Source organism: Leifsonia sp. 563 (assembly GCF_040545055.1).
GTDB lineage: Bacteria > Actinomycetota > Actinomycetes > Actinomycetales > Microbacteriaceae > Leifsonia.
Map to the genome: position 1 here is coordinate 113,495 of NZ_JBEPLE010000004.1, position 113,012 is coordinate 226,506.

A 113,012-nucleotide genomic window follows, 5' to 3' on the forward strand; every position below is an offset into this window, starting at 1 on the left:
CGGTGTTGTAGAGATAGGTGCTGATGCGCGTACTGGCGGTCGCGCCGAAACGGCGGTGCACGGGCTGCGCGCAGTGGTGGCCGACCCGCACCGCGATACCGCGGTCGTCGAGGAACTGGCCGACGTCGTGCGCGTGGATGCCGTCCACCACGACGCTCGCGAGGCCGACCCGCGGCACACCGGCACCCGGGCCGAGCACGCGCACGCCCTCGACCTCGTCGAGGCGCGCGAGCAGCCGCTCCCCCAGCGCCTCCTCGTGCGCTTCGATCGCGGGCATTCCGACCGCATCGAGGTAGTCGACGGCGGCGGCGAGGGCGACGGCCTGCGACACGCGCTGGGTCCCGGCCTCGAACCGCTGCGGCGCCGGGAGGTACTCGGCGCCCTCCAGCGTCACCTGCGTGATCATGGAGCCGCCGGTGAGGAAGGGCGGGAGGGCGTTCAGCAGCTCGCTGCGGCCGTAGAGGGCGCCGACGCCGGTCGGGCCAAGCATCTTGTGGCCCGAGAACACGGCGAAGTCGACGTCCAGAGCGGGCAGGTCGACGGCCAGATGCGGGACGGACTGGCAGGCGTCCAGCACGACGAGCGCGCCGTGTTCGTGGGCCAGCGCGACGAGCTCGGCGACGGGGGCGATGCCGCCGAGCACGTTGGAGACGTGCGCGAACGCGACGACCCGCGTGCGCGGGCCGATGATCTCGGCGGCCTGATCGAGCCGCAGCATCCCGTCGTCGGTCAGGCCGATCACGCGCAGGGTCGCGCCGGTGCGCGCGGCGAGCTCCTGCCAGGGGATGAGGTTGGCGTGGTGCTCCGCCTCCGTCACGACGAGCTCGTCGCCCGGGCCGAGACGGAAGCGCTCGGCCGCCGCGCCACCGCGTCCGAGCGAGGCGTTTGACATCCCGTACGCCAGCAGGTTGATGCCCTCGGTCGCGTTGGAGGTCCAGACCAGTTCCTCCGGCTGTGCGCCGACGAAGCCGGCGACGCGCGCCCTGGCGTCTTCGAACAGCTCGGTCGCCTCGCCCGCCACCGTGTGCGCCCCGCGGTGCACGGCAGAGGTGAAGCGCTCGGCGAACTCGCGTTCGGCGTCGAGCACCTGACGCGGCTTCTGCGACGTGGCGCCGGAGTCGAGGTAGACGAAGGGGTGCCCGTTCACCTCTCGCGAGAGGATCGGGAAGTCCGCACGGAGGGCGGCCGTGTCGAGAGTGTCGGTGCTCATACGGGCGTCAACGTTACCGGCGCCGACTTCAATCCCGCTGAGTGTGTCATTCGGTTCGCGACCGCCGGCGACGTCCCTTCGCTTCCGCTCGCGTCGACCCTTCGCTAGGCTGCTCCCGGCCCCCGAACGGGGGCAGACATCCAGGCCACACGACGGCCGCCCGATGGCGAAGGTGCGATCATGTCCGACTCCCTCCACTCCCCCTCCCGGTTCCGCCGCGTGTTCGTCGGCGCCGCGAGCGCTCTCGTGCTCGCGCTCGGCGTCGGCCTGGCGGACGCCCCCGCAGCGCTCGCCTGGGATCCGGGACCCGGAAATGGGCACGGCCACGGCGACACGGCTCTCACGCCGCGCACCTCGTTCACCATGGCGCCCGACGGCTCGAGCGGAGCGACCCAGGGCGGTGAAGGCATCCCGAACATCGACTCCGACAAGAAGACGATCGCCACCTACTACGGCGACCCCGGCACCGGCATCGCGAACAAGACCGACTCGCCGTACATCCGCGAGCTCGGCGGCATCCTCGGCCGCGAGAAGACGGAGCTCAAGGCCGAGTACGACCGCGCCGTGCAGCAGGGCCAGAAGCCCGCGATCGTCTTCGACGCGGACGACACGACGCTCTGGACGTACGACATGGAGGTCGCGGACATGCACTTCCAGTTCAACCCGGCCGAGCAGGATGTGTGGGTCCAGGGCCAGCGCTTCCCCGCCACTCCCGGAATGGTCGACTTCGTGAACCAGGCCGCCGCGCTCGGGTACACGGTGTTCGGGCTGACCGGGCGCAACGACAACCAGAAGGCCGCCACCCTCGGCAACCTCGACAAAGTCGGCTACACCGCATTCACCCCCGACCGCTTCTACACGAAGTGGACCGGCACCGGCGCCTCCCAGCAGCCCTCGTACATCACGTGCGCGGCGGCCAGCTGCACGACCGTCGAGTACAAGGCGCTGACGCGGAAGCACATCCAGGACCTCGGCTACACGATCACACTCAACGTCGGCGACCAGTGGTCGGACCTCCAGGGCGGCTACGCGGAGGAGGCGCTCAAACTCCCGAACCCGACCTACTACCTGCCGTCGCCGGACCTGCCCGGCGTCTCCGAGCCGCAGCTCGCCCCGCGCACCCACTTCACCATGGCACCTGACGGCTCGAGCGGAGCCACCGAGGGCGGCGAGGGCATCCCGAACATCGACTCCGTCAAGAAGACCATCGCCACTTACTACGGCGACCCGGGCACGGGCATCGCGAACAAGACCGACTCGCCCTACATCCGTGAGCTCCGCTCCATCGCGCTCCGCCAGGCGCCGGTGCTGGCCGCGACCTGTTTCGTCGAGAAGAAGCTCCACAAGAACCCGGCGATCGTGCTCGACACGGACGACACCACGCTCTGGACGTATGACATGGAGGTCGCGGACATGCACTTCCAGTTCAACCCGGCCGAGCAGGATGTGTGGGTGCAGCAGCAGCGCTTCCCGGCCACGCCGCACATGACGACCCTGGCGGCCGTTGCCCAGAAGGCCGGCTGCACCCTGATCGGCCTCACCGGGCGCAACGACGACCAGAAGGCCGCGACGCTCGGCAACCTCGCGAAGGTCGGCTACACCGGCTTCACCGCGCAGAACTTCTACACGAAGTGGACGGGCGTCGGCGCCTCGCAGCAGCCGTCGTACATCACCTGCGCGACCGCCAAGTGCACGACCATCGAGTACAAGTCGCAGACACGCGCGCACATCGAGTCGCCCTCCGGCGGCCGCTATGACATCGTCGCCAACTTCGGCGACCAGTTCAGCGACCTGATCGGCGGCTACGCCGACCGGACCGTGAAGCTGCCGAACCCGACGTACTACCTGCCGTAACGCGCCGTCCGCTCGGCCGTGACCGAACCATCCCCGCCCGGATAGGCTCGGAGCATGGTCGAGCGGACGAACGGTTCCCCCTGGTTCTTCATCCTGGGAGTCGCACTCGTCGTCATCGGGCTCGCGGGTCCGCTGCTGGTGGATGCGCTGGCCGGAGAGACGCAGTGGCTCGTGCGCGGCGCGGGGGTGCTCGTGGCGATCGGCGGCGCGGTGCTGATCGGATTCGGCGTGCGGCGGCGGCAGGGGCGCTGAGGTCCCCGTCGGCGCCTGCTCCGCTGGTGCTAGACGCAGCCTGAGGCCAACGGCTAGCCTCGCCGGGTGAGCCGTCCGACGCGCACCACCGCCCGATCCGCCCTCGCCGGCGCCGTGGCCGTTGGCCTCGTCGCCGCGTCGGTCCTCCTGACCTCCCCCGCCTCCGCGGCCACCGTCGCCCAGTGGGCGTCCTGGTCCACCACCGGACCAGGGTCGTACACGATGCAGGTCGCGAACACCCCGCGCCTCAGCGCGACCGTCAGCACCGACTCCCGGAGCGGGCAGATCGGCGTGATCTCCGGAACCAGCACCTGGCTCGCCGCCGGCACCCCGGTCGGCCAGAAGTACGGCTCCAGCCAGAACCAGCCGTACCTGAACCTGCGGCCGAAGGCGGACACCCCGACCGCGCCATCCACGACGACCTACGCGTTCGCGGCAGCGACGCCGACCAGCGGTTGGGCCTTCGTGCTGGGCGACATCGACGCCGACGCCGTCCAGGTACGCGCGATCGGGCCGGACGGGATCGCGTTGACGGCCGCGCAGCTGGGCTACCGCGGCGGCTTCAACTACTGCGCTCCCGGACTCGCCGGCAAGCCGTCCTGCACCGGGTCGGCCACCGACGTGCCCGTCTGGGACGCTGCGACGACGACTCTGACGGGCAACGCAGCCGCGATCGACACCAGCGGTGCCGCCGCGTGGTTCGAGCCGAGCGCGCCGATCAGCGCTCTCACCTTCGTGTACCGGCAGCGCTCCGGATTCCCGGTGTTCCAGACCTGGTTCACAGCACTGACGCGCGACATCACCGGAACCGTCACCGCCTCCACGGGGTCGATCACCGGCACCGTGCTCACCCTCCGCGACGCGGACGGCGAGGTCGTCGCCACCACGACGCCGCTCGCCGATGGCACGTATGCCTTCACGGGCGTGCAGGCGAGTGCGGGCTACACGGTCTCGGTCACCCCGCCCGCCGGGTCGATCGCCGACGGCGCGGTCACCCTGCCCGCCGACCTGTCGACACAGGATGCGGTGGCCGACTTCGGCATCCACGTGATCATCCCGGTCGGCGTCAGCGGCACCGTGCGCGACACGGCCGGAGATCCGATCGCCGGAGTCACCGTGCAGCTCGACACCGGCGAGACGACCACCACCGGCCCCGACGGCGTGTACCGGTTCGAGGAGGTGCCGACCGGTCCGCACACGGCGACCGTGACGGCCCCGGCCGGGTACACGCTGGCCGTACCGCCTCCGCCGTTCGCCGTGCCCATCGGCAGTGAGGACCCGATCGACGGCGTGGATGCGGTGCTCCAGGAGAACCCGGACGTCACCGGTCGCGTCACCGACGCGGGAGGCGGGGTGGCCGGTGCGGTGATCACCGCAGTGCTCGCCGGCGGCGGCACCGTGAGCGTCGTGACGGGCGCCGACGGCAGCTACACGCTCCCGCGCGTGACGCCGGGCTCGTACACGATCAGCGTCACGCCCCCGCCCGGGACGACGGTGGTCGGCCCTGGGTCGCAGAGCGTGACGGTCGCCTCCACCGACATCGGCGGCGTGGACTTCGCCCTCGCTCGCGCGGGTGCGGTCGAGGGTGTGGTGAGCGCCGGCGGCACTCCCGTGGCCGGCGCCGCGGTGCAACTGACCGGCCCGGTCAGCGCTGCGTTCACCACGGGCGCCGACGGAGCCTTCGCGCTCGGCGGTCTGCCGGCGGGGACCTACACCCTCACGGTGACGCCTCCCGCGGGCTACACCGTCACGGGTGCGGCGACGCGCACGTTCACGATCACCGCGGCGGGCGAGGCGGTCGACGACCAGGACTTCGCGCTCGTTGCGCCGGTCACCCCGCCGCCGACGGGCGTCGGCCCCGCGGGTCCCGGGGCGGGGACGAGCTCGTCGGAGACGGTCGAGCTCGCCGAGAGCGGTTCGGATGCAGCGACGGGCGTTCCGGCCGGGCTGCTTGCGGTCGTGGCGCTGACGCTCGGGCTCGTCTCGCTCGTCGGCTCGCGCCGGCGTCGGCACTCCTGAGGACAGGGCTACGCTGCACACCATGAGCACCCTCGCCTCCGCCGACGGCAGCACGATCGCGTACGAGATCGACGGGACAGGTCCAGCCGTGATCCTCGTCGACGGCGCGATGTGCTTCCGGGACGCCGGGCCGATGCGCCCGATCGCCGCCGCCCTCCGCGACCGGCTCACGGTCGTCCTCTACGACCGCCGCGGTCGCGGCGAGAGCGAGGATCGGCTCGCGGATCCGACCGCACGCGCGGATGCGGTCGCGCGCGAGATCGAGGACATCGCCGCGCTCGTGGATGCTGCGGGCGGCTCGGCGACGCTGTTCGGCATGTCGTCGGGTGGCGCCCTCGCCCTGGCCGCCACCGCAGCCCTCGGCCCGGACCGCATCCCGCGCGCCGCCGTCTACGAGCCGCCGTACCTGCCCGACCCGATGCTCTCCTCGGCGACTGCCTACACGAGCGAACTTGCGGCGGCGCTCGCGGAGGACGACCGCGCCGGCGCCGTCGAACTGTTTCTCCGCCGCGTCGGTGTGCCCGACGCCGGGATCGAGGGGATGCGGAGCTCGCCCGGGTGGGACAGCACGCTCGCCCTCGCGCCGACCCTCGCCTACGACGACGCCGCGATGGGCGACAGCCGCATCCCTGACGACCTGCTGCAGGCGATCAGCGTGCCGGTGCTCGGCCTCGCGGGCGAGCAGAGCCCCGGCTTCCTGCGCTTCGGCGCGGAGGGCGTGGCCGCTGCGGCCCAGGACGGCGAGTTCGCGATCGTGGCGGGCCAGACGCACGACGTGTGGGGCGAGGCCGTGGCGCCCCACCTCGTCCACTTCGTCGCGGGCTGACCCCTCGACATTCGTGCCGAATGTGCGCTTTCAGCGCGCCATTCCGCACATTCGGCACGAATGTCCGCACCCCGAGGCGCGAGATTTGGCGCAAATCTCGGTTTTGGGACGCACATAACCGAGATTTGGCGCAAATCTCAGGCCCGATGGGCGAGACGAGGTGGCGCGTCAGTTGCGCACGGGCTCCGGCGCCTCGGCGCCTCGGCCGACGCCGCGGATCGGGCTGGCCGCCTGCTCCGCCTCGTGGTCGGGGCCGAGCGGGATGCCGGTGCGGTCGCGCAGCAGCAGGGTCGCGATGAGACCGAGGAGCGTCATCCCGGCGAGGTACCAGGTGACGGAGAGCGTGCTCCCGGTGGCCTGCACTAGCGCCGTCGCGATGGTCGGGGCGAACGCACCGCCGAGGATGGCGCCGATCGCATACGAGATCGAGACGCCCGAGAAGCGGATGGATGCCGGGAACAGCTCCGAGTACAGCGCCGCCTGCGGTCCGTACGTGAAGCCGAGTCCGATGGTGAGGATGGCGAGGCCGAGGAACAGCAGGCCGATGTTCCCGGTGTTCACCAGCGGGAATAGGGCGAACACGCCGACCAGCTGCAGGATCCACCCGATGATGTAGGTGGTGCGGCGGCCGATGCGGTCGCTCAGCCAGCCTGCGAACCAGGTGGCGGCCAGCCAGGTCACGGCGGAGGCCGCGACCGCCCAGAGGACCGGTCCGCGGTCGAGCTTCAGCGGCCCCTCCGGGTTGGTCGCGTAGTTCTGGATGTATCCCCCGGTCGTCATGTAGCCCACCGCATTGTTGCCGGCGAAGACCAGGGCGGCGACGACCACGAGCAGCGCGTGCTTGCGGAACACCTGCACGATCGGCATGCGGGTGCGCTGGCGCCGCTCCGCGATCTCGGTGAAGACCGGGCTCTCCTCGACGCGACGTCGCACCCAGTATCCGATCGCGATGAGCACCACGGAGAACAGGAACGGCACCCGCCAGCCCCAGGCGAGGAAGGCGTCGCCGGGGGCGATGACCGTCATCAGGGCCATCGCGCCGGAGGCGAGCAGCAGGCCGAGGGGCACGCCGATCTGGGGCGAGGCCCCGAACAGCCCGCGCCGCGCGGTCGGCGCGTGCTCGACCGCCATGAGCACGGCACCGCCCCACTCCCCGCCTGCGGAGATGCCCTGGAGCACACGCAGCAGCACCAGGAGGATGGGAGCCGCGATGCCGATCGCCTCGTACGTCGGCAGCAGGCCGACGAGGGCGGTGGCGAGTCCCATCAGGATCAGCGTGACGACGAGCACCTGGCGCCGCCCGTAGCGATCGCCGAAGTGTCCGGCGAGGAATGCCCCCAGCGGACGGAACAGGAAGCTCACGCCGACCGTCAGGAACGACAGGACCGTGGCGAACTGCGGCCCGGCGGGCGCGAAGAACAGCTGGCCGAAGACGAGGCCGGCCGCGGAGGCGTAGATGAAGAAGTCGTACCATTCGACCGTCGTTCCGATGACGGTGGCGAAGACGACCCGGCGGCGATCCGTCTGCGAGCGGATGCTGCCCGTTGGCGTGAAGGGGGATGTGCTCATCGTTGTGTACTCCCAGTGCTGCGACATCGTTGTCCCGGAGCGGCGCTCCGATCCGCCAATGATATACGATTTCGCATTCGAAGCAATGGGGTCCGTGAGATCGAGCGAGCACATCCCCCCAGGGGTCAGCCGACCGCGTCCAATTCGGCGATCGCGTCATCCGGCAGTTGCAGCCCGGCGCCCGCGATGTTGTCGCGCAAGTGCGCCACCGACGAGGTGCCTGGGATCAGCAGGATGTTCGGCGAGCGGTGGAGCAGCCACGCCAGGGCCACGGCGAGCGGCGTCGCACCGAGCCGCTCGGCGACCGACGCGAGCGTGCCCGACTGCAGCGGCGTGAAGCCGCCGAGCGGGAAGTACGGCACGTACGCGATCCCCTCGCGGGCGGTCCGGTCGACCAGCGCGTCATCCTCCCGGTTGGCGATGTTGTAGAAGTTCTGCACGGTGACGACCGGGGCGATGGCCTGTGCCTCGGCCAGTTGCTCCGCACTGACGGTGCTCAGCCCCAGGTGCCGGATGAGCCCCTCCCGCTGCAGGTCGGCGAGGGTGCCGAACTGCTCGGCGATCGAGCCGGGCTCCGGGCGGTCGAAGCCGCCGACGCGCAGGTTGACCACATCCAGCGCGTCGACCCCGAGCGAGCGCAGGTTCTGGTGCACCTGGTCGCGCAGCTGCTGCGGCGAGCGCGCGTGCGGCCAGTTGCCCTCCGCGTCCCTCTCCGCCCCGACCTTCGTGACGATGTGGAGCGTGTCGGGATACGGCGCGAGCGCCTCGCGGATGAGCTCGTTGGTCACGTGCGGGCCGTAGAACTCGGCCGTGTCGATGTGGGTGACTCCCGCCTCCACTGCGGCTCGGAGCACCGCGATGGCCCCGTCGCGGTCGGCCGGCGGGCCGAAGACACCCGGACCGGCGAGCTGCATGGCGCCGTATCCGAAGCGGGTGAGGTCGAGGTCGCCGGTGCGATAGCTGCCACCGGGGAGGGAGGCGCGAGTGGTGTCGATGTCTGTCATGGCATCCACTCTCCGGCCTCGCCCGCGCGCCAGGCAGTACCGCGACGATCCTGGGGATGGGAGGACCTGGATGCGCTCACCGCGCGCTCCTAGACTCGCGCTGTGGCCACCTCCCGCTCCGAACCGAACTCCCTCGGCGAGTACCTCCGCGCCCGGCGCGAGCTCGTCGATCCGGCGTCCGTCGGCCTCCGGGTCACGGGTGTCCGACGCACACCCGGGCTCCGCCGCGAGGAGGTCGCGACGCTCGCCGGGATCAGCGCCGACTACTACCTGCGGCTCGAGCAGGGCCGTGACCGCCACCCGTCCGCGCAGGTGCTGACCGCGCTCGCGCGCGTCTTCGCGCTCGACGCGGCGGCCACCGAGTACCTCCTGAGTCTCGGCGAGCCGCAGCCCGCGCGCGTCCGCCGCCCTGCCCGTCGGACGGTGCCGAAGGGCATCCTCCAGCTGCTGGAGGTGATCGAGCTTCCCGCATTCGTGGAGGATCGGATGTTCGACGTGCTGGCCGCGAACCCGCTCGCGACCGCGCTCTCCCCCAGCATCCGCCCGGGCGAGAACCGCCTGCGCTCCCTCTTCCTCGACGAGGACGAGCGGGCGCTGTATCCGGACTGGGAGCAGGCGACCGCCGGGCTGATCGCGTCCTTCCGCGCCTCGATCGGCAGCGACGTCGACGACCCGCGCATCGCCCAGCTCGTCGGCGAGCTCTCGCTGGGCAGCGAGCACTTCCGCAAGCTCTGGGCGCGGCACGATGTGCGGGGGCTCGGCGGTGGCGCCGCCCGGCTCGACCATCCCCGGGTCGGGATGCTGGAGCTCACCCGGCAGAAGCTGCCCATCGGCGACTCGGGCGGGCAGCTGCTGGTGATCTATCACGCCGAGGCGGGCTCGGCGTCCGCCGCAGCGCTGCGCGAGCTGGGTGCGTCGGCGTCCGCCTTCGAAGCGACCACGCAGTCGGAGGCCGCGCCCGTCCGCTCGTCCCACCGCTCGCGCTGAGTCCGACCTGTCGGGGCCGTCCGCACAGACCTCTGGTGCACCCCGGGGTGCGTGCAACAGAATGCGTGCATGAACGGCGTCCCGCGGGTGATCCGCACGCCGGACCAGCGGCTGCGCGTCTTCGTCAGTTCGACCCTCAAAGAGCTCGCCCCGGAACGCCGGGCCGCGCGAGCCGCCATCGAGCGCCTGCATCTCGCTCCGGTCATGTTCGAGCTCGGCGCCCGGCCGCATCCCCCGCGGGAGCTGTACCGCGCCTACCTCGACCAGAGCGACGTGTTCGTCGGGCTCTACTGGGAGCGGTACGGATGGGTCGCACCGGACGAACAGGTCTCGGGGCTGGAGGACGAGTACAACCTGTGCCCGCCGCAGCTGCCGCGCCTGATCTACATCAAGGATCCGGCGCCCTCCCGCGAGCCGCGGCTGACCGAGCTGCTCGACCGCATCCGTGCCGACGACCGCGCCTCCTTCAAGTACGTCGAGTCGGCGCAGGAGCTGCAGGTGCTGCTGGAGGCGGACCTCGCCACCCTCCTCGCCGAACGTTTCGAGCTGAGCAGGCTCGCGACCTCGCCGCCGCATCCCGTCGCCTCGACCGCGCCCGTCACGACGCCGGCCCTTCCGTCGCCGCTGACCCGCCTGATCGGGCGCGAGGCCGACGTCGAGGCGGTCCGCGCGATGCTCGGCGGCGGCGCCCGGCTGGTCACGATCACGGGTCCCGGCGGGATGGGCAAGAGCCGGCTGGCCATAGCGACCGCCTCCGACCCGGGCGACCGCTTCCCGGACGGCGCGGTGTTCGTCGACATCTCCCCCGCGCACGATGCCGCCGGTGTGGTCGGCGCGCTCGCGCAAGCTCTCGGGGTCCGCGACACCGGCGACGCACCGCTCGCGGACAAGGTCACCACCGCGCTGCGCGATCGCCGCGTGCTGCTGGTGCTCGACAACTTCGAGCAGGCGCTCCCCGCGGCACCGGTCATCACCTCGCTGCTGGCTGCCGCGCCCGGCGTCTCGGCGATCGTGACCAGCCGGTCGCTGCTCCGCGTCGGCGGCGAGCGGCGGTACGAGCTCGAGCCCCTCCCGCCCGACGAGGCGATGACGCTGTTCGTGGAACGCGCCCACGCCGTCCGGCCGGATTTCGAGGTCACGTCGTCGAACCGTGGCGACGTCGGCCGCGTCTGCACGGCGCTGGACGGCGTCCCTCTGGCGCTCGAACTCGCCGCGGCGCGCGTGCGGGTGCTGCCGCCGTCCGAACTCGCGCGACGGCTCGACCACCGCCTCCCATTGCTCGTCGGAGGCGCCCGCGACCTCCCTGAGCGCCAGCGGACCCTCCGCGCCACGATCGACTGGAGCGCCCAGCTCCTCGACCCGCCCGAGCGCACCCTCCTCGCCCAGCTCGGCGTCTTCGCGGGCAGCTTCTCGTTGGAGGCGGCGGAGTCCGTCGCCGGGGCTGTGGCCGCAGACGGCGAGGCACCTGACGTGCTCTCCGCTCTGGCCGTCCTCGTCGACAACAGCCTGGTGCGCCAGCACGAGGACACCGCCGCCGCGCGCTTCTCGCTGCTCGCGGTCGTGCGCGAGTACGGGATCGAGCAGCTGGAGCAGGAAGGCACGCTTGCCGCCGTCCGCGACGCGCACGCCGCCTTCTTCCTCGCGCTCGCCGACCGGGCCGACGCGGGTCTCGAAGGCGCCGCGCAGCACGACTGGGTGGTGCGACTGGGCGCCGACACGGGCAACCTCCGCGCCGCCGTCCGGCACCTCCTCGACCGCAGGGACTGGTCACGGGCCGCACATCTGGCCTGGGCGCTCTACGTGTACTGGTGGGTCGCGGGCCTGCTCGGCGAGGTGCGCGGATGGATGGACGAGGTCCTCGCCGCCGACGAACCGCTGGACGACCGCACGCGCGCCATCGCCCTCTACTTCACTCAGGCGATCACGTTCTGGCAGGATCCGGGCGGCACCGTCGCCGCGGGCCTCACCGAGAGCGCCGAGCTCTTCGGGCGTTCCGACGACGCCGACGGCGAAGCCCTCGCCCTCATCTCGTTCGCGCTGGCCGTGCTCGCCTCGCCGCAACCGGATCCGTCCGCCGCGGACGACGCGATGGACACCAGCCTGCGGCTCTTCCGCGTCCGCGGCGACCGCTGGGGCCAGGCCATGGCGCTTGTCATGCTCGGGAGGGTCGCCCTGCTGCGCGAACGGGTGGATGCGGCACTCGGGCATTTCGAGGAGAGCCTGGCCCTCGCCCACGACAACGGCGACGAGTTGGGCGTGACGATCGCCCAGCACCACCGCGGCTGGGCTCGGCTGCTCCTCGGCGATGCGGCCGGGGCGACATCCGACTTCTCTGCCTGCCTGGCGCTCTCCACCAGGCTGGGCCACGTCGAGGGCATCGCCTACGGTCTGGAGGGAATGGTCGCGGTCGCCGCGCTCTCCGGTGACGTCCGCCGGGCAGGCCGCCTGCTCGGGGCGTCGCGTTCGCTGCGGGAGCGCACCGGGCTGTACAACGTGCCCGTGTTCTCCTTCCATCAGCTGTTCGTCGACCGGATGCTGGCTGCCGCGTCCCCCGCGGATGCCGTCGCCTTCGAGTCCGCCATCGGGGAGGGCCGGTCCCTGCCCGCCGATCGCGCCGTCGCCGAGGCGGAGGGACACGACGCATGAGCGACCGCGTGCACCCGTACACGCGCGTCGTCGGCGCGATCATCATCCCGTTCCTGGTCGCCGCCTTCGTGCTGCTCTATCCGCTGGCCGACACCACCGACCGGCTGTTCGCCTGGACCATCCGCCCGCCGATCACCGCGATGCTGCTGGGCAGCGCCTATGCGGGCGGCATCGTGTTCTTCGTCCACGTGGTTCGGCCGAACCGCTGGCACGCCGTCCGGCACGGCTTCCCCGCCGTCCTGCTGTTCGCCACCCTGCTGGCGGTCGCGACGTTCCTGCACTGGGACCGCTTCCATTTCGGGCACCTGTCGTTCATCGTCTGGGTGACGCTGTACGTGACCACGCCGTTCCTGGTGCTGGCCGCCATGATCGTGAACCGCGGGGAGGACTCCGGAGCGGTCGACCAGCGGGATGCCGTGCTGCCCGGCTGGGTGCGCATCCTGCTCGCCCTCATCGGGCTCTGCTCGCTGGTCGTCGGCCTGGCGCTGTTCGTGACTCCGCAACTGGCCGTCTCGATCTGGGCCTGGCCGCTGACGCCGCTCACCGCGCGGGTGTGCGGTGCCATCCTGACCCTGCCCGGCATGGTCAATCTGTGGATGCTGGGCGACGCTCGATGGAGCGCGTTCCGGCAGATCTTCCAGGCGCAGCTGGTGGCGCTCGCGCTGATGCTGCTCGCCCTCCTGCTCCGCGGCGGCGAGCTGCTGTGGTCTCGGCCGTCCGCCGCTCTGCTCGTCTGGGGACTCGTCGGCTCGTTCGTCGTCTACGCTGCGCTCTACGTGTGGGCGGAGCGCAGGCGACTGCGCACCTGACGCCCGCACGACGAAGCGCGGCGCGGACCGCCCGAGGTCCGCGCCGCGCCACTCCTGGCCCGTGGGGGCGGGTTACTTCCGGAGGAAGGTCAGGAGCGCCTCGGTGACCTCGGCCGCGTGGGTCCACAGCAGGCCGTGCGGCGCACCCTCGACCTCCACGTAGTCCGCCTGCGGCAGGAGCTTGTGGAAGGGACGGGCGGTCGCGTCGATCGGGAGGATGTTGTCGGCGGTGCCGTGGAGGATGAGCGCAGGGACGTCGATCTTCGCGATGTCGGCGCGGAAGTCGGTGAACCAGGTGAGCGGAGCCGCGGCCGAAGCCACCGCCCCGCTGCCGGCGGCGACGTTCCAGCTGTTGCGCACGGCCTCCTCGCTGATGCGGGTGCCGAGGTTCTCGTCGAGGTTGTAGAAGTCCTTGTAGAACTGCGTGAAGTACGCGTAGCGGTCGGCCTTCACCGCATCCACGATGCCCTCGAAGAACTCGCGCGGCGCGGCGCCGTCGGGGTTGTCGTCGGTCTTGAGCAGGTACGGCTCGAGAGAGGCGAGGAAGGCGACCTTGGCGACGCGCTCGGAGCCGTAGAGCCCGAGGTAGCGGCCGACCTCGCCGGTGCCCATCGAGAAGCCGACGAGCACGGCGTCCCGCAGGTCGAGGGTGTCGAGGACGACCTTGAGGTCGGCGGCGAACGTGTCGTAGTCGTAGCCGGTGGTGGCCTGGCTGGAGCGGCCGAATCCGCGGCGGTCGTACGTGATCACGCGGTAGCCGGCGTCGAGCAGTGCGGCGGTCTGCTTCTCCCACGAGTGGCCGTCGAGCGGGAATCCGTGGATCAGCACGACCGGCTGGCCGGAGCCGTGGTCTTCGTAGAAGAGCTCGATGGGGGTGCTGTTCTCGGTCCCGACGGTGATGTACGACATCGTGTCGCATCCTTTCTTCGACTGGGCGAGAACGATCGTTCTCGCCGGTGATCCGACTCTAGCGAGAACTATCGTTCTCAGTCAAGCTACAATCGGAGAATGGCGGATGAAGAGATGCGGACCCGGATCGTGGACGCTGCCGACGCGCTCTACTACGCGCGCGGTTTCCACGCCGTCGGCATGGATCAGATACGGGATGCGGCGGGCGTGTCGCTGCGACGGCTGTACCAGCTGTTCCCCTCGAAGGACGACCTCGTGCTGGCGGTGCTCGCGAAGCGTCACGATCTCTGGACCGACGGCGTCGCCGCGAGGGTCGCGACCGTCGACGGCGCCGAGGCGCGCCTGCTCGCGATCTATGACTACCTGGCGGACTGGTTCATCGAGGACACCTTCCGCGGGTGCGGCTTCATCAACGCGTTCGGCGAGCTCGGCGCGGCCGACCCGCGCGTGGCGGAGGCCGCCCGGCGGCACAAGGAGTCGTTCCAGACGTTCGTCGCCGAGCTCGCCGCCGAGGCGGGGGCGTCGCCCTCGCTCGCGCCGCAGCTGGCGATTCTCGCCGAGGGCGCGCAGACCACGGCCGCGATCGCCCGGACACCCGACGCCGCGGCCGACGCGCGCGCGGCCGCCCAGGTCCTCATCCGCGCGGCGCTCCCCGCTCCCACGGCCTGACCGCCTCCCCTGCCTCCCCGGCCGGAGCGCATTCACAGGCACACCGCCTGGCCGCGGTGTACAGGAAGATATACGATCCACTCGGGGCATCGCGCCCCTCCTCCGACGCCGAAGGGACTCCGAGTGCTCGATCGCCCGACCATCCAGGCCATCGCCGACCAACTCGCGACCGCCGAACGCGACCGCACGACGGTCCCGCTGCTCACCGCCCGCCATCCGGACATGACGGTCGAGGATTCGTATGCGGTCCAGCGCCTGTGGGTCGAGCGCGGACTCGCCGAGGGACGCAGGCTCGTCGGCCGCAAGATCGGCCTCACCTCCAAGGTCATGCAGCAGGCGACCGGCATCACCGAGCCCGACTACGGCGCGATCTTCGCCGACATGGTCTACGAGACGGGCTCCGTCATCCCGTTCGACCAGTTCTCGAACGTGCGCATCGAGGTCGAGCTCGCGTTCGTCCTCGCCGAGCCGCTCGAAGGCCCCGACGTCACCCTGTTCGACGTGCTCAGCGCCACCCGCTACGTCGTGCCCGCCCTCGAGATCCTGTCGTCGCGCATCGAGATGCAGGGCCGCACGATCGTCGACACCATCTCCGACAACGCGGCGATGGGCGGCATGGTCGTCGGCGGCCGGCCGGTGGCGGTGGATGCGGTGGACCTGCGCTGGGTCTCCGCCCTGCTGTACCGCAACGAGACCATCGAGGAGTCCGGCGTCGCCGCGGCCGTGCTCGACCATCCCGCCACCGGCGTCGCCTGGCTCGCGAACAAGCTCGCCCAGCACGGCGGCCGCCTCGAGGCCGGCGACATCGTGCTCGCCGGTTCGTTCACCCGCCCGATGTGGGTCGAGCGCGGCGACACCGTCCACGCCGACTACGGAACCCTGGGAGCCGTCACATGCCGATTCGTCTAGATGCCGCGCCGACGTTCGCCGACCGTCTGCGCGACGCCGACCGCACGCTGTTCGGGATGTGGTCCTGCGCGGGCAGCCCGCTGGTCGCCGAGATCTGCGCGGGCAGCGGGCTCGACATCGTGCTGATCGACGGGGAGCACTCCCCCGTGAACCTCGAGTCGATCCTCGCCCAGCTGCAGGCGGTGGCGCCGTACCCGGCGATTCCGGTGGTGCGCGCCCCGATCGGCGACCCGGTCGTGATCAAGCAGCTGCTCGACCTGGGCGCCCAGAACATCCTCGTCCCGATGGTCGACAGCGTCGCCCACGCCGAGGCCATGGTGCGCGCGGTGCGCTACCCGCCGCACGGCGTGCGCGGCGTCGGCAGCGCACTCGCACGATCGTCGCGCTGGAGCCGCATCCCGGACTACCTCGCCCGCGCGAGCGACCTCGTCTCGCTGACCGTGCAGATCGAGACGACAGAGGGGCTCGAGCAGGCGGCGGCGATCGCGGCGATCGACGGTGTGGATGCGCTGCTCGTCGGCCCCGCCGACCTCGCGGCCTCGATGGGCCTGCTCGGGCAGCAGAACCATCCGGACGTCGTCGCGGCCGTCGAGTCCGTGATCGCCGCCGGCCGCGCGGCGGGCACTCCCGTGGGCGTGAACGCCTTCGACCCGGCGACGGCCGACCGCTATGCGGCCGCCGGTGCCGCGTATGTGCTCGTCGGCGCCGACGTCACCTTGCTCGCGCGGGCGTCGGAGGCACTTGCGGACCGTTTCATCGGCGCGACGCCCGACTCTCCCGCTCCGGCCGCGTACTAGCTTGAACCGGCTCACTGCATTGTATATGATCTCGAATACGGTCCCAGACCGTCCCCGACGATGAGGAGGCACCACCCGTGACGGACATCCCCCGCCCCGGCAAGATCATCGCGGTGCACCTGAACTACCGCTCGCGCGCCGCACAGCGCGGACGCACCCCCGCGCAGCCCTCCTACTTCTTCAAGCCCTCCTCCTCCATCGCCGAATCGGGCGGCGAGCTGGAGCGCCCCGCCGGCACCGAACTCCTCGCCTTCGAGGGCGAGATCGCGCTGATCATCGGCCGCCCGACCCGCCGGGTCTCCCCCGAGGACGGCTGGGCGGCCGTCTCCGGCGTCACCGCCGCGAACGACTTCGGCCTCTACGACCTCCGCGCCGCTGACAAGGGCTCCAACGTCCGCTCGAAGGGCGGCGACGGCTTCACGCCCCTGGGCCCCGCGGTCCTCCCGGCCGCCGACCTCAACGCTGACGCCCTCCGCGTCCGCACCTGGCTCAACGGCGACCTGGTGCAGGAGGGCACGACCGACGACCTGCTCTTCCCGTTCGGCCGCCTCGTCGCCGACCTCTCCCAGCTGATGACCCTGGAGCCCGGCGACGTCATCCTGACCGGAACCCCGGCGGGCTCGTCGGTGACCGTTCCCGGCGACACGGTCGAGGTCGAAGTGGATGCGCCCAGAGCGCCGGGCGCGCCGACCACCGGCCGTCTGGTCACCCGCATCACCGAGGGCAGCATCCCGTTCGGCGACTTCGGAACCAAACCCAGCGTCGACGACCATCAGCGCTCCGAGGCGTACGGCACACCCCCGGAGCCGTCGTTCACCCTGACGGACGAGCTGCGAGCGAAGCTCGCGAGCGTCGCCACCGCCACCCTCAGCTCGCAGCTCCGCAAGCGCGGTCTCGACAACGTCTCCATCGACGGCCTGACCCCCACCCGGCCCGGCGCGCGGGTCGTCGGCACGGCGCGGACGCTCCGCTACATCCCGAACAGGGAGGACCTCTTCGCCTCGCACGGCGGCGGATACAACGCGCAGAAGCGCGCGTTCGACTCGGTCGCGCCGGGTGAGGTGCTGGTGATCGAGGCCCGCGGCGAGCGCGGCAGCGGAACCGTCGGCGACGTCCTCGCGCTGCGGGCGCAGGTCAACGGCGCGGCCGGGATCGTCACCGACGGCGGCGTGCGCGACCTCGCGGTGGTCGCCTCCCTCGGCATCCCGACCTACCACAACGGCCCGCATCCGGCCGTGCTCGGCCACAAGCACGTGCCGTGGGACACCGACGTGACCATCGCCTGCGGCGGCGCGGCCGTGCAGCCGGGCGACGTGATCGTGGGCGACGCGGACGGCCTGCTGGTCATCCCGCCCGCCCTGGTCGAGGAGGTCGTCACTGACGCGATCGAGCAGGAGCGTGAAGAGGAGTTCATCGCCGAGCAGGTGGCGGCCGGCCACCCCGTCGACGGGCTGTTCCCGATGAACGCCGAGTGGAGAGAGAGGTACCGCGCATGGCAGACGCAGCGCTGAAGGCCGCGGCCCCGAGCAAGTCGCAGCTCGCATACGAGTTCATCCGGGCCCGCATCGACGACGGCCGGTACGTCTCCGGCTTCCGGCTCGTGCTCGGGCAGATCGCTGGCGAGCTGGACATCAGCGTCGTCCCCGTGCGGGAGGCCATCCGCCGGCTGGAGGCGGAGGGGCTGGTGACGTTCGAGAAGAACGTCGGCGCCCAGGTCGCCCTGCTGCACGAGGCCGAGTACACGTACACGATGGAGACGCTCGCCCTCGTCGAGGGCGCCGCGACCCAGATGTCCGCTCCCCTGCTGACCGCCGACCACCTGGAGCGGGCCAGGGCGATCAACCGCGAGATGATCGCGTGCCTCGACGACTTCATCCCGCACCGGTTCACCGAGCTCAACCAGCAGTTCCACGCGGTGCTCTTCGAGGAGTGCCCGAACCCGCACATCCTCGACCTGGTGCACCGCGGCTGGAACCGCCTGACCGTGCTGCGCGACTCGACGTTCAGCTTCGTTCCCGGCCGTGCCCGCGAGTCCGTCGACGAGCACGAGCACATCGTCGAGCTGATCGAATCCGGCGCCGAGCCGCTCGAGATCGAACTCGCCGCCCGGCGCCACCGGCTCGCCACCCTGGACGCCCTCCACCGCCGCCAGGAGCAGGCGGCCGCGAGCGAACAGCAGCAGCCGTGACCATTACGACCGACAGGAGGCCGCGCATGGCGCAGCACCACATCCCCGAGAACCTCCCGGACACCATCCGGCACTTCATCGACGGCCGCTTCGTCGACAGCGTCTCGGGCGCGACGTTCGACGTGCTCGACCCGGTGTCGAACGAGACGTACGCGCAGGCTGCAGCGGGTCAGAAGGAGGACATCGACCTGGCCGTGGCCGCTGCCCGCCGCGCCTTCCGCGAGGGTCCGTGGCCGCGGATGAAGCCGCGCGAGCGGGCGCGGGTGCTGAACCGCATCGCCGACGCGGTCGAAGAGCAGGACGCGCGCCTCGCCGAGCTCGAGACCTTCGACACCGGCCTCCCGATCACCCAGGCGCTCGGTCAGGCGCAGCGTGCCGCGGAGAACTTCCGCTTCTTCGCCGACCTGATCGTGGCGCAGGCCGACGACGCCTACAAGGTCCCAGGCAGCCAGCTGAACTACGTCAACCGCAAGCCGATCGGCGTCGCCGGACTCATCACCCCCTGGAACACACCGTTCATGCTGGAGAGCTGGAAGCTCGCACCGGCGCTCGCCACCGGAAACACGGTCGTGCTGAAGCCGGCCGAGTTCACGCCGTTGTCGGCGAGCCTGTGGGCGGAGATCTTCCGTGAGGCCGGCGTGCCGGACGGGGTGTTCAACCTGGTCAACGGGCTGGGCGAGGAGGCGGGTGACGCGCTGGTGAAGCATCCCGATGTCCCGCTCATCTCATTCACCGGCGAGAGCCGCACCGGGCAGATCATCTTCGCGAACGCGGCGCCGTACCTGAAGGGCCTGTCGATGGAGCTGGGCGGCAAGTCGCCCGCCGTCGTGTTCGCCGACGCGGACCTGGATGCGGCGATCGACTCGACGCTGTTCGGTGTGTTCTCGCTCAATGGCGAGCGCTGCACGGCCGGCTCCCGCATCCTGGTCGAGCGGCCGATCTACGACGAGTTCCTGGAGCGCTACGCCGAGCGGGCGAAGAACATCGTCGTCGGCGACCCGCACGACCCGAAGACCGAGGTCGGCGCGCTCGTGCACCCGGAGCACTTCGAGAAGGTCATGTCGTACGTCGAGCTCGGCAAGCAGGAGGGACGTCTGCTCGCGGGCGGCGGACGCCCGGAGGGTCTCGAGCACGGCAACTACGTCGCGCCGACCGTCTTCGCCGACGTCGCGCCCGACGCGCGGATCTTCCAGGAGGAGATCTTCGGTCCGGTCGTCGCGATCACCCCGTTCGACTCGGACGAGGAGGCGCTGGACCTCGCCAACGGCGTGAAGTACGGCCTCGCCGCCTACATCTGGACCAGCGACCTGGAGCGCGCGCACACCTTCGCCCAGAACGTCGAGGCTGGGATGGTGTGGCTCAACTCGCACAACGTCCGCGACCTGCGCACGCCGTTCGGCGGCGTGAAGGCCTCCGGGCTGGGGCACGAGGGCGGATACCGCTCGATCGACTTCTATACGGATCAGCAGGCCGTGCACATCACGCTGGGCCCCGTCCACACCGCCCGCTTCGGTGCGAGTGCGCACCAGCCGGAGGAAGCGGCGGAAGCGGCCGAAGACGCCGGCGACGCCTGACCCCGCATCCATCACAAACCCCGCACAGACTCAACGCAGAGGACGCACCACCATGACCATCACCCCCGACTCGCCGGAGCCCACTGTGACCGGCAGCGACCCCATCCCGGCGCCGACCGACCGCATCCCGACGCCGAAGGCCACCCCGCCGGATGTCGTGCGGTGCGCCTACATGGAGCTCGTCGTCACCGACCTCGCCGCCAGCCGCGAGTTCTACGTCGACGTGCTCGACCTCGTCGTCACCGAGGAGGACGAGAACGCCGTGTACCTGCGGTCGTTCGAGGAGTTCATCCACCACAATCTCGTGCTGCGGAAGGGCCCGGTGGCGGCCGTCGCCGCGTTCGCCTACCGCGTGCGCACCCCGGAAGATCTGGACCGGGCTGTCGAGTTCTACACCGAGCTCGGCTGCCGCGTCGAGCGTCGCGCCGAGGGCTTCACCAAGGGCGTCGGCGACTCGGTGCGCGTCGAAGACCCGCTCGGTTTCCCGTACGAGTTCTTCTACGAGGTGGAGCACGTGGAGCGCCTCGCCTGGCGCTACGACCTGTACGCGCCCGGCGCGCTCGTCCGGATCGACCACTTCAACCAGGTCACCCCCGACGTGCCGCGTGCCGTGAAGTACATGGAGGACCTCGGCTTCCGCGTCACCGAGGACATCCAGGACGAGCACGGCACCACCTACGCCGCGTGGATGCGCCGGAAGCCGACCGTGCACGACACCGCGATGACCGGCGGCGACGGCCCGCGCATGCACCACGTCGCATTCGCCACCCACGAGAAGCACAACATCATCGCGATCTGCGACAAGCTGGGCGCCCTCCGCCGCAGCGACTGCATCGAGCGCGGACCGGGCCGTCACGGGGTCTCCAACGCGTTCTACCTGTACCTGCGCGACCCCGACGGCCACCGCGTCGAGATCTACACGCAGGACTACTACACCGGCGACCCCGACAACCCGGTCGTGACGTGGGATGTGCACGACAACCAGCGCCGCGACTGGTGGGGCAACCCCGTCGTGCCGTCCTGGTACACGGAGGCGTCCACCGTGCTCGACCTCGACGGCAACCCGCAGCCGCTGACGAGCCGCACCGACGACTCCGAGATGGAGGTCACCATCGGCGCGGACGGCTTCTCGTACACCCGCAAGGGCGAGGAGGCGCAGGGCTTCAAGCTGGGCGCGCAGGTGTAGTCGGCGCGAGAGCGGGCTGCTTCTGCGTGGGCCGGCGGGGTGCGCTAGGGTCGAGCCATGATTCATCGGGGGGTGAGTCGCGGCGCCGCGGCTCTGTTCATCGTGGCGGTCACCGCGGTCGTCTCGGGATGCTCGTCGCTCGCGCCGGCCGCATCCCGCCCGACGTCGACGCCGACCGAGACACCGGATCCCGTTCCCATCGCACAGCAACTCCCGGACCTCCGCGTGCCCGGGCAGACCATCGCGACGGGTCAGCTGCAGGCCGTCGAGCACGACCCCGGCGACGGGATGCCTGCAGAGCCACCGCTGACCGGCGCGGTGCGAGTGGTCGTCAACTCGTGGCTCCGGGTCGAGGTGCACGTGCGGCCCGACGCCCCGCTGCCGGCGGGGAGCGCCGACGCATCCCGCCTGCACGGCTACTCCCTCCTCGTGACGAACGCCCGCCACGATGGCAAGCCGGATCCGGTGCAGCCCATGGTGTTCGGCCTGGACTCGGACCTCGTCAGCGTCACGCCCGACGGCGAACTCGTGCTGCCCATCCCGCCGGGCTTCACGTCCGAAGGCGATCCGTCGTACCTGCACTCCATCGAGGAGACGGTCGGCGGCTCCGGCGTCGTCGCGGCCGCGCCGTTGACGTGGACCCTGCCCTCCCCCTTTCCGAAGCTCCAGGCCGTCGACCACGGCCCCGTGTCCTTCGCCCGGGGCAAGGCGATGGTGGAGGACGGCGTACTGACCGGCTACGTCCCCAACCCGTACGACACTCTCTTCGCCGTCTCGCGCCGCTTCGGTCTCACCGAGGTCGAGCTCGTCTGGCTGAACCCCGCCCTCCTGTTCGGTTCCCCGGAGCCGCAGCTGAAGTACGACGTCGAGATCACCCTCGACCCGGCGCACCGCTGACGCGCGACGCTCCCCCGGCCGGGCGGATCATCCGCAGCTCCCGCACGCCGTCCTCGACCTTCTCTTCACCGTCGGCGGTGAAGCCGGCCTTGCGGTAGAACGCCTGGGCGCGCGGATTGGGATCGGCCACCCACAGCGTCGCGGGACGCTCGTCGTCCAGCACCGCGTCGAGCAGCCCGCGGCCCAGACCGCTGCCGTGATGCCCGTGAAGCAGGTACAGCACATACAGCTGGGCCGCGCCGTCCTCCTCCGCGTTCGGCGACGGTCCGGCCAGGGCGATCCCGACGATCCGGCCGTTCTCTTCCGCGACGGCTGTCGTGCCCTCGAAGCGCGGGTCGGCGAGCACGGTGGCCCAGAACCGACGACGCATCTCCAGCATCCCCGGGTCATCGAGCACCCGATCGGGCATCACGCCGCGATAGGTCTCGCGCCACGAGTCCACGTGCACGTGGGCCATCGCCTCGGCGTCCTCGCTACGAGCTGCTCGCACCTGTGCGCCGGTCACTTCAACACTCCCGCCGGAGCCCCGGCGCATCCCGGTGCACGACGTAGACGTGGAGCAGTCGCCCCTCCGAGCTGAAACCGTGCCGCTCGTACACGGGCACCGCCCGCGGGCTGGAGTGCACCGTCACGCGCTCGAGCCCCCGCTCGCGAGCGCTGTCCACGACGGCGTCGATCAGCCGGCCGCCGATCCCACGGTTGCGATGTCCGGGGGCGACGTACGCGCACTGCAGGTCGCCGGATGCGCGGTCGAACGCGCGTGCGCTCGGGACCCGCGGGATGACGGCCAGCCACGTCATCCCGATCACCGCGCCGTCCGCGACGGCGACGAAGCACTCGTGCGTGTCCTGATGTTCGCTCGCCCACTCGGCGAACTGCTCCGCGAACACCTCGCGCGGATCGAGGGCCTCACCCCCGAACTCGAACACCGAGTCCCAGCGCAGCCCGCCGACCGCCGCCCACTCCGTCGGCCGCGCCGGCCGCACGTCGATATCGCCCATCCCGCCAGCCTATGACGGGCCCGTGCCGTAGCGTTCTCGGTATGCCGATCAGCCTCCACACCCTGCCCGAGCTCTCCTGGACCCACACTCCCGGCGACGCCGACTTCGACCCCTCGACCGAGGTGCTCACTCTGACGGCCGCCGCCGGGGTCGACTGGTCGAACGACGCGCTCGGCACGCACTCACAGCACGCCGCGACCGCGCTCACGCTCGAGGCGCCCGCGGGCGACTTCACCCTGTCCGCCCGGGTTCGCGTCTCGGAGCCCCGCACGACGTTCGATGCCGGCGCGCTCGTGCTGTGGAGCGACGACGACCACTGGGCGAAATTGTGCTTCGAGTTCTCGCCGCAGGGTCAGCCGATGGTGGTGAGCGTCGTCACCGACCGGTACTCGGACGACTGCAACAGCACCCACGTCACCAGCGGCGAGATCTTCCTGCGCGTCGCGCGCGTCGGGGAGGCGTGGGCGTTCCACTCGTCGACGGACGGCGTCCAGTGGGACTTCGTCCGCCTGTTCCGGCTGGATGCCGGCGCGGACGGCTGGAGAGTCGGCTTCCTGTCGCAGGCACCGATGGGCGACACCTGCACCGCGACCTTCGACCGGATGGCGCTCCGCCACGACGGGCTCGCTGACCTCCGCAACGGGGAGTGAGCGGGGCTCAGACGCGCTCGACCACCTCGAACCGGTTGCCGTCGGGGTCGTGTGCCGCGAACATCGCCGGGACGTCCGGCCAACGGAGCATCTCTCCCACGTCGGCACCGGCGCGAGACAGCGTCTCGTGGGTGCGCTCCGCGTCGAGCGTCTCGAAGCGGATGCCCGTCTCGACGCCCGCGGGCGCATCCGGCTGGGCCGGCACCAAGGACACCGACACCGCGGAGCCGGGTGGCGCGAGCATGATCCAGCGGCTCCCGAGCTGCGGGAGTGGCGCGTCGACCCGCACCTCGAACCCGAGGACATCGCGGTAGAACGCGAGCGCGCGATCCTGGTCGGAGACCGGGATGCCGATGGTGCTGACGCCGACGATGCCGGCGCCTTCCGTGTCCGTCATGCGCGACATCCTCCACCATCGAGCGCCCGGCGGGGAGGGCCGCCACCGCGACGAGCGGACGATGCGGCTATGCGTCGGGCGGCGCGACCGCCACGCGGAAGCGCGGTGCGGCGGGCTCGCCGTGCAGCGCCAGACGGGCGAGCACATCGCCGAGCGCAGGACCGAACTTGAATCCGTGACCCGAGAACCCGGTTGCGATGACAACCTTCCCGACGCGGTCGAGCACGAAGTCCTCCTGCTCGGTGCTGTCGTAGAGGCAGCTGATGCCCTCGGGATGCGTCGCATCGACACCCGGCACCCACTCGGCCACGTACTGCTTCAACTGTTCCAGTCTGTCGGGATCGATGCGCCGATCGCGACCGTCCGGGTCCACCTCCGGGCCGACGCCATGGAAACCGACCTTGACGCCCTCCCCCGGTGTCAGCAGTCCGTAGGCGCTGGCCACGGCGTTGCGGGTGGGGTGGTGCACGAAGCTCGGCCAGGCCGTCTCCGCGTCCGCCAGGCCAGGCAATACAGGGAAGTGCGCCGGTTGTTCCTCCGTCACGCGGACTTCGGGAAGCTCAACATTGTGGGCCGAGAGCCAGGGACGCAGGAGTGACGGCGTCCACGAGCCTGCCGCGACGACCACCAGGTCGGCTGTATGGGTGCCACCGTCGGTCCCCACCGTCACACTGTCGCCGGAGTCCTCCACTCCCGTCGCGCGGACGCCGAAGCGCAGCTCCGCTCCCGCGCCTTCGGCTGCGTCGAGCAGGGCATCCAGAGCGTCGGCTGCCCGCAACCGGCCGCCGCCCGGGCTGAACAGCACGTGGCCCTCGAACCGGAGGCCCGGCCAGCGCGTCTCGGCCTCGGCACCTGTCAGCCACTCGTAGGGCAGCCCCGCCGCATCCTGCGCCTCGGCGATCGCCTTCAGCACCACCGGATCGCCGTGGTCGACCGCTCCCGTCGCGTCGAGCAGCGTGCGGCCGCTGATCCGCTCCAGCTGCTTCCATTCGGTGAGCGCGCGGACGGACAGCTCCACATAGTCCTGCTCCGCGTAGCCGTGACGGAAGATCCTGGTCGCACCGTGCGACGACCCGCGATCGTGGCCGCGTTCGAACGCCTCCAGCAGCAGAACGGACGCTCCTTTGCGCGCCAGCGACCAGGCCGTCGCCGCGCCGACGACACCCGCGCCGATGACGATCACGCTCGTTGCCATGCCGCAACCCTATCGAGCGGCGGACGACGATCCCGCCGTGCCTCTGCGCATTCGCAGCGGGTGGCCCTTGAGGGATCCGGCATCCGGACATTGGATGGAGTCCCCACGACGAAAGGACGACAGGCGATGTCGACTGATCAGTACCACGAGCCGCCAAGCGAGCTCAGCGAGGAGACGCGGACCTTCGCGCGGATGTGCGCGAGCCTGTCCGAGGAGGCGGAGGCGATCGGCTGGTACGAGCAGCGCATCGCCGTCGAGAAGGACGAGGTCGCGAAGGCGATCATGCTCGACTCGCTCGCAGAGGAGTACAAGCACTTCAGCATGGAGCTCGAGTTCCTGCTGCGGGCGAAGCTGCAGTGGCGGGAGACGGCGAAGGGCATCCTGTTCCAGCACGGCGACATCGTCCAACACGGCGAGGAGGCCGAAGAGGCCGCCGAGGACGTCGCCCCCTAAGCCGCCCCCCTAAGCCGCCGAGGTGCACGTTGTTGCGGTCGACACGCCGTGCGAGACCGCAACTACGTGCACCTCGGCTGAGCGGACTACTTCGTGATGCCTGCGAAGAACGCGGCGCCGTTGGGCGTCCCGACTCCGGTGGCCGTGTCGTAGCCCTTGGTGCTGTGGAGGGTCTGGTTCGGCTCCTCCTGCGTGCGCAGGCTGTAGCTCAGACCTCCCGCAGCGCTCTCGCTGTCGACGTAGTTCACGCGAAGCACCGACGGCAGCGGGGACTGCACGGTGGTGCCGAACATGTCCGCCTGGTCGACGTCGTAGAACGCCGAGCCGCCCGCCGCGTACGCTGCGTAGATCCGCGGGTTCAGGAACCCGAGCGGCGCACCGGCCACCTGGTTCGCGACCGCCGCGATGCCCGCGGTCAGCGGGGCGGCGACCGACGTGCCGCCGATCCGGTACTCGTCGTAGTAGGTGCCGTTGCTGAACGTCTGCGTCTGACCGACGAGCAGCCCGGTGTTGGGGTCGGCGAGGGCGCTGATGTCCGGCACCAGGCGTCCCGCCGCCGCTCCGACGGCCGCCGCCTGATAGGCCGGTTGCGCGAACAGACGGCTCACGCCTCCGCCTCCGCCGCCGTTGAACGTGCCGGGCAGCGGTGACGCGAGGGTACCGTCCAACTCGTACGGGGCACCGGACATGTGGTCGGTCGCCGTCGGGTTCACGGCATCGAGCCCGGTCTCCCAACCGACCTCGAACGACCGCTTCCAGCCGGTGTTGTTCAGCGGGGACGCCGGGTCGTCGATGGCCGAGTAGCTCAGCCCCGACGGAGCGGCCGTCGGCACCACGGAGGCGGAGCTGCCGCCGACCGCGGTCACCCACGGGCTGTCGGCGTAGAAGTCCACCGTCGGCGTACCGAACGAGCCGACCTCGTCACCGCTGTCGCCACTGGAGACGAACACGCCAACCCCGGTCGCCGCAGCCTCGATGAAGGTGTTGTTGAGGCTGTTGACGAAGCCCTGCGGCACCGCCTCACCGGCGAACCCGTAGCTGATCGAGAGGATGCTCGCCAGGTGCTTGTCGACGATGTGGTTCACCGACGCGTCGAAGTCCTGCCGCGCGTTCGCGGAGGCGACGTACAGCAGGTCGGCGCCCGGGGCCGTCGTGTGGATGGCCTCCGCGTCGAGCGTCTCCTCGCCGTAGTAGTCCCCCGGCACCTGCTGCGGGGTGTCCGGGTGCTTGTACACACCGGGCGCGACCAGCTGGGTGATCTTCGGAGCGGGAAGGTTGTGGAGGCTGCTGTACTTCGTCACATCCTGCACGAGCGTGGGGCTGGCGTTGGCGCCGACGAAGGCGACCGTCTGCCCGGAGCCGTTCGCGGCGACCTGGTCGAGGCCGTAGAGCCCGCGCACCTGGGCCGGGGTGTAGCCGCACGGAGCGATGGGCTTCGTGCTGGTCCCGTACGCCGGGGCGTTCGGCATGGCCACCGTCTTCTCGCCGTACCAGAGCGAGCAGGGCTGGCCGGCGCGGAAGCCGACCGAGGGAGCGCCGTGGTTCTGCTTCGGGCTGTTGCCGTTCCCATTGCCGTCGGTGCTCGTCGGTTGGATGAGCGACGCGCCCTGGTCGAGTCCGGCGACGCTCTCCACGATGCCGGCGAGCGACGCGGGGACGGTGACGGCCGACTCGGGAGCCCGCAGGGTCGTCCCGTACGCGCTGTACTCGCCGAGGGTGACGCCGAACGCGTTCTGCGCCTGGGCGACGGTGCCCTCGGCCGATACGTAGCGGTTGTTGCTGGGCGTGTCCACGATGGTGAAGCCCGCGCCGCGCAGGAACTGCTGCACCGCCACCACGCTCGACTGGCTCGGAGCGAACTGCTGCCGGAACGCCTGCGGCGTCAGGAACTTGCGGTAGCTGGATGAGCCGGGGGTCGATACGGCAAGCGCGGTCTGCGCTGCGGCAGAGGCGTTCTGCCACGGGAGGTACACCCGGAGGTCGACGGTGTCGGTCGCTGGAGCGGCGGAGCGGAGCGCCTTCGCATTGGCCCAGGCCGGCTGACTGCCCGGCAGGGCACTGCGACCGGATGCCGCAGCAGCCGGTGTCGCGGCTGCCGCGACGAACAGAAGGGCCGCGCCGGCGGTGACGGCTGCGGCCCGGAGGGTTCTCGTTGACGTGCGCACGGATGTCCTTTCATCGATGCGAAATCGCGCTGATCGGCGCGGGTCAATCCAACTCCTGCCCGGCAGGCGGAACAACGATACGGCTCCTGAGAGTCCGTACAGGTTGCGCGCGGAACCGGCCCGACCGACTCACGCGTCGACGTGGATGAGGAACACCCAGGCGCTGAGCACCCCACCGACGAAGGCCACGAACACCGCCGGGACGAGCACATAGATGCCAGCCTCCCCGACGACGACCATGAGGATGCCCGCCGCGAGCAGAGTCACGGAGGTCACCACGTTCGGGTTGATCCGCTGGATCGCGCGCCCGAGCGGGGTCGGCGACGGCGCAGTCGCCCGCCGGTCCAGCACGAGCAGCGTGACAGCCGTCAGCACCGCGAGGACGATCACCTCGATGCCGAGAACCCTCGCAGGCTGACCGGGCACGGCGAGGAGCACCGCCACCAGCAGCATCGCGGTGAAGAGGCTCAGCGTCTGAGCCGCCCGGAGACGCAGTTCCGTGGACCCGGCGATGACCTGGATCCGGATGGACACGGCCACGAAGAGCAGGCCGAGGAGCGCCGCCGCCGCGCCGCCGACGATGGTGGCGAACACACCCCAGTCAGCCATCGTCACTCGCCGAAGTCCGAACCGGGGCCGGGGATGAGCAGGCCCGTCGCGAGGAGCGCCGCCACCCACGCGACGACCGGGCCGAGGACCGGCGCGAGTGCCAGCGCGGCGGTCGCGCACACCGCGCCGACCGGCAGAGCGAGCACCGAGAGCACCCGGACGCCCTGGCCGTGGGCGGCGCGCAGCGCAAGGTCCTGCATCGTGGTGGTCAGCGTTCCCGTGACGTAGGTGGTGGTCACGCCATCCACATCGGAGAGCTTCTTCGCCGCCACGGTCTGCAGTGCCAGCGCAGCCGCGGAGAGAGCGATCACCACGCAACGCTCCACCGTGCTGTCGGCGCCGGGCAGCACCATCCAGATCACGACGACGACGGCCTGCACGGCCACAGACGGCAGCACCAGGCGACGGAACGCCCGTCGTGCGGTCGCCGAGACGGTCGTCGGGGCGCGCGTGAGCCGGAAGGCGGTGTAGAGCACGCCGACGAACGAGACGATGGCCACCCCGGCCGTCAGAAGGGTCAGCGCGAACTGGGGCCGGGTGAACATGCCGCTCAGGATCAGGTTGCCGGTCATGTTCGCCGTGAAGATCCCGCCGAGGGCGAGGAAGGCGAAGGCGTCGGCCGCTCCCGCCGAGAAGGACAGCAGGACCAGGGCCAGATGGATGCGGCGCACCCGTCCGGGATGCGTCGACTGGACGAGTTCCGGCGTACCGGTCACATCGGGCCGATCGGAGACGGTTCGTCGGTCATGGGTTGCTCTCCCCTGGGCGATGGTGCCGGAGCGGTGCTCGTTCGGGTGGCCGTCAAAGTAGCAGGTTCCGCCAGCGTCCCGCCAGATCCGTCACGATCTGCTTCTGTTGTCGCAGCGATCCTCCCTGCTACCGTGCTGCCACGCTCCACCCGCTCGGCTGAAAGAGGTCGGAATGCCTGAAGCTGCCACCAACGTCGTCCTCGTCCACGGCGCCTATGCCGACGGATCGTCCTGGTCGAAGGTGATCCCCCGCCTGCAGGCCGCCGGTCTCGGGGTGACGGCGGTGCAACATCCCCTCACCACACTCCAGGACGGCGTCGAGATCACCCGGCGCGCCATCGCCCTGAACCCCGGTCCGACCGTGCTCGTCGGGCACTCGTTCGCCGGGATGATCGTCACAGAGGCCGGGGTCGACCCGGCCGTCTCAGCGCTCGTCTACGTGGCGGCTCGCGCCCCCGACGCCGGCGAAGACTACGGCGCGCTCGCCAAGACCTACCCTCTGCCGCCCGCGTCCGCCGGGGTGGTGTGGTCCGAGGGGTGGGGCCGCCTCAGCGAGGAGGCGTTCCTGCGCGACTTCGCCGGCGACCTCCCGCCGGAGGAGGCGCGGGTGCTGTGCGCGGTGCAGGGACCGATCTCCGACACCCTCTTCTCCGGCAGGACCACGCACGCCGCCTGGCGCGACAAGCCCAGCTGGTACGCGGTCTCGACGGAGGACCGGACGATCAACCCCGACCTCGAGCGCTTCATGGCGAAACGGATGGGCGCCACCACCATCGAGCTCGCCGCCAGCCACGTCTCGCTCGTCTCGCACCCGGCGGAGGTCTCCGACCTCATCCTCGCTGCGGCTGGACGCGCCGCCTGACCCCTCACGAGGGCAACAAAAAAGCCCCGGAGAACCGGGGCGCTTCTTGCTGGGGTACCTGGACTCGAACCAAGAACAACTGAACCAGAATCAGCCGTGTTGCCAATTACACCATACCCCACCGGCCTGAACCGTAGTCCGGGCACGAGAAACAACTCTAGCCTACCGGCAGGCCGGACTACAAAACGGCGGCGTCCTCCAGGGAGAGCCCGATGAGGTCGCGGTTGACGGCCGCGGCGACCACTGCGCCGGAGCCCGCGGCGACGATCAGCTGCTGCGGTCCGGGTGCCGACGTCTCCCCCGCCGCGTACACGCCGGGCAGCGACGTGCGGCCGTCCGCGTCGGTCAGCAGGTAGCCGTCGGCGTCGCGATCGAGGTCGAGCGCATCCACGAATGACAGGGAGGGCGACCATACCGGGCGCAGGAACCCGCCGGCCCGCTCGACGAGGGTGCCGTCCGCGAGACGGACGCCGGTCATGACGCCCTTCTCGCCGACCACGTCGTCGATCGGGCGGCGTTCGACCCGCACACCGAGGCGGGCGAGCGTGCGCTCCTCGTCCTCGCCGATCGGCGCGACGCCGTTGGTGAAGACGATCAGGTCGTCCGTCCACTGCGTGAGCAGCAGAGCCCGCTCGGCCAGGTCGTCGGTCTCGCCGATCAGGGCGAGCGGCTGACCGGCCGACTCGAAACCGTCGCATTCGATGCAGCTGTGCAGCTGGGTGCCGTAGAACGCGCGGATGCTCGGGATGGCCGGCATCGTCTCCGTCACACCGGTCGCGATGAGCACCGTGTCGGCGCGTACGTCGACGTCAGAGCCTCCGCGCACCCCGCGGGCCGTGACCCGGAAGCCGCCGCCCTCCACCGAGACCGCGCCGACCTGGGCGAAGACGACGGTCGCGTTGTCGTACGCGTCCACTTCCTCCCGGCCCATCCGGCGCAGCTCCAGCGGGCTGACCCCGTCGCGGGTGAGGAACCCGTGGGCGAGCAGTGTCGCAGCGTGGCGCGGGCGGTTGCCGTCCACCACGAGCACACGGCGCCGGGCGCGGGCCAGGTTGAGTGCCGCGGACAGGCCCGCGGGGCCCCCGCCGATGACGACGACCTCGTAGGACGGCTCGAGAGCCGGCGGCGCGGTCACACCGGTCATCGCGCTAGCCCAGGTCCGCCGACAGCCGGTCGAGCCGGGCGATGGTCTCCGCCTTGCCCAGGATCTCCATCGACTCGAACAGCGGGGGCGACACGCGGCGGCCCGAGAGCGCGACCCGCAGCGGGCCGAACGCGACGCGCGGCTTCAGCGCCATCCCCTCGACCAGGGCGTCGCGCAGTGCGGACTCGATGGCCTCGTGGTTCCACTCCGCCTCGGGCACCAGCTCCAGCGCACCGAGGGACGCGGCCAGCACCTCGCCCGCGTTGTCCGGCAGCGAAGCGCGGGCGTCGGGCTCGACCACGAGCGAGGCGGCGTCGGTGAAGAGGAAGCCGAGCATCCCGGGCGCCTCGCCCAGCAGCTGCACGCGCTCCTGAACCAGCGGCGCCGCCTTCGCGAGCACCTCGTGCTGCGCGGGCGTCAGCGGCTCCTCCACCACACCGGCCGCGGCCAGGTACGGGACGGTGCGCTCGGCGAAGTCGGCCACATCCAAGAGCCGGATGTGGTCGCCGTTGATCGACTCCGCCTTCTTCAGGTCGAAGCGGGCCGGGTTCGGGTTGACGTCCTCCACATCGAACGCCGCCACCATCTCCTCCAGCGAGAAGACGTCGCGGTCGTGCGTCAGCGACCAGCCGAGCAGGGCCAGGTAGTTGACCAGGCCCTCGTGGATGAAGCCACGGTCGCGGTGGTGGAACAGGTTCGACTCGGGGTCGCGCTTGGAGAGCTTCTTGTTGCCCTCCCCCATCACGTACGGGAGGTGGCCGAAGCGCGGGACGAACGTGGTCACTCCCGCGTCGATCAGCGCGTGGTACAGCGCGATCTGGCGCGGGGTCGACGACAGCAGGTCCTCGCCGCGGAGCACGTGCGTGATGCCCATGAGCGCGTCGTCGACCGGGTTCACGAACGTGTACAGCGGGTGGCCGTTGGGGCGCACCACGACGAAGTCGCTGAACGAGCCGGCCTTGAAGGTGATCTCGCCGCGCACCAGGTCGTCGAAGCTGAGGTCGTCGTCCGGCACGCGCAGCCGCAGGGCGGGCTCCCGGCCCTCGGCGCGGTAGGCGGCCTTCTGCTCGTCGGTGAGATCGCGCTCGAAGTTGTCGTAGCCGAGCTTCGGGTCACGGCCGAGCGACACGTTGCGCGCCTCGATCTCCTCCGCCGTCGCGAAGCTCTCGTAGATGTGACCGGAATCGCGCAGCTTCTGGATGAGGTCGCGGTAGATGCCGTACCGCTGCGACTGACGGTAGGGGCCGTCCGGGCCTCCGACGTCGATGCCCTCGTCCCAGTCGAGGCGCAGCCAGCGCAGCGCATCCAGGATCTGCTGGTAGCTCTCCTCGCTGTCGCGGGCGGCGTCGGTGTCCTCGATGCGGAACACCATCTTCCCGCCCGTGTGGCGCGCGTACGCCCAGTTGAACAGGGCGGTGCGGATCAGGCCGACGTGCGGAGTACCGGTCGGCGACGGGCAGAAGCGCACGCGCACATCGGCGCCGGTGGCCTCGGAGAACGGGTGAGCGATCGAGTCAGACATACGTCTTCGATCCTACCGGGGAGGCTACTTCGGGGCGCGCACCGGATTCACCAGCGACCCGACGCCCTCGACCTCCACCTCGACGGTGTCGCCGGGCTTCATCGGACCGATCCCGGACGGCGTCCCGGTGAGGATGACGTCGCCCGGCAGCAGCGTGAACACGCTCGACGCGTACGCGACGATCGACGGGATGTCGTGGACCATGTCCGAGATCGGCGCCTCCTGCTTGAGCTCGCCGTTGAGGCGGGTCCGCAGCACGGCGTCGGGCGCGAGCTCGGTCTCGATCACCGGGCCGAGCGGGCAGAAGGTGTCGAAGCCCTTCGCGCGCGTCCACTGGCCGTCCTTCTCCTGCAAGTCGCGGGCGGTGACGTCGTTCGCGACGGTGTAGCCGAAGATGTGGCCGGCGGCGTCCTCCGCCCGGACGTTGCGGGCGATCTTGCCGATCACCACGGCCAGCTCGCCCTCATAGTCGACGCGCTCGGACTGCGGCGGCACCACGATCGCGTCGCCCAGGCCGATCACGGCCGTGTTCGGCTTCAGGAACAGCAGCGGCTCTCCCGGCGCCTCCCCGCCCATCTCGGCGGCGTGGTCGCGGTAGTTCTTGCCGACCGCGACGACCTTCGACCGCGGGATGACCGGGGCGAGCAGCGAGCCGACCTTGCCCAGCGGGACGCGCTCCCCGGTGGTCTCGAATCCCACGAACATCGGGTCGCCGGCGAGCACGACCAGGGCGTCCTCGTCGACGATGCCGTAGTCGATGGCGGGCGTCGACGAGCCTTCGCGGGTGTGGCTGAAACGTGCGATCTTCACGCGTTCGAGCCTAGCGCCGACAGGATGCGCGCAAGGGAGGGAGTCGCGATGCCGTGCCGCTCGCCGATGCGCAGGAGCGCTCCGCCGATGGCGTCGAGCTCGCTCGGGGCGTCGGCGGCGAGGTCCTCCTGGAGGGAGGTGCGCATCCCGCCGGGCACGCCGCGGAGGGCTCGGACCAGGTCGAGCTCGGACGCGGGGACCCCCTCGGCGGCCGAGCAGGCGACCACCTCACGGACGACCCCTTCGGTCAGCTCGGGGTCCTCGCTGAGGGCCGGCCCGGCCGGCTGCCGCCAATACGAGGTGAGAAGGGCAAGCGAGGCCAGCAGGCGGAACTTCGCCCAGAGCACCTCCGCCTCGCTCCCGCCGACGCGGACGCTCGGGCCGGCGTCGGTGAGCGCGAGAACCGAGGCGAAGCCGGCCGCTGCATGCGGCGCCTCGATACGGACGAACGGGCTCCGGTGGTCGATGACGGTGGTGGATGCGCGCAGCGCCGACACCGCGATGGATGCGCCCGCGACCGGCACACCCGGAAGCGCAGAACGCAGCGGCTCCATGTGCTCGACGCCGTTGAGGAAGGAGATCACCTCGGCGGGCCGGGCCGCCACGACGCCGGGGAGCACGTCATCCAGCCCGTAGGCCTTCGTCGCCAGCAGGACGCTCGCACCGTCGGGCACCTCCGTCGCGGCCGGGACGCGCTCGACCCCGTCGCCGAACAGCTCGCTCCGCACGTCGATGCCGTCGTGCCGGATCGCCTCGACCGTGGCCGGGCGGCCCACCGCGACCACGTCGTGTCCGGCCCGGTGCAACAACCACGCGAGGAGGCCGCCGACCGCACCCGGTCCGACAACGGCGAACACGGTCCCGTTACCCATGCCTCGATGCTAGCCAGGGTTCGGCCCGAGGGCATCGCGTTCCGGCGGTATGCGAAAGGGAGGAGTCTGCGGGCGAACCGGCCGCAGACTCCTCCCTTTCACGCGAAACACCGACGGACGGACCGCGAACTCCTCCGTCCGCACAACTGCGAACTACGCGTCGAGGCGGTACATCCAGTTGTGGCGGTCGCGCTCGCGGCCGTACTGGATGTCCGTCAGCTCCTGGCGCAGCGACATGGTCAGCTCTCCGGGAGGCGCGGTGATGTCGCCGACGGTGAACGTGTCCGACTTGAGCTCGCCGATCGGGGTGATCACCGCGGCCGTGCCGCACGCGAACACCTCGACGATCTCGCCCGACTCCACGCCGTCGCGCCACTCGTCGAGCGTCACCTTGCGGCGCTCGACCGTGTGGCCGCGGTCGCGGGCGAGCTGCAGCACCGAGTCGAGGGTGATGCCCTCGAGGATGCTGTCGGACTCGGGCGTGACCAGCGTGCCGTCCTTGCGCACGAGCACCACATTCATCCCGCCGAGCTCTTCGAGGTACTTGCCCTCGACCGAGTCGAGGAAGAGCACCTGGGCGCAACCGTGCTCGTACGCCTCCGACTGCGGGAGCAGGCTCGAGGCGTAGTTGCCGCCGGTCTTCGCCGCACCCGTTCCGCCCTTGCCGGCGCGCGACCAGCGGTCGGACAGCCAGATGGACACCGGGGCGACGCCGCTCGGGAAGTACGCGCCCGCCGGGCTCGCGATCAGGTAGTACGCGACCTTGTTGGCCGGGCGCACACCGAGGAACGCCTCCTTGGCGAACATGAACGGCCGGAGGTACAGGCTCGTCTCCGGCGCGTCCGGCACCCAGTCACCGTCGACGGCGATCAGCTGCTTGATCGAGTCGAGGAAGTGCTCCACCGGCAGCTCGGGGAGCGCGAGGCGGTAGGCCGAGCGCTGCATGCGGGCGGCGTTCGCCTCCGGGCGGAAGCCCCAGATCGAGCCGTCCTCGTGGCGGTACGCCTTCAGGCCCTCGAAGATCTCCTGAGCGTAGTGGAACACCGCGGCCGACGGCTCCAGCTGGATGGGGCCGTAGGGCGAGACACGCGGACGGTGCCAGCCGCCCTTGGCCGACCAGCAGATGTCGACCATGTGGTCGGTGAAGTGGTTGCCGAAGCCGGGGTCCGCGAGGATCTCGGCCCGGGTCGCCGCGTCTCGGGCGGCCTCGTTGCGGGTGACGTTCCAGAGCAGGCCCGAGGTCTCGGTGGGTCCGCTGGTGAGGGAGATGCTGGTCGAAGTCATGACAGGTCCTTTATGCGACGGTGAATCAATTCTGCGCCACTCGCGCGGCGATCGCTGCGCCGATCTCGGAGGTCGTTCGCGCAGCGCCCGTGCGGGCGGCGAGGTCGGCGGTCACCGCCTGCTCCACGCGTTCGGCCAGCTCCTTCTCGCCGAGGTGGCGGAGCAGGAGCGCCGTGGAGAGGATGGCGGCGGTGGGGTCGGCCTTCTGCTGGCCGGCGATGTCGGGGGCCGATCCGTGAACCGGCTCGAACATGCTCGGAAAGGCCCCGGCCGGGTTGATGTTGCCCGAGGCCGCCAGCCCGATGCCGCCGCTGATCGCGGCCGCGAGGTCGGTGAGGATGTCGCCGAAGAGGTTGTCCGTGACGATCACATCGAATCTAGCAGGATCCGTGACGAGGAAGATCGTCGCGGCGTCGACGTGGAGGTAGTCGACCGTGACGTCCGGATGCTCGGCGGCCACCGCATCCACGATCCGCTTCCACAGCGAGCCCGCGAAGGTGAGCACGTTGGTCTTGTGCACGAGCGTCAGCTTCCGCCTCCGCTGCGCGGCCTGCTCGAACGCGTAGCGCACGACGCGCTCGACGCCGTAGGCGGTGTTCACCGAGACCTCGTTGGCGATCTCGTGGGGCGTGCCCTGCCGGATCGCGCCTCCGTTGCCGACGTACGGACCCTCCGTGCCCTCGCGCACGACGACGAAGTCGACATCGCCGGGGTTCGCGAGCGGGCTGGCGATGCCCGGGAAGAGCGTCGTCGGGCGGAGGTTCACGTAGTGGTCGAGCGAGAACCGCAGCTTCAGCAGGAGCCCCCGCTCGATGTTCGCGCCCGCCAGGCGGGGGTCGCCCGGCACGCCGCCGACCGCTCCGAGCAGGATGGCGTCGTGGGCCTTGATGGACTCCAGGTCGGCATCCGTCAGGACGTCGCCCGTCTCCAGGTAGCGGTCCGCCCCGAGCGAGAAGTGCGTCTTCTCGAACGAGAGCCCGCTCCCCTCCGTCACCGCGTCGAGCACCGTGACGGCCTCGGCGATGACCTCCGGACCGATTCCGTCCCCGGGGATGACGGCGAGCTTGACGGTACGGGACATGGCACTCCTGCGCTGGTCGATGGGCGGAACCGGTAGTGCCACCCTATCGCCGCGCCACGACATCCACCCGCGCTCAGGAGCGCACGTGACGCAGGGTGATGAGGGCGACGAGTGCGGCGCTCGCCACCAGGACGATGCCGATCACCGCGGTGACCCCGACGCCGCTGTCGAACGCGGCGCGCGCCGAGGCCAGCAGCTGCTCGCCGAGCGGACCCGGCAGACCGGCCGCGACAGTGACCGCCCCGCCCAGGGTCTCCCCCGCGGCGTCGGCCTGCGCGGCGCTCAGCCCCTCCGGGACGACCAGCGTCGCCCGGTACGAGGCCGTGATCAGGGTGCCGAGCGTCGCCGTGCCGAGCACGGCTCCCAGCTCGTATGCCGTCTCCGACACCGCCGACGCGGCGCCGGCCTTGGCTGCGGGAGCGGTCGAGATGACGAGCTCGTTCGAGACGGTCTCGGCCCCGCCGATCCCCGCGCCCAGGAGGACGAAGGCGGCCAGCAGGATGCTCCACGGCGCTCCCCCGCCGGTCAGCGCGACCAGCAGGTAGCCCGCGGCGGAGAGCGTCAGCCCGCCCGCGATCACGACACCCGGCCGGATGCGGCGCGCGATCGGGACGACGACGAGGCCGGCGACGATCATCGTGAGGAGGCCCGGCACCAGCACGAGCCCCGACTGCAGCGGCGTCAGCCCGATCACGAGCTGCAGGTGCTGCGAGACGAAGAACAGGAAGCCGACGAGCGACACCACGCTCAGCAGGTTGACCACGACGGCTCCGCTGAAGGCGGGTCGCGTGAACAGCCGCATGTCGAGCATCGGAACAGGGCGCCGCAATTGCCGCCGCACGAACAGGAAGCCGCAGCCGGCGCCGAGCGCGATCGCCATCACCGCGACCGGCGAGAAGCCGTCGACCGCCAGCGCCTTGATGCCATAGACGATGGGCGCCATGGTCAGGAGCGAGAGGACGATGCCGGGCACATCCACCGGACCGGGCGCCGGGTCGCGCGACTCGCGCACCAGCAGGGGTGCGAGCACGAGCAGCGGGATGAGGACGGGCACCGCCAGCAGGAAGACCGAGCCCCACCAGAAGTGCTCGAGGAGCACCCCTCCGACGATCGGGCCGAGCGCGGAGCCGGCCGCGAAGCCGGAGGCCCAGATCGCGATCGCGAGGCGGCGCTGCTCGCGGTCGAGGAAGACACTCCGCAGCAGCGACAGCGTGGACGGCATCAGCATGGCGCCGAAGACACCGAGCGCGGCGCGGGCGGCGATGAGCAGCTCGGCGGTCGGAGCGAAGGCGGCGACGGCCGACACGGCGGCGAAGCCGGTGGCGCCGATGAGCAGCAGACGGCGGCGGCCGATGCGGTCGCCGAGGCTGCCCATCGCCACGAGCAGGCCGGCGAGGACCAGCGGGTAGATGTCGACGATCCACAGCATCCCGGTCGCCGACGGGCGCAGCGCCTCGGAGATCGCGGGCAGGGCGAAGCTGAGCACGGTGTTGTCGACGGAGACGAGCAGCGTCGGCAGCATGAGGACGCCGAGCGCCGCCCAGCCGCGCACGCCCGCACGCGTGATCGCCGGGGCCGGGAGGGTCGGTGTCGTGGTCATGCGGATTACTGTACCGTCTGGACGGTACAGTGGCAAGGTGATGCGGCTACCATGGGGTCATGCCGCCTGCCGCAGCGCCCTCCTCCCCCGCTCCGCGCGAGTCCGCCGCACCCGCTGCGGCCACGGCCGCCGCAGCTGCTGCGATCACGCCGTCAGGCTCTCCGGTCTCCGCCCGCGACCGCGTGCTCGACGCCTTCGAGGAGTTGCTCGCCGAACAGAGCGAGCGCGCCGCAACCCTCGACGCCGTGGCCGCCCGCGCCGGGGTCTCCAAGGGCGGGCTGCTCTACCACTTCGCCTCCAAAGAGGCTCTGGCGGCGGGTGTGCTCGACCGCTTCGCCGCGCTCATCGATGAGGACGTCGCCGCGATGCGCGCGGCGCCGGACGGCCCGGTGGACTACTTCCTCCGGACGTCGATCCCCACCGATTCGCGATTCGAGCGCGCGATCGTGGCGATCGCCCGGCTCGCGCAGGCAGCCGACCCTCAGGCCCGGGATGCGCTCGCCCGCGCACAGCGCCGCTGGCTGGAGGTGCTGCAGGAGGCGGTGGGCGATCCGCTGGTCGCACGCACCATCATGCTGATCGGCGACGGGATGTACTACAACACGGCGCTGCTCCCCGCAGCGAACAACGTGCTGCGCGACGAGACGGACATCGACGACCTCGTCGCCCTGATCCGCCGGTTCGCCGGCGACGTCTAAGCGCACGCGGCGCTCAGCCCGGCTGATGCGTGGCGGGCCTCCGACCGTAGTGGCCGGAGACCCGCGACACCGGTCAGGACTCGGTGATGTCGATCTCCTGCATCAGGTCGGCGTCGATCGCGAGGCGCACCTTCTCGAGCAGGCCGTCCGGCACGCGTGAGTCGACGGTGAGGACGCTGAGCGCCTTGCCGCCGGCCGACGTCCGCGCGACCTGCATGCCCGCGATGTTGATCGCGGCCTCGCCGAACTCGCGGCCGTAGACCGCGACGATGCCCGGGCGGTCGTCGTAGACCATGACCACGAGGTGCTCGGCGACCGGAACCTCGACGTCGTAGCCGTTGATGCCGACGATCTTCTCGATCTGCTTCGGCCCGGTCAGGGTGCCCGACACGGAGATCTGCGAGCCGTCGCTGAGCGCGCCGCGCAGGGTGATCAGGTTGCGGTACTCCTCGCTCACCGAGTCGGTGATGAGGCGCACCTCGATGCCGCGCTGGTCGGCGAGCAACGGTGCGTTCACGTACGACACCGTCTCGCTGACGATGTTGGTGAAGATGCCCTTGAGCGCAGCGAGCTTCAGCACGCTGACGTCGTAGTCGGCGAGCTCGCCGCGCACCTCGACGTCGACGCTCGTCACCGGGCTGCTGGCGAGCCCGGAGAACACCTGGCCGAGCTTCTCGACCAGCGGGATGCCGGGACGCACGTACGGGTCGATGACGCCTCCCGCGACGTTCACGGCGTCGGGCACGAGCTCGCCCGAGAGCGCCAGCCGCACGGAGCGCGCCACCGAGACGCCCGCCTTCTCCTGTGCCTCGTCGGTGGAGGCGCCCAGGTGCGGTGTCACGACGACGTTCTCGAGCGCGAGCAGCGGCGAGTCCTGCGGCGGCTCCGAGACGAACACGTCGAGGCCGGCGCCGGCGATCGTGCCGGTGGTCAGGGCGCGGTAGAGCGCATCCTCGTCGATCAGGCCGCCGCGGGCGACGTTGACGATGAACGCCGTCTTTTTCATCAGCGCCAGCTGGTCGTCGGAGATCATGCCGGTCGTCTCGGGCGTCTTCGGCATGTGGATCGTGATGAAGTCGGACTGCGCGAGCAGCTCGTCGAGGGTGACCAGCTGGACGCCGAGCTGCTGCGCCCGCGCGCTCGTGACATAGGGGTCGTACGCGATGACGTTGGTGCCGAACGACTGCAGGCGTGCGGTGATGAGCGCGCCGATCCGGCCGAGGCCGATGATGCCGATCGTCTTCTCGTACAGCTCGACGCCGGTGTACTTCGAGCGCTTCCACTGCCCCTGAGCGAGCGCGTTGTGCGCGGCCGGGATGTGGCGCGCGAGGCTCAGGATGTGGCCGACCGTCAATTCCGCGGCCGAGATGATGTTCGAGGTGGGCGCGTTGACGACCATCACGCCGGCATTGGTCGCCGTCTTGATGTCGACGTTGTCGAGCCCGACGCCCGCGCGGGCGATGACCTTCAGCACCGGTGCGGCCGCGATGACCTCGGCATCCACCTTGGTCGCGGAGCGCACCAGGATGGCGTCGGCGTCGGCGACCGCCGAGAGGAGCGCCGGCCGGTCGGTCCCGTCCACCGAGCGGATCTCGAAGTCGGGCCCGAGGGCGTCGACGGTGGCGGGCGAGAGTTCTTCGGCGATCAGGACGACCGGCTTTGTCACGTGGCAGTTCCTTACAGAGTGCGAGGGCTGGCTTGGGAGGACTGCGCCACGGTCGGTGGGGCGCGGAACGGCTTAACTCTAGCGGGACGCCACTCCCGCCTTTCGCCGCGTTACGCCCGCCTGTGGACAACCGCAGGGGAGGATGGCATGGTGACACTTCTGGAAATCGCACAGCTCATCGTCCGCATCCTGCTCGCGGCGGTGTTCGTCGCGATGGGGACGCTGCACTTCGTCCCGGGGCCGGCTCGCGGCATGGCGGCGATGGTCCCGCCGGCCCTGCGGGTGGTGCGTCCGAGCGTCCTGGTGGCGTTCACCGGCGTCTGCGAGATCCTCGGCGGCATCGGGCTCCTGATCCCGGCCACGCGCGTCCCCGCCGCCCTCTGCCTGGCGGTCTTCCTGGTGGCGGTCTTCCCGGCGAACGCCTACGCCGCAGGCAAGACCGAGCGGTTCGGCGTCTTCGCGACGCCCCTCGTCCCGCGCCTCATCCTGCAGATCGTGCTGATCGCGCTCTGCGTGTTCTGCGCGCTGTAGCCGCATGTTCAGCGGAGCGCCTCAGCGCCGACGCTTCGCCGTCTCCACCGCCGCACGGACGATCCGGGCATCCGTGATGTCGTAGGTCGCCGCGCCTCCGCCCGGGCCGCTGGGCGACCCGTGCACCGCGTCGCGCGCAGACAGGTGCACCGCATCCACCCCGGTCGCCACGATCTCGGGGATGTCGTCGACGCGCACTCCCCCGCCCGCCATCACCTGCAGCCGGCCGCCCACGCGGTCCGTCAGCTGCCGCAGCATCCCGACGCCGTCGATGCTGCGCTCCGCGCCGCCGGAGGTGAGGATGCGCGCGACGCCGAGCTCCGCCAGCCGCTCCGCCGCACGCACCGGGTCCGGCGCGACGTCGATCGCGCGATGGAACGTCACGCTGAGCGGACCAGCCGCGTCGACGATGGCCGCGACGGCCTCCGCATCGACGGCCCCGCTGTCGTTCAACGCGCCGACGACCACGCCCGCAGCACCGGCCTCGCGGGCGAACCGCACATCGGCGACGGTCAGCGCCACCTCGTCGGCGTCGTAGACGAACCCGCCGCCGCGCGGGCGGACCAGCACGTGGACGAATCCGTCACGACCCGTGTCGCGCGACTCGGCGACCGCGCCGGCGATCAGGGCCGCGGAGGGCGTGAGCCCGCCCATCCCGAGCGCGCTGCACAGCTCGACCCGGTCGGCTCCCCCCGCCAGCGCGACGCGGACGCCGACGACGTCCTGCACGGCGATCTCGACGGCGATGCCCATGTGGCTCCTGACGCAGAAGGGTGCCGCACGCGTCGCGTGCGGCCCCCTGAGACTACTGCGTCGTGCGTGCTGCGATCAGCGCGCGACCTCGCCGTCGACGTAGTCGTCGTCGTTCGACGCGTTCCACGCGAAGAGCTTGCGCAGCTCGCGGCCGGTGGCCTCGATGGGGTGCTGCTCACCCTTCTTGCGGAGGGCCAGGAATTCCGGCGCGCCGGCGTCCTGGTCGGCGATGAAGCGCTTGGCGAAGGTGCCGTCCTGGATGTCGGAGAGCACCGCCTTCATGTTCTCCTTCACGTGCGGGTCGATGACGCGCGGGCCGGAGACGTAGTCGCCGTACTCGGCCGTGTCGGAGACGCTCCAGCGCTGCTTGGCGATGCCGCCCTCCCACATCAGGTCGACGATGAGCTTGAGTTCGTGCAGCACCTCGAAGTAGGCGACCTGCGGCTGATAGCCGGCCTCGGTCAGGGTCTCGAAGCCGTACTGGACGAGCTGCGAGACACCGCCGCAGAGCACGGCCTGCTCACCGAAGAGGTCCGTCTCGGTCTCCTCGGTGAACGTGGTCTTGATGCCGCCGGCGCGGAGGCCGCCGATCGCCTTCGCGTACGAGAGCACGAGCGGCCAGGCGTTGCCCGACGCGTCCTTCTCGACGGCGACGATGACGGGGACGCCACGGCCGGCCTCGTACTCGCGGCGCACCGTGTGGCCCGGACCCTTCGGGGCGACCATGATCACGTCGACGCCCTCGGGCGCCTCGATGTAGCCGAAGCGGATGTTGAAGCCGTGCCCGAAGACGAGGGCGTTGCCCTCCTGCAGGTTGTCCTTGATGTCGTCGGCGTACAGGTGACGCTGCACCTGGTCCGGCGCGAGGATGACGATGACGTCGGCCCAGGCCGCGGCGTCGGAGGCGCTGAGGACGCGGAAGCCCGCCTCCTCCGCCTTCGGCTTCGACTTCGAGCCCTCCTTCAGGCCGATGACGACCTCGACGCCCGAGTCGCGGAGGTTCTGCGCGTGCGCGTGGCCCTGCGAGCCGTAACCGATGACGGCGACCTTCTTGCCCTGGATGATCGAGAGGTCCGCGTCGTTGTCGTAGTAGATCTCAGCCACTGCTGCTTCTCCTTGCTGGTTGGTTCGTGCGTGAAATGGTCGGCTCGCCGTGCGGCGGCCTCAGTTCCGGAAGACGCGCTCGGTGATGGACTTGCCGCCGCGGCCGATCGCGAGGAGGCCCGACTGGGCCATCTCCTTGATGCCGTACGGCTCGAGCACCTTGAGCAGCGCCTGCGTCTTGCCGCTGTCGCCGGTGACCTCGATCACCAGCGCATCCGTCGCGACGTCGACGACGCGGGCGCGGAAGAGGTTCACGGCCTCGAGCACCTGCGAACGCGTGGAGTTGTCCACCCGCACCTTGATGAGCAGGTGCTCGCGCTGCACCGACTGCGCGGGGTCGAGCTCCACGATCTTGATGACGTTGATCAGCTTGTTGAGCTGCTTGGTCACCTGCTCGAGCGGGAGGTCCTCGACGTCCACCACGACGGTGATGCGCGAAAGGCCGTCGACCTCGCTCGTGCCCACCGCGAGCGAGTGGATGTTGAAGCCGCGACGGGCGAACAGCCCGGCCACGCGGGTCAGCAGACCCGGCTTGTCCTCCACGAGGAGGCTCAGAACGTGCGTGCTCATGGTCACTCCCCTCCGAACGACGGGCTGTGGTCGCGGGCGTACTGGACGTAGCTGTTGCTGACGCCCTGCGGGACCATCGGCCACACCATGGCGTCGGCGCTGACCACGAAGTCGATCACCACGGGGCGGTCGTTGGTCTCCAGCGCCAGCTTGATGGCGGCGTCGACCTCCTCCTCCTTGGTGACGCGGATGCCGAGGGCGCCGTACGCCTCGGCCAGCTTCACGAAGTCGGGGACGCGCACGGTGTCGTGGCCCGTGTTCAGGTCGGTGTTGGAGTAGCGCCCGTCGTAGAACAAGGTCTGCCACTGCCGCACCATCCCGAGCGACGAGTTGTTGATGATCGCCACCTTGATCGGGATGTTGTTGATCGTGCAGGTGGCGAGCTCCTGATTGGTCATCTGGAAGCAGCCGTCGCCGTCGATCGACCACACCACGCGGTCCGGCTGGGCGACCTTCGCACCCATGGCAGCGGGGACCGAGTAGCCCATGGTCCCGGCTCCGCCCGAGTTGAGCCACGAGTTGGGGCGCTCATACTTGATGAACTGGGCGGCCCACATCTGGTGCTGGCCCACGCCCGCCGTGTAGATGCCCTCGGGCCCGGTGAGCTCACCGATCCGCTGGATGACGTACTGCGGCGCCAGCAGGCCGTCGCTGGTGGCCGAGTACCCGAGCGGGAACTCCTCGCGGAGTCCGTTCAGGTAGGTCCACCACTCGACGAGGTCGGGCTTGCCGGAGCGGGTCGCGTCCTGGAACGCGGCGGTCAGATCGACGATGACGTCCTTGGCATCGCCGACGATGGGGACGTCGGCGACACGGATCTTGGAGATCTCGGCAGGGTCGACGTCGACGTGCACGATCTTCGCGTTGGGCGCGAACAGGGAGGTGTTGCCGGTGACGCGGTCGTCGAACCGCGCGCCGAGCGAGACGATGAGGTCGGACTCCTGGAGCGAGAGCACGGCGGGCACCGTCCCGTGCATGCCGGGCATGCCGAGGTGCTGCTTGTGCGTGTCCGGGAAGGCGCCGCGCGCGGTGAGCGTGGTGACGACGGGGGCGCCCGTCGCCTCGGCGAGTTCGAACAGCTCCTGCGACGCGCGGGCGCGGATCACTCCGCCGCCCACGTAGAGCACCGGCTTCTTGGCCTCGGCGAGCAGCTGGGCCGCTGCCAGGACCTGCTTGCCGTGCGCCTTGGTGATCGGCCGGTAGCCCGGCAGGTCGACCTTCGGCGGCCACACGAACGGGGCGGTGTTCTGCTGCGCGTCCTTGGTGATGTCGACGAGGACGGGGCCAGGACGACCGGTGCCGGCGATGTGGTACGCCGCCGCGATCGTCGCGGGGATGTCCTCGACATCCTTCACCAGGAAGGAGTGCTTGGTGATCGGCATCGTGATGCCCACGATGTCGGCCTCCTGGAACGCGTCCGTGCCCATCAGCGTGGAGAAGACCTGGCCGGTGATGAACACGACGGGGACGGAGTCCATGTGCGCGTCCATGATCGCCGTGACGAGGTTGGTGGCGCCGGGGCCGGAGGTCGCCATGGCGACACCGACCTTGTTGGACGCCACCGCGTAGCCCTCGGCGGCATGGCCGCCGCCCTGCTCGTGACGGACGAGGATGTGACGGATCCGGGTGGAATCCATGATCGCGTCGTAGATGGGGAGGATGGCACCCCCGGGGAGCCCGAAGACGTCGGTGACGCCGAGGAGCTCGAGGGTGCGGACGACCGACTGCGAGCCGGTCAGGATCTCGGGCGACGCCTTGGACGGCGTCGCGGACGGCAACACACTGCTGGGGGTTGCATCCGTGGACATGCCTGTCATCAGTCCTTACATACTGCGGTGGTGGGTGGTGGTGCGAACGGCCCCTACCCGGTGACGGCTCCTTCAGCTGCGGAGCGCACGAGCTTGGAGAACTTCGCGAGAACGCCACGGGTATAGCGCGGGGGAAGAGGCGCCCAGCCTTCACGGCGGGCGGTCAGCTCAGACTCGTCGACAAGTAGGTCGAGGGAGCGAGCCGCGATATCGACCCGTATCAGATCACCATCGCGCACGAAGGCGATGGGACCTGCGTCCACCGCTTCGGGTGCTATGTGGCCGATGCACAGGCCGGTTGTGCCGCCTGAGAATCGTCCGTCCGTCAATAGTAGTACATCCTTGCCGAGGCCTGCGCCCTTGATGGCGGCGGTGATGGCGAGCATCTCGCGCATGCCCGGGCCGCCCTTCGGGCCCTCGTAGCGGATGATCACGACATCGCCGGCCTTGATACTGCCCTCGGTGAGGGCGTCCATGGCGGCACGCTCGCGCTCGAAGACCCGTGCGGGGCCCTCGAACACCTCGGCGTCGAAGCCGGCCGTCTTGACGACGGCGCCCTCAGGGGCCAGGGAGCCCTTGAGGATGGTGATGCCGCCGGTGGGGTGGATGGGGTTGTCGAGCGAGCGCATGACCTCGCCGTCCGGTGCGGGCGGGTTGATCTCGGCGAGGTTCTCGGCGACGGTCTTGCCGGTGACGGTGAGGCAGTCGCCGTGCAGGAGGCCCGCGTCCAGCAGCGCCTTCATGACGACCGGGACGCCGCCGTGACGGTCGACGTCGTTCATGACGTACTTGCCGAACGGCTTCAGGTCGCCGATGTGCGGCACCTTGTCGCCGATGCGGTTGAAGTCGTCGATGGTGAGGTCGACCTCGGCCTCGTGCGCGATCGCGAGCAGGTGGAGGACGACGTTGGTCGAGCCGCCGAACGCCATGGCGACGGCGATGGCGTTCTCGAACGCCTCCTTCGTCAGGATGTCCCGCGCGGTGATGCCCTTCTTGAGAAGGTTCACGACGGCCTCGCCCGAACGGTGCGCGTAGTAGTCGCGGCGGCGGTCGGCCGAGGGCGGCGCGGCCGAGCCCGGAAGGCTCATCCCGAGCGCCTCGGCGACGGAAGCCATCGTGTTGGCGGTGTACATGCCGCCGCACGCGCCCTCGCCCGGGGCGATGGCGCACTCGATGCGCTTGAGGTCCTCTTCGCTCATCTTGCCGGCCTTGCACGCGCCGACCGCCTCGAAGGAGTCGATGATCGTGACGTCCTTCTCCGTGCCGTCGGAAAGCTTGACCCAGCCGGGGGCGATCGAACCCGCATAGAGGAACACCGCGGAGAGGTCGAGGCGGGCGGCCGCCATCAGCATGCCGGGGAGCGACTTGTCGCATCCCGCGAGCAGGACGGTGCCGTCGAGGCGCTCGGCCATCATGACGGTCTCGACCGAGTCGGCGATGACCTCGCGCGACACGAGCGAGAAGTGCATGCCCTCGTGACCCATCGAGATGCCATCAGAGACGGAGATGGTGCCGAACTGGAGCGGGTACCCGCCGCCCGCGTGGACGCCTTCCTTGGCGCCCTGCGCGAGTCGGTCGAGGGAGAGGTTGCAGGGGGTGATCTCGTTCCAGGAGCTGGCGATGCCGATCTGCGGCTTCTCCCAGTCTTCATCACCCATGCCGACGGCGCGGAGCATCCCGCGGCTGGTGGTGGCTTCGATCCCGTCCGTGACGACGCGCGAACGCGGCTTCCAATCGACTTCTGGCATGGAACAACTCTAGGACGTCTCGAATGCCGCTCCGACCATGCGTCCCCTGCCTGGGGAGAGCTCGCGAAGGCGTCAGTCTGTGGACGAGTTCGTGTGCGCCTCGCGCGCCTGCGCCAGCAGGCCCAGCAGGGTGGCGATCGCGCGCTCGTCCGCGACCCGGTACTGCGCGGCCGTCTCGCCCGTCCCGACCTTGATGCCCACGTCGCCGCGCTCGGGGTGCAGCACCGCGAAGCCGTCCTCGTCGGTCACGTCGTCGCCGGCGAACAGCACCGCGGTCGCGTGCGTGTACTCGCGCAGTCGCTCGACCCCGTCGCCTTTGTTCGCGCCGCGCACGGAGAACTCGATGATGTCCTTGCCGTCGCGGATGGTGAGGCCGTCGCTGACCGCCGCCGCGGCCTCGCGGGCGCGGGCGACGACCTCCGGTCCGCGCTCGGCTGCCACGAGGCGGTAGTGCACGCCGAAGCCGACCGGCTTGATCTCGAGCTTGGTGCCGGGGATGTCGTCCACGAGCGCCTGCAGCGCCTCGCCGAGCCGCCCCAGGGTCTCCTGCTCCTCCGGGCTCAGGTCGAGGGAAACGCCGTCGCGGCCGAAGCGGATCTCCACGCCGTGCGAGCCGATCAGCAGCGCGTCCTCGTCCGCCTCCGTGACGGTCTCGAGGCTCGACAGCGGGCGGCCGGAGACGTACGCGACCCAGGTGTCCGGCAGGTGCTCGAGGCGGTCGAGCGCGGCCTTCGACTCGGGCAGCGCTCGGGCGCCCCGCGGCACATCCACGAAGGGGGCCAGCGTACCGTCGAAGTCGAGGGCGAGCAGAAGTCGGTCGGCACGCGCCATCTCCTGCAGTGCCGACGCGAGGGCGATGGCGGAGGCGGGCGGGCGGTGCGAAGCGGTGTCGGTCATGCGTCTTTCCTGCAGGGAGTGGGGCGAGGGATGCGGCTCAGCGCCGGCCGGGTCAGCGCCGGTTGACCGGCGGGTTCTGCAGCGGGTGGTCGCCGTGCGCGCTGCGGGTCAGAGCGTCGAGGAAGGACGCCGACCAGCGGGCGACGTCGTTCGTCAGCACTTTCTTGCGCAGTGCGCGCATCCGCCGCGTGCGGTCTCGCCGCGGCATCGCGAGCGCCTGCAGCACGGTCTCCTTGAGGCCCTCGATGTCGTGCGGGTTGATGAGGAGCGCCTGCCGGAGCTCGTCGGAGGCGCCGGCGAACTCGCTCAGGACGAGCACGCCGTCCTCGTCCACCCGGGTCGCCACGTACTCCTTCGCGACGAGGTTCATGCCGTCGCGGAGCGCCGTGACGAGCATGACGTCGGCGGCGAGGTACAGCGCCACCATCTCCTCGCGGGGGTAGCCGTGGTGGAGGTAGGCGATCGCGGTGTGGCCGAGGGTGGAGTAGTCGCCGTTGATGCGGCCGACGGTCAGCTCGATCTCGTCGCGCAGCTGCCGGTAGGTCTCGACACGCTCGCGGCTGGGGCTGGCGACCTGGACGAGCGTGACGTCCTCCGCGTTCAGCCGGCCCTCTTCGAGCAGCTCGCCGAAGGCCTTGAGCCGGTGACCGATCCCCTTCGTGTAGTCGAGGCGGTCGACGCCGAGCATGATCTTCTCGGGGTTGCCGAGCTCCTCGCGGATCTCACGGGCGCGGGCCTGGATCTCCGGCTTCCGCGCGAGCTCCTGGTACTGGTCGGCGTCGATGGAGATCGGGAACGCGCGGGCGAGCACCGTGCGCACCAGGCCGCCGCGGCGGTCGGTGGTGACGTGTCGGTGCGAGCCGGCCTCCGGGTCGTCCGTGTCGATCGGCACCTCGATGATGGGGCCGCGCGTCTCGAAGCCCTTGAGGCGGCGGACGGCGCGTGAGAAGTTGCCGGCGTCGGCGACGCGCTGGAAGCCGATCACGTCGGCTCCGAGCAGGCCGTCGATGATCTGGCGGCGCCAGGGCAGCTGCGAGTAGATGCCGTACGGCGGGAACGGGATGTGGTTGAAGAAGCCGATCACGAGGTCCGGCCGCAGCTCGCGCAGCATCGCGGGGACGAGCTGCAGCTGGTAGTCGTGCACCCAGACGACGGCGCCGGGCGCCGAGACGGAGGCGGCGGCCTGGGCGAACCGGCGGTTGACCTTCACGTAGGTCTCCCACCACTCGCGGTGGTAGCTCGGCTGCGCGATGACGTCGTGATACAGCGGCCACAGGGTGTCGTTGGAGAAGCCCTCGTAGTACTCCTGCAGCTCCTGATCGGACAGCGGGACGGGCAGGATGTTGATGCCGCCGGCCTCGAAGGGCTCGATCTCCTCCCCCGCGACGCCGGCCCAGCCGATCCAGATGCCGTCCTGCGACCGCATCACCGGCTCGAGCGCCGCCACCAGCCCGCCGGGCGATGGCCGCCAGTCGGCGTTCCCGCTCTCGTCGATCACCCGGTCGACGGGCAGTCGGTTGGACACGATGACCAGGTCGTACGTGTCGTCGTTCTCGGTGGTGCTCGCGGCGGTCGTCGTCGATTCAGGCGTTGCGGTGATGGTGGGTCAACTCCCTCGAGGGGTCGGGACGTGGACACCAGCCAGGGTACCAGCGTCCTCCGAGCCCCCTCAGGGGGCGTTCGCGGCTAGTGCGCCTTCCCGAGCAGCTGGATGAGCCGGCTCGCGTATTCGGCGTATCCGGCGCCGGTGGGGTGGAAGACGTCCGGGCCGGTCGTGTTGAGCCACGGCTTCCGATCGCCGATCGCGTGCCCGGCGAAGTCGACGGGAAGGTAGGTCATCGCCTTGCCGGCCGCCCTCTGTTCGTCGACCGCCTGGCGGATCACCTCGTTCAGCCCGAGCGTCGCGGCATTGATCGCCGCCGCCGTGCCGAAGTCGGGTGCGTTCGGGTCGGACGCGTCGTACAGGAGGGTGTAGCCGGTCACGACGATGCGCGCGTTGGGCGCGGACTGCGCGATCGCGCTGTAGACCGTGTCGAGCCGGTCGGGCAGCACGTTCAGCAGCGAGAGGGCGGCCGTGACCTCGTTGCGGCACGCCGTGGCCTTGCCCGCCGCGCAGTCCCCTGCGATCGCGGCGACGCCGAGGTCGTTGCCGCCGATGCTGACGGTCACGAGGTCCGTACGGTCATCGAGCGCGATCAGCTGGTGCTTCAGGAGGTCGGAGGTGGTCGCTCCGGCGCAGGCCGCGTTGACGACGAGGTCGATGCCGGCGTCGCGCGCGAAGACGGTGGGATAGGCGCGCGGGCTCAGCCGGCACTTCCCCTTCTCGTCGCCGCCGCCCATGCCCGCGGCGAACGAGTCGCCGAGGGCGACGTACCGGGTGGATGCGGTGAGCGGCTCCTTGGGGAACGGGTCGGGAGTCGCCGTCGGCGTCGGGACGGCGGTCGACTCGGCATGCGGCGTGTCGGCGCTGGTCGGCGCGGACGAGCACGCCGTCAGGACCGTGAGGACGGCCGCCGTGGCGAGCAGTGCGACCGAGCGGAGCACACGCGAGGAGCGCGGCGCGCGCAGGAGCGCACGGGAGGTCCGGGATGCTTCGGGTCGCATCCCATCGAGGGTAGTCGCCGACGCTTGGCGAACGCTCAAACGCGCTCGGTCAGCGCCAGCAGGATCGCGGGAACCGACTCGGAGAGCCGCTCGGTGAACGTCCGCTCGTCCCCGGCGAGCACCGCGCGGGCTTCGCCGCTGGCGCACAGCTCTGCGATCACGCGGACGGCCTCCTCCGGGGCGATCGTGAAGCGGCGCCGGGCGCTCGCGAGCGCTTCGACGACGATCTCGGTGAGGTCGGCGAAGAACTCGTCGTGATAGCGGAGGTAGTCGGCGGCGATGGCGTGGTCGCGGAGCGCCATGAGCTGGAACTCGGCCTGCACGAGCCACCATCGCCGGTCGTCGGACTGCAGCTCGAGGATGTGCGTGATGGTCTGCAGCACATCCTCGTCGGAGAGCCCGGCTCCCCCGGCACCGACGAGCGGCGCCAGGAACTGCGCGACGCCGGTGTTCAGCTGTTCGAGCCGCATGGTCTTCTCGCGCTCCATCAGCGCGAAGAACAGCTCCTCCTTGCTGGAGAAGTTGGAGTAGAACGCGCCGCGGGTGAAGCCGGCCGCCTCGGCGATCGTCTCGACGCTGGCCGCGCGTACGCCCTGCTCCGCGAACACGTCGAAGGCCGCGTCGAGCAGGCGCGCGCGGGTGCGCTGACGCCGCGCCGACTCGGCCGGGATGTCCTCGGGAACGCCGGTGGTGACGCCCTCGCTGAGAGTCGTGCTGTCCAAGCTGAAACCTTCCTGAAGGAGCTATCGATACAGGAGTGTATCCGATACGGTCGTGTACGGATACAAAGGTGTATCGAACCGCTCCTCACCCCTTTTCGGTACTCATCCACTGGAGAACGCGTGTCCTCGCTCCTGTATTCGGTCGGCCGGTGGGCCTACCGCGCCCGCGCCCTCGTCGTCATCGTCTGGATCGGCCTGCTTGCCCTCCTCGGCGGCGGCGCTCTCCTCTTCAATCAGGGCACGGACAACAGCTTCAGCATTCCGGGCACCGAGTCGCAAGAGGCGCTCGACACGCTGAGCCGCACCTTCCCGCAGGTCAGCGGCACCACCGCGCAGATCGTCGTCGTCGCGCCGGAGGGCCAGACGGTGGACGACGGCGACATCAAGCAGCCGATCGAGGACACGGTCGACCAGCTGAAGGACGTCAATGGCGTCTCCGGCGTCAGCTCGCCCTACTCCACCCAGGTGAAGAACCTGATCTCCGACGACCGCTCGGCGGCCATCATCACGGTCCAGTTGAAAGGCCAGATGACCACGGTCACCGACGCGACCAAGACGGCCGTCAAGGATGCGGGGGCCGATCTCGCGAAGCAGCTGCCCGACGGCTCGAAGTCGGCCGTCGGCGGTCAGCTGTTCTCGCAGAACCTGCCGACACTCTCGGTCATCGAACTCGTCGGCGTGCTCATCGCGCTCGTCGTGCTCATCCTGACGTTCGGCTCGTTCCTCGCGGCCGGGATGCCTCTGCTCACCGCGATCCTGGGCGTCGCCATCTCGATGTGCCTGATCTTCATCGCGACGCTGTTCGGCTCCATCTCGTCGACGACGCCGATGCTCGCCCTGATGCTCGGCCTGGCCGTCGGCATCGACTACTCGCTCTTCATCATCTCGCGGCACCAGGCGCAGCTGAAGTCGGGGGTGCCGCCGGAGGAGTCCGCCGCGCGCGCTGTAGCGACGGCCGGATCCGCCGTGCTGTTCGCCGGTATCACGGTCATCATCGCCTTGGCCGGCCTCGCCGTCGCCAACATCCCGTTCTTGACCACGATGGGCATCGCGGCGTCCGTCGGCGTCGCGGTCGCCGTGCTCGTCGCACTGACCATGACGCCCGCCCTGCTCGGCTTCGCCGGGGCGCGGCTCACGCCGGGTCGCCGGAAGGCGGCGCGCGCCGCGAAGCGCGGGGCGACGGCGGCTGCGGTCGAGGGTGCGACGGAGGCCGAAACGGCACAGGCCGCTCCTTCCGCTGCGGACTCCCCCGAACCCGTGGATGCGTCCGCGCCGTCGTTCGCCCACGCCGCGAAGGCCGACATCCCGCCCGGGTTCTTCCGCGGCTGGGTGCGTGCCGTCATCCGCTTCCCGATCGTCACCGTGGTCGCCGTCATCGTCGCCCTGGGGATCGCCGCCCTGCCCGCCCTGCAGCTGCGGCTCGCGCTTCCGGACGCCGGCTCGCAGCCCGAGGGCGCTCCGGCGCGCGTCGCCTACGACCTCGTCTCCGACCACTTCGGCCCCGGTTACAACGGTCCCCTGATCGTCACCGGCTCGATCATCTCCAGCACCGACCCGGTCGGTCTGATGACCAAGATCGGGGATGAGATCGCCGACCTCCCCGGCGTCGCCTCCGTCCCGCTCGCCACGCCGAACGCGACCGCCGACACCGGCATCGTGCAAGTCGTTCCGACCACCGGGCCGAACGACCAGAAGACCGCCGACCTGGTCGCCGAGATCCGCGCGAAGCACCAGCACTTCCTCGACGAGTACGGCGTCGACCTCAAGGTCACCGGCAACACCGCCGCCCAGATCGACGTGTCGTCGCGGCTGGCCGGCGCACTCCTGCCCTTCGGCATCCTCGTGGTCGGGCTCTCCCTCATCCTGCTGACGATGGTGTTCCGCTCGATCGCGGTCCCGATCAAGGCCGCACTGGGCTACCTGCTCTCGGTCGGCGCCGCGTTCGGAGCAGTCACGGTCGTGTTCGAGTGGGGCTGGCTGGCCGACCTGCTGCACGTCGACAAGACCGGGCCGATCATCTCGTTCATGCCGATCATCCTGATGGGCGTGCTGTTCGGGCTCGCGATGGACTACGAGGTGTTCCTGGTCAGCCGCATGCGCGAGGACTACGTGCACGGCGGCGACGCCCGGCGTGCCATCCAGAGCGGGTTCGTCAGCTCCGCCAAGGTCGTCACCGCGGCCGCGATCATCATGATCTCGGTGTTCGCGGCCTTCGTCCCTGAGGGCGACGCGTCCATCAAACCCATCGCGCTCGGCCTCGCCGTCGGCGTGTTCGTCGATGCGTTCATCGTCCGGATGACGCTGGTCCCGGCGGTGCTGCAGCTGCTCGGCGAGAAGGCGTGGTGGATGCCGCGCTGGCTCGACCGCATCCTCCCCTCGTTCGACGTGGAGGGCGACGGCCTGCAGAAGGAGCTGGAGCTCGCGAACTGGCCGGTGGGCGGACAGAACCTCGTCGCCGCGGCCGACGGGCTGACCGTCAGCACCCGCAAGCGGCGCCTGGTGGGCGACGTGTCCTTCCGGCTCGCCGACGGCGAGGTGCTCGTCGTGCACGGCGACGACCGCACTGCGGCCGTCGCGCTGCTGATGGCCGTCACGGGCCGCACGCCGGTCGACGGCGGAACCGTCAAGGTCGCGGGCCTGGTGCTGCCCGTCCGGGGCGCCGCCGTCCGCTCGCGCACCGCCATCGTGCGGCTGGATGCGGCCGAGACGCCGGTGGAGGACCTCCGCCACGCGCTCGCCGGCCGCCCGCAGCTGCTGGCCCTCGACGCCGTCGACTCGGTCACCGACCCGATCGAGCGCCGCCGCATCCGGGCAGAGTTGACCGCGGCGCTGAGCCGCGCCCGGGTCGAGGAGCGCCCGTTCGCGCTCGTCGTCAGCTGCGTCGAGCCCGCGGGCCTCGACGATCTGCTGCCCGAGAGCGCCGAGCCGACCGAGGTCGACCTCTCCGCCGGCCCCGGCCCGCGCGCCGTCATGGCTCCCGACCTCACCGACCCCGACCGCGCCGAGCACGGCGCCCACCTCGAGAAGACGAACGCCTGATGACCACCCCCTCCTCCCGCCTCCGCCGCCCGCGCTCGCTGTTCTCGCTGGAGCGCATGCGCTCCGACAAGCGCGTCACCTGGCTGACGATCGTCGGCCTCCTGCTCGTCCCCATCACCATCGGCGGGCTGCTCGTCTGGGCGCTGTGGAACCCGACCGAGCGCCTGCACGACGTCAAGGCCGCCGTGGTGAACCTCGACCAGCCCGTCAAGGTGAACGGGCAGACCGTGCCGCTCGGCCGTCAGCTCTCCGCCGGCCTCCTCGACTCCAAGAACGACAACTTCACCTGGGTGCTGACGGACAAGAAGGATGCCGACAAGGGCATCGACAGCGGCGAGTACGTATCGGTGGTCACCATCCCGGAGAACTTCTCGAAGGCGGCGACCTCGACCGCGGGAGCCGCGGCCGACGCCACGCAGGCCACCATCGACGTCCGCACCAGTCCCGACTCGAAGCTGGTCGACCCGGCCATCAGCCAGGCCGTCACGACGACGGCGACCTCCGTGCTCAACAAGCAGCTGACCTCCACGTACATCGAGAACGTCTACGTCGGCTTCAACACTCTTGGCGAGCAGCTCGGCAAGGCGGCGACGGGCGCCGACCAGCTCGCCGGCGGCCTGACGCAGCTGGCGAGCGGGACGCACCAGCTCGCGGACGGCGCAGCGCAGCTCTCGACGGGAGCGTCGTCGCTCGCCGACGGAATCTCGCAGCTGTCCGACGGAACATCGGGGCTCGCCGACGGACTGAACACGCTCGCGTCCAACGGCGCGGCGGTCGACGGAGGTGCACAACAGCTCGCGGGGACGGCCGCCACGATGTCCTCCAGCCTCACGACCGCCACGAACGGGATCAACGCGGCCGTCGCGCAGAACTGCGCGCCGCCGGCCGACCCCGCCGTGGGCGCACTGTGCGCCCAGCTGTCCGCTCAGCTGAAAGACCTCAACACAGCGCAGGCCTATGGAGCCGGCCTCGCATCGGGTACGCAGACCTTCGCCGGGCAACTCGGGCAGTACACCGGAGGCGTATCGCAGTCGGCGTCCGGCGCGCAGCAGCTGGCGAGCGGCGCATCCCAGTCGGCGGACGGCGCGCAGCAGTTCGCGACCGGGGTGAAGCAGCTCAGCGACGGCATCCCCGCCCTCGCCTCCGGCGCCGACCAGTCCGCGTCCGGCGCGTCGTCGCTCGCCTCCGGCCTGCACGCGGCGGTCAAGCAGCTCCCGAGTTACGACAGCGGCGAGCGGACCAGTCTCGCGAAGGTCGCGGCCGAGCCGGTGACGCAGAAGGCCTCCGGCGAGACCGCGTTCGGCACGGCGAGCATCCCGCTGTTCGCCTCCGTCGCACTGTGGCTCGGTGCGCTCGCCACGTTCCTCGTGCTCCAGGCGCTCTCGCGCCGCGCGCTGCTGACCTCGCGCGCGGCCGGACGCATCGCGCTCGACGGATTCCTCCCCGCCGCAGCACTCGGCGTCGTGCAGGGCGTGCTGGTCGCGGCCGTGCTGGCACCGGCGCTCGCGGTCGACGCGGGCCACTGGTTCGGCTTCGCCGGACTCGCGGCCGCCGCCGGCATCGCGTTCGCCGCGGTCAATCACGGCCTGGTCGCCCTCCTCGGCGGTGTCGGACGGTTCCTGTCGATGCTGGTCGTCGTGGTGACCCTCGCCTCGGGCATCGTGTCGACCGCTCCCGGTTTCTTCGACGCCGCTCTCCCCTGGCTTCCGACCGCGCCGGCCATCACCGCGCTGCAGGGGGCGATCGACGGCTCGGCGGACGCCTGGCGTGGCCTGGGCGGGCTCCTGCTGTGGGCCGCATTCGGGTTCGCCCTCGCGCTGATCGCCGTCGCCCGACGCCGGGTCGTGCGCGCCGCGCAGCTGCTGCCGGCCGAGTAGCCGCATCCGTGGGGCGCGACGCGCCGTTATCGCGGGGCGATAACGGCGTGTTGCGGCCCACAGACCGTCGGGGCCGGGCTAGACGGTCAGCGAGAGCGCCAGGGTCGCGAGGACGACCGTGACCGGCGCAACGATCAGGCCGAGGAGCATGTACCGGCTCCAGCGGATCTCCACGTCGAACGACGTCAGCCGCTGGTGCCAGAGCAGGGTCGCGAGCGACGCCCACGGCGTGATCAGCGGACCTGCGTTGACGCCGATCAGCAGCGCCGCCAGCCGCGCAGGGGTGTCGGCCACCGGCTCCAGCGCCAGGTACGCGGGCAGGTTGTCGATGGCGTTCGCGCCGACCAGCCCGGTCAGCGACAGGCGCAGCAGGGCCAGCGGCGACTCCCCCGTGCCCGAGACCGCCGCCATGAGGGTGGCGAGGCCGGCCGCGTGGAGCGCCTCGATGAACAGGAAGAGGCCGGAGGCGAGCAGCACCAGTTGCCAGGGCACCAGCCCGAACCGCAGCACCTGCCGGCGGCGGAACAGGAAGACCACGCCGAGGACGACCGCGGCGATGCTCGTCGGCAGCCACACCGGCAGACCGGAGACGAGGAGCGGGACGAGCGCGACGACCACGGCGCCGGAGATCCAGAACAGCACCGGGTCCTCGATGCCGTCCTCCTCGCCCGTCTCGTACCGGACCAGCAGCGACTTCCGCGCGATCACGAACACGACGACCATCGGCACGATCATCGCCACCAGCGCGGGCGCCAGCATGAGGGCCGCGAAGGCCGCAGGGGTGGGGTCGCCCATGGCGTGCTGGGCCAGCAGGTTGGTGAGGTTGGAGACCGGGAGCAGCAGGGATCCGGCGTTCGCCATCCACACGGTCGTCAACGCGAACGGCAGCGGGTTGAGCCCGGCGTGCCGCGCCATGACGATGACCACGGGCGTGAGCAGCACCGCGGTGGTGTCGAGCGACAGGAAGATCGTGCTGAGCGCGGCGACCACGACGACCAGCAGCCAAAGCACCCAGGCCCGTCCCCGCCCCCAGCGCGCCGTCTGCTGCGCGAGGACGGTGAAGACGCCGGCTTCCGCCGCGAGTTCCGTCACGACCGTGATGGCGACGACGAACAGCAGGATCGGCCACACTCGGTCCCACAGCTCGACGGCCTCAGGGACGGGTAGCAGCCCGGTGGCCACGGCGATTCCGCCGAGCACGAGGAGCACGGCGCCCACGATCGCGGTGCGCATCCTCCTCCTCCCGGTCCCGACTTTGGAAGCGTACGCTACGGGACGACCCCGAAAGGACCGGCATGCGCAAGTACCTCTTCAACGGAGCCGTGATCAGTGCGGCGATCGGCCTGTGGACCACCATCCAGTCGTCCAAGAGCGGACCGCGCGACTGGCGCATCCCGCTGATGTGGATCAACGCGGCGATCTCGCTGACGCTGGCGATCGGAGCGGTGCTGCAGGAGTCGAAGGAGGCGTCCGAGCGCGAATCCACCCCCCTCGGTTCGCGAAAAGGGCGTTGACCCGCTGATTTCCGCCGAAATCCCCGGCGTGTTGCGCCGTGTCGCAACACATGTGTCCAGGACACTTGTATACAACGGTGAACCTGGAAGGGGTGCGCGATGTTTGGTCGGAGGCGACACGCTGCGGCAGTGCCGGCGGCTCCTGTTCCGCAGCTGACGGACGCCCAGATCCTCGAGCTCGTGCACACCAAGGTGGCGGAGCTCATCGGCGAGAAGGGCGAGTGGACCGTGGTCCGCCGCGCTCACGACGACACCGACACCATCTTCCACTCGATCCTCGCCCAGTCGGTCTCGGTCGGCATCGCCGCCGCGATCGCAGACGCCCGTCGTCGCCTCGAGGCCGGTGAGAGCCTCACCGAGCCGCAGCACCTGGCCGCGGCCGTCGCGGACGAGCCCGTCGTCGTCACGGCCGAGGTCGTCGAGACCGCGCCCGCCGCACCCGTCGTCGAGACCGCTGCAGCAGAGGTTGCGACGCCGGAGGCCGAGCCCGCCGCCTTCGGCTGGGAGCCCGCGCCGATCACGCAGTGGACGGACCTCCGCAAGCCGGTCACCGGCGAGTTCCCGGTCGTCTCGCACCGCTCCGCGGCCTGAGCCGGCCGGATCGGTCCACTCCCCGATCGACCCACTCCCGGATCAGCCCACTCCCCGATCAACTCAGCGGCGCCCAGTCCTCCGGACCCTCCGACCCTGCCGGATACTCCTCCAGCGGCACGCGATCGTCGTGCCACGCGGTCAGCACCGGCTCCACGATCCGCCAGCACTCCACGGCCGTGTCCGCGCGCACCGACAGCGACGGGTCCCCGTCGAGGATGCCCTCCAGCACCTCGCCGTAGGCCAGCAGCGCGCCGGGACCGAAGTCGGCGGTCAGACTGGCACGCTCCAGCTCGTACGGGTTGTCGGTGCCGTTGATGTTGATGTCCAGGGACATCGAGTCCGGGGCGAACATCAGCCGCAGCTGGGCCGGCTCGGTCGCGCCCTTCAGCCCGGTCGGCACGTGCTGGGCCGGCACGAAGGTGATGACCATCTCGCGTCGGCGGCTGCCGAGGGCCTTACCCGACCGGAGGGTGAACGGCACGCCCTTCCACCGCCACGTGTCCACCTGCAGCGTGACCTCGGCCAGGGTCTCCGTCTCCCGCTTCGGGTCGACGCCGCTCTCGTCGGCGTAGGCCGGCAGGGTCTTGCCGTCGATCTCCCCCGCCGCGTAGCGGGCTCGCCTACTCGCTGTGACCGGGTCGCCGCCCCACACCTTCGTCGCACGCAGCACCAGCTGCTTGGCATCGCGCAGGTCCGCCTCGCCCAGCGTCGACGGCGGCTCCATGGCCAGGACCGCCATGACCTGCAGCAGGTGGCTCTGGATCATGTCGATGAGGGCACCGGCGCCGTCGTAGTAGCGCGCGCGTCCCTCCAGGGCCAGCGTCTCGTCGTAGATGACGTCGACGCGCTCGATGTGCAGACCGTCCCAGAGCGGCTCCAGGATGCTGTTCGCGAACCGCACGCCGAGGATGTTGAGCACGCTGGAACGCCCGAGGAAATGGTCGACGCGGTGGATCTGGTCCTCCGGGACGAGCTTCGCGAGCTGCGCGTTCAGGCGGATGGCGCTTTCACGGTCCGTGCCGAACGGCTTCTCGAGGGCCAGCGTGAGACCCTTCGGCAGGTCGAATGCGCCGAGCGCGTCGCACGCCTTCGCCGTCACGGCCGGCGGAAGGGCGAAGTACAGCGCCGGGACGCCTTCCACACTCGCGAGAAGCGACTTCAGGTCGTCCGCGCTCGTGGCGTCGCCCTTCACGTAGCGGGTGCCGGCGAGCAGGCGCTCCACCGCATCCCCCTTCGCGTCGACCGTCGCGAACGACGTCATGACGATCTTCCGCCACGCGTCGTCGTCGAGGTCGTCACTGCTGGAACCCACCAGGGCGAACGCGCGATCCGGCTGATCGGTGAGCAACTGTCCGATGGCGGGGAGCAGGAGCCGTGACGTGAGGTCGCCGGATGCTCCGAGAATCACAAGAGTGTCCACGGACTGCGTCATGCCGTTCACAGTACGTCCATACTGGGAATATGTCGCTCCCCATCGAGGATTACGCCCTGATCAGTGACTGCTTCACCGGGGCCCTTGTCGGGAAGGACGGAAGCATCGACTGGCTGTGCCTGCCCCGCTACGACTCGCAGTCCATGTTCGGCGCCCTCCTCGGCACCGAGGACCACGGCCGCTGGCTCGTCGCCCCGGAGGACGCCTCGGCAACCAGCACGCGTCAGTACGAGAAGGACACGATGATCCTCGTCACGCGGTGGCGCACCGCGGACGGCGAGGTCGAGGTCGTTGATGTAATGCCGATGGGCGATCACCGCGCCGACATCATCCGCCGCGTCCGCGGTGTCAGCGGCACGGTGCGGATGCGCCAGGACCTGCGCATCCGGTTCGGGTACGCGACGGCCATCCCCTGGGTCCGCCAGGACAAGTCCGAGCGGCCGCACGCCCTCATCGCGGTCGCCGGGCCTGACGCGATCGTCGTGCGCGGTTCCGAGCTGCACGCGGCGAACCACTCGCATGAGGGGTCGTTCACGGTTCGCGCCGGCCAGACCGTCGACCTCGTGCTCACCTGGTTCCCCTCGCATCGCGACGCCCCGCCCGCGCTCGACGTCGAGAAGGCACTGCAGCACACCCGCGAGTGGTGGACGGACTGGGCAAGCGGCTGTGCGCACGATGGGCCGTACCGCGACGAGGTCGTGCGGTCGCTGCTCCTCCTCCGCGCGCTCTCGCACCTGGAGACCGGCGGCATCGTCGCCGCGGCCACGACGTCCCTCCCCGAGGCGTTCGGCGGTCAGCGCAACTGGGACTACCGCTACGTGTGGCTGCGGGACGCCTCGCTCACCATCGGCGTGCTCCTCGATCACGGCTACAACGACTACGTCGACCACTGGCGCGACTGGCTGCTCCGCGCGATCGCCGGCGACCCGGGCGATGTGCAGATCATGTACGGGCTCGCCGGGGAGCGCGACCTCGCCGAGCGGATCATCGACAGCCTGCCCGGATACCAGGGCGCGCATCCCGTGCGGATCGGCAACGGCGCATCCACTCAGTTCCAGGCGGACGTGATCGGCGAGGTGATGCTCGGCCTCGACCGCGGCCGCCGCGCGGGAAACGCCGAGACCCGCTTCTCGTGGGCACTCCAGCGCGCGCTGATGGGCTACCTGGAGCAGCACTGGCGCGACCCGGACCACGGTATCTGGGAGATCCGCGACAAGCCGCAGCAGTTCACGCACTCGCGCGCGCTCGTCTGGGCGGCGTTCGACTGCGCCATCCGCGGCGTCGAGGAGTACGGCCTCGACGGCCCGGTCGAACGCTGGAAGCGCGAGCGCGACGCCATCCGCGCCGACATCGAGGCGAACGGCTGGGACCCGCACCGCGGGACCTACGTGCAGCACTACGGCACGACCGCCGTGGACGCCTCCCTGCTGCAGCTGGCTCAGGTCGGCTACGTCGACGCGGACGACCCGCGGATGCTCGGCACCGTGCGCGCACTCGAGGAGGATCTGCTGCGCGACGGCCTGCTGCTGCGCTACCGCACCGAATCCGGAGTGGATGGGCTGCCGCCCGGCGAGCATCCCTTCCTGGCCTGCTCGTTCTGGCTGGTCGAGCAGTACGCCCGCTCCGGCCGTGCTCAGGACGCGACGCGGCTCATGGACCGGCTGGTCGGCCTGGCGAACGACGTCGGTATGCTCTCCGAGGAATACGACGTCGACGGACGCTCCCACGCGGGCAACACGCCGCAGGCGCTGACCCACCTGGCGCTGGTGCGCGCGGCGGACGCTATCGCGGAGGCGACCGGATGACGGACGCCGGCACGCTGGAGCAGACCGGAACACGGGAGCAGACGGATGAGCTCCTCGAACTGGGCTCACCGTGGGTGACGATCGTCTGGAACGACCCCGTCAACCTGATGAGCTACGTGACCTACGTGTTCCAGACCTACTTCGGCTTCCCCAAGGCAGAGGCCGAGCGGCGCATGATGCTGGTTCACACGGAGGGCCGCGCGGTCGTCGCGACGGGCACCCGCGAGGAGATGGAACGGCACGTGGAGGCCATGCACGAGTACGGCCTGTGGGCGACGCTGCAGAAGGCGGACGCGTGATCCCGTTCCACCGGAGGCGGCGCGACGGTCGGGTGGTCGCCTCCTTCACCGCGGACGAAGCACGTCTGCTGCTGTCGCTCGCCGACGAGGCGGCCGGGCTGGCGCGTGCCGCCGCGACCCCCGACGGACCGCAGGCAGACCCGGCGCTCGGGCGCCTGCTGCCCGACGCGTACCCGGACGACCCGGAGGCGTCAGCGGAGTTCCGCCGCTTCACCGCGGAGGGGCTCGCCGACCGCAAGGAGCACAACGCGCGGCTGATGGCGCGGACGCTCGGCGAGCCGGTCGGCAGACGAACCGAGGTGGCGCTCGACGACGCCGAGGCGAGCGCGTGGCTGCGGACGATCACCGACCTCCGGCTGGTCCTCGCGGCGCGGCTCGGCATCCACGAGGACGGCGACGAGGGCGACATCCACGACGAGGAGTCGGCGATGCAGCGCGCGGTCTACGACTGGCTGGCCGCGGTGCAGGAGTTCCTCGTGCTGGCGGTCCGCCCCCGTCGCTGACGCGCGCCGCCGGAAACGGAGGTGGACGCGGGCGGAACCCGGTCCGGGGGCCTCCGTTTCCCTCCTCGCGCCGGTGCGTCGTCTCCCTTCTCCTCCCTTTCCAACGCCGTCGGAAACGGAGGAGAAACGCCCGGTCGATCGGTGTTTTCGCCGGGGACGGAGGGGATGCGGGCGGAGCACGGCCCGATGACCTCCGTTTCCGACGGCGTCGGAAAGGGAGGAGAACCGGAAGCGCGGTCAGACCGGGAAGCGGACCGCGGCAGCGGCCGCACCGCCGCCCGGCACGTCCTCCGCCCGGAGCGCATAGACCTTCGCTTTCGAGGCGAGCGCACGGCGGAGGATCTCGTCCACCACGCCGTACTCGCCCGGGGTGTCGTCATCGCCGAACGTGATCGCGCCCGTCTCGTCGTCGACGGTGCCCGGCACCCGGCGGTCGATGTCGATGACAAGCGACTCGACCGCGCCGAAGGTCGCGGCGCGCGCGATGTCGCTGAGATCGACGAGAGCCGTCCCGGCGGCGATGCGCGCCTCGTACGTCTCGCGGAGCGCGGCGACCTTGCTGGCGTACAGGCGATCGAGCACGCCGCGTGCCGCCGCGGCGAGCTCCTCGTCGGTCTTGTCCTCCGGATTGCCGCCGATCACCTCGGAGACGAGGTGCGGATGCTCCCCCGCCCCCTTGAAGATGCCCAGCAGCGGCTCCGCGGCGGCGAGGATGAGCGGCTCGGTCGAGTTGGCGAGCAGCGGGTGCAGGGCGCGCTCGATCGCCTGCACGTACTCCAGCATCCGCACCTTGTGCCCTTCAGAGCCCTGGATGCGCCCGTCGGCCTGCCGTCCGCTGATCGACGGCAGTCCGACGGCCGAGGCCGCATCCGTCGGCATCCCCGGCACGTCGATCCGCTCGGGCGACTGGTCGGGCGTGATCCGCAGCAGGCGCACCGAGTTGCCTGCGAGGGCGAGGATGAGCGCGGTCTGCGGGAACGTGAGCGCACGCAGCAGCGGCTTCACGTAGAAGCGGTCCGCGATCTCGCACGCGGTGGTCAGCCGGTTCGGGAGGCGGAAGGTCTCTGCCAGCTCGCCGTCGAGGAACACCGCGAGCGACCGGGACTGGTAGCGCCAGAAGTCGCGGTCGTCGAGGATCCGCTCCCCCTCCGCCTGGACGCGCTGCATGCGCGACCGCGGCACCTCGAGCTTCTCGAGTGCCCGCTGGGCCGACGCCAGGTGGTTCTTCAGCTCGATGCGGGCGCGGTCGGCCTCGGCCGGGGTCGTCCCGGTCGGCAGGTAGACGCTGACGCATCCGGGTTGCCGGAAGCCGGCTATCCGTTCGACGTCGGCCTGGGTCGGGATGTCCTTGTACTCCACGGAAGTCCTCCTGCCCCGCCGTCATGGCGTGGTCGATCGCGGTACGGTGCGGCCAGTCTCGTCGCGCGACGGGGGCCTTCACAAGACTCACGTTGACTTTTGCCGCCAGCGCGCCTACCGTCCTTTAAACCGGTTTAGATAATGACCCCCGCCCGGGGGCCGCTCCACCATGAGGGGTCGCGACGATGCGTAACCGAGAACTGAAGACACCGCGGGCTGCGCTCGCTCTCGCGCTGGGCGCGACGCTGGCGGTGACCGCCGTCGCCCTGCCCGCGCAGGCCGCGACCACCGCTCCGGCGACCGTCCGCAGCGCCTCCGCCACCGCGGACGCCGCACCGCCGAAGCTCACAAATCTGGCGCATCTCGACTTCCTGCTCGACGATGTCCCGCTCCTCGCGGGCGTCGCCGGCCACACCACGTACCGTGCCGCGGAGGAGCCGGTCGCCCGCGCCCCCTGGGTGTACGCCGACCGGCAGTCCGACGGCACGTTCCACCGCGTCGGCGGCGGCCCGATCACCGACGCGGCGCGCGGCTGGTACGCCCAGGGCGCGTACGACGCCGACGACATCTCCCGCGCCGCGGTCGTCTACCTCCGCGATTGGAAGCAGAACGGCACGGCATCCAGCCGCACGTCGGCCTACGAACTGCTCCGTTCGCTCACCTACCTGCAGACGACGGAGGGCCCGAACGCCGGCAACGTGGTGCTCTGGCAGCAGCACGACGGCACGCTCAACCCGTCCGCCATCCCGAAGGAGCTGCCCGACCCGTCCGACTCGGCCGAGTCGTTCTGGCTCGCCCGCACCGTCTGGGCGCTCGGCGAGGGCTACGCGGGCTTCCGCGACGCCGACCCCGCCTTCGCGTCATTCCTCGGCGACCGGATGCAGCTGGCGCTCGGCGCCCTCGGCCGCCAGTCGCTCGCCCAGTACCCGCAGACGCAGGTCGCGAACGGCGTCAGCGTCCCCGGCTGGCTGATCGTCGGCAGCGCCGGGGCGACAGCGGAGGCCGTGCTCGGCCTGAGCGCGTACGTCTCCGCCCGTCCGGCGGACACAGCCGCGCGCACCGCCCTCTCCCACTACTCGGAGGGGATCGCGAAGCTGCAGAGCGGCAGCATCGGCCAGTGGCCGTTCGGCGCCCTCCTGCCCGAGGCGAACTCCCCCACCTTCTGGCACGCCTGGGCCGGGATGCAGCCCGCCGCCCTCACCGCAGCGTCGACCACCCTCGGCGACGCCTCCCTGCAGCGCAGTGCGACCACCGACCTCGCCCAGTTCACCGCCCAGCTGCTCGCGACCGGCGGACCGGACAACGGCTGGACGCCGACCCCGGCCGACCGCACCCAGATCGCCTACGGCGTCGACTCGCGACTCGAGGGCCTCGTCGCCGCGGCCGACGCGACCGGCGCCGGCGGGCTCGCCGCCCTGGCCGGAGCGCAGGCCGCCTGGTACTTCGGGGCCAACCGCGCCGGTGTCCCGGCCTACGATCCGGCGACCGGTGTCTGCGTCGACGGCATCGCGGCCGACGGCACCGTGAACCGCAACTGCGGAGCCGAGTCGGTCATCCACACCCAGCTGAGCATGCTCGCGCTGGATGCGCATCCCGCCATCGCCCGCGCCGCTACTGCCCTCACCCGCACGACCGCGACCCAGGGCCTGACGGTGGTCGAGGCGGAGTCCGGCACGACGACCGGAACCGTCACCACCGTCACGCCGCCGTCGGCCTGGACGGGCTCGGCCAACTGGTCGGGCGGCGCCTACCTGCAAGCCTCCGACCGTTCCACCGTCACGGTCACGCTTCCCACGGGCCACCCGGCGGCGCGCATCCTGCCGATCGCCGACCTCGGTCCGGGCGGAGCAGGCACGACCTCGTGGACCGCCTCGGTCGGCCGCCTGACGCTGCCCCTCGGCCGGACCGACAACGTCCGCCCCGGTGAGCAGGGCATCGCGCCCAGCCCGGTGTTCCTGCTGCCGCAGACCCTGCCCATCCCCGTTCCCGCCCAGGCCACGACGGTGACTGCGCGCGTCTCCGGGACCGCACGGCTGGATGCCCTCCTCGTCCAGCCCGTCGTGTCGCACCTTGGACTCGCGGGCAGCAGCAGCCTCGACGTCTACGTCAACGCGACGAAGCTGCCGGTGCCGCAGAAGCTGGATGCGACCGGCCCGGTCACCGCGACCAGCTACGACTCCTCCGGCCGCCAGGTCGGCCGCACGCAGACCGTCGGAGCCCACGGCATCATCGTGGTCCTCCCCGGCGGCTTCACCACGGTGACCCCGAAGTGAGCCCCGCATGAGTCCGGCCAACGTCACGATCAACGACGTCGCCCGCGCCGCGGGCGTCAGCAAGTCGCTCGTATCGCTGACCCTGAACGCGCGGCCGGGGGTCGCGAGCGAGACGCGGGAGCGCATCCTGCAGACCGCCCGCGACCTCGGCTGGACACCGCATCCCGGGGCCCGCGGTCTGAGCACCCGGCGCGCCTACGCCCTCGGGCTGGTGCTGCGGCGCGAACCCCGCACGATCGAGGTGGACCCGTTCTTCGCCTCGTTCATCGCCGGAGTGGAGACCGTGCTGGCCGAACGCGGCAACGTGCTCGTGCTGACCGTCGTGCCCGACCGCGCCGCCGAGGAGCGTGCATATGAGCGGCTCGTCGCCGACAAGCGCGTCGATGGGTTCCTGCTCACCGACCTCCTCGCCGCGGACGAGCGCATCCCGCTGATCTCGCGGCTCGGCTCCTACGCCGTGTCGCTCGGCGAGCCGCCCGGTGGCAGCCCCTTCCCCGTCATCACCCGCGACTACGACTCCGGCATCGACGAGCTCGTCCGGCACCTCGTCCAGCTCGGGCACCGCCGCATCGCCCACGTCTCGGGCGACGAGCGGATGCTGCACGGGCTCCGCAGGCGTGAGCGCTTCGAGCTCGCCGCGGCGGCGGCCGGGATCTCCCCCGTCGTCGTCACCACAGACTTCTCTCCCGAGCAGGGCGCCGAGGCCACGAAGGCCCTGCTCGAGACAGAGGACCGCCCGACGGCGATCGTCTACGGGAACGACCCCATGGCGATCGCCGGGATGGGCGTCGCACATGAGCGAGGGCTCGACCTCCCGGCCGAGCTCTCCATCACCGGACTGGACGGCTCGCACATCGGGTCGTTCGTCTACCCCTCCCTCACCACCCTCGACAACGACCCGGCCGGCTGGGGAACCGCCGCCGCCACCGCGCTGCTGCGGCTGGTGGAGGACGGCGAACCCGGCGACGTCGCGCTGCCGCCCGCCCGGCTGGTGGTGCGCGCCTCCACCGCCCCGCCGTCGGCAGGCTGATCGACCCCACCCCCCACACCCACCGAAAGGCAGAGACATGCGAAAGCGTAGGATCGCCATCTCCCTCATCACTGCCGGCATCGTCGCCGGCACCCTGGCCGCGTGCGGCTCGAGCGGAGGCGGCAGCACGGACGCCATGAAGGCGCACGGCCCGATCACCATCTGGTACTCCAACAACACCCAGGAGGTGCAGTGGGGCAAGGCGATGGTCTCGGCCTGGAACTCCGCGCACCCGAAGGAGAAGATCAAGGCGCAGGAGGTGCCTGCCGGAAAGAGCACCGAGGAGGTTATCGGCGCCGCCATCACCGCGGGAACCACGCCGTGCCTGGTGTTCAACAACCTCCCGGCGGCCACCGGCCAGTGGCAGAAGCAGGGCGGCCTCGTCGACCTGTCGAAGTTCCCGGACGGGAACAAGTACATCGAGGCCCGCAGCGGTGACGCCGCGGCCCAGTACAAGTCGGCCGACGGCGACTACTACCAGATGCCGTGGAAGCAGAACCCCGTCATGATCTTCTACAACAAGGCCATCTTCCAGAAGGCCGGCCTCGACCCCGAGAAGCCCGACCTGTCGACCTACGACAAGTTCCTGGCCGCCGCGCAGAAGATCAAGTCGTCCGGTGCAGCTCCGTACGCGATCTACCCGGCCCCGACGAGCGAGTTCTTCCAGGTGAACTTCGACTACCTGCCGCTGCTCGCCGCCCAGACCGGTGGCAAGACCTTCATCGAGGACGGCAAGGCCACCATCGCCGACCAGGATTCGCTGGATGTCGCCAACTTCTGGAAGACCATCTACAGCGATGGGCTCGCCGGCAAGGAGCAGTACCAGGGCGACGCGTTCCAGGACGGCAAGTCCGCCATGGCCATCGTCGGCCCGTGGGCGATCGCGTACTACGGCGACAAGGTCCAGTGGGGCTCCGTCCCCGTCCCGACCAAGGACGGCAAGTCGGCCGACGAGACCTACACCTTCCCGGACGCGAAGAACATCGGCATGTACACCTCGTGCAAGAACCAGGGAACGGCCTGGGATGTGCTGAAGTTCGCGACCAGCCAGGAGCAGGACGGCAAGCTGCTCGACGTCAGCGGCCAGATGCCGATCCGCAAGGACCTCGCCACCACCTACGCGTCGTACTTCGACTCGCACCCCGCGTACAAGGAGTTCGGTGCGCAGAGCGCTCGCACGGTGGACGACCCGACCGGCACGAACACCATCGCTCAGATGCAGGCCCTGCGTGACGCCTACACGAAGGCGGTCGTGAACGGCAGCGGATCGGTGGAGGACGTCTTCAAGGCGGCAGCCGACAAGATCGACAAGCTCCAGGCCCAGAAGTAGCCATGAGCACCTCCGTCCGCGGTTCTGACACCGCACGGCCGGCGGCGGGCGCCTCGCCCGCCGCCGGGTCGGGGCGCACGCACCGGCCGCCGCTCGTGCAGCGCATCCTGGGCACCAACCCGCTCGGCTGGCTGTTCAGCGCGCCGTATCTCGTCTTCGTGCTCGCGATCTTCGCGTTCCCGCTGTGCTTCGCGGTGTACATGTCGTTCTTCGACTACTTCTTCGCGGCGCCCGGGGCGAACGTGGATCGCCCGTTCGTCGGGTTCGACAACTACATCCAGGCGTTCACCGACCCTCAGGTGCTGCAGTCGTTCGTCAACGTCGGCATCTTCCTGATCATCAATGTGCCGCTCACCGTCATCCTGTCGCTGCTGCTCGCCTCCGGGCTGAACAGCATCGTCCGGTTCCGCACCTTCCTGCGGGTGAGCTATTACGTGCCGTACGTGACAGCGAGTGTGGCGACCATCGCCGTCTGGCTGTTCCTGTTCGGCCAGAACGGACTCGTCAACCAGATCCTCGGTCCGCTGGCGCCGAGCCCGAGCTGGCTCTCGAACCCGGCGCTCGCCATGCCGTCCATCGCGATCTACGTCACGTGGAAGGGTCTCGGCTTCTACATCCTGCTGTACCTCGCGGCGCTGCAGAACGTGCCGACCGAGCTGTACGAGTCGGCCGCCACCGACGGCGCGGGCAAGATCCGGCAGTTCATGTCGGTCACCGTTCCGGGCGTGCGTCCGGCGACCGTGCTGGTCCTGCTGCTCGCGACGATCACCGGCGCGAACCTGTTCACCGAGCCCTACCTGCTCACCGGTGGCGGCGGGCCGGAGGGCCGATCCGCCTCGCCGGTGCTGCTGATCTATCAGCAGGGCATCCAGCAGGGCCACCCGGGATACGCCTCCGCGATCGGGGTCATCCTCGTCATCGGGGTGCTCATCATCGGCTGGCTGCAGAACCGCTTCGTCGGAGGGAGGAACGAGTCATGACCACGGAGACCACCCCACGTGCCGTCGCACCGGCGCGGACCAAGCGCAGGAGGGACCTGGGCACCCCGCGGCGGCTGAGCCGCGGGCAGGCGATCCTGCAGGGCATCGTGCTGACGCTCGGCGCCATCGCGTTCCTGTTCCCCTTCTACTACATGCTGGTCGGGTCGCTTCAGACGGCCCCCGACACGACGATCGCGGGTGCCTTCCCGAACCCGGGCAACCTGACGCTGCAGAACTACGCCGAGATCAATTCGCGCATCAACCTGGTGACCGGCCTCGTGAACTCGGGGATCTTCACCGGCGGCGTGCTGCTGGGCACGGTCGTGTTCGGCGTGCTCGCCGGGTACTCGCTCGCGGTGCTCCAGTGGCGCGGACGCGGGGTCACCTTCGCCCTCGCTCTGCTGGTGCAGACCATCCCGTTCCAGCTGCTGATGATCCCGCTGTACGTGCTCATCGCTCGCAACTACGGGCTCGCCGACAACTACCTCGGGATGATCCTGCCGTTCGCGATCAACTCGGCGGCCGTGCTCATCTTCCGGCAGTACTTCCTGCAGCTCCCCAAGGAGCTGTTCGACGCCGCCCGCGTCGACGGGGCCGGCGAGTTCCGGCTGTTGTGGCGGATCGCGCTGCCCCTGGTGCGTCCGGCCCTGGTCACGGTGCTGCTGCTCACCTTCATCGGCCCGTGGAACGAGTTCCTCTGGCCGTTCCTGATCACCAAGGAGGCGAGCCTGCAGCCGCTGGCCGTGTCGCTGGCGAACTACATCTCGACGGTCGCGGGGTCCACCGCGAACCCGTACGGCGCGATCCTCTCCGGAGCCGTCGTGCTGGCCGCGCCCGTCGTCGTGCTGTTCATCGTGTTCCAGCGCTACTTCACCTCCACCGACCTGGGTTCGTCCGTCAAGGGCTGACCCACCCCGTCCATCCACAGAAACGAACCACGGGAGACCATGGACACCGTCCACACCGCTCCGGCGGAGCACGACGCCCTGCTGGCGAGCTACCGCGAGGCGCTCGCGCACACCAACGCCCTCACCGACCGCATCTCGACCGACCAGTTCTCGGCGCACTACCCGGTGCGCCCAGACTGGGCGATCGGACCGTTCGTCCGTGACGACGCGCTGACCTTCCGCCCGGAGGGCCAGTGGGACGACCCGACCGGGGTGGGATGGACGAGCGACTCGGTCTTCAACCCGACCGTCATCCAACGGGGCGACGACGTGCACCTGTTCTACCGGGCATCGCCGCGCAAGGAGTCGACCGCCAGCCGGATCGGTCACGCGGTCCGGCGGGACGGCGTCTGGCACGACTCCCCCGCCAACCCGATCCTGTATCCGACGCTCGCGAACGAGACGCTCGGCGTCGAGGACCCGAAGGTCTACGCCCTCGACACCGGCTACGTGCTCTTCTACAACGCGATCTGGCGACGGGACGACGGATCCGTCGCCGTCGACATCATGAGCGCGGTCTCGCACGACCTCGAGCACTGGACGAAGCGGGGCCTCGTCGTCCCCTACGAGGTGTCGGAGTACTGGGCGAAGGGAGCGGTCATCCCGCGCGACGCGCAGGGCCGGGCGGTGCGCATCGGCGGCGAGTACCTCATGTTCCTGTCCGAGGGATGCGGCGGCCGGCCCACGGTCGGACGCTCGACCGACGGCCTCGAGTGGCGCTTCGACGTGCAGCCCTACCTCGACCTGTCGCCGCTCCCCGGCTCGCTGTTCGAGGTCGCCTGCGCCGTCGTCGACGGCGACCACCTGGTGCTCGACTTCTTCTACGCCGACGCCGACGGCGACTTCGCCGCAGCGCAGGCGCTGTACCGGCTCGACGACCCGTTCACGCAACTGGAGCTGAACCGCGGCGGCTCGCTCGCCTGGGGCGGACTCCAGAAGCTCGACGGCCGCTGGTCGTTCGCCCAGGGATGGGATGCTCCACCCGGGGTCCGCGAACTGTACTTCTACAAGGAGGTGGACGCATGAGCGCGTTCCCGTACCGGCTCTCGCGCGCGGGCGTCGTGATGACACCTGTCGCGGGCGAGCCGCTCGAGGCGGAGGGGGTGCTCAACCCCGCGTCCGGCCACGGCCCCGACGGCGACCTGTACCTGCTGCCGCGCCTGGTCGCCGAGGGAAACGTCTCGCGCGTCGGGCTCGCCCGCGTGATCACGGAGGACGGCGTCCCGGTCGCCGTCGAACGCCAGGGCGTCGTCCTCGAACCGGACCGCCCCTTCGAGCGCGGCCGTTCGAACGCGGGCGTCGAGGACCCGCGCATCACGTTCATCCCGTCGCTCGGGCTGCACGTGATGACGTACGTCGCCTACGGACCGCTCGGCCCGCACACCGCGGTCGCCGTCTCCGACGACCTGCGCGCCTGGCGGCGGCTCGGCCCGGTGTCGTTCGAGTACGACGACGAGCTGGGGATCGACTTGTCGCTCTTCCACAACAAGGACACCGTGTTCTTCCCCGAACCGGTCACCGCGCCGGACGGCACCCCGAGCCTCGCCGTGCTCCACCGGCCGGTGTGGGACCTGGGCGAAATCCGCCCGGGCGAGGGCGAGCATCCCCCCGCGGGCGAGAGTCGGCCCAGCATCTGGATCGCGTTCATCCCCGTTGAGGCTGTGCAGCGCGACCTGCGTGAGCTCGCCCGCTGGCGGCAGAACCGGTTCCTCGCGGGTCCCGAGTTCCCGTTCGAGGAGCTCAAGATCGGCGCGGGCCCGGCGCCGCGCCGGGTCCCCGAAGGCTGGCTGCTCATTCACCACGGTGTCACCGGCCGGCTGGAGTCGGGGGTCGCGCAGCAGAAGAACGTCAACTACGCCGCCGGTGCGATGATCCTCGACGGCGACGAGCCGTGGCGGGTGCTCGACCGCACCACCGAACCGCTGCTCTCGGCCGAGACGGAGGACGAGCGGAGCGGCATCGTGCCGAACGTCGTGTTCCCGACGGCCATCGAGACGGTGGACGGCCGCGACTGGGTGTTCTACGGCATGGCGGACTCGAAGATCGGTGTCGCGCTGCTGGAGCGGGGGGAGACCGTCTGAAGCCGCTCATGGCGCGATTTGCGGGGATTATGCATATTGCACATGTAAAACGTATAATTCGCGATCAGCCGCCGGAGTGCTCTACTCTTGGAACTCGTGAACGAACCCCGGGACCGGTCCGCCGCCCCAGCGACCGCGGACAAGCCAGAAACGGGGTTCCGGCCTGAGATCCAGGGCCTCCGTGCTGTCGCCGTCCTGGCGGTGGTGCTTTACCACCTCTGGCCCGAACGCCTCACCGGAGGGTACGTCGGCGTCGATGTCTTCTTCGTCATCTCCGGCTATCTCATCACGGCGCACCTCTTCCGCGACTTCAGCCGCACCGGGCGTGTTCCGCTGACCACGTTCTGGGGGCGGCGCATCCGGCGGCTGCTCCCCGCATCCCTGCTGGTGCTCGCGGTGTCGTGCGTCGCCGTCTACCTCTGGGCGCCCGCGACGACATGGGATGCGTCGGCCCGGCAGCTGATCGCCAGCGCGCTCTATGTCCAGAACTGGCTGCTGGCCGCCAACGCCGTCGACTACTCAGCGATGAGCGAGAGCGCGACGGTGGCCCAGCATTTCTGGTCCCTCTCCGTCGAGGAGCAGTTCTATGCGGTGTGGCCGCTCATCCTGATCGGCCTTTTCTGGATCGCCGGGCGACGTGTGAAGTCGACGTCTCGGACCTCCGGTCGCACCGTCTTCATCATCGGCCTGGCCGTCATCTCCGTCCTGTCGCTCGCCTTCTCCATCTATTACACCGCCGTGAACTCCGCCGGGGCGTACTTCGTCACGCCGACCCGTGTCTGGGAGTTCGGGGCCGGCGGTCTCGCGGCTCTTCTGGCGGCCGACCGGCGGTTCAGCGGCCCGGCAGCCACCCTTACCGCCTGGGCCGCGGTCTGCGCCCTCGCCTTCGCGGCCACCACCTACACGGCCGCGACGCCGTTCCCGGGGTTCACCGCCATCGTGCCGGTCGGCGCGACCGTCGCGCTGATCCTCTGCTGCGGCAACCCTCATCCCTACGGTCCCGGATGGTGGTTGTCACGACGGCCGGCCACGTTCCTGGGAGACGTCTCGTACTCCCTGTACCTCTGGCACTGGCCGGCGATTGTCATCCTCCCGTTCATCCTGGGGCATCCACTGGGCTGGAAGACGAAGATCGCCATCCTGATCGGAGCGACAGCGCTGGCCTGGGTGACGAAGGTCGCCGTCGAGGATCCCGTCCGGCGCGGACGTCTGCTCCGCAGCGGGTGGCGCCCCTACGGGTTCGCGCTCGCCGGTGGCGCCGCGGTGGTGGCGCTCAGCGCGGTGCTCGTCATCGTTCCCACCGTCGGCACCCCGGTGGCGGCAGCACCGCGCTCGGGCGCCTGCCAGGGGCCGGCCGCCCTCACCCACGAAGCCGCCTGCTCACCGGTCACCGGAACCGTCGACGTCAGCCGGGTCGCGGTCGCGGTGTCGAAGGAGCAGCCGCTGTGCCTGCCCGGATTCGAGGGCTCGGAGCTCGTGACCTGCTCGTACGGCGCTCCGGCGTCGAAGGCGACGAAGAAGGTGGCGATCGTCGGGGACTCGCACGCGTCCGCCTGGATCCCCGCCCTCGACGCCGTCGGCAAGAAGCGCGGCTGGCAGGTCGTCTCCTACGTCAAGACCTCGTGCCCGGCAACGCTGGCGCTGCGCGTCCTCCCCAACGAGACGACCGACGCCAATCAGGCGGCGTGCCATCAGTGGGTGAAGAACCTGAACGCCCGCCTCGCCTCCGACTCCACGGTCAGCGCCGTGTTCACCGCTTCCTTCTCGTCCGCGTACACGTTCGCGTCCCCGCCCGACCACCCGCTCGCTGATCCCGCCATCGACGGATTCCTCGACGAGTGGGAGGGATGGCGCGCCTCCGGCAAGCGGGTCTACGTCTTCGAGGATGTCCCGCGCACGATCGGGACATCCGTCCCGACCTGCCTCGCCGGCCACGCGAGCGACCCGATGTCCTGCGCCGTGCCGCGAGCCTCCGCCCTGCCGCCGTCCATGGTGATCACCCAGGCCGCGACACAAGCCGACCAGCAGCACCACGTCACCCGCATCGCCCTGCGCGACCGGTTCTGCGACGAGCAGTGGTGTTACCCTCAGGTCGGTTCGGTCATCGTCTATCGCGACTTCTCGCATCTCAGCAGGGAGTACGCCACGGCTCTGGCCCCCTACATCGACCGGCAACTCGGAGGATGAATGAACGGACGACGCGGCTGGGCTCGCCTCGCCCGGTCGTTGGCCGCCCTCCTCCTCGTCCCGCTGCTGATCGCCTCCTGCACCTCGGTGCCACAGACCGATCGAATCCGCTTCGGTGCGATCGGCGACTCCATCACCGCCTCCACCGACCGCTTCGGCCTGCCGACGCACTGGACGTGGGTCGCCACCGCCGCCACGGGCGACGTCGCCGACGTGGGCGGCTACCGGCATTACGGTGACACCACCGCCGACATCCTCCGCCACGTGACCCCTCTTCCCGACGCGCAGGTGGTGGTCGTCATGGCGGGCACGAACGATGCACCGGTCGACGACCGCCCGAACCCGCGGACGCTGACGAACATCACCGCGATCTTCGAGAAGACCGGCGTTCCGCTGCGTATCCTCTCGGCGGTCGCGCCGCGGAACGACGACCGGGCGGCCGTGACACTCGAGCTCAACAGGGAACTCCGCGACCTCGCCCGACGCTCCGGCTGGACGTGGGTCGATCCGTGGACGGCGGTGAGGACTGACGACGGTCGATGGCGCCCTCACACCTCCGTCGACGGCATCCACCCGACGCCGGCCAGCGGCCGCATGGCCGGCGAGGTGCTCCGCGCGACGATCGTGGAGACGGTGACCGGGGGCTGACTCCCGCGGGACCCCGCGGCGGCCGCGCGGTCGGCGCACTCGCCGGGAACGCTGCCTGGTGCCCGCGCTCCGCACGGCGGTACAGTGAGCGCGTTCCCGGCCGGCGAGGTGGTGACATGGGCGACACCGTTGGGCAGATGCGGCGCACTCCGCTGCTCAAGGCAGAAGGAGCCGCCATCGTCGCGGGCGCCGCGGCGTTCGTCCTCGCGGGCATCGTCGCGCTCCCGCTGTTCTGGGGTCGCGACCTGCCGATCGCCGGCCCGGACTCCGTCGGCCAGTTCGTCGCGTACGCGGGCGGGATCGTCGCCGTGCTGGCGTACGTGGTCGGGAGGCTGTGGATGCGCGACGGCCTCACCCCGTTCGCCACCCCCGGCGAGCGGCGGCGGCCGGGCGTCTCCCCCGTCGACGTGTTCGACACCATCGCCATCGCCGTCGCGCATGGCGTCATCGCGCTCCTCGGCTGGCTGGTGCTCGGAACGGTGCTCGCGGACGGGTTCCAGGACGCGACCGTGTACTTCCTCTCCGCGTCCGCGCTCGCGGCGACCGCAGCGGCCGTCACCGGGTACGCCGTGTTCCTGTCGGCGGTGAACATGAGCCTGATGCGGCTGTCCACCGTGCTCGCCGCCTTCGTCATCGTCGGCATCCTCACGGCGATGCTGAGCGCGCCGGACCCGCACTGGTGGATGCTGCACCTGAGCGCGCTCGGCATGACCCAGTCGATCTCGTCCCTCTCCTTCAACCTGACCCTGATCATCGCCGGCGTGATCGTCACGGCGATGGCGCGCTACGCGACGGACACGCGCTTCCTGGCCCCGGCGTCGGAGGGCGACCCGGTCGCCGACCGTCGGCGTGCCGCGCTCATCCGTGTCCGCGTCGGACTCATCCTCATCGGAGTGCTTCTCGCGGGGGTCGGGCTGTTCCCGCTGAACGTCTCGCAGGTCCTGCACAACGTGTCGGCGGTCGGGATGGTGCTGGTGTTCTCGCTCGTCGTCTTCTGGGTGCGGGCGGCGCTGCCGGAGGCTCCCGTCGCGTTCTTCGTGCTCGGCTACGTGTTCTTCGCGACGATCGTGGCTGTCCTGCTGTTCTTCGTCGTCGGCTACTACGTGCTGACCGCGACCGAACTCGTCGCCGGCGTCGTCGTGTTCGCCTGGCTGATCGTCTACCTGCGCGTCAGCGGCGCGGTCGGCCGGAGGTCGTCCGCGGGGCGCCTGGAGGGGCCGCCTCTCGCTTCTGCTGCCGGTCGAGCGCAGCGTTCAGAGTGATCGCCGCGCGGATCAGCGCGAGATGGGTGAACGCCTGCGGGAAGTTGCCCAGCTGCAGCCCCGCCGGGTCGATCTCCTCGGCGAACAGCCCCAGGTGGTTGCCGTAGGTCAGCATCTTCTCGAAGGCGTACTGCGCCTCCTCGATGCGCCCCGCGTCCGCGAGCGCGTTCACGTAGAAGAACGAGCACAGCGAGAACGTGCCCTCCGCGCCGGGCAGGCCATCCGGCGAGGCGGCCGGGTTGTAGCGGTACACCAGGCTGTCGGTCACCAGCTCCTCGGTGATCGCGTCGAGCGTCGACAGCCACATGGGGTCCTGCGGCGAGATCATGCCCACCAGCGGCATGAGCAGTGTGATCGCATCCACCACGTCGGTGCCCGGGTACTGCACGAACGCCTGCCGGTCCGGGTTCCAGCATCGGGTGAACACCTGCTCGTAGACGGCGTCACGCGCCTCGATCCACGACTCGAGAGGAGCGGGGAGGCCGCGGTCGCGGGCGATGGCGATGGCCCGGTCGAAGGCGACCCAGCACATGATGCGCCCGTAGGTGAAATCCTTGCGGCCGCCGCGCGTCTCCCAGACGCCCTCGTCCGGCTGGTCCCAGTTCGCCACCAGCCAGTCCAGGATGCGGCACAGTTTGCTCCAGCCGGGGTGCCCGATCGGCCGGTAGCCCTCGGTGGCGTACAGCGCGTCCATCGCCTCGCCGTAGATGTCGAGCTGCAGCTGGTCGGCGGCGCCGTTGCCGATGTTCACGGGACGCGACCCCGCGTAGCCCTCGAAGTCCTCCAGCTCGCGCTCCTCCAGGTCGGAGGAGCCGTCGATCCGGTACATGATCTTCAGCGGGCCGGAGCTCTCGCCGGCCTGCTCGGCGACCCGATCGGAGACCCACAGCGCGAACGAGATCGCCTCCTCGGTGTAGCCGAGCGCGAGGAGCGAGAAGACCGAGAACGAGCCGTCCCGGATCCAGGTGTAGCGGTAGTCCCAGTTGCGCACCCCCCCGAGCTGCTCGGGCAGCGCGGCCGTCGGTGCGGCGACCAGTCCGCCGCTCGGCGCGTACTGCAGCAGCTTCAGCACCATCGCCGAACGCTCCACCGACTCGCGCCAGCGGCCCGAGTAGGTGCTGCGCTGCAGCCAGTCCCGCCAGAACGCCACGGTCTCGCGGAACGCCGCCTGCCCGGCGTCCGCGGTGAGCGGCTCGGCTCCGGACTCCGGCGCGGTCTGGAACACGAGGAGCCTGAGCTCTCCCGCCGCGACCGTGACCGTCGCATCCACATCGCCGCCGGAGAGGTCCAGTGCAGCGAGCTCGTCGGCCGTCAGGCCGGTGAGGGATGCGCGGACCGCGTCGCCCTCGAACACCACGCCGCCGTCGGCCGCGCTCGCCGTGTGGTGACGGCGGCCGAAGTCGAATCGCGGGCGGCACTCGATATGGAAGTCGAGTTCGCCACGGACGACCCGGATGCCGCGCAGCACCACGCGGTTGTCGCTCGGGATGGTGGGCTCGTCGGCGACGGGCATGAAGTCGATCACCTCACCGACCCCGGAGGGAGACATGAACCGGGTGATGAGGACGGCCGTCTGCGGGAAGTACATCTGCTTGATCCGCATCCCGTCGTCCTCCGCCCGGATGCGGAAGAACCCGCCCTTCTCGCGGTCGAGCAGCGACGAGAAGACCGCGGGCGAGTCGAAGCGGGGTGAGCAGAACCAGTCGATCGATCCCTCGGTCGACACCAGGGCCACGGACTGCAGGTCGCCGATCAGTCCGTGGTCGGCGATATCCGGGAAGGCGTGCTCGTCTGCGGCCATGATGGTGTCCCTCCAGTCGATGGCCGGATGGTAACCCCGCGACCCTCCGACCGGCGAGAGAGATGTTCCGGGCCGGACGGATTGCCGTCTACCCGGGGTCGCACCCACGGAGCTACCATCCGGGCGGAGTCCGCCCTCCCGATCGGAGGTCACCCTCCCGATCGGAGGTCACCATGACCGCAGCAGCCGTCGGCGTCTCGCACGCATCGGTCCGGCGCCTGATCGCGCCGCTCGCGCTCGCGCAGTTCATCTGCAGCTTCGCGGGCTCGAACATGAACGTGATGATCAACGACATGTCGCGCGATCTCGACACGACGGTCCAGGGCATCCAGGTCAGCATCACGCTGTTCCTGCTGACCATGGCCGCCCTGATGATCCCGGCGGGCAAGCTGACCGACAAGATCGGCCGGAAACGCTGCTTCACCCTCGGGCTGATCGTCTACGGGATCGGCGCGATTATCAGCGCGCTCTCGCCGGGGCTGTGGGCTCTCATCCTCGGCAACAGCATCCTCGAGGGGATCGGGACGGCGCTGCTGATCCCACCGGTCTACATCCTGACCACCCTCTACCTGCCCGACATCGCGACGCGTGCCTGGGCGTTCGGGATCATCAGCGCGCTCGGCGGCATCGGCGCCGCCGCCGGTCCACTGATCGGCGGCCTGATCACCAGCGCGATCAGCTGGCGCGCCGCGTTCCTGTTCCAGGCGCTCATCATCGTGATCATCCTCCTGCTGAGCCGCCGTCTGACCGACCCGGTGCCGGCCGACCCCGACCGGCCATTCGACGTCGTCGGCGCCGTACTCTCCGCCCTCGGACTCTTCGTGCTGGTGCTCGGCATCCTCGCGGCCGATACCAGCGTCCCGCTGATGATCGCGCTCGTCCTCGCCGGCATCGTGATCCTCTTCCTCTTCTTCTGGTGGGTGCGCAGCCGTGAGCGCGCGGGCAAGGAGGTGCTGCTGTCGACCTCCCTGTTCAAGAACCGGGTGTCGAACATCGCGCTGATCACCCAGAACCTGCAGTGGGTGCTCCTGATGGGCACCTCGTTCACGGTGTCGGCCTACTTGCAGGTGGTTCGCGGCCACAACGCCATCGAGACCGGCGTCATCTTCACCGCGGCGACGGTCGGACTGCTCCTGACATCACTGGTCGCCGGGAGGCTGGCGAAGCGCTTCTCGCAGCGGGGCCTCATCCTGACCGGATTCGTGCTCTGCATCCCCGGCGTCGTGCTGCTGATCTGGCTGGTGGCGGTGAGCACGACGGAGTGGTCGTTCGTGCCCGGGCTGTTCCTGATCGGCGCCGGGCTCGGGCTGATGCTCACGCCGTCGGTGAACGTCGTGCAGTCGGCGTTCCCGGAGAAGGCGCAGGGCGAGATCTCCGGGCTGTCGCGGAGCGTATCCAACCTCGGATCGACGCTCGGCACAGCGATCGCCGGCACCATCCTCGTCGCCAACATCGACGCGGGCGGTGCGGCGTACGGCACCGCGATGGCCGTGCTGGCGATCCTCGGCGTCGGCGGGCTCATCGCCGCACTGTTCCTGCCGGAGGACCGTCACCGTCGCACGCTCGCCTGAACCGGTGGAGGCAGACTCCGGCGGATTCCGCCGTCGCTGTCGAGAATGCGGCAGGGTGTTCGTGTAGACGGTGAGAGCGCCCTTCCCAGCGGCGCTCCGGAGAGGAACGACCATGACCCAGTACCTGCTCAGCGTCTACCAGCCGGATGGAGCAGCCCCGCCGCCCGAGGTGCTCGCCGCCATCGGGCGCGACCTCGACGCCCTGAACGCCGACATCCGTGCGGCCGGCGCCTGGGTGTTCTCCAACGGCCTGCTCCCGGTGTCGGCCTCCACCGTGCTGCGCCCGCAGGATGGCGAAGTCCTCGTCACCGACGGCCCCTTCGCCGAAGGCAAGGAGCATCTCGGCGGCTTCACGATCGTCGAGGCGCCGGACCTGGATGCGGCGCTCGAGTGGGGCAGGCGACTCGCGCTGGCCACCACTCTGCCGATCGAGGTGCGGCCCTTCGCGGAGTGACGGGAGCACCCGGCATGGAGAACGGTGCGGCGGTTCCGCTGCCGGACGCCGCCGCGATCGCGTCGGTGTTCCGGGAGCAGTATGGCCGCGCCGTCTCCGTGCTGTATCGCGTCTTCGGCGACCTCGACCGTGCGGAGGACGCGGTGCAGGACGCCTTCGCCGTCGCCGCCGAGCGCTGGCCGCGCGACGGCATCCCGCCCGCACCGGCCGGCTGGATCATCACGACCGCCCGCCGCCGAGCGATCGACCGGCTGCGGCGGGATGCGGTCGGGCGCGAGAAGGAAGCCGAGGCGATGCTGCTGCGGCAGCTGACCGGCGACGGCCGCGCGGAATCTGCCGATGCCGCCGACGCCGCCGCCGACGCCATCGCCGACGACAGGCTCCGCCTCGTCTTCACTTGCTGCCATCCCGCCCTGTCGCCGGAGGCGCGCGTCGCCCTGACCCTCCGCCTGCTCGGCGGCCTGACCACCGCCGAGATCGCCCGGACGTTCCTCGTGCCCGAGCGGACGATGGCGCAGCGCATCTCGCGCGCCAAGGCGAAGATCCGTGACGCGCGCATCCCGTACCGCATCCCCTCCGCCGACGACCTCCCGGCCCGGCTGCGGTCCGTGCTGGCCGTGGTGTACCTCGTGTTCAGCGAGGGGTACGCAGCAAGCGCCGGCGATCGGCTCGTGCGGGAGGAGCTGTGCACGGAGGCGATCCGGCTGGCGCGCGAGCTGCGTTCCCTGCTCCCGGACGAGGAGGAGGTGCTCGGCCTCGTCGCTCTGTTGCTGCTCGTGGATGCGCGCCGGGCAGCCCGGGTCGACACGGCGGGCGCTCTCATCCCGCTCCCCGAGCAGGACAGGTCCCGCTGGAACGCGGAGCAGATCGCCGAGGGCCACGAGCTGGTGCGCCTGTGCCTGGCGCGCGGGCGACCGGGTCCGTACCAGCTGCAGGCGGCTATCCAAGCGGTGCATGGCGACGCCCCGACGGCCTCGGACACGGACTGGCCGCAGATCGTCGCTCTCTACGACCAACTGCTGCGCGCCTCGCCCACGCCCGTGGTCGCGCTGAACCGTGCAGTCGCCGTGGCGGAGGTGGAGGGAGAGGACGCGGGTCTGGCCGCGGTGGAGCCGCTGCGCGAACCGCTCGCCGGCTTCTACCTGCTCCATGGCGTGCGGGCCGGGCTCCTGCTGCGCGCCGGGCGGACGGCCGAGGCGGCGGACGAGTACGCCGTCGCCGCCTCGCTGTGCGGCGGCGACGCCGAGCGCGCGTTCCTGCTCGCGCGACGGGATGCGCTCACCCGGCGGAGTTGACCCGCCCCTTCCCTGCGCGCTGCCTCAGGCGCAGAGTGGATGACATGCACATCGCCTTCCTCGGGCTCGGCCGCATGGGCCGCGAGCTGGTCACCCACCTCATCGACGCCGGTCACCACGTCACCGCGTGGAACCGGTCCCCCGAACCGGCCGAAGCGGTCGGACGCCGGGGCGCGCACATCGCGTCCTCTGCCGCCGAGGCGGTCGAGGGGGCGGACGCGGTCATCACCGTCCTGTTCGGCCCGGAGGCCGTTCGCGAGACCGTGATCGAGCCGTCCCTGCCGATCCCGGAGGGAGCACTGTGGATCGACGTCACGACCGTCGCGCCCTCCGACGCGGCCGACTTCGCGGCGTGGGCCGAGGATGCGGGCGTGCGCTACATCCACTCGCCGGTGGTCGGCTCGCTCGCCCCGGCACGAGCCGGGAGCCTCGCGGTGCTGATCGGCGGGGAGCACGACGCCGCCCGCGAAGCCCGCAACGTCGTGGCCCTGTGGGCGGATCCGGACAAGATCCGCACCTTCGATCGCCCCGAGAAGGCGGCCGCCGCGAAGCTGGTCGCCAACCTGGCGCTGGCCATCTCGATGGAGGCGTTGAGCGAATCCCTCCGGCTCGGCACCGCCGGCGGCCTGTCCACCGATGAGGTGCTCTCGATGCTGCCGCTGACCACCATCGCCCCGATCGCCGGCATGAAGGGTCCCGTCGTGGCGTCCGGCGACTTCGACGACACCCAGTTCTCCGCCTCCCTGCTCGCCAAGGACCTCCGCCTGATGATCGCCACCGCCGACGCCCCGCTCCCGGCGGCCGCCCTCGTCGCCGCCGAGCTGCAACGTGCCGTGGATGCGGGGCTCGGCGACAAGGACTTCTCGGTGATCGCGCGCGACCGCTGAGCCGACGTGACCTAGACTCTCTGCCTGTGCAGAGAATCAAGGGACTCGACGGGATCCGGTGCTTCGCCGTCCTCGCGGTGATCGCAGCGCACGCCCATGTCTCGTGGATGCACGGCGGCGGATTCGGCGTCGACGTCTTCTTCGTCCTGAGCGGCTATCTCATCACGACGCTGCTGCTCCGGGAGCACGAGAAGCTGGGGCGCATCGACCTGTTGCGCTTCTGGGGCCGCCGCATCCTCCGCCTGGTCCCCGCGCTCCTCCTGCTCGTGCTGGTCGTCGACACCATCGCGCTGTTCCTCCCCGGTCGATTCGGGACGCTGGCCCCGGCGACGCTGTCGTCCACGCCGGGCGTGCTGTTCTACTTCTCCAACTGGCTCATCGTCATCACCAACAGCGGAGCGCTCGGCGCGTTCGGACCCCTCTGGTCGCTCTCCGTCGAGGAGCAGTTCTACATCCTCTGGCCGCTGCTGGTCATCCTGGCACTGCGCTTCCGCCGGCCGCTGCGCGCCCTCACCATCCTCATCGGCGTGCTGGTGCTCGCGGTGGTGGTCTCGCGCTTCCTCGTCTTCGACCCGAGCAACCTGTACCAGACGTTCGCGACGACCTTCCGGGTCGACATGCTGCTGATGGGCGCTCTGCTGGCGGTCGCGTTCCACGCGGGCGCCGGGAACATCCTCCGCCGCGTCTCCGCGTGGGCGGTCGGCCCGGCACTCGTCTACCTCGCCGCGGTCGCGGTGCTCGTCCCCGAGTTCAACGTCGCCGGCGCCGAGAAGAAGGTCTACCTGTACTACACGATCGGTCTCCCGGCCGTCGGCATCGCGACGTGCGCGCTCATCGCCTTCCTCGTGACGCACCAGAGCTCGCTGCTCACCCGGATCTTCTCGCTGCCGCCGTTCGACTACCTGGGCCGCATCTCCTACGGCATGTACCTGTGGCACTACCCGATCATCCTGCTGCTCCAGGTGCGCTTCGCCCCTGACCCGAACATCACCCTCCTGCTGGCGCTCCCCCTCACCGTTGCAGCGGCGACGGTCTCGTGGTTCGCGCTGGAGCGCCCGCTGGCGCGGCGCTTCCACCACCGCCTGGTCGCGCGTCCGCGGGTGGCGGGCCCGGCGCCGGTCACCGGCCGCGTGTGAGGTTCGAGGGCGACGGCCGGTTCGTGGAGCTGACGATCGACGATCGCCAGTTTCCGGATCTGGCCCCGGGCTCAGACGACGGCATCGGCGACGGCGACTGGTTGGTGATCCGCGGGCACGGCGGCGTCGATGGACGAGAGTGGCGGTTCACGGACCCGTGCCTGACGATCCAGGAGGCACGGGCGCTGGAGAAGTGGCTGGCGGCTGCCGGGGACGGCGGCGTCGACGAGAGCGATCCGTCGCACGCCGATTCCCTGGACTTCATCGAGCCGGCGCTGCGCTTCGAGCGGAGTGAGGTGGATACCGACGGCGCAACGATCACCATTGTCTTCGCCCACGAAGGCGCGCCGCCCTGGGCAACGGAGGAGGTTCGGTTCGAGGAGGGCCATCCGGTGTCATTCCGTCTCACGCACCGTCATCTGCGGTCGCTCGCCGCCCACTGGGCGGCCGAGCGGTCGGCTCTCTGGGAGGGCATGAGCCAGCCTTCCCCCGCGGAGACGGGTTACTTCCTGCCTCCCGTGGAGTACGGTCGGAGCATGCTCATCCTGGTCATCGTCCTCATCGTGCTCTGGGTGATCCTCGCGATCGTCGGCTTCGCCATCAAGGGGCTGTTGTGGCTGGGCATCATCGGCATCGTTCTGGTGATCGCCACGCTGGTGATCGGTCTCGTGCGGCGCTCGACGCTGGCCAAGCGCAACCGCACCTGAGAGGTCGCCGCCATACCGCCACGATCGTGATTGGCGGCGTAGAATCGGCGACACAGCGTCCAGGACCCCGGCGCGACTCGCAACGATTCGGGGCCCGCAATGTCGCAACTGTCTCCACGCTCGACGGGCCTCCAGCCCACGGGCGTACGCTCGACCGCCACACGTTCGACCGGACGCGACGGGGGCTACTCCGAACTCGCCACGATGGTCCGCGAGGCCGGTCTCCTGCACCGCCGCTACGGCTACTACTGGACCAAGCTCATCCTGGTCCCCGTCGTCACCGCTGCGATGATCGCCGCGTTCGTGATCGTCGGCGACAGCTGGTGGCAGCTCGCCACCGCCGTGGTGTTCGCGTTCGTCTTCACGCAGATCGCCTTCCTCGGACACGACGCCGCGCATCGTCAGATCTTCCGGTCCGGGCGTTGGAACGACTGGATCTGCCTCATCGTCGGCGACCTGTTCGTCGGGATGAGCTACGGCTGGTGGCAGCACAAGCACACGCGCCACCACGCCAATCCCAACCAGGAGGGCGCGGATCCCGACATCGAGCTGCCGGTGATGTCCTTCACCCCGGCTCAGGTGGCGGCGAAACGCTCACGGCCGGTGCGGTGGCTGATCGGACACCAGGGCTGGTTCTTCTTCCCCATCCTGCTTCTCGAGGGCCTGTCGCTGCACGCGTCGAGCGTTCGGCGGGTGTTCGCGCGCGGTGAGCTGCGGCGCCGGGCCGTGGAGGTGTCGTTCCTCGCGGTCCGCATCCTCGGTTACCTGGCCCTCGTGCTCCTGGTCCTCCCGCCAGGGAAGGCGGCCGCGTTCCTCGGCGTCCAGCTGGGATTGTTCGGCTTCTACATGGGGATGTCGTTCGCGCCGAACCACAAGGGGATGCCGCTGGTGCCGCACGACATGAAGCTCGACTTCCTCCGCCGGCAGGTGCTGATGAGCCGCAACATCCGCGGCGGACGCACCATCGACTTCCTGATGGGCGGGCTCAACTACCAGATCGAGCACCACCTCTTCCCCTCGATGCCGCGCCCGCACCTGCGCCGGGCCGCACCGATGATCCGCGCCTTCTGCGACGCGAACGGCACCCGCTACACCGAGACGGGCCTCCTGCAGTCGTACGCGATCGTCACGCGCCACATCAACCAAGTCGGCCTTGGAGACAAGGACCCGTTCAGCTGCCCGCTCCTGGAGCTGCGCCAGGTCGCGTCGAAGACGGAGTGACGGCCCCGATGCGACATCACGTCACCAGTCGACACGCGGAGCAACGACTTACGAGTCGGCGGCGCTGGCGGGTGCGACGGCGGCTCGTATAGGGTCGGTGCGTGGCATCGACGGCGGACCCGGACGCGTGGCTCGATCGCGCCACGCCCGAGACGTTCGCACGGTTGGAGGCGGCCGCGCGACGAATCGTCGGGTCCCGCGCTCGGGTCATCGCCGAGCAGCCGGACGGCATCCCAGTGATCCGCGTCCTCCCGCACCGGCCGGGCGCTCGCTCCGTGACCCTCATCGCCGACCAGTGGATCGTGCTGGAAGTCGAGAGCGGAGGCGGCGGTCGGTGGGAGCTCGCCTACGACGAACCCGGCATCAGCTTCGCGGAGAAGGCCATCGAGGCCGTCGCCGCCGGTCGCATACGGGAATGGGTCGGCCCCGGGCGATCGCGCGTGGAGCTGACATTCGACGACGGCTCCGTTCACGTCGAGACCGGACGTCGGGGAATTCGGGGCGTGCTTCCCGGGCGTCTCAGATCGACCGATTCGGAGGACCTTCGACGCTACTGACGTCTCGGTGACGCCGGCCGCCCTCGGACCGCCTCCAGCGCCGCAAGGGTTTCACCCGACGTCCGGTACCCCTGCGGGAGCAGGCCGCCCGACCACGCCGAGCTCAAGCTCAGTTGCAGCGCCACCACGCCATCCCCTGTGTCGACTTCCGAGCGGAGGACGTATCGCGGCAGGGCGCTCTCCGTCGCCGAGCGCTCCAGCGGACCCAGTTCGCTCCACGGGAGCAAGGCCAGCATGCGGGGAGCCTCGCCGGGATCGCCGCCCGCCCAGGCCGAGATGCCGTCCTCATCCACGACCACGCCGACGAAGTACGGGATGTCCTGGTACCGGATGCCGAGCGCGTCGACGTCGATGAGGTCGCGGAAGTCATCCCGCCGCGCCGTCAACACCTCCGCATCCGGATACCGGCGATGCAGTGCGGCCCGGCACCGAAAGTTCTGCAAGCCCCACACGCCGGTCACCACGACGGTTGCGAGCAGTCCCCCACCGAGAATGACGGCCCCGAGCGTCAGCCCCGCCGATGATCCGAGCGACGACGTACCCACACGATTCACGGCGGCGACCACCACAGAGACGAGGCCCACGAGGACGAGAGCCCCATATGCCGCCCACGCGGTCACGACTCGACGACGCACGCACTTCCTCCCTGCTGCATCCCTGCCGAACCCTACCGAGTCGCGACCTCTGCTCACCACTCGACACGAAGTGCGCAACGACTCACGGTTCGGCGACACGCTGTGCCCGGTTGGACGGAAAAAAGCCCGGCCGCACGCTAGGTGCGACCGGGCTTTCCATTGGTGCGCCCCCAGGGACTTGAACCCTGAACCCATTGATTAAGAGTCAATTGCTCTGCCGATTGAGCTAGAGGCGCATCCGATCCGGTTACCCGAACCGAGGCTCAACATTAGCATCCGTTTCGCGGTTCTCGCCAATCGAGGATCGCTCGGTTCAGCGGAGCTCCTTCCGGGGCATCACGACCTCTTTGATGATGAGGATGATGCCCGCCGAGATCGGGATGGCGACGAGCGCTCCGGGCAGACCGAACAGCGTCGAACCGGCGAGCGCCGAGATCAGGACGACCGATCCGGGCACCTGCACCGCCTTCCCCATCACCCGCGGCGTGAGGATGTACGCCTCCACCTGCATATAGACGAGCATCAGCACGAGCACCACCACGCCACTGACGGGCGAGTGGATGAACGCGAGCACCGACATGACGGCGGTCGTCAGCACCGTGCCGATGAGCGGGATGAGCGTGATGAAGAACGCGGCGAGCGCGATGAGGAATGCACCGGGGACGCCGGTGGCGAGAAGCAGGATGAGGCTGAAGACCGAGTTGCAGAACGCCAGCACCACCATCCCGCTCAGGTACTTGCCGAAGTTCTGCAGGATGCGCTCGGCGTAGCTCTCGAACCGGTCGCGGTGCGAGCGGCGCACCAGCCGGTACGCGGCCTGCTTGGTGGAGTCGTAGGAGGCGATGAAGTAGATCGTGAGGATGGCGATGAAGAAGCCGGTGGTGACCGCGTTCAGCACCGAGAGGCCGAATCCGACGAGCCCGTTGCCGATGGTCGCCCAGGTCTGCGGGTCCTGCACCTGCTGCGAGATCCAGGAGACGACCTGGCCGACCACCCCGTTGCTCGCCTCGTCGACGGTGTCGAACCAGCCCTCCGCCCGCAGCTTCGTGATCTCCTGCGGGACGGCCGTGGCCAGGAAGGAGACCTGCTGGACGATGAGCGGCACCACCACCCAGATGATCGCGACCAGCACGGCGACGATGATCAGGATGACGGTGGTGATCGCCCAGCCACGCCGCATCCCGCGCCGCTGGAACCAGCGGATCAGCGGGTCGAGCCCGACGGTCGCGAACATCGCGAGGAAGACCGAGAAGATGATCGAGCGCAGGCCGTACAGCATGAAGCCGGTCGCGACCGCGCCGATCGCACCGAGGGCGGTCAGGTAGCCGAACAGGAACGGGCTTCGGCGCATCAGCGGCTCGGGAGCAGCGGCGGCGGCACGCTCCCGCGCGCTCACGGGTCGCCGGATAAAACGCATGGTGCCTCCGCTCCGCCCCGCAGGGCTACCGCGAGCGTATTGGAGGCGATGCCGGGCAACAAGCGCCGCCGCGGGAAGGCGACGCCGGCGACGGGCCCGGCGGGTGTCAGAGCATGTCGTCGAACGGGCGGTCGTCCCGTTCCTCGGTCGAACCGTCCGCCACTTCTGCCGCCGGCTTCCGCGGTGCCAGCTGCGCGGTCATCTCCCGCAGCCGCGCGACCAGCTCCTCGTCTTCGATCTCGACCCCCACGAGCTCCACCGGTTCGCTCACGATCTGGCTCGCGGGCCCGACGAGCAGCTCCACCTTGTCGGTCTCCCCCTGCATGGTGCGGCCCGGCACGAAGACCGTGTCGGCGATGCCATGCCGTGCGAGAGCCCGCGCGTAGTCCATCAGCGCTTCCGCGAGCGCATCCCCGGTGTAGAACGTTGAGCCTGCGTACACGATCTTTCGCATGTTTCCACAGGTACCCTCCGCCACGTCCGCTGCCAAGGCCGCGACGCTAGGCTCGGATCGTGCCCGACACCGCATCCACAGCCCTCGCCGCCGACCTCGACCTCGCCCTCCGGCTCGCAGAGGAGGCCGACCGCATCTCGCTGGAGCACTTCCTCGACCGCGACCTGCACGTCGAGACGAAGCCCGACCGCTCGCCGGTGACGGAGGCCGACCTCGCCGTCGAGCGCGCCATCCGCGAGACGATCGCCGCCGAGCGCCCGGAGGACGGCATCCTCGGCGAGGAGTACGGCACGGAAGGCGACACGACCCGTCAGTGGATCGTCGACCCGATCGACGGCACCGCCAATTATCTGCGGGGCGTGCCGGTCTGGGGCACGCTGATTGCCCTCGCCGTCGACGGCGTCCCACGCGTCGGCGTGGTCAGCTCCCCTGCGCTGGGCCGGCGCTGGTGGGCAGTGACTGGTGGCGGCGCATGGACGACGGATGCGCCCGGCGCCGAGCCACGCCGCATCCGTGTCTCCGGGGTCGCCGACCTGGAACACGCGTCGCTGAGCTTCCAGAGCATCGCCCAGTGGGACGAAGCCGGCTACCTCGACCGCCTCATCGCCCTGACCCGCCGCATCTGGCGCGACCGCGCGTACGGCGACATGTGGTCGTACATGCTGCTGGCCGAGGGTCTGGTGGATGCGGTGGCCGAGTTCGGCGTGAAGACCTACGACCTCGCCGCGCTCATCCCGATCGTGGAGGAGGCCGGCGGAACGTTCACATCAGTCGACGGCACACCCGGCCCGGGCAACGGGTCGTCGCTCGCCTCGAACGGAGTGCTGCACCCGGCCCTGCTGGAAGCGCTCGCCGACGCTGGGCCGCTCGCCTAGGCTGACCACGATGAGCGCACAGACCCCCACGACGACGGAGCCGCTGGTCCACATCGCGAATTTCCGGATGGACTTCGGGCGTACGACGGTGATCCGCGATCTGTCGTTCGACATCAATCGCGGCGAGACGTTCGGCTTCCTCGGCAGCAACGGCTCGGGCAAGACCACGACCATCCGGGCACTCCTCGGCATCTATCAGCCGACGGCGGGTGTCCTGCACATCGATGGCAGACCGTTCAGCCCGGAGGCCGGCGAGCGCCTCGGCTACCTGCCGGAGGAGCGCGGGCTCTACAAGAAGGAGTCCGTGATCGACGTGATGGTCTACTTCGGCCGGCTGAAAGGCCTCGGCGCCGAGCAGGCCAGGCGGTGGTCCCGCTCCTACCTCGAACGCGTGGGGATCGGCGACAAGGAGAAGGTGCGGCTCGACAAGCTCTCCGGCGGCCAGCAGCAGAAGGTGCAGCTGGGCGTGACGATCATGAACGATCCGGAGCTGCTCATCCTCGACGAGCCGACCAAGGGCTTCGACCCCGTCAACCGCCGCCTGCTGATGGACATCATCGACGACCAGAAGCGCGCAGGCTCCACCGTCATGATGGTGACCCACCAGATGGAGGAGGTCGAGCGTCTCTGCGACCGCGTCATCCTGCTGAAGGACGGCGGCGCGCGCGCCTACGGCACGGTCGAGGAGGTGCAGGAGCAGTTCGGCGGCACGATCGTCCAGGTGGACCACGACGCCGACCGCCTGCCCGAGTCCTCCTCGTACCGCATCCTGTCCGACGAGAGCGGCCATGCCGAATTGGAGGCCGTCGACGGTGTCGATCCGGCCGCGATCCTGCGAGGACTCGTGGATGCGGGCGTTCCCGTCTCCCGCTTCTCCCCCACCCGGAAGTCGCTCGACGACATCTTCGTCGAGGTCTACGGCGCCGAGAGCCGCGAGGAGGACTGAGCATGGCCCGCCACAATCTGAGCACCGTCATCTCGTTCGAGTTCCGCCGCACCATCACGAAGCGGCGGTTCTGGGCGATCACGCTCATCATCCCGATCCTCGTCTTCGGCCTCGGCGGCCTGATCATCGCCTCGAACGTGTCGACCGCGAACACCGCCGACCAGCAGAAGAACTCGCGCTTCGAGTTCCTGTACACCGACGACTCCGGCCTCATCGACGCGACCATCGCCAAGGAGTACGGCGGTACCCAGATCGCCTCCGAGGCAGAGGGGGTCGAGGAGGTGCAGATCGGCGGGACTCCCGCCTACTTCGCCTACCCCGCCGATCCCGCGAAGCAGACCGTCCGCGTCTACGGCGAGGACTCCGGCGTCTTCCAGAACAGCAAGTACTCGGCCGTCGCCGAGTCGCTCCTCTCGGCGAGCGTCGAGCAGAAGCTGGACAGCCCGACGGATGTCGCCGTGCTCCGCGGGGATGTGAAGACCTCCACCACCACGTTCGCGGACGGCAAGCGGGCACCCGGCTTCGAGGCGATCCTCCCGGCCCTCGTATTCCTGGCCGCCTTCTTCATCGTCATCGTGTTCCTCGGCAACCAGATGCTCAACTCGACGCTGGAAGAGAAGGAGAACCGCGTCACGGAGATGATCCTGACGACGATCAACCCGACGAACCTGCTTCTCGGCAAGGTCATCTCGCTCTTCGCGATCGGCATCATCCAGCTGGCGGTGTTCGCGCTGCCCATGCTCATCGGTTACCTGTTCTTCCGAGACCAGCTGCAACTGCCGAACTTCGACCTCAGCGGGCTCGTGTTCGATCCGCAGAAGATGATCGTGGGCGCGCTCATCCTGATCGGCGGGTTCGCCCTGTTCACCGGAACACTGGTGGCCGTCGGCGCGGTCATGCCGACGGCGAAGGATGCGGCTCCGGTGTTCTCGGTGGTGATCTTCGCCGTGGTCATCCCGCTCTACGCGTCGGGCTTTGCCATCAGCTCCCCGAACTCGCCGATCGTGCAGTTGCTCGCCTACTTCCCGTACACGGCCCCCATCACGGCGCTGATCCTGAACGCCTTCGGGTCGCTGCCGCTGTGGCAGGCGATCATCATCATCGTCGAGCTGTTCGTGCTCTCCGTGATCGTGCTGCGCATCGCCGTCCGGCTGTTCCGGTACGGATCGATCGAGTACTCGAGCAAGGTGCGGATCCGGGATGTGCTGGGCCGCCGCACAGACCGCGTCGAGCCGACCCAACCTGCGAGAGGCGCCTGATGCGCGCCGTCGTCGTGCCGGAGCCGGGCGAGGCCGACGCACTGACCATCGCCGAGCGGCCCGATCCGGTCCCCGCGGCCGGCGAGGTCCGGATCCGCGTCACGGCCGCCGGGCTCAACGGCGCCGATTTGAGCCAGCGGCGCGGGTACTATCCCTCACCGCCCGGCGCTCCCGACTGGCCGGGGCTCGAGGTCTCGGGCGTCGTGGATGCGGTCGGCGACGGCGTCGACGCCTGGCAGGTCGGCGACCGCGTCTGCGCCCTGCTCCCGGGCGGCGGCTACGCCGAGCTGGTGACTGTCGACGCCGGCCTGGTCCTTCCCGTGCCGGACGCGGTCGACCTGGTCGAGGCGGCCGGACTGCCCGAGGTCGCCGCAACCGTCTGGTCGAACGTCTTCGCGCTCGGAAAGCTCGCTGCCGGAGAGGCCCTGCTCGTCCACGGCGGGTCGAGCGGCATCGGGACTATGGCGATCCAGCTGGGCCGCGCACTCGGCGCGGACGTCATCGCCACAGCGGGCAGCGAGGAGAAGGCGGCGTTCTGCCGGGAGGTGGGTGCGCACGCCGCAGTCGACTACCGCACCCAGGACTTCGTCGAGGCCGCTCGGGCCTTCACCGACGGCCGCGGAGTGGATGTGGTGCTCGACATCGTCGGCGGCGCGTACATCGCCCGCGACCTGGACGCTCTCGCGACGGGTGGCCGCATCCTGTCCATCGCCGTCCGCGATCGAACTCCCGCCGCCGTCGACATGGGGCTGCTCATGCGGAAGCGCGCGAGCATCCACGGCACCACGTTGCGCGCCCGGCCGCTCGCCGAGCGCGTCGCGATCATCGCCGCCGTGCGTGCGAACGTGTGGCCGCTGCTGGCCGACGGCCGCGTGCGCCCGGTCATCGACTCGGTGTTCCCGCTGGAGGATGCGGCGGCCGCGCACCGGCGGATGGAGTCGTCCGCCCACCGCGGGAAGATCCTGCTGCGCGTCGGCTGACCGCATCCACCGCGCCCGTCAAAATCGCGCCGATCGCGTAGGCCACCAGGTCCGTCCACTGGAAGGTCGTTCCGAGCACCAGCGCGACGGCCGGAACGGAGTCCGCCAGAGCTGCGGGCACCCCGGTCAGCTGGAACAGCTCGACGGCGGCGCACACGGCGAAGGCGGCAACGGCCACAGCCACTGCGGACGCACGTGGAGCGAGGAACGCGATCACGACCACGATGAGTGCGGCGTAGAGCGCGTCGCCGACCAAGGCCGCGACCGCTCCGTCCATCCCGCGCGCCACGGTGAGTCCGACGACGACAAGCGCGAGACCGGCCCCGGCAAGCGCGATACGACGTCTCATGACGCGAGGCTAACGGGACCCGCGCTCCCGCCGCGTCATCCGTGCGGCGCAACCCCGTCCGTCGGTGGGAGGATCGGAGCATGACCGACGACGCCCTCACCGACGACGCCCTGAACTCCCTCCCGAAGGCCGAGCTGCACCTCCACATCGAGGGGACGCTGGAGCCGGAGCTCGCGTTCGAGCTCGCCGCCCGCAACGGCATCGACCTCCCCTACGCGACGGTCGAGGAGCTGTCGGCGCAGTACGACTTCGACGACCTGCAGTCGTTCCTCGACCTGTATTACGCGACGATGGCCGTGCTGCGCACCCGCGAGGACTTCGCGGAGCTGACCCGCCGCTACCTCCGCCACGCGCACGCGCAGGGCGTCCGCCACGCCGAACTGTTCTTCGACCCGCAGGCGCACACGTCGCGCGGTGTCGCGTTCGACGACGTCGTGGACGGCATCGGCGACGCGCTGGATGAGGCCGAGCGCGATCTCGCGATGTCCGGGGGCCTCATCCTGTGTTTCCTGCGCGATCAGCCGGTCGCCTCCGCCGAGGAGGCGCTGACAGCCGGGCTCCGCCGCACGGACCGCATCGTCGGTGTCGGACTCGACTCCGCCGAGGTCGGCTACCCGCCGTCGCTGTTCGAGGGCGTCTACGCCCGCGCCCGCGCCGCCGGCCTGCACGCGGTCGCCCACGCCGGCGAGGAAGGCCCGCCCGCATACGTGCGGGAGGCGCTCGACCTCCTGCATGCAGAGCGCATCGACCACGGCATCCGCTCGATCGAGGATCCGGAACTCGTCGCGCGGCTGGCCGAGGAGCGCATCCCGCTCACCGTGTGCCCCCTCTCGAACGTTCGTCTGCAGGCGACGCCGGACCTCCGCGACCACCCCCTGCACCGGCTGGATGCGGCGGGCGTCCGCGTCACCGTGAACTCCGACGACCCCGCGTACTTCGGCGGCTACGTCGGGCAGAACTTCGCCGCGGTCCGGGATGCGCTGGGCCTCTCCGTGGATCAGGCCCGCCGGTTCGCCCGCACCTCGATCGAGGCGTCGTTCGCGTCGGACGCCCGCAAGGCGGAGCTCTTCGCCGAGCTGGACGGCTGGAACGCGTGACCCGGCAGGATGTGCGCACGGCCGACGGCCGGGCGCTGCGCTTCTTCGACACGGGCGGCACCTCAGACGCCCCGGTGCTCGTCTGGCACCACGGCACGCCGCAGACGGGTGCCGTGATCGCCCCGGTGGCCGCTGCGGCGGAGGCCCGCGGGATGCGCGTGCTCTCCGTCACGCGGCCCGGCTATCCCGGCTCGGACGCCCGCCCCGGGCGCTCGATCGCGGATGCGGCGCTCGACATCCTCGCGGTGGCCGACCTCCTCGGCGTGGAGCGGTTCGTCACCGTCGGCGCGTCCGGGGGCGGCCCGCATGCTCTCGCGCTGGGCGCCCTCGAACCGGAACGGGTGGCCGCGATCGTCACGCTCGCCGGCCTCTCCCCCTTCGACGGCTCCCCCGATTGGTTCTCCGGGATGGCGTCCCCGGACGCCCTGCGCGCCGCCCTTTCCGGCCGCGAGGCCCGGCTGGCGTACGCCGAGACCGCCGAGTTCGATCCCGAGTCCTTCACCCCGCGCGACTACGACGCGCTGAACGCCGACTGGGGTCCGCTCGGGGCCGACGCGGGCGCCGGAGCCGCGGAGGGCCCGGCGGGCGAGGCCGACGACGACATCGCCTACGTCTCGCCGTGGGGCTTCGATCTGCGTGCGGTCCGGCCTCCGGTGCTCCTCGTGCAGGGCGGCTCCGATCGCGTCGTCCCACCCCAGCACGCGGCCTCCCTCCTCGAACGCCTCCCCGACGCCGAGTTGTGGATCCGCCCGCGCGATGGTCACATCTCGGTGCTGACGGCCCTCGGCGTGACGCTCGACTGGGCGCTGGCCCAGGCGTCGGCGTAGTCCCACCGGAGACGGCGCCCGACCCCCTGTGGGTAGACTCGACCTGCCCCCACCTTCGACGGAGTGACATGTCTACGCGCAGCGCACGTGTGGCTCGCGGCCTCATCGCCGCCGGCTTCGCGACCTTCGTCGCCGCGCTGTTCCACGTCGCGGGCGGAGGACTGCCGCCGAGCGCGGTGGCGTTGACGCTCAGCCTCGTGTTCTCTGGGCTCGGCTGCATCGTCCTCGCCGGCAAGCGGTCGACGCTGTGGCGGTCGGCCTCCTCCGTCGCGCTCAGCCAGTTCCTGTTCCACGCGCTGTTCTCGTTGAGCCCGTCCGCGCACTTCGCGGGAGCGACCGGCCACCTCCATCCCGGATCGCACCTCACGATGGTGACGGACGGTGCGGCAGCGACACCCATGTCCGGCATGTCGATCAGCGGATCGTGGATGTGGCTGGCCCACGCCGCCGCCGCCCTCCTCACCCTCGCAGCGCTCCGCTACGGCGAGCGCGTGTTCGTGGCCGTCTCCGAGTTCACCGCCTTCTCGCTGCGGCGGCTGCTGACCGCGGTCGCCGTCGTCGACGTGCCGGTGGCGCAGGCGCGGGTCGAGACAGTCCCGGTGATCCTCCCCGACCGGACGGTCGTGCTCGGGCGCCTCCGTCACCGCGGTCCTCCGGCACTGATGGGCCCGGCCTGAGCGCTCCGCTCCCCCGCCGGGCAGAGGTCTGCCGCGTCTCGCGGTTCTCCCACCTATCTGCCTACCCGGCCGCACCACGCGGTCGAGAATCGGACCCTTCTCATGAACACGCGTTTCCTCACGGGCGCGGCCGCCACCGTGGCCGCCGCCGCCCTCGCCCTCTCGTTCCCCCTCGCCGCCAGCGCCCACGTCCGGGTGAATCCGGACCAGGCTCAGCCCGGCAGTTACGCCACGCTGACGTTCAAGGTGCCGACCGAGTCCGCCACCGCCGGCACGGTCAAATTGGAGGTGGATCTGCCCACCGACACCCCGTTCACCTCCGTCTCCTACCAGCCGCTCACCGGCTGGACGACCCAGGTCGTCACCGAGAAGCTCGCGAAGCCGGTGAAGACGGATGACGGCACCATCACGGAGGCGCCGGTGAAGGTCATCTGGACGGCGAGCCCCGGCGTGCAGGTCGCACCGGGCGAGTTCCAGCAGTTCGTGATCTCGGCGGGGGCGGTCCCCGACACCGGCAGCATCCTGCTGCCCACCCAGCAGACCTACTCCGACGGCACGGTCGTGGACTGGGATGAGAAGACCCCCGCCGACGGAAAAGAGCCGGAGCACCCGGCCCCGACCCTCTACGTCACGGCGGCGCCGCCCGCGGAGGACGGCGCCGCCGGTCCGCTGATGACGAGCACACCGGCCGCGCCTGCGCCGACGGCGTCGTCCGCGGCGAGCGACGCGGTCGCGATCGGTCTCGGGATCGGAGGACTCGCGCTGGGTGCGATCGCCCTGGTCGTGGCGGTATTCGCCCTCACGCGCCGCGGCACGGCGACGAGCCCGCGGGGCTGACACGGTGACCCGGACAGCCCGCGCCCGGATGCGGCCCTCGGCCCTGTCCGCTCTGGCCGGTGTCGCGCTGGCGTGCCTGCTGGCGGTCGTCCCCGCGGCGGCCGCCAGCGCTCACGACTACCTCGTGCAGAGCACGCCGTCGGCCGGCTCCACCCAGTCGACGCCGCTCGAGAGCGCATCCCTCACGTTCAACGACCGCGTGCTCGACCTCAGCGGCGACGGCTCGTCGTCGCTGGTGCAGGTCACCGACGCTGCGAACCGTCACTACGAGACGGGCTGCCCCACCATCGCCGACCGCACGGTCACGGCTCCGGTGGCCCTCGGTGCACCGGGCGCATACACGGTGACCTGGCAGATCGTCTCGGCGGACGGGCACACCGTGTCCGGCACCATCCCGTTCACCTACCAGCCTCCGGCCGGAGCCACGGCATCGCCCGGGAGCGACGGCCCGCCGGCGTGCGCGGCGGGAGCGGCGACAGCGGGTGGACGGAGCACCGGCGCCGCAACGTCGAGTCCGGCCCCCGCCGCCGGGGCGACCGGGAGTTCGGGCTCTGGAAGCATCGCGCTGGTGATCGGCATCGGTGTCGGGATCGTGGTGCTCGCCCTGATCGGCGTGCTCACCGGTCGCCGACGCCCTGCTCAGCCGAAGGCGGACGAAGAGTCCTGACCACTCCGCGCCGGCGGACGACCGACCGTCGTCCGCCGGCGCGGAACCACCACCCCGTCACTGACGAGCCATCGCCACCCGCAGTCGCTCGTCGTCGTCGATGAAGTGGTCGTTGTCGTCCAGCCCGGCATCGAGCTGCACCCAGCGGATGCGCCCGGTGAACCGGCTCGTGGCGGTCGTGTAGTCGGGCGAGACGGGAGTCCCCGACTCGTAGCCCACGTCGGTCGTCTCGTCGGCCGAGAAGATCATGGGCTGGGTGACCCCGATCCGCCCGGAGCCGACCTCGCGGCCGTCGTAGTAGAGCGTGACATCGCCGCCCTTCGCCAGGCCGCCGCCGTCGTAGGCGAACTCGGCGCGCACCTGCCGTGTCCCCGCCGGCACCGGTTCCCCGGCTTCGGTCGTGAACAGCTGGATGCCGAGGACGTTGTAGGTGAAGCGCGCGACGCCGTCGACCAGGTAGAGGGCCCATCCGCCGAAGCGGCCGCCCTGCGCGACGACCACGCCCGATGCTCCGCCGTCCGGGATCTCCAGCTCGGCGGTGACCGAGAACGAGCGGTTCTTCAGGCTGATGACGCTGTTCTCGGACAGCCGGCCCATCCCCGGGTACAGGAGCTGGCTGTTGCCGTGCACGAGGACAGGGCGCCCGGCCATCTGCGGGCTGAGCCGTTCGGCCGTGCGGTCGTCGAGCGGGACCACGTTGTACTTCACCGCCTCGATCAGCCACAGCCTCTGCAGCGCGTGGAGGCGGTCCGGTTGCTCGGCGGAGAGGTCGCGCGCCTGGCTGTAGTCGACGCTCCCGTCGTACAGTTCCCACACGTCGTCGTCGAAAGCCGGGACGGTGCCTCCGACCAGGTTCCACGGCGTGCGATGCTTCGTGACGGCGCTCCACCCCTTGAAGTAGATGCCGCGGTTGCCGAACATCTCGAAGTACTGAAGGTCGTGCCGCTCCGGCTCGTCCGCGCTGTCGAACGTATAGACCATGCTGGTGCCTTCGATCGGCGACTGCTGGACCCCGTTCACGAACGTGGGCTCCGGAAGCCCTGCGGCCTCCAGCACCGTCGGCGCGATGTCGATGCAGTGGGTGAACTGCGACCGCAGGCCGCCCTTGTCGGTGATGCGCTCCGGCCAGTGCACGATGGTGCCGTTGCGGGTGCCGCCCCAGTGAGAGGCGACCTGCTTAGTCCACTGGAACGGCGTGTCCATCGCCCAGGCCCAGCCCACCGCATAGTGGTTGTACGAGCTCGGGCTGCCGAGCTCGTCCAGCTTCGAGAGCAGGAACTCCGGCGTCTCGAGCGCGGCCATGCCGTTGAAGTTGGCCATCTCGTTGAAGGCGCCGTTCAGCGTCCCCTCGGCCGATGCGCCGTTGTCGCCGATGATGTAGTAGATCAGCGTGTTGTCGAGGATGCCGAGGTCGTCGATCGTGTCGAGCACCCGGCCGACATGGTGGTCGGTGTGCTCGAGGAACCCGGCGTAGACCTCCATCTCGCGTTCCAGCACCGGCTTCAGCTCGTCGGGCATGTCGTCCCAGGCCGGGATCTCGGGGTTCCGCGGGGTCAGCTCGGCGTCCGCGGGGATCACCCCGAGCTCCTTCTGGCGCGCGAAGGTCTGCTCGCGGAGCGCATCCCACCCGCCGGCGAACTTGCCGGCGTACTTGTCGGCCCATTCCTTCGGCACGTGGTGCGGCGCATGCGTCGCGCCTGGCGCGAAGTACACGAAGAACGGCTTGTCCGGCATGAGCGCCTTCTGCGTCCGGATCCAGGTGGAGGCGTGGTCGGCGAGGTCCTCCGTCAGGTGGTACCCCTCCTCCGGGGTGGCCGGCGGCTCGACGGGGGTCGTCCCGTCGTAGAGGGCCGGATCCCACTGGTTGTCCTCTCCCCCGATGAACCCGTAGAAGGTCTCGAAGCCTCCACCCGCGGACGGCCAGGCGTCGAACGGTCCCATCGGCGACGACTGCCACACCGGGACCTCATGGCACTTGCCGAACTGCGCCGTCGAGTACCCGTTCAGCTTGAGGGTCATCGCGAGCGGCGCCTTGGTGTTCGGTCGCAGCGAGCTGTTTCCGGGCGCCGAGGTCGCCGTCTCGGTGATGCTGCCCATCCCCACAGAGTGGTGGTTGCGCCCGGAGAGCAGCGCCGCGCGGGTCGGGGCGCATAGCGCCGTCGTGTGGAAACGGTTGTAGGTCAACCCGTTCGCGGCGAGACGCTCCGCGTTCGGGGTGGCGCAGGGGCCACCGAAGGCGCTGGACGCGCCGAATCCCACGTCGTCGATGAGGATCACCAGGACGTTGGGCGCACCCTCCGGTGGCCGCAGCGGGGTGATCGGCGGATACGACGTGTCCGGGTCCTTCGCGTCATACGTGGTGAGCCCGGGCGACGGTCGGTCCGGGATCGGCAGGACGCTGCGGGCTGCGCGGTCGATGGCCATGACGCCCCCTCAGATGCGCCGGCGGCGCGGGGTCACGGCGGCGCCGACGACGGCCGCCTTGGCCACGGGCGCGGGGCCCGGTGTGACGGCGCGGGTGACCACGGCCGCCTTGGCGACGGGCGCGCGGACGACGCCGACCCGTCCGACTCGTGCTGCTCTCAACATCTCAGACTCCCTGCTCTTCCTGCTCTTCTGCTGCTTCGAGTTCGGCTTCCGCCTCGAGGGCGTCGGCGATGTCCTGGCTGTGGATGCGGCCGTCGGCGATGAGCCTGCCTCCGGCCCGGCGTGCGGCGGCCGCGAACGGCGCCGCCCACAGGTTCTCGTAGACGATCGCGCCGGCGACGCTGCCCGGCTCCATCGCCTCGGACAGGGTCGCGATATCGGCCTCCGCGAGGAAGTCGGCAAGCTGCTCCGCGAGCGTGGCGAGAGCCGACGGGCCCTCCAGCTCCGACAGCTCGACGGCCTCGACGGAGCCGTCCTCGTCCTTGACGAGGACGATCGCATCCACCAGGCGGATGATGCCCGCGTCGACCAGAGCGAGCAGTTCGTCGATCACCTCCCCCGAGAAGTTCTGCTGCCCCGCCGGGAATTCGATGATCACGAAGTCGATCGGGGCGACGGATTCAACGTCATCGGTCATGGTGTACCTCCCACTGGTCCGGTCATTTCCGGCTCAGTGTCGCAGGGAGGGTCCACTCGCGGACAGGCAGTGTTTGCGACGCGTCAGAAACACGAAAGTCCCCCGGGATTCCGGGGGACTTTCGACAACAACACGTGACAGCGACCTGATGGTGGAGATGGGGGGAATCGAACCCCCGTCCACTGCTGTGGTCATGTGCCTTCTACGGGCGTAGCCAGTGAAATCGCTTTCTCGGCCCCGGAGCTTGTCGCTGGCACCTGCTCCGACGGGCCCAGTATCAGTGGAAGTCCCTCTGCACCCTGATGCTCAATGCAGAAGCAAGTCCTCTAGCTGACGCCAGGATCCGGGTAGAGGACGATTCCCGGTCTGACGGTCTCTCAAATGGCGGAGGTGAACTTACGCCGCGAGGGCGAAGTCGGCCTTGGCCGAGACAGTGCTCTTGTTATTGGCACTTATTTTTTCGCATGGATCGTTAACGAGATAACCATGCATCCTCGACCCGCTTCTCACAGTCACGCAGACAATGTCGAAACCGATCATCCCCATGCGCGGCCGAGTGGCCGGGTCGCTGTCACGCGCTGTTGAGTTGTCCAGATACTGGTGCCGCCGCCAGGGCGGGCAGCTACTCATAGTACAACATCGTCGAGCGGCCGTTTATGCCACCATCGGGGAATGGCCGACACGATCATCACCGTCCAGGGAGAGTACGAGCTGCGGCACCCGGCCGAGCGCGGAGCGGCGAGGCTCCGGGTCTCCTACGAGGGGCCGTCGCGGGATGAGGTACTCGCCCTCACCACGCAGCGCCAGCTCCAGCTCAGCAGCGAGCTGCGCGACCTCCACAACCCGCAGAGCGGACCCGTCACCCAGTGGTCCTCCGACCAGCTGCGGGTCTGGGGCGACCGACCCTGGAGCAACGACGGCCGCCGGCTTGACGTCGTGCACCATGCCGAGGTCGGGATCGACGCCCTTTTCAACGACCTAGGCGCGCTGTCCGACTGGGTCGGCGTGGTGTCACTGCTCGACGGCGTCGCGGTGGACGGGGTGACGTGGTCGCTGACGGAGGCGCGCCGGCAGAGCCTGACGCAGGAGGCGCGGCGACGGGCGGTCGAGAACGCCGTCGCCAAGGCGACCGTGTACGCGACGAGCCTCGGGCTCACGACGGTGAAGCCGCTCGCCCTCAGCGACCCCGGCATGCTCGGCGACGGTTCGGCCCCCGGTCAGCCGCCGCAGCCGCTGTTCGCCCGGGCGGTGTCCGCCGACACCGGTGGAGCCACTCTCTCGCTCAAGCCGGAAGAGCTGACGATCGCGGTGCAGGTGCACGCGCGGTTCTCCGCCTCCTGACGAGCCGCGGTCCAGAGCCTCAGGAACCGGGGGTCTGCGGTGTCCCCGGCGTCGACGGCGGACGGGTCGGGAACGCATCCAGCTTGAGCACGCGCGTCGCGGTCACGCTGTCGTCCGCACGCTTGGCGATCACGATCACCTCGTCGCCTTTCGCGAAGTCCGACTTCGATGCCGACTGCATCGGCGTGCCGAAGACGGTCGACGACGTCACCCGCACCTCGACCGACGCGCCGCTCTCGCGGTCGATCGTCCAGGTGTCCCCCGAGATGGATGCGATGGTGCCGCGGAGCAGGACGCGCCCCTTCTGGTCCTCGCCCCCACCCTGCTGACCGCCGCCGTTGCCGTTTCCGCCGCCGTCACCCGGACGCCCCGGCATACCGGGAACACCCGGCTGCTGTCCGTGGCCCTGACCGGGGAGGACGTGCGAGATCGCGCGCCCACCCAGGTGCGACACCACGCTTGCGACCGCGAAGGAGCCGGCCGTGACGAGGCCGAGCAGCACGACGATCGACAGCACGAGCGTCGAGATGGCGAACGCCAGACCGTGTCGTCTGTAGAACGGTTCACCGACGACCGGCGCTGCCGTAGTCGCGGCCGGCGCTGCCGGAGCCGCCGGCGCAGCAGGACCGGGCGGCGGCGTCTGGCCCTGATAGGGCGGCAGCGGCTCGGTGGGATCGGTGGGCGGCGTGTTGCTCATGCTCACATGAAAGCATCCGACAGCGTTGTTGGCGCTGGGAGGCGGTTATGGGTCCGATGAGAATCCGGACGCCGACCTGAGAACGTCAAAGCGCGGCGTCGCAGCATCAGCATCGCAGAGCGTCAGGCCGGCTCCACCAGCACGGATCGCAGCTTGGCGAGCTCCACCTCGTCCAGCCCGGCCTCGAGCAGGTACTGCCGCACGCTCCCCGCACGCTGCTCGATCCTGTCGATCGTGGTCTCCAGCGCCTCGCGCGGGCTTCCGCCGAGAATGATCCGGAGGTCCGGCGTGACCTCGACGCCGTAGCCGCGGACGAGCTCCAGCATCCCTTCGAGCCACGGTCCGCGCAGGTTGTCCTCGGTGACCGCGTAGTCGGACACGACGGTCTCCCGGTCGACCCCGACCGCCAGCAGGGCGAGTGCGACGACGATGCCGGTGCGGTCCTTGCCGGCCGTGCAGTGGACGACCACGGGCTCCTCCCCCGTGTCCGCGATCTCGCGCAGCGCACGGACGATGACATCCGTGTGCTGGAAGACGATCTTGTCGTACAGGTGCACGATGGTCGCCCCGACGGTGGATGCGGACGCGCCCGATCCCTCGAACACCGGGAGGTGCAGCACCTCGACGTCGAGCCCGTCCAGGGCGTCCGGCAGTGCCGCGACCTCGAAGTCGTCGCGCAGGTCGATCACGATGCGGATGCCCAGCTCGCGCAGGGCGTCGCGGCCCGCCGGCCCGATGCGGCCGAGCGCGTCGGCCCGGTACAGCTTGCCCCGCCGGGTCGTACCCCCGTCGACCGGATAGCCACCGACATCCCGGAAGTTGTACGTGCCTTCGATCGGGATGCGCTGAGCGGTCGAGTCCATACCCTCAGTCTGTCACTCCGCCCGGGCTGTCACTCCGCCCGGGCGCTCACTCGCCCAGGTGGCCGCGCGTGGACATCGCCCGCTGCGCCTCGCGCTGGTCCTGACGCTCGCGCAGCGCCTGACGCTTGTCGTACTCGCGCTTGCCCTTGGCGACAGCGATCTCGACCTTCGCCCGGCCGTCGTTGAAGTAGATCGACAGCGGCACGATCGTGTAGCCGCCCTGCTTGACCTTGTTCTCGATCTTCAGGATCTGCGCCTTGTGCAGCAGCAGCTTCCGCTTGCGCCGGGGGGCGTGGTTGTTCCACGTTCCGTCCGCGTACTCCGGGATGTGCACGGCGTCGAGCCAGGCCTCGCCTCCATCTACGAACGCGTAGCCGTCGACGAGGGACGCCCGCCCCATCCGCAGCGACTTCACTTCGGTCCCGGTGAGCACGAGGCCCGCCTCGAAGGTGTCCTCGATCGTGTAGTCGTGGCGCGCCCGGCGATTGGTGGCCACGACCTTCTGGCCCCGTTCCTTCGGCACAGCTCGCTCCTCACATCGGCGATGGTCGACGCCCGGCACGGTGCCGGGCAGCGGACCAGTCTATCGCCCTCCGCCGGTCTCCGGGCGTGTCAGACCTTCAGGTAGCGCTTGATCGCGAAGTTGGCCGACGCGGCGGCCAGCAACACGCCGATCACCACCAGGATGGGGATCACCAGCCAGGCCTGCTCCATCCCGACGAAGTTGATCGACTGGATGCGCTGGCTGAGGTAGCCGCGGACGAAGAACTGCACGCCGAGCGCGATCACGACGGAGGCGAGGATCGAGCCGATCAGGGCCGCGATCACGCCCTCGATGATGAACGGCGTCTGGATGAAGCGGTTGGACGCGCCGACGAGCCGCATGATCCCGATCTCCCGCCTTCGCGAGAAGGCGGAGAGCCGGATGGTCGTGGCGATCAGCAGCACAGCAGCCACGAGCATGAGCGCGGCGATGCCGATCGCGGTGTAGCTCGCAGCGTTCAGGATGCTGAAGATCTGATCCAGGTAGCTCCGCTGGTCGACCACGCTCTGCACGCCGGCCGAACCGGAGAGCGTCTCGGTGAGCACAGCCGACTGGTTCGGGTCCTTCAGGTTCACCCAGAACGTCTGCGGGATCATGTCCGGCGTGACGAAGTCGGCGATCTGGTTGCCCTTGAACTGCTCTTTGAACTGCTCGTAGCCCTGCTTCTGGTCCTGGAAGTAGAACTTCTGGATGTACGGGGCGAGCTCCGGCGACTCGAGCTGCTTCTTCACCGCCTCGATGGTCTGGTCGGTGGCCGGTCCGCTCGCGCAGTTGTCGGTCGTCGTGCACATATACACGGCGACCTGCGCGCGGTCGTACCAGTAGGTCTTCATCTGGCCGATCTGCATCTGCAGCAGGACGGCCGTGCCGACGAACGTCAGCGAGATGAACGTGACGAGGATGACCGAGACGACCATCGACAGGTTGCGGCGGAGGCCGTTGCCGACCTCCGACCAGATGAGTCCGAATCTCATTTCGTCGGCCCCACATTCTGGTCGCCGTCACGGTCGGAGTCCTCGCGCAGACCGCTGAGGTCGAGGTTGGCCGTGAAGTTCAGGTGTTCGGGGAGCTCCTCCGACGCGGGGGCCGGAGGGACGGGCGCAGTCGCGAACTGCACGGGCGCCGGGTAGGCGGCGGGCTGCGGCTGCTCGGTGGGCTGCGCGGGCTGCGCGTGCTGCGGCTGGTGCGCGGGCTGCGCGTGCGCGGGATGCGGCTCGTGCGCGGGTTGCTGGGGCGCCGCCTGCTGCGGCACCGCCTGCTGGGGTGCGGTCTGCTGCGGAGCGGCCTGCGGCACCGCCACCGGGGCGGTCGGCGTGGAGGTCGGCGCGTTCGGCCGGGTCATCGGGGCGGCGGACGCCGGCGCCGACGCGGCAGCGGCTCCCGCGAAGACGGGCGTTGCGGCGGAGACCGGTTCGTCGCGCTCGAGCGGCTGCGCGATGGGGATCGCGGCCGTGAAGCCGTATCCGCCGTGGCGCTCGTCGCGCACGATCTGGCCGCCCACAAGCTCGATCACGCGGCGCTTCATCTGGTCGACGATCGCGGCCTCGTGCGTCGCCATGACGACGGTCGTGCCTCCGGCGTTGATGCGCTCGAGCACGGCCATGATGCCGGCGCTCGTCGCGGGGTCGAGGTTTCCGGTCGGCTCGTCGGCGAGGAGCACCTGCGGCTTGTTGACCACCGCTCGGGCGATCGCCACGCGCTGCTGCTCACCGCCCGAGAGCTCGTGCGGCAGGCGCTGCGCCTTGCCGTCGAGGCCGACCATCTTCAGAACGTCGGGTACGGCCTCCTGGATGAAGCCGCGCGACTTGCCGATCACCTGCAGGGTGAAGGCGACGTTCTGGAAGACGTTCTTGTTCGGCAGCAGCCGGAAGTCCTGGAAGACGACACCGATGTTGCGGCGGAAGTACGGCACCTTGCGCGACGAGATCGTGCCGAGGTCCTGCCCCAGCACGTGGATCTTGCCCTTCGTGGGCTTCTCCTCTTTGAGGATGAGGCGCAGGCAGCTGGACTTGCCGGAACCGGAGGCGCCGACGAGGAAGACGAACTCTCCGCGCAGCACTTCCAGGTTGATGCCGTTGAGTGCCGGGCGCGCTGTGCCCGGGTACTGCTTGGATACGTGTTCGAACCGGATCATGACCCCTTGAGACTAAGCAGTCCCGCTCCGATCCGCAGTAGCGACATGCCCGTGCGCCACAACCGCCCGGGCTTTGCTCCCCGGGCTTTACTCCTCGGACTTGTTGCCCGCGCGCCAGCGGATGCCCGCGGCGATGAAGCCGTCGAGGTCGCCGTCGAACACGGCGCTGGGGTTGCCGGACTCGTATCCCGTGCGGAGGTCCTTCACGAGCTGCTGGCCGTAGAGGAAGTAGGAGCGCATCTGGTCGCCCCAGCTCGCCGTGATGGTGCCGGCGAGCTCCTTCTTCTTCGCGGCCTCCTCCTCCTTCTGCAAAAGCAGGAGGCGGGTCTGCAGCACGCGCATGGCGGCCGCGCGGTTCTGGATCTGCGACTTCTCGTTCTGCATCGAGACGACGAGGCCGGTCGGGAGGTGGGTGATGCGCACCGCGGAGTCGGTGGTGTTGACCGACTGGCCGCCGGGGCCGGACGAGCGGAACACATCCACGCGGATGTCGCCCTCCGGGACCTCGACCTCGGTCGCCTCTTCCATCAGCGGGATGACCTCGACGGCCGCGAACGACGTCTGGCGCTTGTCGGCCGAGCCGAACGGGCTGATGCGGGCGAGGCGGTGCGTGCCGGCCTCGACCGACAGCGTTCCGAACGCGTACGGCGCATCCACCTCGAAGGTCGCCGACTTGATGCCTGCGCCCTCGGCGTAGGAGGTGTCCATGACCTTCACCGGGTACTTGTGCTGCTCCGCCCAGCGCAGGTACATGCGCATGAGCATCTCGGCGAAGTCGGTGGCGTCGTCGCCGCCGGCGCCCGAGCGGATGGTCACGATGGCCGCACGGTTGTCGTACTCGCCGCTCAGCAGCGTCTGCACCTCGAGGTCGCCGAGCGCGGCCTGCAGCGACTGCAGCTCGGTACGGGCCTCGGCCGCCGACTCCTCGTCCTCCGCCTCGTTGGCCAGCTCGACCAGCACCTCCAGGTCGTCGAGGCGGCGCTCGATCGCGGTGATGCGTGCGAGCTCCGACTGGCGATGGCTGAGCGCGCTTGTCACCTTCTGAGCGTTGGCGGTGTCGTCCCAGAGGTCGGGGGCTCCCGCCTTCTCGCTGAGGTCGGCGATGTCGGCGCGCAGGCGGTCGACGTCGACCACCGCGGTGATGTCGGAGAAGGTGGACCGCAGGTCGGCGATCTGGGAGGAGAGGTCGAGTTCGATCATGTCGTCCTCCAGCCTACCGGGCCGCCCCCGACGCCGACCCTGCGTCCCGGGCGAGCGCCCGCGAACGGAAGTTGTACGGTGTTAACGAAATGACTTCCGAAGAGCGCCCCTTCAGCTTCCGCTCCGTCGCCCTCGCCGCCTTCCTCCCGACGCTGCTGTTCTCCGTCGGAGAGGGAGCGATCATCCCGATCATCCCCATCGCCGCCGGCAACCTCGGCGCGAGCCTCGCGATGGCCGGCTTCATCGCCTCCATGGTGATGCTGGGGGAGCTCGCCGGAGACATCCCGAGTGGATGGGTGGTGTCGCGGGTCGGCGAGCGCACCTCCATGATCGGCGCGGCCGTCGTCGCGATCGTCGGCGTCGTCATCTGTCTTCTTGCGCCGAACTACTGGGTGCTGATGGCCGGCATCTTCCTCGTCGGGATCGCGACCGCCGTCTTCGCCCTCGCGCGGCACGCGTTCATGACGTCGTACGTCCCCGCCCGCTACCGCGCACGGGCACTGTCGACGCTCGGCGGCATCTTCCGCGCTGGATGGTTCATCGGCCCGCTCATCGCGTCGGCCGTCATCGCCGTGACGGGGTCGACGCAGTCCGTCTTCTGGATCTTCATCATCAGCTGCCTCGGTTCGGTCGTCGTGCTCCTGGCGCTCCCCGACCCGGAGAAGATGTTCGGGCCGTCAGCGCGGGTGACCGACGAGTCGGGCGCCCAGGTGACCACCGGCGAGGAGGAGGCCGAGGAGCGCACCCACGGGCTGTTCCGCACCATCTGGTCGTTCCGCGAGGTGCTCCTCCGGATGGGCGCCGGCGTCTCCCTCGTGGCGGCGATCCGCTCCGCCCGCACCGTCCTGATGCCTCTCTGGGCGGTGTCCATCGGGCTGAGCGAGTCGAATACGGCGCTGATCATCGGTCTCGCCGGAGCCGTCGACTTCGCGCTCTTCTACGCCAGCGGGCAGATCATGGACCGGTTCGGACGGATGTGGAGCGCCATCCCGTCGATGCTCGGCCTCGGTCTCGGTTTCCTGGTGCTCGCCTTCTCGCACGACCTGAGCTCGGCGGTCGCCTGGTACATCGGCGTCTCGCTGTTCCTCTCGGTGGCGAACGGCATCGGCTCCGGCATCGTGATGACGCTCGGCGCCGACCTGGCGCCGAAGGACCGGCCCGCACCGTTCCTCGGCGCGTGGCGGTTCTCCGCCGACGCCGGGCAGGCCGCCGCTCCCCTGTTCGTGTCGCTGCTGACGGCGCTCGTCTCCATCTCGTTCGCGAGCGGGGTCATGGGCCTGCTCGGACTGGTCGGCGCGGGGATGCTGGCCCGCTACATCCCGCGCTACGTCCCGCGCAGACCCCGCCCCGCCTGACACGGAATACCCTGGCCGACGACGCGCTTGCATATCCATGCAGACGCATGAATCGAGGGATGACATGGCCGGGAAGCTGGAACTCGGGATCGACACGTTCGGCGACGTGACGCTGGATGCCGACGGGAAGCCGCTGTCGCAGGCGCAGACCCTGCGCAACGTCGTGGCGGAGGGGGTGCAGGCCGACCGCGTCGGCCTCGACTTCTTCGGCGTCGGCGAGCACCACCGCGAGGACTTCGCCGTCTCAGCGCCCGAGGTCGTGCTCGCTGCGATCGCGGGGCAGACCGAGCGCATCCATCTCGGGTCCGCGGTGACGGTGCTGAGCTCGGACGACCCGGTGCGGGTGTTCCAGCGGTTCGCGACGCTCGACGGCATCTCGGGAGGCCGCGCGGAGGTCATCCTCGGGCGCGGATCGTTCATCGAGTCCTTCCCGCTGTTCGGGTACGACCTCGCGAAGTACGAGGAGCTGTTCGAGGAGAAGCTGAACCTGTTCGCCGAGGTGCGCAAGCAGGAGCCGGTCACCTGGACGGGCGAGCTACGTCCATCCCTGGACGGGCAGTCGGTGTACCCGCACGTCGAGCACGGCCTCCTGAAGACGTGGATCGGCGTCGGCGGGAGCCCGGAGTCGGTGGTGCGTGCGGCGCACTACGGCTTCCCGCTCGTGCTCGCCATCATCGGCGGCGGAGCGATGCGGTTCCAGCCGCTGGCGGAGCTGTACCGCAAGGCGCTGGAGCAGTTCGGACAGGACACCACCCTCCCGATCGGCGTGCACTCCCCCGGCTTCATCGCCGAGACGGACCAGAAGGCCAAGGACATCCTGTGGCCGCACTACGAGGTGATGACGAACCGGATCGGCCGCGAGCGCGGCTGGCCGCCGGCCTCCCGCGCGCGCTTCGAGCACGAGGCGGGGCCGGACGGCGCGCTCGTCGTCGGCTCGCCGGAGACGGTCGCGCAGAAGATCGCCTACGCCGCCAAGGGGCTCGGCGCCTCCCGCTTCGACATCAAGATGAGCAACGGGACGCTGCCCCACGACGACCTGATGCGCTCGATCGAGCTGTACGGCACGGAGGTCGCTCCGCGCGTCCATGAGCTAATGTCGTAGCCGCGCCCAGCGCACTGCGGGAGTGGTGAAACTGGCAGACACGCAGGATTTAGGTTCCTGTGCTTCGGCGTGAGGGTTCGAGTCCCTTCTCCCGCACCGTGTACGACCCCAGGATGATCTTCTCGGGCGGATCCGAATTCGCACGCTTCGTGCAGCTTCCAGCGCATGGCCGACGCTAAACTCGGGCTCAGCTTTCCCACCGATCCCTCCTGGAGAACCGTGATCCATCACGCCGGCCTCATCCCGTGGCTCGACCCGAACACCATCATCCACTCGGCGGGTCCGTGGGCGCTCCTGGTGGTCTGCGGAATCGTCTTCGCCGAGACCGGTCTGCTGGTCGGCTTCCTCCTGCCCGGCGACACCCTGCTGATCATCTCGGGGCTGCTGACGCACACCTCGCTGGTGTTCGGGGTCGACATCTGGTGGGTCTGCCTCGCCATCGCGTTCGCCGCGTTCCTCGGCGGTGAGGCGGGGTATCTGATCGGGCACAAGGCCGGCCCACGGATCTTCGAACGCAAAGAGACCGGACTGTTCTCGATGGAGAACGTGCGGCGCACCAACCAGTTCTTCGAGCGTTTCGGGGCCCTCGCGGTCATCGTTGCCCGGTTCGTGCCGATCGTGCGCACGTTCGCGCCGGTCGCCGCGGGCGTCGGCCACATGAGCTACAAGAAGTACTCGCTCTACAACGCCCTGGGCGCGCTGCTGTGGGGCGCCGGCCTGACGTTCTTCGGCTATCTGATCGGCTACATCCCGCCGGTGGCGAACTTCGTCTCGAGCTACATCGACGTCATCCTGATCGGCGCGGTCGTCATCACACTGGTGCCGACGCTCTTCCACTACTTCCAGTCGCTGCGCAAGTCCAAGCGGAAGGCCGCCGAGAGCGCGGCCGCTCCCGCGGTCGTCGACGAGCCGGCACCCGCGCCCACGCACCCGGAGGCCTGAGCCGCCGACCGCGCCAAACGGGTCAGCGCCGCCGGGTCAGCGGTGGAATTCGTCCTCGTGCGCGGCGTGCTCCGCGGGCTCCAGCTGGAACGTGGAGTGCTCCACGTCGAAGTGCGTCGTCAGGCAGCCGGAGAGCTCGTCGAGCAGGGTGCCCGTCCGTCCCTCGCGGAACACCGCGGGCTCGCAGACGACGTGAGCGCTGAACACCGGGGCGCCCGACGTGATCGCCCAGACGTGCACGTCGTGCACGGCCACCACGCCCGGTGTGCCGAGGATGTGATCCCGGATCTCGGCCACATCCGTGTCCGCCGGCGCCGCCTCGCTCAGCACGCGCACGACGTCGCGCAGCAGCACGAACGCGCGCGGCACGATCAGGGCGGCGATCAGCAGGGATGCGATCGCGTCGGCCGGGGTGAAGCCGGTGAGCAGGATGACGACCGCCGCCACGATGACGGTGGCCGACCCGACCAGATCGCCGAACACCTCCAGGTACGCCCCGCGCATGTTGATCGAGTGGCCGGCGGAGGGTCGCAGCAGCAGCAGGGCGCCGAAGTTCGCGACGAGGCCGATCGCCGCGACGACGAGCATCGGGATGCTGTGCACCTCGGTCTCGCCGCCCACCAGCCGCCCGATCGCGCCGACGGTGACCGTCACAGCGACGACGACCAGGATGAGGCCGTTGATGAGCGCGCCGAACACCTCGGCCCGACGGAAACCGAAGGTCTGTCTGTCCGTCGCCGGGCGCGCGGCCACGATGGTCGCCATCAGCGCGATGATGAGCCCGGCCAGGTCGCTGAGCATGTGGCCGGCGTCCGCCAGCAGCGACAGGGAGCCGCTCACCCACGCGCCGACGACCTCGACGACGAGCACGACCGCCACGATGCCGATGGCGATCAGCAGGCGGTTGCGGTTGGCGGTGTGGCCGTGGTCGTGACTCATCTCAGCTTCTACGCTAGGGAGAAGTTCGCTCCACCGCCAGGGCCCAGACCTAGATGGGAATGAGTGCCGTTCTCAGCTCTCGCCGAGCTCCCGCAGCGCCGGGACGATCGCCGACAGCGCTCGGGCGCGGTGGCTCTCCGCGTTCTTCACCGAGGGCTCCAGCTCCGCCGCCGTCATGTCGTGTCCGTCCGGCACGAAGATCGGGTCATAGCCGTGCCCGTTCTCCCCGCGCGGCTCGCGTGCGATGCTTCCGGGCCAGATGCCCTGGACGACGGTGGGCTCGCCATCCGGCGTGACGAGCGCGAGCGTAGCCGTGAAGTGCGCGGCGCGGTCCGCGTCCGGGATGTCGGCCAGCTGATCGAGCAACAGCCGCAGGTTGGCGGCCGCGTCGCCGTGCGAGCCCGCCCAGCGGGCGGAGAAGATCCCCGGAGCGCCGCCCATCACATCCACACAGATGCCCGAGTCGTCGGCGAGCGCGGGAAGCCCGGTGTGGGCGACGGCGGCTCGCGCCTTGATCAACGCGTTCTCCTCGAAGCTGACGCCGTCCTCCACCGGCTCGGGGCCGTCGTAGGCGACGATCTCGAGGCCAGGAACCTCCCGCCCGAGGATCTGCTGGAACTCGCGCGCCTTGTGCTGGTTGTGCGTTGCGAGGACGACGCGGACCACGCTCAGGCCTCCGCGGCCGCCGCGGCCGGGGCGAGGGCCGCCGTCTGGATGCCCGCGAGCTCGGTCGTGCCGGCGAGCGCGAGGTCGAGGAGCGAGTTCAGCTCGCCACGGTCGAACGGCGCGCCCTCGGCGGTGCCCTGCACCTCCACGAAGAGGCCGCGGCCCGTCACGACGACGTTCATGTCGGTCTCGGCCCGCACATCCTCGACGTAGGCGAGGTCGAGCATCGGCGTCCCGTCGATGATGCCGACGGAGACCGCGGAGACCGAGTCGATCAACGGCGTCGCCTTCTGCCCGATGAAGCGGTGCTCGCGACCCCACTCGAGCGCCTCCGCGAGGGCGACGTAGGCGCCGGTGATCGCGGCGGTGCGTGTGCCGCCGTCGGCCTGCAGCACGTCGCAGTCGAGGACGATCGTGTTCTCGCCGAGCGCCTTCATGTCGACGACGGCCCGCAGGCTGCGCCCGACCAGACGACTGATCTCGTGCGTGCGGCCGCCGACGCGTCCCTTGACCGACTCCCGGTCCATGCGCTCGTTCGTCGAGCGCGGAAGCATGG

104 protein-coding genes, 3 tRNA genes, 1 other RNA gene and 2 pseudogenes (2 of these 110 running past the window's edge) are annotated in these 113,012 nt (G+C 70.2%); 59 read left to right on the forward strand and 51 right to left on the reverse strand.

Annotated elements, in window-relative coordinates:
• Positions 1-1,210, reverse strand: the 5' portion of a protein-coding gene (locus tag ABIC47_RS13235) for a SufS family cysteine desulfurase (RefSeq protein ID WP_354480995.1). It extends 80 nt beyond the left edge of the window; only the first 1,210 of its 1,290 coding nucleotides appear in the window; it begins with the start codon at positions 1,208-1,210; its stop codon lies beyond the left edge, outside the window.
• 180 nt (positions 1,211-1,390) lie between these two features.
• Between ABIC47_RS13235 and ABIC47_RS13240 the strand changes: the two genes are divergently transcribed.
• From ABIC47_RS13240 to ABIC47_RS13255, 4 genes are all read left to right on the forward strand, one after another.
• Entirely contained in the window at positions 1,391-3,064 is a 1,674-nt protein-coding gene (locus ABIC47_RS13240) for an HAD family acid phosphatase (RefSeq protein ID WP_354480997.1), read from the forward strand.
• Between the two features lie 54 nt (positions 3,065-3,118).
• A complete protein-coding gene (locus tag ABIC47_RS13245; protein WP_018190618.1) occupies positions 3,119-3,316 on the forward strand; it encodes a hypothetical protein in 198 nt (65 codons plus the stop codon).
• 66 nt (positions 3,317-3,382) lie between these two features.
• Positions 3,383-5,335, forward strand: a complete 1,953-nt coding sequence (locus ABIC47_RS13250; protein WP_354480999.1) for an MSCRAMM family protein — start codon at positions 3,383-3,385, stop codon at positions 5,333-5,335.
• Positions 5,336-5,357: 22 nt separating this feature from the next.
• Positions 5,358-6,161, forward strand: coding sequence for an alpha/beta fold hydrolase (locus ABIC47_RS13255; RefSeq protein ID WP_354481001.1), 804 nt, complete (start codon positions 5,358-5,360; stop codon positions 6,159-6,161).
• A gap of 168 nt (positions 6,162-6,329) precedes the next feature.
• Here ABIC47_RS13255 and ABIC47_RS13260 read toward each other — a convergent pair whose 3' ends face one another.
• The gene (locus ABIC47_RS13260) at positions 6,330-7,730 is read right to left on the reverse strand and encodes an MFS transporter (protein WP_354481003.1); all 1,401 of its coding nucleotides are present in this window, start codon (positions 7,728-7,730) and stop codon (positions 6,330-6,332) included.
• A 125-nt stretch (positions 7,731-7,855) separates the two neighbouring features.
• The gene (locus ABIC47_RS13265; protein WP_354481005.1) at positions 7,856-8,734 is read right to left on the reverse strand and encodes an oxidoreductase; all 879 of its coding nucleotides are present in this window, start codon (positions 8,732-8,734) and stop codon (positions 7,856-7,858) included.
• Positions 8,735-8,836: 102 nt separating this feature from the next.
• Between ABIC47_RS13265 and ABIC47_RS13270 the strand changes: the two genes are divergently transcribed.
• The 3 genes from ABIC47_RS13270 (at position 8,837) to ABIC47_RS13280 (ending at position 13,176) form a co-directional block, all read left to right on the forward strand.
• Positions 8,837-9,721: a helix-turn-helix domain-containing protein gene (locus ABIC47_RS13270; protein ID WP_354481007.1), complete on the forward strand. Its 885-nt coding sequence runs from the start codon at positions 8,837-8,839 to the stop codon at positions 9,719-9,721.
• A gap of 69 nt (positions 9,722-9,790) precedes the next feature.
• Entirely contained in the window at positions 9,791-12,367 is a 2,577-nt protein-coding gene (locus ABIC47_RS13275; RefSeq protein ID WP_354481009.1) for a DUF4062 domain-containing protein, read from the forward strand.
• Positions 12,364-13,176, forward strand: coding sequence for a hypothetical protein (locus ABIC47_RS13280; RefSeq protein ID WP_354481011.1), 813 nt, complete (start codon positions 12,364-12,366; stop codon positions 13,174-13,176). Before ABIC47_RS13275 ends, ABIC47_RS13280 begins: the two co-directional genes overlap by 4 nt.
• A gap of 72 nt (positions 13,177-13,248) precedes the next feature.
• Here ABIC47_RS13280 and ABIC47_RS13285 read toward each other — a convergent pair whose 3' ends face one another.
• A complete protein-coding gene (locus ABIC47_RS13285; protein WP_018190611.1) occupies positions 13,249-14,085 on the reverse strand; it encodes an alpha/beta fold hydrolase in 837 nt (278 codons plus the stop codon).
• Positions 14,086-14,184: 99 nt separating this feature from the next.
• On the opposite strand from ABIC47_RS13285, the gene ABIC47_RS13290 reads away from it, so the two are divergent.
• The 8 genes from ABIC47_RS13290 (at position 14,185) to ABIC47_RS13325 (ending at position 22,305) form a co-directional block, all read left to right on the forward strand.
• Positions 14,185-14,754 carry a TetR/AcrR family transcriptional regulator gene (locus ABIC47_RS13290; RefSeq protein ID WP_354481013.1) on the forward strand — a complete coding sequence of 190 codons (570 nt, stop codon included), beginning with the start codon at positions 14,185-14,187 and terminating at the stop codon, positions 14,752-14,754.
• 123 nt (positions 14,755-14,877) lie between these two features.
• Positions 14,878-15,663, forward strand: coding sequence for a 2-oxo-hept-4-ene-1,7-dioate hydratase (gene hpaH / locus ABIC47_RS13295; protein WP_354481015.1), 786 nt, complete (start codon positions 14,878-14,880; stop codon positions 15,661-15,663).
• Positions 15,648-16,460, forward strand: coding sequence for an HpcH/HpaI aldolase family protein (locus ABIC47_RS13300; RefSeq protein WP_354481017.1), 813 nt, complete (start codon positions 15,648-15,650; stop codon positions 16,458-16,460). The genes hpaH and ABIC47_RS13300 overlap by 16 nt, the downstream gene beginning before the upstream one ends.
• A 77-nt stretch (positions 16,461-16,537) precedes the next feature.
• A complete protein-coding gene (locus ABIC47_RS13305; RefSeq protein ID WP_354481019.1) occupies positions 16,538-17,971 on the forward strand; it encodes a fumarylacetoacetate hydrolase family protein in 1,434 nt (477 codons plus the stop codon).
• Positions 17,953-18,648, forward strand: a complete 696-nt coding sequence (locus ABIC47_RS13310; protein ID WP_089875415.1) for a GntR family transcriptional regulator — start codon at positions 17,953-17,955, stop codon at positions 18,646-18,648. Before ABIC47_RS13305 ends, ABIC47_RS13310 begins: the two co-directional genes overlap by 19 nt.
• Before the next feature lie 26 nt (positions 18,649-18,674).
• Positions 18,675-20,222, forward strand: coding sequence for a 5-carboxymethyl-2-hydroxymuconate semialdehyde dehydrogenase (gene hpaE / locus ABIC47_RS13315; protein WP_354481021.1), 1,548 nt, complete (start codon positions 18,675-18,677; stop codon positions 20,220-20,222).
• A gap of 52 nt (positions 20,223-20,274) precedes the next feature.
• Entirely contained in the window at positions 20,275-21,408 is a 1,134-nt protein-coding gene (gene hpaD, locus ABIC47_RS13320; RefSeq protein WP_354481023.1) for a 3,4-dihydroxyphenylacetate 2,3-dioxygenase, read from the forward strand.
• 57 nt (positions 21,409-21,465) lie between these two features.
• Complete coding sequence (locus tag ABIC47_RS13325) at positions 21,466-22,305, forward strand: hypothetical protein (RefSeq protein ID WP_354481025.1); 840 nt, start codon at positions 21,466-21,468, stop codon at positions 22,303-22,305.
• On the opposite strand, the gene ABIC47_RS13330 is transcribed toward ABIC47_RS13325, so the two are convergent.
• Both ABIC47_RS13330 and ABIC47_RS13335 read right to left on the reverse strand, forming a co-directional pair.
• The gene (locus tag ABIC47_RS13330; RefSeq protein WP_354481027.1) at positions 22,280-22,810 is read right to left on the reverse strand and encodes a GNAT family N-acetyltransferase; all 531 of its coding nucleotides are present in this window, start codon (positions 22,808-22,810) and stop codon (positions 22,280-22,282) included. The genes ABIC47_RS13325 and ABIC47_RS13330 overlap by 26 nt on opposite strands.
• 1 nt (position 22,811) lies before the next feature.
• Complete coding sequence (locus ABIC47_RS13335) at positions 22,812-23,306, reverse strand: GNAT family N-acetyltransferase (RefSeq protein ID WP_354481029.1); 495 nt, start codon at positions 23,304-23,306, stop codon at positions 22,812-22,814.
• Positions 23,307-23,347: 41 nt separating this feature from the next.
• Between ABIC47_RS13335 and ABIC47_RS13340 the strand changes: the two genes are divergently transcribed.
• Positions 23,348-23,956: a DUF1349 domain-containing protein gene (locus tag ABIC47_RS13340; protein ID WP_354481031.1), complete on the forward strand. Its 609-nt coding sequence runs from the start codon at positions 23,348-23,350 to the stop codon at positions 23,954-23,956.
• A gap of 7 nt (positions 23,957-23,963) precedes the next feature.
• Here the strand turns inward: ABIC47_RS13340 and ABIC47_RS13345 are convergent, their stop codons facing one another.
• On the reverse strand, positions 23,964-24,353 hold the full coding sequence (locus ABIC47_RS13345) for a VOC family protein (protein ID WP_089875408.1): 390 nt from the start codon (positions 24,351-24,353) through the stop codon (positions 23,964-23,966).
• A 67-nt stretch (positions 24,354-24,420) separates the two neighbouring features.
• Positions 24,421-25,548, reverse strand: a complete 1,128-nt coding sequence (locus tag ABIC47_RS13350) for an FAD-dependent oxidoreductase (protein ID WP_354481033.1) — start codon at positions 25,546-25,548, stop codon at positions 24,421-24,423.
• Positions 25,549-25,674: 126 nt separating this feature from the next.
• Between ABIC47_RS13350 and ABIC47_RS13355 the strand changes: the two genes are divergently transcribed.
• Positions 25,675-26,001, forward strand: coding sequence for a ferritin family protein (locus ABIC47_RS13355; protein WP_354481034.1), 327 nt, complete (start codon positions 25,675-25,677; stop codon positions 25,999-26,001).
• 86 nt (positions 26,002-26,087) lie between these two features.
• Here the strand turns inward: ABIC47_RS13355 and ABIC47_RS13360 are convergent, their stop codons facing one another.
• The 3 genes from ABIC47_RS13360 to ABIC47_RS13370 all read right to left on the reverse strand — a co-directional run bounded on the left by ABIC47_RS13360 (position 26,088) and on the right by ABIC47_RS13370 (position 29,491).
• The gene (locus ABIC47_RS13360; RefSeq protein ID WP_354481036.1) at positions 26,088-28,166 is read right to left on the reverse strand and encodes a S53 family peptidase; all 2,079 of its coding nucleotides are present in this window, start codon (positions 28,164-28,166) and stop codon (positions 26,088-26,090) included.
• 129 nt (positions 28,167-28,295) lie between these two features.
• Entirely contained in the window at positions 28,296-28,775 is a 480-nt protein-coding gene (locus ABIC47_RS13365; RefSeq protein ID WP_354481038.1) for a hypothetical protein, read from the reverse strand.
• Positions 28,776-28,777: 2 nt separating this feature from the next.
• Positions 28,778-29,491, reverse strand: coding sequence for a DUF1275 family protein (locus ABIC47_RS13370; protein WP_354481040.1), 714 nt, complete (start codon positions 29,489-29,491; stop codon positions 28,778-28,780).
• Between the two features lie 205 nt (positions 29,492-29,696).
• On the opposite strand from ABIC47_RS13370, the gene ABIC47_RS13375 reads away from it, so the two are divergent.
• Positions 29,697-30,386: an alpha/beta fold hydrolase gene (locus tag ABIC47_RS13375; RefSeq protein ID WP_020075041.1), complete on the forward strand. Its 690-nt coding sequence runs from the start codon at positions 29,697-29,699 to the stop codon at positions 30,384-30,386.
• Positions 30,387-30,435: 49 nt separating this feature from the next.
• Here the strand turns inward: ABIC47_RS13375 and ABIC47_RS13380 are convergent.
• The 8 genes from ABIC47_RS13380 to ABIC47_RS13415 all read right to left on the reverse strand — a co-directional run bounded on the left by ABIC47_RS13380 (position 30,436) and on the right by ABIC47_RS13415 (position 38,699).
• A tRNA-Gln gene (locus ABIC47_RS13380) sits at positions 30,436-30,507 on the reverse strand.
• A 57-nt stretch (positions 30,508-30,564) separates the two neighbouring features.
• Entirely contained in the window at positions 30,565-31,530 is a 966-nt protein-coding gene (locus ABIC47_RS13385; protein WP_354481042.1) for an NAD(P)/FAD-dependent oxidoreductase, read from the reverse strand.
• A gap of 4 nt (positions 31,531-31,534) precedes the next feature.
• On the reverse strand, positions 31,535-33,052 hold the full coding sequence (gene gltX / locus ABIC47_RS13390) for a glutamate--tRNA ligase (protein ID WP_354481044.1): 1,518 nt from the start codon (positions 33,050-33,052) through the stop codon (positions 31,535-31,537).
• A 24-nt stretch (positions 33,053-33,076) separates the two neighbouring features.
• Entirely contained in the window at positions 33,077-33,862 is a 786-nt protein-coding gene (locus ABIC47_RS13395; RefSeq protein WP_354481045.1) for a fumarylacetoacetate hydrolase family protein, read from the reverse strand.
• Positions 33,859-34,734 carry a ketopantoate reductase family protein gene (locus ABIC47_RS13400; protein ID WP_354481047.1) on the reverse strand — a complete coding sequence of 292 codons (876 nt, stop codon included), beginning with the start codon at positions 34,732-34,734 and terminating at the stop codon, positions 33,859-33,861. The genes ABIC47_RS13395 and ABIC47_RS13400 overlap by 4 nt, the downstream gene beginning before the upstream one ends.
• 153 nt (positions 34,735-34,887) lie before the next feature.
• Positions 34,888-36,018, reverse strand: coding sequence for a branched-chain amino acid aminotransferase (locus ABIC47_RS13405; RefSeq protein WP_354481049.1), 1,131 nt, complete (start codon positions 36,016-36,018; stop codon positions 34,888-34,890).
• A gap of 25 nt (positions 36,019-36,043) precedes the next feature.
• Positions 36,044-37,099, reverse strand: a complete 1,056-nt coding sequence (locus ABIC47_RS13410; protein WP_354481051.1) for a 3-isopropylmalate dehydrogenase — start codon at positions 37,097-37,099, stop codon at positions 36,044-36,046.
• A gap of 73 nt (positions 37,100-37,172) precedes the next feature.
• The gene (locus ABIC47_RS13415; RefSeq protein ID WP_354481053.1) at positions 37,173-38,699 is read right to left on the reverse strand and encodes an MFS transporter; all 1,527 of its coding nucleotides are present in this window, start codon (positions 38,697-38,699) and stop codon (positions 37,173-37,175) included.
• Between the two features lie 59 nt (positions 38,700-38,758).
• Between ABIC47_RS13415 and ABIC47_RS13420 the strand changes: the two genes are divergently transcribed.
• On the forward strand, positions 38,759-39,397 hold the full coding sequence (locus tag ABIC47_RS13420) for a TetR family transcriptional regulator (RefSeq protein WP_354481055.1): 639 nt from the start codon (positions 38,759-38,761) through the stop codon (positions 39,395-39,397).
• Between the two features lie 73 nt (positions 39,398-39,470).
• On the opposite strand, the gene serA is transcribed toward ABIC47_RS13420, so the two are convergent.
• Positions 39,471-41,063: a phosphoglycerate dehydrogenase gene (gene serA, locus ABIC47_RS13425; RefSeq protein ID WP_018190582.1), complete on the reverse strand. Its 1,593-nt coding sequence runs from the start codon at positions 41,061-41,063 to the stop codon at positions 39,471-39,473.
• A gap of 147 nt (positions 41,064-41,210) precedes the next feature.
• Here serA and ABIC47_RS13430 point away from each other — a divergent pair, with 147 nt between their 5' ends.
• The gene (locus ABIC47_RS13430; RefSeq protein WP_354481057.1) at positions 41,211-41,594 is read left to right on the forward strand and encodes a DoxX family protein; all 384 of its coding nucleotides are present in this window, start codon (positions 41,211-41,213) and stop codon (positions 41,592-41,594) included.
• A gap of 21 nt (positions 41,595-41,615) precedes the next feature.
• On the opposite strand, the gene ABIC47_RS13435 is transcribed toward ABIC47_RS13430, so the two are convergent.
• The 9 genes and pseudogenes from ABIC47_RS13435 to ABIC47_RS13475 form a co-directional block, all read right to left on the reverse strand.
• On the reverse strand, positions 41,616-42,347 hold the full coding sequence (locus tag ABIC47_RS13435; RefSeq protein ID WP_354481059.1) for a copper homeostasis protein CutC: 732 nt from the start codon (positions 42,345-42,347) through the stop codon (positions 41,616-41,618).
• 75 nt (positions 42,348-42,422) lie between these two features.
• Positions 42,423-43,466 (reverse strand): annotated as a pseudogene (ilvC, locus tag ABIC47_RS13440) (ketol-acid reductoisomerase); the annotation flags it as partial.
• A gap of 45 nt (positions 43,467-43,511) precedes the next feature.
• The gene (gene ilvN, locus ABIC47_RS13445; protein ID WP_026307135.1) at positions 43,512-44,021 is read right to left on the reverse strand and encodes an acetolactate synthase small subunit; all 510 of its coding nucleotides are present in this window, start codon (positions 44,019-44,021) and stop codon (positions 43,512-43,514) included.
• 2 nt (positions 44,022-44,023) lie between these two features.
• Complete coding sequence (locus tag ABIC47_RS13450) at positions 44,024-45,838, reverse strand: acetolactate synthase large subunit (RefSeq protein WP_502910248.1); 1,815 nt, start codon at positions 45,836-45,838, stop codon at positions 44,024-44,026.
• A gap of 44 nt (positions 45,839-45,882) precedes the next feature.
• The gene (ilvD, locus tag ABIC47_RS13455) at positions 45,883-47,577 is read right to left on the reverse strand and encodes a dihydroxy-acid dehydratase (protein ID WP_018190576.1); all 1,695 of its coding nucleotides are present in this window, start codon (positions 47,575-47,577) and stop codon (positions 45,883-45,885) included.
• 72 nt (positions 47,578-47,649) lie between these two features.
• Positions 47,650-48,474, reverse strand: coding sequence for a trehalose-phosphatase (gene otsB / locus ABIC47_RS13460; protein ID WP_354481062.1), 825 nt, complete (start codon positions 48,472-48,474; stop codon positions 47,650-47,652).
• Between the two features lie 52 nt (positions 48,475-48,526).
• Positions 48,527-49,999 (reverse strand): alpha,alpha-trehalose-phosphate synthase (UDP-forming), encoded by a 1,473-nt coding sequence (gene otsA, locus ABIC47_RS13465; RefSeq protein ID WP_089875392.1) that lies wholly within the window; start codon positions 49,997-49,999, stop codon positions 48,527-48,529.
• 161 nt (positions 50,000-50,160) lie between these two features.
• Complete coding sequence (locus ABIC47_RS13470) at positions 50,161-51,078, reverse strand: SGNH/GDSL hydrolase family protein (RefSeq protein WP_354481064.1); 918 nt, start codon at positions 51,076-51,078, stop codon at positions 50,161-50,163.
• A gap of 35 nt (positions 51,079-51,113) precedes the next feature.
• Positions 51,114-51,800 (reverse strand): TetR/AcrR family transcriptional regulator, encoded by a 687-nt coding sequence (locus ABIC47_RS13475; RefSeq protein WP_020075056.1) that lies wholly within the window; start codon positions 51,798-51,800, stop codon positions 51,114-51,116.
• A 120-nt stretch (positions 51,801-51,920) separates the two neighbouring features.
• Here ABIC47_RS13475 and ABIC47_RS13480 point away from each other — a divergent pair, with 120 nt between their 5' ends.
• Together ABIC47_RS13480 and ABIC47_RS13485 are read left to right on the forward strand one after the other, a co-directional pair.
• The gene (locus ABIC47_RS13480) at positions 51,921-54,839 is read left to right on the forward strand and encodes an MMPL family transporter (RefSeq protein ID WP_354481066.1); all 2,919 of its coding nucleotides are present in this window, start codon (positions 51,921-51,923) and stop codon (positions 54,837-54,839) included.
• Positions 54,839-56,716: a YhgE/Pip family protein gene (locus ABIC47_RS13485; RefSeq protein ID WP_354481068.1), complete on the forward strand. Its 1,878-nt coding sequence runs from the start codon at positions 54,839-54,841 to the stop codon at positions 56,714-56,716. The genes ABIC47_RS13480 and ABIC47_RS13485 overlap by 1 nt, the downstream gene beginning before the upstream one ends.
• A 78-nt stretch (positions 56,717-56,794) precedes the next feature.
• Here the strand turns inward: ABIC47_RS13485 and ABIC47_RS13490 are convergent, their stop codons facing one another.
• Positions 56,795-57,949: an SLC13 family permease gene (locus ABIC47_RS13490; protein ID WP_354481069.1), complete on the reverse strand. Its 1,155-nt coding sequence runs from the start codon at positions 57,947-57,949 to the stop codon at positions 56,795-56,797.
• Between the two features lie 62 nt (positions 57,950-58,011).
• On the opposite strand from ABIC47_RS13490, the gene ABIC47_RS13495 reads away from it, so the two are divergent.
• Both ABIC47_RS13495 and ABIC47_RS13500 read left to right on the forward strand, forming a co-directional pair.
• Entirely contained in the window at positions 58,012-58,230 is a 219-nt protein-coding gene (locus tag ABIC47_RS13495; protein ID WP_018190568.1) for a hypothetical protein, read from the forward strand.
• Positions 58,231-58,359: 129 nt separating this feature from the next.
• Positions 58,360-58,821 (forward strand): hypothetical protein, encoded by a 462-nt coding sequence (locus ABIC47_RS13500; protein WP_354481071.1) that lies wholly within the window; start codon positions 58,360-58,362, stop codon positions 58,819-58,821.
• A 58-nt stretch (positions 58,822-58,879) separates the two neighbouring features.
• On the opposite strand, the gene ABIC47_RS13505 is transcribed toward ABIC47_RS13500, so the two are convergent.
• Entirely contained in the window at positions 58,880-60,256 is a 1,377-nt protein-coding gene (locus tag ABIC47_RS13505; protein WP_354481072.1) for a glucose-6-phosphate dehydrogenase, read from the reverse strand.
• 29 nt (positions 60,257-60,285) lie between these two features.
• Here ABIC47_RS13505 and ABIC47_RS13510 point away from each other — a divergent pair, with 29 nt between their 5' ends.
• The 3 genes from ABIC47_RS13510 to ABIC47_RS13520 are packed head-to-tail and all read left to right on the forward strand — an operon-like array spanning position 60,286 to position 62,863.
• On the forward strand, positions 60,286-62,061 hold the full coding sequence (locus ABIC47_RS13510) for a glycoside hydrolase family 15 protein (RefSeq protein ID WP_354481074.1): 1,776 nt from the start codon (positions 60,286-60,288) through the stop codon (positions 62,059-62,061).
• The gene (gene clpS / locus ABIC47_RS13515) at positions 62,058-62,360 is read left to right on the forward strand and encodes an ATP-dependent Clp protease adapter ClpS (protein WP_018190564.1); all 303 of its coding nucleotides are present in this window, start codon (positions 62,058-62,060) and stop codon (positions 62,358-62,360) included. Before ABIC47_RS13510 ends, clpS begins: the two co-directional genes overlap by 4 nt.
• Positions 62,357-62,863: a DUF2017 family protein gene (locus ABIC47_RS13520; RefSeq protein WP_354481075.1), complete on the forward strand. Its 507-nt coding sequence runs from the start codon at positions 62,357-62,359 to the stop codon at positions 62,861-62,863. Before clpS ends, ABIC47_RS13520 begins: the two co-directional genes overlap by 4 nt.
• 237 nt (positions 62,864-63,100) lie before the next feature.
• Here ABIC47_RS13520 and ABIC47_RS13525 read toward each other — a convergent pair whose 3' ends face one another.
• On the reverse strand, positions 63,101-64,222 hold the full coding sequence (locus tag ABIC47_RS13525) for a baeRF11 domain-containing protein (RefSeq protein ID WP_354481076.1): 1,122 nt from the start codon (positions 64,220-64,222) through the stop codon (positions 63,101-63,103).
• A gap of 185 nt (positions 64,223-64,407) precedes the next feature.
• Here ABIC47_RS13525 and ABIC47_RS13530 point away from each other — a divergent pair, with 185 nt between their 5' ends.
• From ABIC47_RS13530 to ABIC47_RS13575, 10 genes are all read left to right on the forward strand, one after another.
• On the forward strand, positions 64,408-66,495 hold the full coding sequence (locus tag ABIC47_RS13530; protein ID WP_354481078.1) for a hypothetical protein: 2,088 nt from the start codon (positions 64,408-64,410) through the stop codon (positions 66,493-66,495).
• Positions 66,496-66,502: 7 nt separating this feature from the next.
• Complete coding sequence (locus ABIC47_RS13535) at positions 66,503-67,525, forward strand: LacI family DNA-binding transcriptional regulator (protein WP_018190560.1); 1,023 nt, start codon at positions 66,503-66,505, stop codon at positions 67,523-67,525.
• 37 nt (positions 67,526-67,562) lie between these two features.
• The gene (locus ABIC47_RS13540; RefSeq protein ID WP_089875381.1) at positions 67,563-68,855 is read left to right on the forward strand and encodes an ABC transporter substrate-binding protein; all 1,293 of its coding nucleotides are present in this window, start codon (positions 67,563-67,565) and stop codon (positions 68,853-68,855) included.
• Positions 68,856-68,857: 2 nt separating this feature from the next.
• A complete protein-coding gene (locus tag ABIC47_RS13545; protein ID WP_089875380.1) occupies positions 68,858-69,835 on the forward strand; it encodes a carbohydrate ABC transporter permease in 978 nt (325 codons plus the stop codon).
• Positions 69,832-70,743: a carbohydrate ABC transporter permease gene (locus ABIC47_RS13550; protein WP_018190557.1), complete on the forward strand. Its 912-nt coding sequence runs from the start codon at positions 69,832-69,834 to the stop codon at positions 70,741-70,743. The genes ABIC47_RS13545 and ABIC47_RS13550 overlap by 4 nt, the downstream gene beginning before the upstream one ends.
• A gap of 39 nt (positions 70,744-70,782) precedes the next feature.
• Positions 70,783-71,808, forward strand: coding sequence for a glycoside hydrolase family 130 protein (locus ABIC47_RS13555; RefSeq protein WP_354481080.1), 1,026 nt, complete (start codon positions 70,783-70,785; stop codon positions 71,806-71,808).
• Positions 71,805-72,863, forward strand: a complete 1,059-nt coding sequence (locus ABIC47_RS13560; protein WP_354481082.1) for a glycoside hydrolase family 130 protein — start codon at positions 71,805-71,807, stop codon at positions 72,861-72,863. The genes ABIC47_RS13555 and ABIC47_RS13560 overlap by 4 nt, the downstream gene beginning before the upstream one ends.
• Before the next feature lie 96 nt (positions 72,864-72,959).
• Positions 72,960-75,050, forward strand: a complete 2,091-nt coding sequence (locus ABIC47_RS13565) for an acyltransferase family protein (protein WP_354481083.1) — start codon at positions 72,960-72,962, stop codon at positions 75,048-75,050.
• A complete protein-coding gene (locus ABIC47_RS13570) occupies positions 75,051-75,698 on the forward strand; it encodes an SGNH/GDSL hydrolase family protein (protein WP_354481085.1) in 648 nt (215 codons plus the stop codon).
• 116 nt (positions 75,699-75,814) lie between these two features.
• Complete coding sequence (locus ABIC47_RS13575; protein ID WP_354481086.1) at positions 75,815-76,960, forward strand: hypothetical protein; 1,146 nt, start codon at positions 75,815-75,817, stop codon at positions 76,958-76,960.
• Here ABIC47_RS13575 and ABIC47_RS13580 read toward each other — a convergent pair.
• The gene (locus tag ABIC47_RS13580; protein ID WP_354481088.1) at positions 76,869-78,761 is read right to left on the reverse strand and encodes a glycoside hydrolase family 15 protein; all 1,893 of its coding nucleotides are present in this window, start codon (positions 78,759-78,761) and stop codon (positions 76,869-76,871) included. The two genes, ABIC47_RS13575 and ABIC47_RS13580, sit on opposite strands and share 92 nt — an antisense overlap.
• Positions 78,762-78,934: 173 nt before the next feature.
• Here ABIC47_RS13580 and ABIC47_RS13585 point away from each other — a divergent pair, with 173 nt between their 5' ends.
• From ABIC47_RS13585 to ABIC47_RS13620, 8 genes and pseudogenes are all read left to right on the forward strand, one after another.
• A complete protein-coding gene (locus tag ABIC47_RS13585) occupies positions 78,935-80,332 on the forward strand; it encodes an MFS transporter (protein ID WP_354481090.1) in 1,398 nt (465 codons plus the stop codon).
• A gap of 112 nt (positions 80,333-80,444) precedes the next feature.
• On the forward strand, positions 80,445-80,786 hold the full coding sequence (locus tag ABIC47_RS13590) for a YciI family protein (RefSeq protein ID WP_018190548.1): 342 nt from the start codon (positions 80,445-80,447) through the stop codon (positions 80,784-80,786).
• Positions 80,787-80,800: 14 nt separating this feature from the next.
• On the forward strand, positions 80,801-82,081 hold the full coding sequence (locus tag ABIC47_RS13595; RefSeq protein ID WP_354481092.1) for an RNA polymerase sigma factor: 1,281 nt from the start codon (positions 80,801-80,803) through the stop codon (positions 82,079-82,081).
• A gap of 44 nt (positions 82,082-82,125) precedes the next feature.
• Positions 82,126-82,968 carry an NAD(P)-dependent oxidoreductase gene (locus tag ABIC47_RS13600; protein ID WP_354481093.1) on the forward strand — a complete coding sequence of 281 codons (843 nt, stop codon included), beginning with the start codon at positions 82,126-82,128 and terminating at the stop codon, positions 82,966-82,968.
• A 26-nt stretch (positions 82,969-82,994) separates the two neighbouring features.
• Entirely contained in the window at positions 82,995-84,104 is a 1,110-nt protein-coding gene (locus ABIC47_RS13605) for an acyltransferase family protein (protein WP_354481095.1), read from the forward strand.
• A pseudogene (locus tag ABIC47_RS19460) lies at positions 84,101-84,544 on the forward strand (WapI family immunity protein); the annotation flags it as partial. The gene ABIC47_RS13605 and the pseudogene ABIC47_RS19460, both read left to right, overlap by 4 nt.
• A gap of 366 nt (positions 84,545-84,910) precedes the next feature.
• Positions 84,911-86,032, forward strand: coding sequence for a fatty acid desaturase family protein (locus ABIC47_RS13615; protein ID WP_354481096.1), 1,122 nt, complete (start codon positions 84,911-84,913; stop codon positions 86,030-86,032).
• 101 nt (positions 86,033-86,133) lie between these two features.
• Positions 86,134-86,589: a hypothetical protein gene (locus ABIC47_RS13620; protein ID WP_089875367.1), complete on the forward strand. Its 456-nt coding sequence runs from the start codon at positions 86,134-86,136 to the stop codon at positions 86,587-86,589.
• On the opposite strand, the gene ABIC47_RS13625 is transcribed toward ABIC47_RS13620, so the two are convergent.
• From ABIC47_RS13625 to ABIC47_RS13640, 4 genes are all read right to left on the reverse strand, one after another.
• A complete protein-coding gene (locus ABIC47_RS13625) occupies positions 86,583-87,224 on the reverse strand; it encodes a hypothetical protein (protein WP_354481098.1) in 642 nt (213 codons plus the stop codon). The genes ABIC47_RS13620 and ABIC47_RS13625 overlap by 7 nt on opposite strands.
• 160 nt (positions 87,225-87,384) lie before the next feature.
• A tRNA-Lys gene (locus tag ABIC47_RS13630) sits at positions 87,385-87,460 on the reverse strand.
• Positions 87,461-87,537: 77 nt separating this feature from the next.
• Entirely contained in the window at positions 87,538-88,620 is a 1,083-nt protein-coding gene (locus tag ABIC47_RS13635) for an AI-2E family transporter (protein ID WP_354481100.1), read from the reverse strand.
• 127 nt (positions 88,621-88,747) lie between these two features.
• Positions 88,748-89,095: a hypothetical protein gene (locus ABIC47_RS13640; protein ID WP_354481102.1), complete on the reverse strand. Its 348-nt coding sequence runs from the start codon at positions 89,093-89,095 to the stop codon at positions 88,748-88,750.
• A 59-nt stretch (positions 89,096-89,154) separates the two neighbouring features.
• On the opposite strand from ABIC47_RS13640, the gene hisN reads away from it, so the two are divergent.
• From hisN to ABIC47_RS13660, 4 genes are read left to right on the forward strand one after another with little or no spacing between them, the layout of a single operon-like run.
• Positions 89,155-89,970: a histidinol-phosphatase gene (gene hisN / locus ABIC47_RS13645; protein ID WP_354481104.1), complete on the forward strand. Its 816-nt coding sequence runs from the start codon at positions 89,155-89,157 to the stop codon at positions 89,968-89,970.
• A gap of 10 nt (positions 89,971-89,980) precedes the next feature.
• Positions 89,981-90,916, forward strand: coding sequence for an ABC transporter ATP-binding protein (locus ABIC47_RS13650; protein WP_354481105.1), 936 nt, complete (start codon positions 89,981-89,983; stop codon positions 90,914-90,916).
• Between the two features lie 2 nt (positions 90,917-90,918).
• Positions 90,919-92,175, forward strand: a complete 1,257-nt coding sequence (locus tag ABIC47_RS13655) for an ABC transporter permease (RefSeq protein WP_018190537.1) — start codon at positions 90,919-90,921, stop codon at positions 92,173-92,175.
• On the forward strand, positions 92,175-93,155 hold the full coding sequence (locus ABIC47_RS13660; RefSeq protein WP_354481107.1) for an NAD(P)H-quinone oxidoreductase: 981 nt from the start codon (positions 92,175-92,177) through the stop codon (positions 93,153-93,155). Before ABIC47_RS13655 ends, ABIC47_RS13660 begins: the two co-directional genes overlap by 1 nt.
• On the opposite strand, the gene ABIC47_RS13665 is transcribed toward ABIC47_RS13660, so the two are convergent.
• Positions 93,058-93,504, reverse strand: coding sequence for a ribosomal maturation YjgA family protein (locus ABIC47_RS13665; protein WP_354481108.1), 447 nt, complete (start codon positions 93,502-93,504; stop codon positions 93,058-93,060). The two genes, ABIC47_RS13660 and ABIC47_RS13665, sit on opposite strands and share 98 nt — an antisense overlap.
• Before the next feature lie 80 nt (positions 93,505-93,584).
• On the opposite strand from ABIC47_RS13665, the gene ABIC47_RS13670 reads away from it, so the two are divergent.
• The 5 genes from ABIC47_RS13670 to ABIC47_RS13690 all read left to right on the forward strand — a co-directional run bounded on the left by ABIC47_RS13670 (position 93,585) and on the right by ABIC47_RS13690 (position 97,609).
• A complete protein-coding gene (locus ABIC47_RS13670; RefSeq protein WP_354481110.1) occupies positions 93,585-94,601 on the forward strand; it encodes an adenosine deaminase in 1,017 nt (338 codons plus the stop codon).
• Positions 94,598-95,428 carry an alpha/beta fold hydrolase gene (locus ABIC47_RS13675; RefSeq protein WP_354481112.1) on the forward strand — a complete coding sequence of 277 codons (831 nt, stop codon included), beginning with the start codon at positions 94,598-94,600 and terminating at the stop codon, positions 95,426-95,428. Before ABIC47_RS13670 ends, ABIC47_RS13675 begins: the two co-directional genes overlap by 4 nt.
• A gap of 68 nt (positions 95,429-95,496) precedes the next feature.
• Entirely contained in the window at positions 95,497-96,105 is a 609-nt protein-coding gene (locus tag ABIC47_RS13680) for a hypothetical protein (RefSeq protein ID WP_354481114.1), read from the forward strand.
• 102 nt (positions 96,106-96,207) lie between these two features.
• Positions 96,208-96,942 carry a YcnI family copper-binding membrane protein gene (locus ABIC47_RS13685; protein WP_354481115.1) on the forward strand — a complete coding sequence of 245 codons (735 nt, stop codon included), beginning with the start codon at positions 96,208-96,210 and terminating at the stop codon, positions 96,940-96,942.
• A 4-nt stretch (positions 96,943-96,946) separates the two neighbouring features.
• On the forward strand, positions 96,947-97,609 hold the full coding sequence (locus ABIC47_RS13690; protein ID WP_354481116.1) for a copper resistance CopC family protein: 663 nt from the start codon (positions 96,947-96,949) through the stop codon (positions 97,607-97,609).
• Between the two features lie 57 nt (positions 97,610-97,666).
• Here ABIC47_RS13690 and ABIC47_RS13695 read toward each other — a convergent pair whose 3' ends face one another.
• The 4 genes from ABIC47_RS13695 to ssrA all read right to left on the reverse strand — a co-directional run bounded on the left by ABIC47_RS13695 (position 97,667) and on the right by ssrA (position 101,217).
• Positions 97,667-100,033 carry an arylsulfatase gene (locus tag ABIC47_RS13695; protein ID WP_354481118.1) on the reverse strand — a complete coding sequence of 789 codons (2,367 nt, stop codon included), beginning with the start codon at positions 100,031-100,033 and terminating at the stop codon, positions 97,667-97,669.
• A 9-nt stretch (positions 100,034-100,042) separates the two neighbouring features.
• Positions 100,043-100,198: a hypothetical protein gene (locus ABIC47_RS13700; RefSeq protein ID WP_018190529.1), complete on the reverse strand. Its 156-nt coding sequence runs from the start codon at positions 100,196-100,198 to the stop codon at positions 100,043-100,045.
• A 1-nt stretch (position 100,199) separates the two neighbouring features.
• A complete protein-coding gene (locus ABIC47_RS13705) occupies positions 100,200-100,673 on the reverse strand; it encodes a DUF6325 family protein (protein WP_018190528.1) in 474 nt (157 codons plus the stop codon).
• Positions 100,674-100,822: 149 nt separating this feature from the next.
• Positions 100,823-101,217, reverse strand: a transfer-messenger RNA (tmRNA) gene (gene ssrA / locus ABIC47_RS13710).
• A 128-nt stretch (positions 101,218-101,345) separates the two neighbouring features.
• On the opposite strand from ssrA, the gene ABIC47_RS13715 reads away from it, so the two are divergent.
• The gene (locus tag ABIC47_RS13715) at positions 101,346-102,014 is read left to right on the forward strand and encodes an SIMPL domain-containing protein (protein WP_354481120.1); all 669 of its coding nucleotides are present in this window, start codon (positions 101,346-101,348) and stop codon (positions 102,012-102,014) included.
• Between the two features lie 19 nt (positions 102,015-102,033).
• Here ABIC47_RS13715 and ABIC47_RS13720 read toward each other — a convergent pair whose 3' ends face one another.
• The 6 genes from ABIC47_RS13720 to prfB form a co-directional block, all read right to left on the reverse strand.
• Positions 102,034-102,711 (reverse strand): DUF5666 domain-containing protein, encoded by a 678-nt coding sequence (locus ABIC47_RS13720; RefSeq protein ID WP_354481122.1) that lies wholly within the window; start codon positions 102,709-102,711, stop codon positions 102,034-102,036.
• Between the two features lie 122 nt (positions 102,712-102,833).
• Positions 102,834-103,574: a tyrosine-protein phosphatase gene (locus tag ABIC47_RS13725; protein WP_354481124.1), complete on the reverse strand. Its 741-nt coding sequence runs from the start codon at positions 103,572-103,574 to the stop codon at positions 102,834-102,836.
• A 46-nt stretch (positions 103,575-103,620) separates the two neighbouring features.
• Positions 103,621-104,097 (reverse strand): SsrA-binding protein SmpB, encoded by a 477-nt coding sequence (gene smpB / locus ABIC47_RS13730; protein WP_018190524.1) that lies wholly within the window; start codon positions 104,095-104,097, stop codon positions 103,621-103,623.
• 89 nt (positions 104,098-104,186) lie between these two features.
• A complete protein-coding gene (ftsX, locus tag ABIC47_RS13735) occupies positions 104,187-105,092 on the reverse strand; it encodes a permease-like cell division protein FtsX (protein WP_018190523.1) in 906 nt (301 codons plus the stop codon).
• Complete coding sequence (gene ftsE, locus ABIC47_RS13740) at positions 105,089-106,252, reverse strand: cell division ATP-binding protein FtsE (RefSeq protein ID WP_354481126.1); 1,164 nt, start codon at positions 106,250-106,252, stop codon at positions 105,089-105,091. The genes ftsX and ftsE overlap by 4 nt, the downstream gene beginning before the upstream one ends.
• Before the next feature lie 87 nt (positions 106,253-106,339).
• Positions 106,340-107,452 (reverse strand): peptide chain release factor 2, encoded by a 1,113-nt coding sequence (gene prfB / locus ABIC47_RS13745; protein ID WP_020075100.1) that lies wholly within the window; start codon positions 107,450-107,452, stop codon positions 106,340-106,342.
• Between the two features lie 89 nt (positions 107,453-107,541).
• Here prfB and ABIC47_RS13750 point away from each other — a divergent pair, with 89 nt between their 5' ends.
• From ABIC47_RS13750 to ABIC47_RS13765, 4 genes are all read left to right on the forward strand, one after another.
• Entirely contained in the window at positions 107,542-108,807 is a 1,266-nt protein-coding gene (locus tag ABIC47_RS13750; RefSeq protein ID WP_354481128.1) for an MFS transporter, read from the forward strand.
• Positions 108,808-108,871: 64 nt separating this feature from the next.
• Positions 108,872-109,909 (forward strand): LLM class flavin-dependent oxidoreductase, encoded by a 1,038-nt coding sequence (locus tag ABIC47_RS13755; protein ID WP_354481130.1) that lies wholly within the window; start codon positions 108,872-108,874, stop codon positions 109,907-109,909.
• A gap of 16 nt (positions 109,910-109,925) precedes the next feature.
• Positions 109,926-110,005, forward strand: a tRNA-Leu gene (locus ABIC47_RS13760).
• 69 nt (positions 110,006-110,074) lie between these two features.
• On the forward strand, positions 110,075-110,851 hold the full coding sequence (locus tag ABIC47_RS13765; protein ID WP_231371057.1) for a DedA family protein: 777 nt from the start codon (positions 110,075-110,077) through the stop codon (positions 110,849-110,851).
• A gap of 36 nt (positions 110,852-110,887) precedes the next feature.
• On the opposite strand, the gene ABIC47_RS13770 is transcribed toward ABIC47_RS13765, so the two are convergent.
• From ABIC47_RS13770 to rph, 3 genes are all read right to left on the reverse strand, one after another.
• The gene (locus ABIC47_RS13770) at positions 110,888-111,790 is read right to left on the reverse strand and encodes a cation diffusion facilitator family transporter (protein ID WP_089875349.1); all 903 of its coding nucleotides are present in this window, start codon (positions 111,788-111,790) and stop codon (positions 110,888-110,890) included.
• Positions 111,791-111,862: 72 nt separating this feature from the next.
• On the reverse strand, positions 111,863-112,456 hold the full coding sequence (gene rdgB, locus ABIC47_RS13775; RefSeq protein WP_354481132.1) for an RdgB/HAM1 family non-canonical purine NTP pyrophosphatase: 594 nt from the start codon (positions 112,454-112,456) through the stop codon (positions 111,863-111,865).
• Positions 112,457-112,458: 2 nt separating this feature from the next.
• Positions 112,459-113,012, reverse strand: partial view of a ribonuclease PH gene (gene rph / locus ABIC47_RS13780; protein WP_018190515.1) — the 3' portion only. 202 nt of this gene lie beyond the right edge of the window; only the last 554 of its 756 coding nucleotides appear in the window; its start codon lies beyond the right edge, outside the window — the gene reads right to left on this strand; the stop codon is at positions 112,459-112,461.

What these genes read in the sequence shown, in the direction of transcription:
- ABIC47_RS13240 (WP_354480997.1), top strand. Translation starts at nt 1,391, where the DNA reads ATGTCCGACTCCCTCCACTCCCCCTCCCGGTTCCGCCGCGTGTTCGTC.
- ABIC47_RS13245 (WP_018190618.1), top strand. Translation starts at nt 3,119, where the DNA reads ATGGTCGAGCGGACGAACGGTTCCCCCTGGTTCTTCATCCTGGGAGTC.
- ABIC47_RS13255 (WP_354481001.1), top strand. Translation starts at nt 5,358, where the DNA reads ATGAGCACCCTCGCCTCCGCCGACGGCAGCACGATCGCGTACGAGATC.
- ABIC47_RS13260 (WP_354481003.1), bottom strand. Translation starts at nt 7,730, where the DNA reads ATGAGCACATCCCCCTTCACGCCAACGGGCAGCATCCGCTCGCAGACG.
- ABIC47_RS13265 (WP_354481005.1), bottom strand. Translation starts at nt 8,734, where the DNA reads ATGACAGACATCGACACCACTCGCGCCTCCCTCCCCGGTGGCAGCTAT.
- ABIC47_RS13275 (WP_354481009.1), top strand. Translation starts at nt 9,791, where the DNA reads ATGAACGGCGTCCCGCGGGTGATCCGCACGCCGGACCAGCGGCTGCGC.
- ABIC47_RS13280 (WP_354481011.1), top strand. Translation starts at nt 12,364, where the DNA reads ATGAGCGACCGCGTGCACCCGTACACGCGCGTCGTCGGCGCGATCATC.
- ABIC47_RS13285 (WP_018190611.1), bottom strand. Translation starts at nt 14,085, where the DNA reads ATGTCGTACATCACCGTCGGGACCGAGAACAGCACCCCCATCGAGCTC.
- ABIC47_RS13290 (WP_354481013.1), top strand. Translation starts at nt 14,185, where the DNA reads ATGGCGGATGAAGAGATGCGGACCCGGATCGTGGACGCTGCCGACGCG.
- ABIC47_RS13300 (WP_354481017.1), top strand. Translation starts at nt 15,648, where the DNA reads ATGCCGATTCGTCTAGATGCCGCGCCGACGTTCGCCGACCGTCTGCGC.
- ABIC47_RS13310 (WP_089875415.1), top strand. Translation starts at nt 17,953, where the DNA reads ATGGCAGACGCAGCGCTGAAGGCCGCGGCCCCGAGCAAGTCGCAGCTC.
- hpaE (WP_354481021.1), top strand. Translation starts at nt 18,675, where the DNA reads ATGGCGCAGCACCACATCCCCGAGAACCTCCCGGACACCATCCGGCAC.
- hpaD (WP_354481023.1), top strand. Translation starts at nt 20,275, where the DNA reads ATGACCATCACCCCCGACTCGCCGGAGCCCACTGTGACCGGCAGCGAC.
- ABIC47_RS13325 (WP_354481025.1), top strand. Translation starts at nt 21,466, where the DNA reads ATGATTCATCGGGGGGTGAGTCGCGGCGCCGCGGCTCTGTTCATCGTG.
- ABIC47_RS13335 (WP_354481029.1), bottom strand. Translation starts at nt 23,306, where the DNA reads ATGGGCGATATCGACGTGCGGCCGGCGCGGCCGACGGAGTGGGCGGCG.
- ABIC47_RS13340 (WP_354481031.1), top strand. Translation starts at nt 23,348, where the DNA reads ATGCCGATCAGCCTCCACACCCTGCCCGAGCTCTCCTGGACCCACACT.
- ABIC47_RS13345 (WP_089875408.1), bottom strand. Translation starts at nt 24,353, where the DNA reads ATGACGGACACGGAAGGCGCCGGCATCGTCGGCGTCAGCACCATCGGC.
- ABIC47_RS13350 (WP_354481033.1), bottom strand. Translation starts at nt 25,548, where the DNA reads ATGGCAACGAGCGTGATCGTCATCGGCGCGGGTGTCGTCGGCGCGGCG.
- ABIC47_RS13355 (WP_354481034.1), top strand. Translation starts at nt 25,675, where the DNA reads ATGTCGACTGATCAGTACCACGAGCCGCCAAGCGAGCTCAGCGAGGAG.
- ABIC47_RS13365 (WP_354481038.1), bottom strand. Translation starts at nt 28,775, where the DNA reads ATGGCTGACTGGGGTGTGTTCGCCACCATCGTCGGCGGCGCGGCGGCG.
- ABIC47_RS13375 (WP_020075041.1), top strand. Translation starts at nt 29,697, where the DNA reads ATGCCTGAAGCTGCCACCAACGTCGTCCTCGTCCACGGCGCCTATGCC.
- ABIC47_RS13385 (WP_354481042.1), bottom strand. Translation starts at nt 31,530, where the DNA reads ATGACCGGTGTGACCGCGCCGCCGGCTCTCGAGCCGTCCTACGAGGTC.
- gltX (WP_354481044.1), bottom strand. Translation starts at nt 33,052, where the DNA reads ATGTCTGACTCGATCGCTCACCCGTTCTCCGAGGCCACCGGCGCCGAT.
- ABIC47_RS13400 (WP_354481047.1), bottom strand. Translation starts at nt 34,734, where the DNA reads ATGGGTAACGGGACCGTGTTCGCCGTTGTCGGACCGGGTGCGGTCGGC.
- ABIC47_RS13405 (WP_354481049.1), bottom strand. Translation starts at nt 36,018, where the DNA reads ATGACTTCGACCAGCATCTCCCTCACCAGCGGACCCACCGAGACCTCG.
- ABIC47_RS13410 (WP_354481051.1), bottom strand. Translation starts at nt 37,099, where the DNA reads ATGTCCCGTACCGTCAAGCTCGCCGTCATCCCCGGGGACGGAATCGGT.
- ABIC47_RS13415 (WP_354481053.1), bottom strand. Translation starts at nt 38,699, where the DNA reads ATGACCACGACACCGACCCTCCCGGCCCCGGCGATCACGCGTGCGGGC.
- ABIC47_RS13420 (WP_354481055.1), top strand. Translation starts at nt 38,759, where the DNA reads ATGCCGCCTGCCGCAGCGCCCTCCTCCCCCGCTCCGCGCGAGTCCGCC.
- ABIC47_RS13430 (WP_354481057.1), top strand. Translation starts at nt 41,211, where the DNA reads ATGGTGACACTTCTGGAAATCGCACAGCTCATCGTCCGCATCCTGCTC.
- ABIC47_RS13435 (WP_354481059.1), bottom strand. Translation starts at nt 42,347, where the DNA reads ATGGGCATCGCCGTCGAGATCGCCGTGCAGGACGTCGTCGGCGTCCGC.
- ilvN (WP_026307135.1), bottom strand. Translation starts at nt 44,021, where the DNA reads ATGAGCACGCACGTTCTGAGCCTCCTCGTGGAGGACAAGCCGGGTCTG.
- ABIC47_RS13450 (WP_502910248.1), bottom strand. Translation starts at nt 45,838, where the DNA reads ATGACAGGCATGTCCACGGATGCAACCCCCAGCAGTGTGTTGCCGTCC.
- ilvD (WP_018190576.1), bottom strand. Translation starts at nt 47,577, where the DNA reads ATGCCAGAAGTCGATTGGAAGCCGCGTTCGCGCGTCGTCACGGACGGG.
- otsB (WP_354481062.1), bottom strand. Translation starts at nt 48,474, where the DNA reads ATGACCGACACCGCTTCGCACCGCCCGCCCGCCTCCGCCATCGCCCTC.
- ABIC47_RS13470 (WP_354481064.1), bottom strand. Translation starts at nt 51,078, where the DNA reads ATGCGACCCGAAGCATCCCGGACCTCCCGTGCGCTCCTGCGCGCGCCG.
- ABIC47_RS13485 (WP_354481068.1), top strand. Translation starts at nt 54,839, where the DNA reads ATGACCACCCCCTCCTCCCGCCTCCGCCGCCCGCGCTCGCTGTTCTCG.
- ABIC47_RS13490 (WP_354481069.1), bottom strand. Translation starts at nt 57,949, where the DNA reads ATGCGCACCGCGATCGTGGGCGCCGTGCTCCTCGTGCTCGGCGGAATC.
- ABIC47_RS13495 (WP_018190568.1), top strand. Translation starts at nt 58,012, where the DNA reads ATGCGCAAGTACCTCTTCAACGGAGCCGTGATCAGTGCGGCGATCGGC.
- ABIC47_RS13505 (WP_354481072.1), bottom strand. Translation starts at nt 60,256, where the DNA reads ATGACGCAGTCCGTGGACACTCTTGTGATTCTCGGAGCATCCGGCGAC.
- ABIC47_RS13510 (WP_354481074.1), top strand. Translation starts at nt 60,286, where the DNA reads ATGTCGCTCCCCATCGAGGATTACGCCCTGATCAGTGACTGCTTCACC.
- clpS (WP_018190564.1), top strand. Translation starts at nt 62,058, where the DNA reads ATGACGGACGCCGGCACGCTGGAGCAGACCGGAACACGGGAGCAGACG.
- ABIC47_RS13530 (WP_354481078.1), top strand. Translation starts at nt 64,408, where the DNA reads ATGCGTAACCGAGAACTGAAGACACCGCGGGCTGCGCTCGCTCTCGCG.
- ABIC47_RS13535 (WP_018190560.1), top strand. Translation starts at nt 66,503, where the DNA reads ATGAGTCCGGCCAACGTCACGATCAACGACGTCGCCCGCGCCGCGGGC.
- ABIC47_RS13540 (WP_089875381.1), top strand. Translation starts at nt 67,563, where the DNA reads ATGCGAAAGCGTAGGATCGCCATCTCCCTCATCACTGCCGGCATCGTC.
- ABIC47_RS13545 (WP_089875380.1), top strand. Translation starts at nt 68,858, where the DNA reads ATGAGCACCTCCGTCCGCGGTTCTGACACCGCACGGCCGGCGGCGGGC.
- ABIC47_RS13550 (WP_018190557.1), top strand. Translation starts at nt 69,832, where the DNA reads ATGACCACGGAGACCACCCCACGTGCCGTCGCACCGGCGCGGACCAAG.
- ABIC47_RS13555 (WP_354481080.1), top strand. Translation starts at nt 70,783, where the DNA reads ATGGACACCGTCCACACCGCTCCGGCGGAGCACGACGCCCTGCTGGCG.
- ABIC47_RS13560 (WP_354481082.1), top strand. Translation starts at nt 71,805, where the DNA reads ATGAGCGCGTTCCCGTACCGGCTCTCGCGCGCGGGCGTCGTGATGACA.
- ABIC47_RS13570 (WP_354481085.1), top strand. Translation starts at nt 75,051, where the DNA reads ATGAACGGACGACGCGGCTGGGCTCGCCTCGCCCGGTCGTTGGCCGCC.
- ABIC47_RS13575 (WP_354481086.1), top strand. Translation starts at nt 75,815, where the DNA reads ATGGGCGACACCGTTGGGCAGATGCGGCGCACTCCGCTGCTCAAGGCA.
- ABIC47_RS13580 (WP_354481088.1), bottom strand. Translation starts at nt 78,761, where the DNA reads ATGGCCGCAGACGAGCACGCCTTCCCGGATATCGCCGACCACGGACTG.
- ABIC47_RS13585 (WP_354481090.1), top strand. Translation starts at nt 78,935, where the DNA reads ATGACCGCAGCAGCCGTCGGCGTCTCGCACGCATCGGTCCGGCGCCTG.
- ABIC47_RS13590 (WP_018190548.1), top strand. Translation starts at nt 80,445, where the DNA reads ATGACCCAGTACCTGCTCAGCGTCTACCAGCCGGATGGAGCAGCCCCG.
- ABIC47_RS13595 (WP_354481092.1), top strand. Translation starts at nt 80,801, where the DNA reads ATGGAGAACGGTGCGGCGGTTCCGCTGCCGGACGCCGCCGCGATCGCG.
- ABIC47_RS13600 (WP_354481093.1), top strand. Translation starts at nt 82,126, where the DNA reads ATGCACATCGCCTTCCTCGGGCTCGGCCGCATGGGCCGCGAGCTGGTC.
- ABIC47_RS13615 (WP_354481096.1), top strand. Translation starts at nt 84,911, where the DNA reads ATGTCGCAACTGTCTCCACGCTCGACGGGCCTCCAGCCCACGGGCGTA.
- ABIC47_RS13640 (WP_354481102.1), bottom strand. Translation starts at nt 89,095, where the DNA reads ATGCGAAAGATCGTGTACGCAGGCTCAACGTTCTACACCGGGGATGCG.
- ABIC47_RS13650 (WP_354481105.1), top strand. Translation starts at nt 89,981, where the DNA reads ATGAGCGCACAGACCCCCACGACGACGGAGCCGCTGGTCCACATCGCG.
- ABIC47_RS13655 (WP_018190537.1), top strand. Translation starts at nt 90,919, where the DNA reads ATGGCCCGCCACAATCTGAGCACCGTCATCTCGTTCGAGTTCCGCCGC.
- ABIC47_RS13660 (WP_354481107.1), top strand. Translation starts at nt 92,175, where the DNA reads ATGCGCGCCGTCGTCGTGCCGGAGCCGGGCGAGGCCGACGCACTGACC.
- ABIC47_RS13665 (WP_354481108.1), bottom strand. Translation starts at nt 93,504, where the DNA reads ATGAGACGTCGTATCGCGCTTGCCGGGGCCGGTCTCGCGCTTGTCGTC.
- ABIC47_RS13670 (WP_354481110.1), top strand. Translation starts at nt 93,585, where the DNA reads ATGACCGACGACGCCCTCACCGACGACGCCCTGAACTCCCTCCCGAAG.
- ABIC47_RS13680 (WP_354481114.1), top strand. Translation starts at nt 95,497, where the DNA reads ATGTCTACGCGCAGCGCACGTGTGGCTCGCGGCCTCATCGCCGCCGGC.
- ABIC47_RS13685 (WP_354481115.1), top strand. Translation starts at nt 96,208, where the DNA reads ATGAACACGCGTTTCCTCACGGGCGCGGCCGCCACCGTGGCCGCCGCC.
- ABIC47_RS13695 (WP_354481118.1), bottom strand. Translation starts at nt 100,033, where the DNA reads ATGGCCATCGACCGCGCAGCCCGCAGCGTCCTGCCGATCCCGGACCGA.
- ABIC47_RS13700 (WP_018190529.1), bottom strand. Translation starts at nt 100,198, where the DNA reads ATGTTGAGAGCAGCACGAGTCGGACGGGTCGGCGTCGTCCGCGCGCCC.
- ABIC47_RS13705 (WP_018190528.1), bottom strand. Translation starts at nt 100,673, where the DNA reads ATGACCGATGACGTTGAATCCGTCGCCCCGATCGACTTCGTGATCATC.
- ABIC47_RS13715 (WP_354481120.1), top strand. Translation starts at nt 101,346, where the DNA reads ATGGCCGACACGATCATCACCGTCCAGGGAGAGTACGAGCTGCGGCAC.
- ABIC47_RS13720 (WP_354481122.1), bottom strand. Translation starts at nt 102,711, where the DNA reads ATGAGCAACACGCCGCCCACCGATCCCACCGAGCCGCTGCCGCCCTAT.
- ABIC47_RS13725 (WP_354481124.1), bottom strand. Translation starts at nt 103,574, where the DNA reads ATGGACTCGACCGCTCAGCGCATCCCGATCGAAGGCACGTACAACTTC.
- ftsX (WP_018190523.1), bottom strand. Translation starts at nt 105,092, where the DNA reads ATGAGATTCGGACTCATCTGGTCGGAGGTCGGCAACGGCCTCCGCCGC.
- ftsE (WP_354481126.1), bottom strand. Translation starts at nt 106,252, where the DNA reads ATGATCCGGTTCGAACACGTATCCAAGCAGTACCCGGGCACAGCGCGC.
- prfB (WP_020075100.1), bottom strand. Translation starts at nt 107,452, where the DNA reads ATGATCGAACTCGACCTCTCCTCCCAGATCGCCGACCTGCGGTCCACC.
- ABIC47_RS13750 (WP_354481128.1), top strand. Translation starts at nt 107,542, where the DNA reads ATGACTTCCGAAGAGCGCCCCTTCAGCTTCCGCTCCGTCGCCCTCGCC.
- ABIC47_RS13755 (WP_354481130.1), top strand. Translation starts at nt 108,872, where the DNA reads ATGGCCGGGAAGCTGGAACTCGGGATCGACACGTTCGGCGACGTGACG.
- ABIC47_RS13765 (WP_231371057.1), top strand. Translation starts at nt 110,075, where the DNA reads ATGGCCGACGCTAAACTCGGGCTCAGCTTTCCCACCGATCCCTCCTGG.
- ABIC47_RS13770 (WP_089875349.1), bottom strand. Translation starts at nt 111,790, where the DNA reads ATGAGTCACGACCACGGCCACACCGCCAACCGCAACCGCCTGCTGATC.